Source organism: Streptomyces olindensis (assembly GCF_040645895.1).
In the GTDB taxonomy this organism is placed as follows: Bacteria; Actinomycetota; Actinomycetes; order Streptomycetales; family Streptomycetaceae; genus Streptomyces; species Streptomyces olindensis.
Genome location: NZ_JBEYZD010000018.1, coordinates 1 through 97554, shown reverse-complemented (window position 1 = coordinate 97554; position 97554 = coordinate 1). Strand labels below are relative to the sequence as shown.

At 72.5% G+C, this 97554-nt stretch carries 81 protein-coding genes and 1 riboswitch; of the genes, 49 read left to right on the top strand and 32 right to left on the bottom strand.

Annotation, left to right across the window (positions count from 1 at the left end; translation table 11 throughout):
• Window positions 1–233: 233 nt before the first annotated feature.
• Window positions 234–1661, top strand: a complete 1428-nt coding sequence (locus ABZ948_RS14295) for an RsmB/NOP family class I SAM-dependent RNA methyltransferase (protein ID WP_359759322.1) — start codon at window positions 234–236, stop codon at window positions 1659–1661.
• Here the strand turns inward: ABZ948_RS14295 and ABZ948_RS14290 are convergent.
• Window positions 1642–3783: an MMPL family transporter gene (locus ABZ948_RS14290; protein WP_359759320.1), complete on the bottom strand. Its 2142-nt coding sequence runs from the start codon at window positions 3781–3783 to the stop codon at window positions 1642–1644. The two genes, ABZ948_RS14295 and ABZ948_RS14290, sit on opposite strands and share 20 nt — an antisense overlap.
• Window positions 3784–3848: 65 nt before the next feature.
• Here ABZ948_RS14290 and rpe point away from each other — a divergent pair, with 65 nt between their 5' ends.
• From rpe to ABZ948_RS14255, 7 genes are all read left to right on the top strand, one after another.
• A complete protein-coding gene (rpe, locus tag ABZ948_RS14285; RefSeq protein ID WP_037769158.1) occupies window positions 3849–4535 on the top strand; it encodes a ribulose-phosphate 3-epimerase in 687 nt (228 codons plus the stop codon).
• 78 nt (window positions 4536–4613) lie between these two features.
• Complete coding sequence (locus ABZ948_RS14280; RefSeq protein WP_359759318.1) at window positions 4614–5657, top strand: sugar-binding transcriptional regulator; 1044 nt, start codon at window positions 4614–4616, stop codon at window positions 5655–5657.
• Window positions 5658–5660: 3 nt separating this feature from the next.
• A complete protein-coding gene (locus ABZ948_RS14275; protein ID WP_359759316.1) occupies window positions 5661–6032 on the top strand; it encodes a barstar family protein in 372 nt (123 codons plus the stop codon).
• Between the two features lie 109 nt (window positions 6033–6141).
• Window positions 6142–7584: a GuaB1 family IMP dehydrogenase-related protein gene (locus tag ABZ948_RS14270; RefSeq protein WP_359759314.1), complete on the top strand. Its 1443-nt coding sequence runs from the start codon at window positions 6142–6144 to the stop codon at window positions 7582–7584.
• Between the two features lie 309 nt (window positions 7585–7893).
• On the top strand, window positions 7894–9363 hold the full coding sequence (locus tag ABZ948_RS14265; protein WP_359759312.1) for an amino acid permease: 1470 nt from the start codon (window positions 7894–7896) through the stop codon (window positions 9361–9363).
• A gap of 10 nt (window positions 9364–9373) precedes the next feature.
• The gene (locus tag ABZ948_RS14260) at window positions 9374–9826 is read left to right on the top strand and encodes an Lrp/AsnC family transcriptional regulator (RefSeq protein ID WP_190051937.1); all 453 of its coding nucleotides are present in this window, start codon (window positions 9374–9376) and stop codon (window positions 9824–9826) included.
• Window positions 9827–10025: 199 nt separating this feature from the next.
• Window positions 10026–11225: an MFS transporter gene (locus tag ABZ948_RS14255; protein ID WP_359759310.1), complete on the top strand. Its 1200-nt coding sequence runs from the start codon at window positions 10026–10028 to the stop codon at window positions 11223–11225.
• On the opposite strand, the gene ABZ948_RS14250 is transcribed toward ABZ948_RS14255, so the two are convergent.
• Window positions 11200–11778, bottom strand: a complete 579-nt coding sequence (locus ABZ948_RS14250; RefSeq protein WP_359759308.1) for a Repetin — start codon at window positions 11776–11778, stop codon at window positions 11200–11202. The genes ABZ948_RS14255 and ABZ948_RS14250 overlap by 26 nt on opposite strands.
• A 297-nt stretch (window positions 11779–12075) precedes the next feature.
• Between ABZ948_RS14250 and ABZ948_RS14245 the strand changes: the two genes are divergently transcribed.
• Both ABZ948_RS14245 and ABZ948_RS14240 read left to right on the top strand, forming a co-directional pair.
• On the top strand, window positions 12076–12864 hold the full coding sequence (locus tag ABZ948_RS14245) for a carbon-nitrogen hydrolase family protein (RefSeq protein ID WP_359759306.1): 789 nt from the start codon (window positions 12076–12078) through the stop codon (window positions 12862–12864).
• Between the two features lie 48 nt (window positions 12865–12912).
• Window positions 12913–14610 (top strand): flavin monoamine oxidase family protein, encoded by a 1698-nt coding sequence (locus tag ABZ948_RS14240; protein WP_359759304.1) that lies wholly within the window; start codon window positions 12913–12915, stop codon window positions 14608–14610.
• A gap of 68 nt (window positions 14611–14678) precedes the next feature.
• On the opposite strand, the gene ABZ948_RS14235 is transcribed toward ABZ948_RS14240, so the two are convergent.
• Together ABZ948_RS14235 and ABZ948_RS14230 are read right to left on the bottom strand one after the other, a co-directional pair.
• On the bottom strand, window positions 14679–15599 hold the full coding sequence (locus ABZ948_RS14235; protein WP_359759303.1) for a hypothetical protein: 921 nt from the start codon (window positions 15597–15599) through the stop codon (window positions 14679–14681).
• 74 nt (window positions 15600–15673) lie between these two features.
• Window positions 15674–16372 (bottom strand): DUF5995 family protein, encoded by a 699-nt coding sequence (locus ABZ948_RS14230; RefSeq protein ID WP_359759301.1) that lies wholly within the window; start codon window positions 16370–16372, stop codon window positions 15674–15676.
• Window positions 16373–16547: 175 nt separating this feature from the next.
• Here ABZ948_RS14230 and ABZ948_RS14225 point away from each other — a divergent pair, with 175 nt between their 5' ends.
• Entirely contained in the window at window positions 16548–17684 is a 1137-nt protein-coding gene (locus tag ABZ948_RS14225) for a glycoside hydrolase family 6 protein (protein WP_359759397.1), read from the top strand.
• On the opposite strand, the gene ABZ948_RS14220 is transcribed toward ABZ948_RS14225, so the two are convergent.
• Window positions 17663–19042 (bottom strand): uracil-xanthine permease family protein, encoded by a 1380-nt coding sequence (locus ABZ948_RS14220; RefSeq protein WP_359759299.1) that lies wholly within the window; start codon window positions 19040–19042, stop codon window positions 17663–17665. The two genes, ABZ948_RS14225 and ABZ948_RS14220, sit on opposite strands and share 22 nt — an antisense overlap.
• A gap of 142 nt (window positions 19043–19184) precedes the next feature.
• On the opposite strand from ABZ948_RS14220, the gene ABZ948_RS14215 reads away from it, so the two are divergent.
• Window positions 19185–19673: an NUDIX hydrolase gene (locus ABZ948_RS14215; RefSeq protein WP_359759395.1), complete on the top strand. Its 489-nt coding sequence runs from the start codon at window positions 19185–19187 to the stop codon at window positions 19671–19673.
• 60 nt (window positions 19674–19733) lie between these two features.
• Here the strand turns inward: ABZ948_RS14215 and ABZ948_RS14210 are convergent, their stop codons facing one another.
• The gene (locus ABZ948_RS14210) at window positions 19734–20939 is read right to left on the bottom strand and encodes an MFS transporter (RefSeq protein WP_359759297.1); all 1206 of its coding nucleotides are present in this window, start codon (window positions 20937–20939) and stop codon (window positions 19734–19736) included.
• A 162-nt stretch (window positions 20940–21101) separates the two neighbouring features.
• Here ABZ948_RS14210 and ABZ948_RS14205 point away from each other — a divergent pair, with 162 nt between their 5' ends.
• The 10 genes from ABZ948_RS14205 to ABZ948_RS14160 all read left to right on the top strand — a co-directional run bounded on the left by ABZ948_RS14205 (window position 21102) and on the right by ABZ948_RS14160 (window position 30300).
• Window positions 21102–22352 (top strand): ROK family transcriptional regulator, encoded by a 1251-nt coding sequence (locus tag ABZ948_RS14205; RefSeq protein WP_359759295.1) that lies wholly within the window; start codon window positions 21102–21104, stop codon window positions 22350–22352.
• Window positions 22353–22641: 289 nt separating this feature from the next.
• A riboswitch (FMN riboswitch) is annotated at window positions 22642–22772 on the top strand.
• 144 nt (window positions 22773–22916) lie between these two features.
• Window positions 22917–23546, top strand: coding sequence for a riboflavin synthase (locus ABZ948_RS14200; RefSeq protein WP_359759294.1), 630 nt, complete (start codon window positions 22917–22919; stop codon window positions 23544–23546).
• A complete protein-coding gene (locus tag ABZ948_RS14195) occupies window positions 23543–24184 on the top strand; it encodes a nicotinamide mononucleotide transporter family protein (RefSeq protein WP_359759292.1) in 642 nt (213 codons plus the stop codon). The genes ABZ948_RS14200 and ABZ948_RS14195 overlap by 4 nt, the downstream gene beginning before the upstream one ends.
• On the top strand, window positions 24181–25476 hold the full coding sequence (locus ABZ948_RS14190) for a bifunctional 3,4-dihydroxy-2-butanone-4-phosphate synthase/GTP cyclohydrolase II (protein WP_359759290.1): 1296 nt from the start codon (window positions 24181–24183) through the stop codon (window positions 25474–25476). The genes ABZ948_RS14195 and ABZ948_RS14190 overlap by 4 nt, the downstream gene beginning before the upstream one ends.
• A gap of 20 nt (window positions 25477–25496) precedes the next feature.
• On the top strand, window positions 25497–25982 hold the full coding sequence (gene ribH / locus ABZ948_RS14185) for a 6,7-dimethyl-8-ribityllumazine synthase (RefSeq protein WP_004002733.1): 486 nt from the start codon (window positions 25497–25499) through the stop codon (window positions 25980–25982).
• Between the two features lie 34 nt (window positions 25983–26016).
• Window positions 26017–26289, top strand: coding sequence for a phosphoribosyl-ATP diphosphatase (locus ABZ948_RS14180; RefSeq protein WP_048458133.1), 273 nt, complete (start codon window positions 26017–26019; stop codon window positions 26287–26289).
• Window positions 26290–26336: 47 nt separating this feature from the next.
• A complete protein-coding gene (gene hisG, locus ABZ948_RS14175) occupies window positions 26337–27185 on the top strand; it encodes an ATP phosphoribosyltransferase (RefSeq protein WP_359759288.1) in 849 nt (282 codons plus the stop codon).
• A gap of 14 nt (window positions 27186–27199) precedes the next feature.
• Window positions 27200–27655, top strand: a complete 456-nt coding sequence (locus tag ABZ948_RS14170) for a PH domain-containing protein (RefSeq protein WP_359759286.1) — start codon at window positions 27200–27202, stop codon at window positions 27653–27655.
• A gap of 237 nt (window positions 27656–27892) precedes the next feature.
• Complete coding sequence (locus ABZ948_RS14165) at window positions 27893–29227, top strand: hemolysin family protein (RefSeq protein WP_359759284.1); 1335 nt, start codon at window positions 27893–27895, stop codon at window positions 29225–29227.
• Window positions 29224–30300: a hemolysin family protein gene (locus tag ABZ948_RS14160; RefSeq protein WP_359759282.1), complete on the top strand. Its 1077-nt coding sequence runs from the start codon at window positions 29224–29226 to the stop codon at window positions 30298–30300. Before ABZ948_RS14165 ends, ABZ948_RS14160 begins: the two co-directional genes overlap by 4 nt.
• Before the next feature lie 10 nt (window positions 30301–30310).
• Here the strand turns inward: ABZ948_RS14160 and ABZ948_RS14155 are convergent, their stop codons facing one another.
• Both ABZ948_RS14155 and ABZ948_RS14150 read right to left on the bottom strand, forming a co-directional pair.
• Window positions 30311–32173 (bottom strand): AAA family ATPase, encoded by a 1863-nt coding sequence (locus ABZ948_RS14155; protein WP_359759281.1) that lies wholly within the window; start codon window positions 32171–32173, stop codon window positions 30311–30313.
• 432 nt (window positions 32174–32605) lie between these two features.
• Window positions 32606–33262: a uridine kinase family protein gene (locus tag ABZ948_RS14150; protein ID WP_359759279.1), complete on the bottom strand. Its 657-nt coding sequence runs from the start codon at window positions 33260–33262 to the stop codon at window positions 32606–32608.
• 194 nt (window positions 33263–33456) lie between these two features.
• On the opposite strand from ABZ948_RS14150, the gene ABZ948_RS14145 reads away from it, so the two are divergent.
• The 3 genes from ABZ948_RS14145 to ABZ948_RS14135 all read left to right on the top strand — a co-directional run bounded on the left by ABZ948_RS14145 (window position 33457) and on the right by ABZ948_RS14135 (window position 35800).
• Window positions 33457–34836: a C39 family peptidase gene (locus tag ABZ948_RS14145; protein ID WP_359759277.1), complete on the top strand. Its 1380-nt coding sequence runs from the start codon at window positions 33457–33459 to the stop codon at window positions 34834–34836.
• A 91-nt stretch (window positions 34837–34927) separates the two neighbouring features.
• A complete protein-coding gene (locus ABZ948_RS14140; protein ID WP_359759275.1) occupies window positions 34928–35068 on the top strand; it encodes an SCO1431 family membrane protein in 141 nt (46 codons plus the stop codon).
• A 75-nt stretch (window positions 35069–35143) separates the two neighbouring features.
• On the top strand, window positions 35144–35800 hold the full coding sequence (locus ABZ948_RS14135) for a TetR/AcrR family transcriptional regulator (protein WP_359759273.1): 657 nt from the start codon (window positions 35144–35146) through the stop codon (window positions 35798–35800).
• Between the two features lie 60 nt (window positions 35801–35860).
• Here the strand turns inward: ABZ948_RS14135 and ABZ948_RS14130 are convergent, their stop codons facing one another.
• Window positions 35861–37126: a glycoside hydrolase family 18 protein gene (locus ABZ948_RS14130; protein ID WP_359759271.1), complete on the bottom strand. Its 1266-nt coding sequence runs from the start codon at window positions 37124–37126 to the stop codon at window positions 35861–35863.
• A 330-nt stretch (window positions 37127–37456) separates the two neighbouring features.
• Here ABZ948_RS14130 and ABZ948_RS14125 point away from each other — a divergent pair, with 330 nt between their 5' ends.
• Window positions 37457–38629 (top strand): acyl-CoA dehydrogenase family protein, encoded by a 1173-nt coding sequence (locus tag ABZ948_RS14125; RefSeq protein WP_359759269.1) that lies wholly within the window; start codon window positions 37457–37459, stop codon window positions 38627–38629.
• Here the strand turns inward: ABZ948_RS14125 and ABZ948_RS40925 are convergent.
• Together ABZ948_RS40925 and ABZ948_RS14120 are read right to left on the bottom strand one after the other, a co-directional pair.
• A complete protein-coding gene (locus tag ABZ948_RS40925; protein ID WP_078615159.1) occupies window positions 38592–38840 on the bottom strand; it encodes a hypothetical protein in 249 nt (82 codons plus the stop codon). The genes ABZ948_RS14125 and ABZ948_RS40925 overlap by 38 nt on opposite strands.
• A gap of 231 nt (window positions 38841–39071) precedes the next feature.
• Window positions 39072–39506, bottom strand: a complete 435-nt coding sequence (locus ABZ948_RS14120) for a hypothetical protein (RefSeq protein WP_359759267.1) — start codon at window positions 39504–39506, stop codon at window positions 39072–39074.
• Window positions 39507–39775: 269 nt separating this feature from the next.
• On the opposite strand from ABZ948_RS14120, the gene ABZ948_RS14115 reads away from it, so the two are divergent.
• The 4 genes from ABZ948_RS14115 to fxsA all read left to right on the top strand — a co-directional run bounded on the left by ABZ948_RS14115 (window position 39776) and on the right by fxsA (window position 43975).
• Entirely contained in the window at window positions 39776–40216 is a 441-nt protein-coding gene (locus ABZ948_RS14115) for an Lrp/AsnC family transcriptional regulator (protein WP_006136660.1), read from the top strand.
• A 96-nt stretch (window positions 40217–40312) separates the two neighbouring features.
• Entirely contained in the window at window positions 40313–41914 is a 1602-nt protein-coding gene (locus ABZ948_RS14110) for an amidohydrolase (protein ID WP_359759265.1), read from the top strand.
• A 536-nt stretch (window positions 41915–42450) separates the two neighbouring features.
• The gene (locus ABZ948_RS14105; RefSeq protein WP_359759263.1) at window positions 42451–43281 is read left to right on the top strand and encodes a polyprenol monophosphomannose synthase; all 831 of its coding nucleotides are present in this window, start codon (window positions 42451–42453) and stop codon (window positions 43279–43281) included.
• Window positions 43282–43399: 118 nt separating this feature from the next.
• Window positions 43400–43975 (top strand): FxsA family membrane protein, encoded by a 576-nt coding sequence (fxsA, locus tag ABZ948_RS14100; protein WP_359759262.1) that lies wholly within the window; start codon window positions 43400–43402, stop codon window positions 43973–43975.
• Between the two features lie 100 nt (window positions 43976–44075).
• Here the strand turns inward: fxsA and ABZ948_RS14095 are convergent, their stop codons facing one another.
• The 4 genes from ABZ948_RS14095 to yczE form a co-directional block, all read right to left on the bottom strand.
• Window positions 44076–44450 (bottom strand): RNA polymerase-binding protein RbpA, encoded by a 375-nt coding sequence (locus ABZ948_RS14095; RefSeq protein WP_003977404.1) that lies wholly within the window; start codon window positions 44448–44450, stop codon window positions 44076–44078.
• Between the two features lie 266 nt (window positions 44451–44716).
• Window positions 44717–46060: an MFS transporter gene (locus tag ABZ948_RS14090; RefSeq protein ID WP_359759260.1), complete on the bottom strand. Its 1344-nt coding sequence runs from the start codon at window positions 46058–46060 to the stop codon at window positions 44717–44719.
• Window positions 46061–46109: 49 nt separating this feature from the next.
• Window positions 46110–46877, bottom strand: coding sequence for a glycerophosphodiester phosphodiesterase family protein (locus ABZ948_RS14085; RefSeq protein WP_359759259.1), 768 nt, complete (start codon window positions 46875–46877; stop codon window positions 46110–46112).
• The gene (gene yczE / locus ABZ948_RS14080; protein WP_494487293.1) at window positions 46874–47563 is read right to left on the bottom strand and encodes a membrane protein YczE; all 690 of its coding nucleotides are present in this window, start codon (window positions 47561–47563) and stop codon (window positions 46874–46876) included. Before yczE ends, ABZ948_RS14085 begins: the two co-directional genes overlap by 4 nt.
• Window positions 47564–47627: 64 nt before the next feature.
• Here yczE and ABZ948_RS14075 point away from each other — a divergent pair, with 64 nt between their 5' ends.
• Window positions 47628–49124 carry an SCO1417 family PLP biosynthesis transcription factor gene (locus tag ABZ948_RS14075; protein WP_359759256.1) on the top strand — a complete coding sequence of 499 codons (1497 nt, stop codon included), beginning with the start codon at window positions 47628–47630 and terminating at the stop codon, window positions 49122–49124.
• A gap of 33 nt (window positions 49125–49157) precedes the next feature.
• Here ABZ948_RS14075 and ABZ948_RS14070 read toward each other — a convergent pair whose 3' ends face one another.
• Window positions 49158–50954: a hypothetical protein gene (locus tag ABZ948_RS14070; RefSeq protein WP_359759254.1), complete on the bottom strand. Its 1797-nt coding sequence runs from the start codon at window positions 50952–50954 to the stop codon at window positions 49158–49160.
• Between the two features lie 37 nt (window positions 50955–50991).
• Window positions 50992–51186, bottom strand: coding sequence for a hypothetical protein (locus ABZ948_RS14065; RefSeq protein ID WP_030843336.1), 195 nt, complete (start codon window positions 51184–51186; stop codon window positions 50992–50994).
• A gap of 296 nt (window positions 51187–51482) precedes the next feature.
• Here ABZ948_RS14065 and ABZ948_RS14060 point away from each other — a divergent pair, with 296 nt between their 5' ends.
• From ABZ948_RS14060 to ABZ948_RS14040, 5 genes are all read left to right on the top strand, one after another.
• A complete protein-coding gene (locus ABZ948_RS14060; RefSeq protein ID WP_359759252.1) occupies window positions 51483–51875 on the top strand; it encodes an ankyrin repeat domain-containing protein in 393 nt (130 codons plus the stop codon).
• A 300-nt stretch (window positions 51876–52175) separates the two neighbouring features.
• A complete protein-coding gene (locus tag ABZ948_RS14055) occupies window positions 52176–53594 on the top strand; it encodes a HEAT repeat domain-containing protein (RefSeq protein WP_359759250.1) in 1419 nt (472 codons plus the stop codon).
• A 185-nt stretch (window positions 53595–53779) separates the two neighbouring features.
• Entirely contained in the window at window positions 53780–54907 is a 1128-nt protein-coding gene (locus ABZ948_RS14050; RefSeq protein WP_359759248.1) for a glycosyltransferase family 4 protein, read from the top strand.
• On the top strand, window positions 54904–56127 hold the full coding sequence (locus ABZ948_RS14045; RefSeq protein ID WP_359759246.1) for a glycosyltransferase: 1224 nt from the start codon (window positions 54904–54906) through the stop codon (window positions 56125–56127). The genes ABZ948_RS14050 and ABZ948_RS14045 overlap by 4 nt, the downstream gene beginning before the upstream one ends.
• On the top strand, window positions 56124–57008 hold the full coding sequence (locus ABZ948_RS14040; protein ID WP_359759245.1) for an SGNH/GDSL hydrolase family protein: 885 nt from the start codon (window positions 56124–56126) through the stop codon (window positions 57006–57008). Before ABZ948_RS14045 ends, ABZ948_RS14040 begins: the two co-directional genes overlap by 4 nt.
• A 239-nt stretch (window positions 57009–57247) precedes the next feature.
• On the opposite strand, the gene ABZ948_RS14035 is transcribed toward ABZ948_RS14040, so the two are convergent.
• Genes ABZ948_RS14035 through ABZ948_RS14015 form a run of 5 tightly spaced genes read right to left on the bottom strand, consistent with a single transcriptional unit; the run spans window position 57248 to window position 61623 of the window.
• On the bottom strand, window positions 57248–58117 hold the full coding sequence (locus ABZ948_RS14035; RefSeq protein WP_359759243.1) for a 5-oxoprolinase subunit C family protein: 870 nt from the start codon (window positions 58115–58117) through the stop codon (window positions 57248–57250).
• Window positions 58114–58731 (bottom strand): 5-oxoprolinase subunit PxpB, encoded by a 618-nt coding sequence (gene pxpB / locus ABZ948_RS14030; RefSeq protein ID WP_359759241.1) that lies wholly within the window; start codon window positions 58729–58731, stop codon window positions 58114–58116. The genes ABZ948_RS14035 and pxpB overlap by 4 nt, the downstream gene beginning before the upstream one ends.
• Window positions 58728–59486, bottom strand: coding sequence for a LamB/YcsF family protein (locus tag ABZ948_RS14025; RefSeq protein ID WP_359759239.1), 759 nt, complete (start codon window positions 59484–59486; stop codon window positions 58728–58730). Before ABZ948_RS14025 ends, pxpB begins: the two co-directional genes overlap by 4 nt.
• A gap of 11 nt (window positions 59487–59497) precedes the next feature.
• Window positions 59498–60325 (bottom strand): putative hydro-lyase, encoded by an 828-nt coding sequence (locus tag ABZ948_RS14020; protein ID WP_359759237.1) that lies wholly within the window; start codon window positions 60323–60325, stop codon window positions 59498–59500.
• Window positions 60322–61623, bottom strand: coding sequence for an MFS transporter (locus ABZ948_RS14015; protein ID WP_359759235.1), 1302 nt, complete (start codon window positions 61621–61623; stop codon window positions 60322–60324). Before ABZ948_RS14015 ends, ABZ948_RS14020 begins: the two co-directional genes overlap by 4 nt.
• Window positions 61624–61793: 170 nt before the next feature.
• Here ABZ948_RS14015 and ABZ948_RS14010 point away from each other — a divergent pair, with 170 nt between their 5' ends.
• The 4 genes from ABZ948_RS14010 to ABZ948_RS13995 all read left to right on the top strand — a co-directional run bounded on the left by ABZ948_RS14010 (window position 61794) and on the right by ABZ948_RS13995 (window position 69787).
• Window positions 61794–62489 (top strand): GntR family transcriptional regulator, encoded by a 696-nt coding sequence (locus ABZ948_RS14010; RefSeq protein ID WP_359759233.1) that lies wholly within the window; start codon window positions 61794–61796, stop codon window positions 62487–62489.
• A gap of 94 nt (window positions 62490–62583) precedes the next feature.
• The gene (locus ABZ948_RS14005; RefSeq protein ID WP_359759231.1) at window positions 62584–64110 is read left to right on the top strand and encodes a hypothetical protein; all 1527 of its coding nucleotides are present in this window, start codon (window positions 62584–62586) and stop codon (window positions 64108–64110) included.
• Between the two features lie 109 nt (window positions 64111–64219).
• Window positions 64220–65110 carry a hypothetical protein gene (locus ABZ948_RS14000; RefSeq protein WP_359759229.1) on the top strand — a complete coding sequence of 297 codons (891 nt, stop codon included), beginning with the start codon at window positions 64220–64222 and terminating at the stop codon, window positions 65108–65110.
• A gap of 39 nt (window positions 65111–65149) precedes the next feature.
• Window positions 65150–69787, top strand: a complete 4638-nt coding sequence (locus ABZ948_RS13995) for a hypothetical protein (RefSeq protein ID WP_359759227.1) — start codon at window positions 65150–65152, stop codon at window positions 69785–69787.
• Window positions 69788–69869: 82 nt separating this feature from the next.
• Here ABZ948_RS13995 and ABZ948_RS13990 read toward each other — a convergent pair whose 3' ends face one another.
• Entirely contained in the window at window positions 69870–71432 is a 1563-nt protein-coding gene (locus ABZ948_RS13990) for an APC family permease (RefSeq protein WP_359759225.1), read from the bottom strand.
• A 184-nt stretch (window positions 71433–71616) separates the two neighbouring features.
• Entirely contained in the window at window positions 71617–72198 is a 582-nt protein-coding gene (locus ABZ948_RS13985; RefSeq protein ID WP_359759393.1) for a hypothetical protein, read from the bottom strand.
• 403 nt (window positions 72199–72601) lie between these two features.
• Between ABZ948_RS13985 and ABZ948_RS13980 the strand changes: the two genes are divergently transcribed.
• From ABZ948_RS13980 to ABZ948_RS13960, 5 genes are read left to right on the top strand one after another with little or no spacing between them, the layout of a single operon-like run.
• On the top strand, window positions 72602–75700 hold the full coding sequence (locus tag ABZ948_RS13980) for a sensor histidine kinase (RefSeq protein ID WP_359759224.1): 3099 nt from the start codon (window positions 72602–72604) through the stop codon (window positions 75698–75700).
• Window positions 75697–76131, top strand: coding sequence for a roadblock/LC7 domain-containing protein (locus ABZ948_RS13975; RefSeq protein WP_359759222.1), 435 nt, complete (start codon window positions 75697–75699; stop codon window positions 76129–76131). The genes ABZ948_RS13980 and ABZ948_RS13975 overlap by 4 nt, the downstream gene beginning before the upstream one ends.
• A gap of 9 nt (window positions 76132–76140) precedes the next feature.
• The gene (locus ABZ948_RS13970; RefSeq protein WP_010046285.1) at window positions 76141–76536 is read left to right on the top strand and encodes a DUF742 domain-containing protein; all 396 of its coding nucleotides are present in this window, start codon (window positions 76141–76143) and stop codon (window positions 76534–76536) included.
• A 24-nt stretch (window positions 76537–76560) separates the two neighbouring features.
• Window positions 76561–80211: a hydantoinase B/oxoprolinase family protein gene (locus ABZ948_RS13965; RefSeq protein WP_359759220.1), complete on the top strand. Its 3651-nt coding sequence runs from the start codon at window positions 76561–76563 to the stop codon at window positions 80209–80211.
• Window positions 80192–80797 carry a GTP-binding protein gene (locus ABZ948_RS13960; protein WP_359759218.1) on the top strand — a complete coding sequence of 202 codons (606 nt, stop codon included), beginning with the start codon at window positions 80192–80194 and terminating at the stop codon, window positions 80795–80797. Before ABZ948_RS13965 ends, ABZ948_RS13960 begins: the two co-directional genes overlap by 20 nt.
• A gap of 85 nt (window positions 80798–80882) precedes the next feature.
• Here ABZ948_RS13960 and glpK read toward each other — a convergent pair whose 3' ends face one another.
• The 5 genes from glpK to ABZ948_RS13935 form a co-directional block, all read right to left on the bottom strand.
• Window positions 80883–82403 carry a glycerol kinase GlpK gene (gene glpK, locus ABZ948_RS13955; RefSeq protein WP_359759216.1) on the bottom strand — a complete coding sequence of 507 codons (1521 nt, stop codon included), beginning with the start codon at window positions 82401–82403 and terminating at the stop codon, window positions 80883–80885.
• Window positions 82404–82422: 19 nt separating this feature from the next.
• A complete protein-coding gene (locus ABZ948_RS13950) occupies window positions 82423–83220 on the bottom strand; it encodes an MIP/aquaporin family protein (RefSeq protein WP_359759214.1) in 798 nt (265 codons plus the stop codon).
• A 975-nt stretch (window positions 83221–84195) separates the two neighbouring features.
• A complete protein-coding gene (locus ABZ948_RS13945; RefSeq protein ID WP_359759212.1) occupies window positions 84196–85842 on the bottom strand; it encodes an EAL domain-containing protein in 1647 nt (548 codons plus the stop codon).
• A gap of 244 nt (window positions 85843–86086) precedes the next feature.
• Window positions 86087–87277: a lipid-transfer protein gene (locus tag ABZ948_RS13940; RefSeq protein ID WP_359759392.1), complete on the bottom strand. Its 1191-nt coding sequence runs from the start codon at window positions 87275–87277 to the stop codon at window positions 86087–86089.
• Entirely contained in the window at window positions 87274–87699 is a 426-nt protein-coding gene (locus tag ABZ948_RS13935) for a Zn-ribbon domain-containing OB-fold protein (RefSeq protein WP_359759391.1), read from the bottom strand. Before ABZ948_RS13935 ends, ABZ948_RS13940 begins: the two co-directional genes overlap by 4 nt.
• A 169-nt stretch (window positions 87700–87868) precedes the next feature.
• Between ABZ948_RS13935 and ABZ948_RS13930 the strand changes: the two genes are divergently transcribed.
• Window positions 87869–88678, top strand: coding sequence for a M15 family metallopeptidase (locus tag ABZ948_RS13930; protein WP_359759210.1), 810 nt, complete (start codon window positions 87869–87871; stop codon window positions 88676–88678).
• Window positions 88679–88725: 47 nt separating this feature from the next.
• On the top strand, window positions 88726–89259 hold the full coding sequence (locus tag ABZ948_RS13925; RefSeq protein ID WP_359759208.1) for an NUDIX domain-containing protein: 534 nt from the start codon (window positions 88726–88728) through the stop codon (window positions 89257–89259).
• A 2-nt stretch (window positions 89260–89261) separates the two neighbouring features.
• Here ABZ948_RS13925 and ABZ948_RS13920 read toward each other — a convergent pair whose 3' ends face one another.
• Window positions 89262–91628 (bottom strand): glycoside hydrolase family 31 protein, encoded by a 2367-nt coding sequence (locus ABZ948_RS13920; protein WP_359759206.1) that lies wholly within the window; start codon window positions 91626–91628, stop codon window positions 89262–89264.
• A 212-nt stretch (window positions 91629–91840) separates the two neighbouring features.
• Between ABZ948_RS13920 and ABZ948_RS13915 the strand changes: the two genes are divergently transcribed.
• Both ABZ948_RS13915 and ABZ948_RS13910 read left to right on the top strand, forming a co-directional pair.
• Window positions 91841–93808, top strand: coding sequence for an acetoacetate--CoA ligase (locus ABZ948_RS13915; RefSeq protein WP_359759205.1), 1968 nt, complete (start codon window positions 91841–91843; stop codon window positions 93806–93808).
• 176 nt (window positions 93809–93984) lie between these two features.
• Complete coding sequence (locus ABZ948_RS13910) at window positions 93985–94875, top strand: DUF8829 domain-containing protein (protein ID WP_359759203.1); 891 nt, start codon at window positions 93985–93987, stop codon at window positions 94873–94875.
• Window positions 94876–94945: 70 nt separating this feature from the next.
• On the opposite strand, the gene ptsP is transcribed toward ABZ948_RS13910, so the two are convergent.
• Window positions 94946–96616 carry a phosphoenolpyruvate--protein phosphotransferase gene (gene ptsP / locus ABZ948_RS13905; RefSeq protein ID WP_359759201.1) on the bottom strand — a complete coding sequence of 557 codons (1671 nt, stop codon included), beginning with the start codon at window positions 96614–96616 and terminating at the stop codon, window positions 94946–94948.
• A gap of 78 nt (window positions 96617–96694) precedes the next feature.
• Window positions 96695–97144, bottom strand: a complete 450-nt coding sequence (locus ABZ948_RS13900; RefSeq protein WP_114250833.1) for a PTS sugar transporter subunit IIA — start codon at window positions 97142–97144, stop codon at window positions 96695–96697.
• Window positions 97145–97554 lie beyond the last annotated feature (410 nt).

Genomic DNA, 97554 nt, shown 5'->3' with positions numbered 1-97554 from the left:
GGGTAGCTGGCCGATGCGACTCGTCCCGCCCCGGGGGTAGCTGGCCGATGCGACTCGTCCCAGCCCGTCCGGGGGCAGCGGCCGACGCGGCTCGCCGCACCCCGGGGCAGCCGGCCGACCCGGCCCGCCCCATCCCGCGTGTCCTGCCGTCCCGCCCACCTGGCCCCGGCTCGCACCGTGTCGCGGCGTAGGCTGGAGGGCGCACTTCATCTCACACCCGGAGCACCTTTTTCGTGAGCGACCAGCCCCGTCGGCCCCGCCCGTCCGGCAAGCCCTACCGTCGGCCCAAGAAGGACCCCGTCCGCATCCTCGCCTTCGAGGCGCTGAGGGCCGTGGACGAGCGGGACGCCTACGCCAACCTCGTGCTGCCGCCGCTGCTGCGCAAGGCGCGGGAGAAGGAGGGCCCCGAGGCGTTCGACGCCCGCGACGCGGCGCTCGCCACCGAGCTGGTGTACGGCACGCTGCGGCGGCAGGGCACCTACGACGCGGTCCTCGCGCGGTGTGTCGACCGGCCGCTCGGCGAGGTCGATCCGCCGGTGCTGGACGTGCTGAGCCTCGGCGCGCACCAACTGCTCGGGACGCGCATCCCCACCCACGCGGCCGTGTCCGCCACCGTCGAGCTCGCCCGGGTCGTACTGGGCGACGGGCGGGCCAAGTTCGTCAACGCCGTGCTGCGCAAGGTCGCCCAGGACGATCTGGACGGCTGGCTGGAGCGCGTCGCGCCGCCCTACGACGAGGACCCCGAGGACCATCTCGCCGTGGTCCACTCGCACCCGCGCTGGGTCGTGTCCGCGCTGTGGGACTCCCTCGGCGGCGGGCGCGCCGGCATCGAGGAGCTGCTGCGCGCCGACAACGAGCGGCCCGAGGTGACCCTGGTGGCCCGGCCCGGCAGGGCGAGCACCGAGGAACTGCTCGGGGAGGACGCCGCCGTGGCCGGGCACTGGTCGCCGTACGCCGTGCGGCTGGCCGAGGGCGGTGAGCCGGGCGCCATCGAGGCCGTGCGGGACGGGCGTGCGGGCGTGCAGGACGAGGGCAGCCAGCTCGTGGCGATCGCCCTCGCCAACGCGCCCCTGGACGGGCCCGACCGGCGGTGGCTGGACGGGTGCGCGGGCCCCGGAGGCAAGGCCGCGCTGCTCGGCGCGCTCGCGGCGCAGCGGGGCGCCGCCCTCGTCGCCTCGGAGAAGCAGACCCACCGTGCCGGGCTCGTGGCCCGCGCGCTGGAGGGCAACCCGGGGCCGTACCAGGTGATCGCCGCGGACGGGACCCGTCCGGCCTGGCGGCCGGGCAGCTTCGACCGGGTGCTGGTCGACGTGCCGTGCACCGGGCTCGGTGCCCTGCGGCGCCGTCCCGAGGCGCGCTGGCGACGCCGGCCGGAGGACCTGGAGGGCTTCGCGCCGCTCCAGCGCGGCCTGCTGCGGACCGCCCTGGAGTCGGTCCGGGTCGGCGGTGTCGTCGGCTACGCGACCTGCTCGCCGCACCTGGCCGAGACCCGGGCCGTCGTCGCCGACGTCCTCAAGCAGTACCCGGACAGCGACCTCCTCGACGCCCGGCCGCTGCTGCCCGGCGTACCGGACCTGGGTGACGGGCCCGACGTGCAGCTGTGGCCGCATCTGCACGGGACCGACGCGATGTACCTGGCGCTCATTCGCCGGACCGGCTGACCCCCGCCGCGACGCTCTCCCGGGGCGCCGCGCCCCCGTCCTCGCGCGCCAGCCGGTGCGGCCACCACACCTTCGGGCCCACGTCCAGGAACAGCGACGTCACCAGGACCGAGCGCACCACGAAGGTGTCCAGGAGCACGCCGAGGGCGACCGCGAAGCCGATCTCGGCGAAGGCGACCATCGGGAGGGTGCCGAGGGCGGCGAAGGTGCCGGCCAGGACCAGGCCCGCCGAGGTGATGACCGCGCCGGTGGCGGCCAGCCCGGTGACCACGCCCGGTCTGGTGCCCTGGCGGATCGCCTCCTCGCGGATACGTGTGGTGAGGAAGATGTTGTAGTCGATGCCCAGCGCCACCAGGAAGACGAACACGAACAGCGGGAAGTCCGTCGTCTCGCCCGCGTAGTCGAAGACGTACCGGAAGGCGAGCGCGCTGATGCCGAGCGCCGCCGCGAACGACAGGATCACCGTCCCGATCAGCAGCAGTGGGGCGATCAGGGCGCGCAGCAGCACGCACAGGATCAGCAGCACGACCACCAGCACCAGCGGGATGATCAGCACGTTGTCGTGCGTGGTCGCCTCGTCCATGTCCAGCAGGGCCGCCGTACCGCCGCCCACCCGGGCGTCGGCGTCCGGCACCGCGTGCACCGCGTCCCGGACCCGCTCCACCGTCTGCTTGGCGGCCTCGCTGTCCGCCGGGGCGGTCATGGTGGCCTCGAACAGCACCCTGCCCTCGAAGGCCGGTTTCGTGCCGGGCGGCAGCCCGAGGGACTGCGGGACCACGCCCGGCGTGGCGGCGACCGCGCGGCCCACCCGCTCGGCCTGCGCCTGGTTGCTGACGATGACCAGGGGATCGCCGCTGCCCGCCGGGAAGTAGCGTGCCGACACCTCCTGGCCGGTGATCGAGTCCGGTTTCCCGGTGAACGCGTCCGCGTTGCCGATGCCCTCCGCGCGCAGCTGGATCAGACCCAGTGAGCAGACCGCCAGGACCAGTGCCGTCACGGCCCAGGTCATCCGCGGCCGGTGGGCGATGCGGCGGCCCATGCGCGCCCACATGCCGCGCTCGGTCGGCTCGGGGGAGCCGAGGCGCGGGATCACCGGCCAGAAGATCCACCGGCCGAAGATCACCAGGAGGGCTGGGAACAGGGTCATCATCGCCAGCAGGGCGACGGCGACGCCGATCGCGGCGACCGGTCCCAGGCCGCTCGTCGAGTTCATCTCGGCGGTCAGCAGCACCAGCATGCTCAGCACGACCGTCGCGCCGGAGGCCAGCACCGCCGGGCCGGCGCGGTGCAGCGCCAGTGCCATCGCCTCGTGCCGGTCCTCGTGCCGGCGCAGCTCCTCCCGGTAGCGGGCGACCAGGAGCAGGGCGTAGTCCGTCCCCGCGCCGAACACGAGCACCGTGAGGATGCCGGCGCTCTGGCCGTTGACCGTCAGGCCCGCGTGCTCGGCAAGCAGGTAGATGAGCGCCTGGGAGGCGAACAGCGCGCAGACCACCGCGACCAGGGGCACCAGCAGCAGGGTCAGGCTGCGGTAGGTGATCAGCAGCATGACGATGACGACGGCCATCGCCGAGAACAGCAGGGTCGAGTCGATGCCCTCGAAGCCCTCCGCGAAGTCCGCGGACGTGCCGCCGGGGCCGGTGATGTGCACGGCCGGCCCGCCGTCGCCCTCCCCGACGTCGTCCCGGATGGAGTCGACGGCGGGCGAGATCCGCTCCCAGCCCTTCTCGTCCATCGTGATCGGCACGAACACCTGCGCCGCCCGCGGATCGGCCTGCCGGTCGAACACCGGGCCCCGGGTCTGCTCACCGATGATGCCGTGGTCACGCAGCTGCTTGAGCTGCGTGACGTCCTCGGCGATCTCCGCCCGGTCCCGCGCCGTCAGGCCGCTCTCCCGCGCGTAGATCACCACGGCGGGGATCTGCTCCGGCCGGAAGTCCTCCGACTCCTGCAGGACCTGCGTCGACTCGGCGGAACCCGGCAGCCAGGACGCCGCGTCGTTGTCCTGGGCGTCGGTCAGCTTCATGGCGACCGGCGCCGCGACGACCAGCACCACCACCCACAGCACCAGCACCAGCCACTTGGCCCGCCGCCCGCAGACGAGATGCGCGACGCCCTGTTTCATGGCAACCCCCTCAGCGACCCGGGACCGATGCCCACAACCCCCGGAGGGCATGGCAGGCTTAGTGCATGGCCGTGCAGATCAACCCCAGCATCCTCTCCGCCGACTTCGCCCGCCTCGCGGACGAGGCGAAGGCCGTGGAGGGAGCCGACTGGCTCCACGTCGACGTCATGGACAACCATTTCGTCCCGAACCTCACGCTCGGCGTGCCGGTCGTAGAGTCGCTCGCCCGTGCGACGGACACTCCGCTGGACTGCCATCTGATGATCGAGGCCCCCGATCGGTGGGCGCCCCAGTACGTGGAAGCGGGGGCCGGTTCCGTCACCTTCCACGTCGAGGCGGCCGCCGCCCCGGTCCGGCTCGCCCGGGAGATCCGCGCCAAGGGCGCCCGGGCCTCCATGGCCCTGAAGCCCGCGACCCCCATCGAGCCGTACGAGGACCTGCTCCCCGAGCTCGACATGCTGCTGATCATGACGGTCGAACCGGGCTTCGGGGGACAGGCCTTCCTCGACATCATGCTTCCGAAGATCCGCCGTACCCGCGAGTTGATCAGCAAGCACGGACTGGAGCTCTGGCTCCAGGTCGACGGCGGAGTTTCCGCTTCCACGATCGAGCGGTGCGCCGACGCCGGAGCCGACGTCTTCGTGGCCGGATCGGCGGTCTACGGGGCAAACGACCCGGCAGAGGCGGTACGTGCACTACGCACCCAGGCGGAGGCGACGACGGCGAAGGCCTCCTGGGCCTGCGACCACTGAGCCACAGCAAAGTGAACGGCTCTCATCAGGGCTGATCATCCGCGCCGGATCTGCAAGGATGAACGGCGAATCCAGAGTGTGAACAGCAGTGAGGAGATCGCCGTGTCGGGTATGTCGGCGGGCCGGTCAGCCATGCGGATGGGACCCGCTGAGCTGGTGCAGGCGGCGGCCATGGCCCGCCGCTTCTACCTCGAGGGCAAGTCCAAGATCCAGATCGCCGAGGAGTTCGGCGTCAGCCGCTTCAAGGTGGCCCGGGTCCTGGAGACCGCCCTCGAACGGGATCTCGTACGCATCGAGATCCGCGTGCCCGCCGAGCTGGACGCCGAGCGCTCGGACGCGCTCCGCGCCCGCTACGGCCTCAGGCACGCCGTCGTGGTCGAGTCCCCGGCCGAGGCCGAGGAGACGCCCGACCCCGAGAACCTGGGAGAGGTGGCCGCCGACCTGCTCGGCGAACTGGTCAACGAAGGTGATGTGCTGGGCCTGGCCTGGGGCCGCTCCACCATCCACATGGCGGCGGCGCTCGACCGGCTGCCGCCCTGCACGGTGGTGCAGCTGACGGGTGTCTACGACGCCGGGACCGCCGAGCGCGGCTCGGTCGAGGCCGTCCGCCGGGCCGCCCAGGTGTCCGGCGGGGACGCCCACCCCATCTACGCGCCGATGCTGCTGCCCGACGCGGCCACGGCCACGGCGCTGCGCAACCAGACGGGCATCGCCCGGGCCTTCGAGCACTTCGACAAGGTCACCGTCGCCTGCGTCTCCATCGGGTCCTGGGAGCCGGGCATCTCCACGGTGCACGACATGCTGACCGAGGAGGAGCGCGCCCACTACGCCTCCCTCGGTGTCGCCGCCGAGATGTCCGCGCACCTCTTCGACTCCGACGGCCGCCGGGTCGGCCGGGACCTGGGCGAGCGGTGCATCACCGTCAAGGCCGACCAGCTCCGCCGCATCCCCGAGGTCGTCGCGATCGCGGGCGGGCAGCGCAAGGGGCCCGCCATCGACGCGGTGCTGCGCTCCGGGCTCGTCACCAGCCTGGTGACGGACACGTCGGCCGCGGACTACCTCATGACGGCGGGCCCGGCCCCGAAGTCCGCGCTCAACCGCGCCGACCCGGACGGAGTCTGACGCGTGGTCGGTCAGACGCACGGGGTGCACGACCCGGCGGGCCGGATCGTGGTCGTCCTGGACCTCGAAGGGGTCACGGACAAGGCGGGCCTCATGGACCGCTGCGCCCGTGACCTGCCCCTGCCCGAGTGGTTCGGCCGCAACTGGGACGCTCTCGCCGACTGCCTGGCCGACCCCGCCCTCTGGCCCGAGGGCGCCGAGGACCGGGGGCTGCTGGTCGTCGTCCGGGGCTGGCGGGCGTACGCCGAGGCGCGGCCCGAGGAGTGGCAGGTCGCCGAGGAGATCTTCGCCGAGGCGACGGACCGGGGCCCCGGCCTCTTCGTCACCCTCGGCCTTGGAGAATCCTCCGAACGGCCCCCTGACCAGCCTGGATGATCTGCTGGGGGCTATCCGCGCACCCGGCATGGGAGAATGAAGTACGTGCTCTTTTCCCCCTGGCCGGCCGGTCGGGGGGTCACCTCTGATCGACTGGGATGTGCAGCACGTGCGTTTCCTCAATGACATCCAGCCCGGGTACGACCTGACGTACGACGACGTCTTCATGGTGCCGAGCCGCTCCGCGGTCGGCTCGCGGCAGGGCGTCGACCTCAGCGCCCCGGACGGCACGGGCACCACCATCCCGCTCGTCGTCGCCAACATGACCGCCATCGCCGGGCGCCGCATGGCCGAGACCGTGGCCCGCCGCGGCGGCCTGGTGGTGATACCGCAGGACATCCCGATCGACGTGGTCACCGACGTCGTCTCCTGGGTGAAGAGCCGCCATCTGGTGCTGGACACCCCGATCATCCTGTCCCCGCACCAGACGGTCGCGGACGCCCTGGCCCTGCTGCCCAAGCGGGCGCACAACGCCGGCGTCGTCGTCGACGAGGACCACAAGCCGGTCGGCGTGGTCACCGACTCCGACCTGTCCGGCGTCGACCGCTTCACGCAGCTCTCCGAGGTGATGTCCCGGGACCTGCTGCTCATCGACGCGGACATGGACCCGGGCGAGGCCTTCGACACGCTCGACCACGCCAACCGCCGCTACGCCCCCGCGGTCAACGGGGACGGCACGCTCGCCGGCATCCTCACCCGCAAGGGAGCCCTGCGCGCCACGCTGTACAAGCCGGCCACCGACGCGCGGGGACGGCTGCGGATCGCCGCCGCCGTCGGCATCAACGGCGACGTCGCGGGCAAGGCCCAGCAGCTGCTGGACGCGGGCGTCGACACGCTCGTCATCGACACCGCGCACGGCCACCAGGAGTCGATGATCAGCGCCCTGAAGCTGGTGCGCGACCTCGACCCGCAGGTGCCGATCGTCGCGGGCAACGTGGTCGCCGCGGCGGGCGTGCGCGACCTCATCGAGGCGGGCGCCGACATCGTCAAGGTCGGTGTCGGACCGGGCGCCATGTGCACCACGCGCATGATGACCGGCGTCGGCCGGCCGCAGTTCTCCGCCGTCCTGGAGTGCGCCGCCGAGGCGAGGAAGTACGGCAAGCACGTGTGGGCCGACGGCGGCGTCCGCCACCCCCGCGACGTGGCCATGGCCCTCGCGGCCGGCGCGTCCAACGTGATGATCGGCTCCTGGTTCGCGGGCACCTACGAGTCCCCGGGCGACCTCCAGCACGACGCGCAGGGCCGCGCATACAAGGAGTCGTTCGGCATGGCCTCCGCCCGTGCCGTGCGCAACCGCACCTCGGAGGAGTCGGCGTACGACCGGGCCCGCAAGGCCCTGTTCGAGGAGGGCATCTCCACCTCGCGCATGTTCCTCGACCCGGCCCGCCCCGGCGTGGAGGACCTGATCGACTCGATCATCGCGGGCGTCCGCTCCTCCTGCACCTACGCCGGCGCCGGCTCCCTGGAGGAGTTCGCCGAGAAGGCCATCGTCGGCATCCAGAGCGCCGCCGGCTACGCCGAGGGCAAGCCGCTGCACGCCAGCTGGAGCTGACCCGGCCCACGCCCGCCCAACGCCCTTTCGTACGGCCCCCGTTCGACCTGCCCCGCAGGGAGAAGCGGGGGCCGTACGCGTCTGCTCGCGCAACAGTCGAAAACGGCGGTGCAACGAACCTCCGGTCAGCCCGCATGCACGCAATGATCTTGCGTGTACACGCAAGGTTGCTGCATTTCGACAGCAACGCCGTTCCTCGTAGGCTGTCGCCTCGTACGTGGCGTGGCGGGGACTCCGCTCGGCGGGTCCCTGCTCAAGGGTGCCTGCGGTCCCTGCCGCCCTGACCGGCAGCGATGAAGGAGCCAGCGCGTGCTCGACCAAGGCGCACCCCCGCAGAACCCAGGCCAGACGGCCACCCCCTCGTCCCCGGGCTTCGGCGCGCGCCTCATGCGCCGCAAGCCCGTGGAACGCCTGGTCGCAGAGGGTGGCCAGGGCGAGGGAGGGTCGCTGCGGCGCACTCTCGGGCTGTGGCAGCTCACCATGATCAGCATCGGTGCCACCCTCGGCACCGGCATCTTCGTCGTCCTCGGCGAGGCCGTCCCGAAGGCGGGCCCGGCCGTCACGCTCTCCTTCGTCATCGCGGGCCTCACCGCCCTCTTCTCGGCCCTGTCCTACGCCGAGCTGGCCGGCACCATCCCCGTCTCCGGCTCCTCGTACTCGTATGCGTACGCAACGATGGGCGAGCTGATCGCCTGGGTCTGCGGCTGGTGCCTGGTCCTGGAGTACGGCGTGTCGGTCGCCGCCGTCGCGGTCGGCTGGGGCGAGTACCTCAACGAGCTGCTCGACGGGACCATAGGCGTCACCATCCCGGCCGCCCTGTCCGCGCCGCCCGGTGACGGCGGCGTCTTCAACCTGCCCGCGCTGATCGTCGTGCTCCTCGCGATGGCGTTCCTGCTGGGCGGTGCCCGCGAGTCCGCCCGCGCCAACACCGTGATGGTCATCGTGAAGATCGGCGCGCTGGTGCTGTTCTGCGCCATCGGCGTGCAGGGCTTCCGCTCCGGCAACTACGAGAACTTCATGCCGCTCGGCATGGCCGGGGTCAGCGCCGCCGGTGCCACGCTGTTCTTCTCCTACATCGGCTTCGACGCCGCCTCCACGGCCGGCGAGGAGGCGAAGAACGCGCAGCGCGACCTGCCGCGCGCGATCATGCTGTCGCTGGTCATCGTCACCGCGCTCTACGTCCTCGTGGCGGCCGTCGCCGTCGGCGCCAAGCCCTGGGAGAACTTCACCGACTCCGAGGCCGCCCTCGCCCAGATCATGCGCGAGGTCACCGGGCAGACGTTCTGGGGCACCCTGCTGGCGTTCTGCGCGGTCATCGCCATCGCGAGCGTCGTCCTGACCGTGCTCTACGGCCAGACCCGCGTCCTGTTCGCCATGTCCCGCGACGGGCTGGTGCCCAAGGTGTTCGCCAAGGTCCACCCGAAGACCGGCACGCCCCGCGCCAACACGCTGATCGTCTCCCTGTTCTGCGGTGTCCTGGCCGCCGCGATCCCGCTCGGGCAGCTCGCCGACGCCACCAGCATCGGCACCCTGTTCGCCTTCGCGCTGGTCAACGTGGCCGTCGTGGTGCTGCGCCGGATCCGGCCGGACATGCCCCGCACCTTCCGCGTGCCGCTCTCGCCGGTCCTGCCCGCGCTCGGCTTCGGCTTCTGCATCTGGATGATGGGCAGCCTGTCGACCGTGACCTGGGTGGTCTTCGGTGTCTGGATGGCCGCCGGGCTCGTGTTCTACTTCGTGTACGGCTACCGCCGTTCCCGACTCGCACCATCCGAGAAGTGAACTACCCACAGTGCTGAACGATCTCGACGAACGCATCGTGCACGCCCTCGCCGAGGACGCCCGTCGCTCCTACGCCGACATCGGCCACATCGTCGGCCTGTCCGCGCCCGCCGTGAAACGGCGCGTGGACCGGCTGCGGGCCACCGGAGCCATCACCGGCTTCACCGTACGCGTGGACCCGGGCGCCCTCGGCTGGGAGACCGAGGGGTTCGTCGAGATCTACTGCCGCGGCAACACCTCCCCGGAGACCATCCAGCGGGGCCTGGAGCGCTACCAGGAGGTCGTGGCCGCGTCCACCGTCACCGGGGACGCGGACGCGATCGCCCAGGTCTTCGCCTCCGACATGCGGCACTTCGAACGGGTCCTGGAGCGGATCGCCGGGGAGCCGTTCGTCGAGCGGACCAAATCCGTGCTGGTGCTCTCGCCGCTGCTGCGGCGCTTTTCGTCGGGGTCGCCGACGTGATGCGGGGACGGTAACGCCGGGATCGCCCGCGCAACGCCGGCACCGACCGCACAACCCGGCGGCGCGATCCGCCGCACCGGCCTACCATCGGTGCCATGACCTGGCGACATTGATCCACCCGCAGTGCCTCCCGAGGACCGCCTCGGCCGCCGTACGTCCCGCACGTCCGGTGTCCGAACCGCCCCCTCGGGAAGGCCTCATGACTCTCTCACCCGTGCCCGCGACCGGTGTCCGCCGGCTGACGAGCACGCTGTACGGCTACGCGTTCCTCGAAGACTTCGTCCTGCTCTACCCGGTGTACGCGCTGCTGTTCAGCGACACCGGCCTGTCGGTCTGGCAGATCTCCTCCCTGTTCGTCCTCTGGTCGGTCACCGGCGTGGCCCTGGAGGTCCCCTCCGGCGCCTGGGCCGACGCCTCCTCCCGCCGGCTGCTGCTCTGCCTGGGCCCGCTGCTCACCGCGGCCGGCTTCGCCCTGTGGACGCTCCTGCCGTCGTACGGCGCCTTCGCGTTCGGCTTCGTGCTGTGGGGCGCCGGCGGCGCCCTGGTCTCCGGCGCGCGTGAGGCACTGGTCTACGACGAACTGGAGCGGCTCGGCGCGGCCGGCCGCTACGCCCACGTCATGGGCCGGGCCCGCGCGGCCGGGCTGGTCGCCACCATGGCGGCGATGGCCCTGGCCGGACCGGTCATGGCCCGGGGCGGCCACACCGCCGTCGGTGCCGCGAGCGTGCTGGTGTGCCTGCTGGGCGCGGCGACGGCCACCCGCTTCCCTGAACACCGCACCCCGGCGGCCGGGCACGACGGCTGGACCGCGACCCTGAGGGCCGGGCTCGCCGTGGCCCGGGCCGACCGGTCCGTACGCGGCGCGCTGCTGCTCGTCCCGGCCGTCACCGCCGTCTGGGGCGCCCTGGACGAGTACACGCCGCTGCTGGTGCGCGACACCGGCGTGTCCGACGCGCTCGTGCCCTGCCTGCTCCTGCTGATCTGGGCGGGCGCCACCGCCGGTGGCCTGCTGGCCGGGGCGGGCGAACGCCTGGGCCCGCGGGGCCTCGCGGCGCTGCTCGCGGGCGCGGCCGTCGCCCTGGCCCTGGGCGCCGGCTCGGGCACCCCGGCCGGCATCGCCCTGGTGGCGATCGCCTTCGGCGGGTTCCAGGCGGCGACCGTACTGGCCGACGCACGGCTCCAGCGGCGCATCGACGACCCGGGCCGGGCCACCCTCACCTCGGTCGCCGGGCTGGGCACCGACCTGGCGACCATCGCCGTGTACGGCGGCTACGCGGTGCTCGGCACGGCGGCGGGGCACGGCACCGCCTTCGCGTGGTGCGCGGTGCCGTACCTGGTGACCGCCCTGCTGCTGGCGGCCGGGCCCGCACCCGCTAGAGCGGAGGCTGCCAAGGAGTGACCGCGAAGTCGCCGGTGCCCTTCTGGACCTTCTCGAAGGGCGCCGAGCTGACGCACTTGGGCAGGTCCTTCGTGGCGACCGGGGTGCCGGTCGTGGCCCAGCTGTAGCCGAGCCGGTCGTGCCGGCCGATGTCCTGCACGGTGATGCCGACGCGCTTGCCCTTCGCACCGGGCAGGTCGGAGGAGGTGATGACACCGGAGACGACGGCCACCTTTCCGCCGGTGACCAGACAGTCCACCTTCGCCTTCGCCCAGGCGCCCTTGCCGTTCAGGTAGTGGCTCCACTCGAAGGTGCCGGTGGCCTTCATCGGGTCGAGCCGGTGCTCGGGCGCCAGGTGCGCGTCGAAGGAGAAGGTGATGTCGTCCCCGGCCGACCGGTACAGCTTGGCCTTCCCGGTGAGGGCGGCGGCCTCGCGCTGCCCCCCGCCGGGAGCGGTGGCGCCGGCCTCGCGCTGCCCCTCCTCGGGGGCGGAGGCGGTGGCCGCGCCCGCCGCGGCGGTGGCACAGAGCAGTAACGCGGCACCGAGCACGGCGGTCTTCGTACGGCGGTTCATGGCGGTCCTTTCCGCAGGTGATCGCTGTGTTCCGAACGCTCACCACTCTCCCGGGACCGGCCCCCCGCCACATCGCACCGCAGACGGGACCCCGCCTCCGCCGCCCGGCGGGGAACCACCGCTCCACCTGCCCCCGGGGGAGGACCGGACCATACCCGCAACGAATCGCCGCCGACCCGCCGACGGACGCAATGATCCGCTCACGGACGCGCAACGGCTGCTCCTTGTCCGGCGGAAGCCGCCGACCGTACCGTCTATCAGGCCCCCGAAACCCCCGCGTACCGGTGAGGAACACGCATGCGCACCGCCCTGCTCCAGAGCTCCGGCCGACCCGGCTCGACCGTCGAGAACCTCAAGGTCCTCGACGAGGCCGCGGGCCGGGCCGCCGCCGCGGGCGCCGGGCTGCTGATCACGGCGGAGATGTTCCTGACCGGGTACGCGATCGGCGACGACATCGGCCGGCTCGCCGAGCCCGCCGACGGCGACTGCGCGGACGCGATCGCCGAGATCGCGACGCGCCACGGCCTGGCGATCGCCTACGGCTACCCCGAGCGGGCCGGCGAGACGGTGTTCAACTCCGCCCAGCTGATCTCCGCCGACGGCACCCGGCTCGCGAACTACCGCAAGACCCACCTCTTCGGCTGCTTCGAGCGCGACCACTTCACGCCCGGGGAGCGGCAGGTCGTCCAGGCGGAGATCGACGGACTGCGCGTCGGGATCCTCATCTGCTACGACGTGGAGTTCCCGGAGAACGTCCGCGCCCACGCCCTCGCCGGCACGGACCTGCTGGTCGTCCCGACCGCGCAGATGCACCCGTTCCAGTTCGTCGCCGAGTCGATGATCCCGGTGCGGGCCTTCGAGAGCCAGATGTACGTCGCGTACGTCAACCGGGCCGGCCGCGAGGGCGAGTTCGAGTTCGTGGGCCTGTCCACGCTCGCCGGGCCCGACGGCATCGCCCGGACCCGGGCCGGGCGGGGCGAGGACCTCGTCCTGGCCGACGTCGACCCGGCCTTCCTCGCCGCGTCGCGCGAGAACAACCCGTATCTGCGGGACCGGCGCCCCGGCCTGTACGGGTCGCTGGTCTGACAACCCCCTGAGCTTCCCCCGTCACTTCGTGCAAGGAGTCCGTACCCCATGACGTCCACCGTGCCCAACGCCGTCGAGCACGCAGACGCGCAGCAGCCGCCGATCACCATGTTCGGCCCGGACTTCCCGTACGCCTACGACGACTTCCTCGCCCACCCGGCGGGCCTCGGCCAGATACCCGCGACCGAGCACGGCACGGAGGTCGCGGTCATCGGCGGCGGCCTGTCCGGCATCGTCGCCGCGTACGAGCTCATGAAGATGGGCCTCAAGCCGGTCGTCTACGAGGCCGACCGGATCGGCGGGCGGCTGCGCACGGTCGGCTTCGACGGGTGCGACGACTCCCTCACCGCCGAGATGGGCGCCATGCGCTTCCCGCCGTCCTCCACGGCCCTGCAGCACTACATCGACCTGGTGGGCCTGGAGACCCGGCCGTTCCCCAACCCGCTGGCCGAGGCGACCCCGTCGACCGTCGTCGACCTCAAGGGCGAGTCGCACTACGCCGAGACCATCGACGACCTGCCCCAGGTCTACCGGGACGTCGCCGAGGCCTGGAATCGCTGCCTGGAGGAGGGCGCCGACTTCTCCGACATGAACCGCGCCCTGCGCGAGCGGGACGTCCCGCGCATCCGTGAGATCTGGTCCCGGCTCGTCGAGAAGCTCGACAACCAGACCTTCTACGGCTTCCTGTGCGACTCCGAGGCGTTCAAGTCGTTCCGGCACCGGGAGATCTTCGGCCAGGTCGGCTTCGGCACCGGCGGCTGGGACACCGACTTCCCGAACTCCATCCTGGAGATCCTGCGGGTCGTCTACACCGAGGCCGACGACCACCACCGCGGCATCGTCGGCGGCTCGCAGCAGCTGCCGCTGCGCCTGTGGGAGCGCGAGCCGCAGAAGATCGTCCACTGGGCGCAGGGGACCTCGCTGGCGAGCCTGCACGAGGGCCGCGAGCCCCGCCCGGCGGTGACCCGGCTGCACCGCACGGCCGGCAACCGCATCACGGTGACCGACGCCCGCGGCGACATCCGCACCTACCAGGCGGCGATCTTCACCGCCCAGTCCTGGATGCTGCTGTCGAAGATCGACTGCGACGACTCGCTCTTCCCGATCGACCACTGGACGGCCATCGAGCGCACCCACTACATGGAGAGTTCCAAGCTGTTCGTGCCGGTGGACCGGCCGTTCTGGCTGGACAAGGACGAGGAGACCGGCCGGGACGTCATGTCGATGACGCTCACCGACCGCATGACCCGCGGCACCTACCTCCTCGACGACGGCCCGGACAAGCCCGCCGTGATCTGCCTGTCGTACACCTGGTGCGACGACAGCCTGAAGTGGCTGCCGCTGTCCGCGAACGAGCGGATGGAGGTCATGCTGAAGTCGCTCGGCGAGATCTATCCCAAGGTCGACATCCGGGGGCACATCATCGGCAACCCGGTGACGGTCTCCTGGGAGAACGAGCCCTACTTCATGGGCGCGTTCAAGGCGAACCTGCCCGGCCACTACCGCTACCAGCGGCGCCTGTTCACGCACTTCATGCAGGACCGGCTGCCCGAGGACAAGCGCGGCATCTTCCTCGCCGGCGACGACATCTCCTGGACGGCCGGCTGGGCCGAGGGCGCGATCCAGACCGCCCTCAACGCGGTCTGGGGCGTCATGCACCACCTCGGCGGCACGACCGACCCGACCAACCCGGGCCCGGGCGACGTGTACGACGAGATCGCGCCGGTGGAGCTGCCGGAGGACTGATCCGGAGGACTGACCGGGCGCCCGGGCCGTATGGCCGGGTCCCACGGCCGGGCCGCACGGCCAGGCCGTCACGTCCGCGGCCCGGCCCGGGGCCTGATCCGCCTGGCGTACCGCAGGTTCCGCGCCGCGACGGCCCGCCCTGGACGCGACCGGACCCGCCGCACCGGTCGTGGCCGCGGGTCCGGGACGGCACCGCCTACGGACTCGACGGCATCCTCGTCCTCCGGGCCGAGGGCCGGAAGCCTGCGGCGGACGACCATCGCGGCCACCGCGGCGATGGCGCTCACGGACACGGCGAGTCCGCCCAGGCCGGTGATCGCGTCGGCCACCCGCCGCCACAGGTCCCTGGCCCAGGTGAGCCAGTCGTCGTCCTCGGGCGGCTCCACCGCCCGCACCGTCCAGGCCGGAGACAGCTTCTCCGCCAGCACCGAGTCGCTGTCGCGGAGGTAGGAGGTGATCGTGAGCGCGATGCCGAATGTCCCCGCACGCTCGGCCTGCACCTCCCACACCCAGACGGCGACGTCCTCGCGGGTCAGGACGTACTGTCGTTCCGACGACAGGGGCGTGCACCGCACACCGGCACCGGTGCAGTGCAGCTTCACGCCCATCTGCGTACCCGCTCTGACGACCGTGTGGGACTCGCCGGGAGCGGGCCGGGGCCGGGCGCCCCGGATCTCCACCCGGAACCGGCGCGGCGGAGCGTCCGCCACCAGCCTCAGGGCTCGCGGGTTCGTGTGCACGACCGTGGCGTCGAAGAGCCGGCGACGCGCCTGCTCGATCTCCTCGAAGGCGTCGTACGGGGGCGCCGGTGCCATCGCGTCACCACCGGGCCGGTCCTCGTTCCAGCCTCGCGTGGCGAACCCGACGAAACTCCCCCAGGCGACGGCGAGCAGGAGCCCGAGCGCCACCCAGGAAACGCCGCCCAGGGCGTCGAGGACCAGGAGTACCGAGCTGCGCCGGCGAGTCGCCCACGCGCGTAATCCGACCATGCGCGCACAGCGTAGTGAACGATCCTGTCACCAGGGCCGCGCCCCCAAGTCGACGTCTGCGGCGCCGAGTTGGATCACCCCCGCAACGGTGTGAGCAGCATGCGTCCCGCCAGGCCCACCGCCGTGTCCAGGTGTTCCGTGAACTCCCCGGCGATGTCGGGGAGTCCGCGCAGGGCCCACAGGGCGCGGGACGCCGTCCAGGCCGCGTCGCGGGCCCGCTCCAGGCTCCAGGAGCCGAGCAGGTGGGTCAGCGGGTCGGCGATCTGGAGGAGATCGGGGCCCGGCATCAGATCTTCGCGGATGCGCTCCTCCAGCGAGACGAGGAGATCTCCCACCGCGTCGAACTCGTCCTCCAGGTCGGTGGGAGCGCAGTCGAGCGTACGGCAGGTGTCCACGACGGCCAGCGCGAGATCGTGCCCGATGTGCGCGTTGATGCCCGCCAGCGCGAACTGCAACGGGCGTACCCCGGGATGGCGGCGGAGCTGGAACAGCGGCCGCCAGCAGGCCGGTGCGCGCCGGTCCCGCGCCGCCGCCTCGACGGCGTGCAGGTACCGCTCGGCGAACCGTACGTCCAGCGTGATCGCGGCCCGCGGGTCCGCGAACCGCCCGCTGTCGACGTGCCGGTCCACCGCCTGTGTCACCGCCAGGTAGACGCGGTTGAAGACCGCCACCCCGTCCCGGGGGTGCAGGGCCGCACCGAGGGCGCGCATACGGGAGATGACGGCGTCGACCGGTGTGTCCACGGCTGGGGGGACTTGTTCGCATCGCGGCATGCGGGCAGAGTCCCAGCTCTAGGCTGGCGGGAGTACCGGCGGGCCCGGTGCTTCCCCGGAACGGGGGAACGCCGCCCGCCGCAGGGGGAGGGGGAGCAGCACCGTGTCAGGCTTACGTGCCCAGCGCCTGGCCGCCCGCAGGGCCGAGCGCAGGCGTGCCGCCCGGCGCGGCGCGATGGTCGTGGCGGCCTCCGTCGTGGTCGCGGCCGGTGCGGTCGCGGGGGTCCTCTCCGCGTTCGAGGGCGGACGTGGCGCGGACCAGGCCCGGCGCCCCGAGGTGTCCGCCTCGCCCCGCCTGGCGCCCCTGCCCGCCGTGCCGTCGGCGTCCCCGACAGCCGCCGCCGAGTCCCCTTCGCCCTCGCCCTCCGCGTCGCCGCGCAGGACGCCGAGCTCCACGCCGTCGCCGTCGAGGACCGAGCCGAAGCGGGAGCGGACCGCGACGGTGGCCACACGGCTCTACCGCCACCCGGACTCCCAGGTGCTGGACTGGGTCCGGGCCAATGCCGGCGATCCCCGTCACGCGGTCATCGCGTCCCGGATCGCCGACCGGCCGGCCGCCGTCTGGTTCGCCGAGTACGCCCCGGACACGCTCACCGCCCGGGTCGCCGCGGTCACGTCGGGCGCGGCCGCCCAGGGCCGGGTGCCCGTCCTCGTGCCGTACGCGATCCCCGGCCGGGACTGCGGCGGCCACTCCCAGGGCGGTGCCCCCGACCTGGACGCCTACGACGCGTGGATCGACCGGTTCGCGGCCGGGCTGGGCTCCGGAGAGGTCATCGTCGTCCTGGAGCCGGACTCGGTCGCCCAGGCCGAGTGCCTCTCCGCGGGCGAGCGCGCGGACCGCTTCGCCTCCCTGGCCCGGGCCGGACGCGTCCTGAAGGGCGCCAATCCCCGGGCCCGCGTGTACTTCGACGCGGGGCACTCGGGGTGGAACGCGCCCGGCAAGCAGGCGGCGTGGCTGCGGCAGGCCGGTGCCGCCTCGCCCGAGTCCTCCGACGGCGTCTTCAGCAACGTCTCCAACTTCCACACCACGGCCGACGAGGTCGCCTACGACCGGCGGGTCCTGGACGCCCTCGGCGGCCCGGCGAGCCTGGGTGCCGTCATCGACACCAGCCGCAACGGCAACGGCGCCCCGGCCGACGGCCAGTGGTGCGACCCGGCGGGCCGCAAGCTCGGCCGGACACCCACCCTCGGCACCGGCGAGCCCCGGATCGACGCCTACCTGTGGGTGAAGCTGCCGGGGGAGTCGGACGGCTGCAAGGGCCGCCCGGGGACGTTCACGGCGTCCTACGCCTACGACTTGGCGTCGTCGTAGGAGCTGGTGCCCTCGTCCAGCAGCGGCTGCTGCGTCTTCAGGTGGGCCGGGGCGAAGGCCCGCAGGGCGTGGTAGCCGGTGATGACGACGAGCGTGCCGAGGGCGATGCCGCTCAGCGAGAACGTGTCCGTGAACTTCAGGGTGACGTTGCCGACGCCGATGATGATGCCCGCCGCCGCGGGGACCAGGTTCAGCGGATTGCGCAGGTCCACCCCGGCGTTGATCCAGATCTGCGCGCCGAGCAGGCCGATCATGCCGTACAGGATGACGGTGATGCCGCCGAGCACCCCGCCCGGGATCGCGGCGACGACCGCGCCGAACTTCGGGCAGACGCCGAAGAGCAGGGCGAAACCGGCGGCGGCCCAGTAGGCGGCCGTCGAGTAGACGCGGGTCGCGGCCATCACGCCGATGTTCTCGGAGTACGTGGTGTTGGGCGGGCCGCCGACCGCCGTGGACAGCATCGAGCCGACGCCGTCGGCCGCGATCGCCGTGCCGAGCTTGTCGTCCAGCGGGTCGCCGGTCATCTCGCCGACCGCCTTCACGTGCCCGGCGTTCTCCGCGACGAGCGCGATGACGACCGGCAGGGCGACCAGGATCGCCGACCACTCGAACGACGGGCCGTGCAGGGTCGGCAGTCCGATCCAGTCGGCCTGGCCCACGCCGGACAGGTCCAGACGCCAGTGGTCGGTCAGCCTGCCGCTCGCGTCCACCGAGTGGATCTTGCCGAAGACCTGGTCGAACACCCAGGAGACGCCGTAGCCGAAGATCAGCCCCAGGAAGATGGCGATCCGGGACCAGAAACCGCGCAGGCACACCACGGCGAGCCCGGTGAACAGCATCACCAGCAGGGCCGTCCACTGGTCCTGCGGCCAGTACGTCGAGGCCGTCACCGGCGCGAGGTTGAAGCCGATCAGCATCACCACCGCGCCGGTCACGATCGGCGGCATCGCGGCATGGATGATCCGCGCCCCGAACCGCCGCACGGCGAGCCCCACCAGGAACAGCGCGGCGCCGACGACGAAGACCGCGCCGGTCACGGTCGCACTGCTGCCGCCCTGGGCGCGGATGACCGCCGCCACACCGACGAACGAGAGCGAGCAGCCCAGGTAGCTGGGCACGCGGCCACGGGTGGCCAGCAGGAACACGACGGTGGCGACACCCGACATCATGATCGCCAGGTTCGGGTCCAGGCCCATCAGGACCGGGGCCACGAACGACGCCCCGAACATCGCCACCACGTGCTGGGCGCCGAGCCCGGCCGTACGGGGCCAGGAGAGCCGCTCGTCGGGGCGGACCACCGCGCCGGGCGCCGGGCTGCGTCCGTCGCCGTGAACTTTCCAGCGGACGCCGAGATCCATCGGGTGTCGCTTTCGTCGTGGGACTGTTTATGTCCGGACCATTGTCAGGGATGACCGGAGGTGTTCCGCACACGTCAGTGCCGACCCGGGCGCCCCTCCGGTGGGCGGTCGCCTGGCGTGGCTCTAACCTGACGAGGTGGTGATGCCGGAGGGAAGGCTGGTGCCGCGCCCGAGCGCGCGCGTGGTGTTGCTGGACGACGCCGATCGGCTGTTGCTGTTCTCAGCCAGGAACAAGGACGACGGTTCCGTCCGCTGGTTCACCCCTGGAGGCGGACTTCTACCGGGCGAGAGCCATGAACAGGCAGCCCTGCGGGAGTTGCGGGAGGAAACCGGGTTGACGCATGTCTCGCTGGGGCCGGAGATATGGCGAGGGCGTCCGTGGACAACGGTCCGGGGCGGCGTGGCCTACGAGGTTCGCCAGCGTTACTACATGGCCCGGGTGCATGCGTTCGAGGTCGACACCTCGGCGTTCGAGGAGATCGAGAAGGCCGCGATCACGGGGCACCGCTGGTGGACCGCGGCGGAACTGGTCACGACCTCGGATGTGCTGAGGCCGGCCGAGCTGCCGGAACTGCTGCCGCCCTTGTTGAGGGACGGCCCACCCGACTCGCCGATCATGGTGAACGGCTGAGCGTCGCCGACGGTGCGGGCGTCGGGCGCGCCCGGCCCTGTACCAGGCCGTGCGGCGGCTTCAGGGCCGCCGGTCGGGAACCACCGCGTCCCGTCGGCCGATCTTCGTCCGTTCGCCGGGGCGGAGCACACCGGCGAACGCCACCAGGCCGCACGACAGCGCTGTCACCAGGCAGAACGACACCATGAGGCTGGTCGCCTGCGCCAGCATGCCGATCGCGCTCGGCGCGATCAGGCCCGAGGTGTAGGTGATGGTCGCGACGCCCGCGATGGCCAGGCTCGGGTTGGAGCCGCTGCGGCCCGCCGCCGCGAAGCACAGCGGCACGACAACCGCGATGCCCAGCCCCATCAGCGCGAATCCGCTCATGGCCACGGCGGGCTGCTCGGCGACCACAATGAGCAGTCCGCCGAGGACGGCGAGCACACCGCTCACCCGCACGGTCCGCACCGCGCCGAAGCGGTCCACGATCTTGTCGCCGGCGATCCGGGCGACCGCCATGGTGAGCGTGAAGCCCGTGGTGCACGCCGCCGCGAGACCGGCCGAGGTCTCCAGCTGCTCGCGCAGGTAGACCGCGGACCAGTCCAGGCTCGCGCCCTCCGCGAAGACCGCGCAGAACCCGATCGCGCCGATGAGCAGGGCCGACCGGGGCGGCAGCGCGAACCTCGGCGGCGGCTCCTCGTCCTCGGCGGGCTGCAGGTCGAGCACCCACCGGCAGGCCAGCACGCCGATCACGGTGAGGACCGCGGCGGCCAGGGCGTGGTGCAGCCGGGCGTCCGAGCCGAGGTGCGCGGCGAGCGTGCCGGCCGCCGAGCCGACCAGGGCGCCCGCACTCCACATGCCGTGCAGGCCCGACATGATCGACCGGTGGAGGCGGTTCTCGACCTCCACCCCCAGCGCGTTCATCGCGACGTCCGCCATGCCCGCCGTCGCGCCGTAGGTGAACAGGGCCAGGCAGAGCGTGAGCAGGTTGGGGGAGAGGGCGGGCAGGACCAGCGACAGCGTCCACAGCGCGATCAGTCCGCGCAGCGCGTTGCGGGCCCCGAAGCGGTGACTGACGCTGCCGGCGAGCGGCATCGCGACGGACGCGCCGAGCGCGGGGAAGGCCAGGGCGATGCCCAACTGCCCGGCGCTGACGCCCGCGTGGTCCTGGATCCACGGCACGCGGGTGGCGAACGAGCCGGTCACGGCGCCGTGCACGGCGAAGACGGCGGCCACGGCGTACCGGGACCGCTTCACCTCGCGCAGATCGTCGACCACGTTGCCCATTCTGCGGTCCCCCTCCAGGTCTCTGCCTCGCGCACGTCGCGCGGGCGTAAATTATCAGGAACCCTGCCTGATAGATAAGAGGGCAAACGGTCGGCCCGTCCGTGCGCCCCGGCGATCCGGTCAGGCCGTCCGCGCGCCCCGCCGATCTGGGAGGATCCCGGCATGCCCGCATCCCCGAGCACCGCCCGGGCCATCAACGACCGGCTCGCCCTGGGCCTGCTCCAGCAGGAAGGCCCGCTCACGGCAGGGCGGTTGAAGCAGCTGACCGGCCTGTCCCGGCCGACCGTCGCCGATCTCGTCGAACGCCTCACGGCCGCCGGCCTGATCGCGGTGGTCGGCGAGTCCGGCGAGCAGCGGCGCGGCCCCAACGCCAAGCTCTACGGCATCGTCGCCGACCGGGCGCACCTCGCCGCCCTGGACGTGCGCACCGAGGGCGTCGCCGTGGCCGTCGCCGACCTGGTGGGCCGGGTGCTGGCCGAGGCCTCGGTGCCGATCGACGGAGACATGGGGACGGGCCCGGCCGTGGAGCAGGCGGTCGCGCTGGTCGAGCGCGTGGTGAAGGAGGCCGGTGCCGACCGGCTGCACACCGTCGGCATCGGCGCGCCCGGCCTGATCGACCCGGCCAGCGGCGAACTCCGCGACTCCGGCGGACTGCCGGCCTGGCACCGCCGCCTGGTCGCCGCCCTCCAGGAGCGGCTGCCCGAGGCCCGCGTCAGCGTCGAGAACGAGACCAACCTCGCCGCACTGGCCGAACAACGCGAGGGAGCGGCCCGGGACCGCGACACGTTCGTGCTGCTCTGGCTGGGCCACGGCACCGGAGCGGCCGTGGTCCTCGACGGCGCGCTGCGGCGCGGTGCCTCCGGCGGCACCGGCGAGATCGGCTTCCTTCCCGTCCCGGGCACGGCGGCCCTGCCGTCGGCGACGGACTGCGCCGGCGGCTTCCACTCCCTGGCCTCGGCGGCCGCGGTCGTGGACCTCGCGGCGCGCTACGGGATGTCACCGGCGCGGGGGGAGGGGCCGTCGGCGGTGGGCGTGGTGCGGGCGGCCGTCGGTGTGGTGGAGGCGGCGGTGGGCCGGGTGCGGGAGGCGGGGGGTGCCGTGGTGGCGCCCGAGTCCTCCGCCGGCCGTTTCCTCGACGCCCTGGCCGACCGTCTCGCCGTCGGCCTCGCGGCGGTCGTCGCGATCCTGGACCCCGGGTGCGTGGTGCTCGGCGGCGAGGTCGGCCGGGCCGGGGGCGAGCCACTCGCCGCGCGGGTGCGGGACCGTCTCGCCCGGATGACGCCCCTGCCCACCGAGGTGCGCTCGACCACTCTGGGCGGCGGCGCGGTGCTGCGCGGCGCGCTGCTGACGGCACGGGAGCGCGCCCAGGAGGAACTCTTCCGCCCTCGGGATCGGGCGCTTCCGCCGTCCTGAGGTGCGGGCGTGGGAAGGCCCGACGGCGGGCAAGGGCCGTCGTCACCGCCGCCGGGCCGGTCTGCGGGTTGCGGGTTGCGGGTTGCGGGTTGCGCCGACCCTAGAAAGGACTAGACCACAGCGTCAATAGGTGCGTACCAATGCCGAGCCGTCAAGGCCGGACCCCCGCGCGGAAGTTGGGCGGCCCTGTCGCGCTGGGGAAGGGACATGACACGTTCTGTGAGGCACCCCACACGCATCGCCGGTCTGGACGCCGATGAGGCGTGGCACACTGGCCCTGTACCAGTAGCAGCGCACTCCGGGGTCGGTGAAAGTCCGAACCGGCGGTTACAGTCCGCGACCCGGTCGCCTCCAGCGGCCGGTTGACCAGGTGAAATTCCTGGACCGACGGTTAAAGTCCGGATGGGAGGCAGTGCGCGGCGAGCGGGCATCCGTGTGCGCCGCCCAGTGGTCCGTCCTGAGGGCGGACTCCATCCGGCGTCGTCCCCGGTGTTCCCGCTCGTACCTTCTGTCGTCATCGACAGCCCCGGAGTCCGTGCCCGAAGAGGCAGGAGGACCCGGGAAGTGTTCACCGGAATCGTCGAAGAGCTGGGCGAGGTCACCGCCGTCGAGACCCTCGACGACGCCTGTCGCTTCCGCCTGCGCGGCCCCGTCGTCACCCAAGGCGCGAAACACGGCGACTCCATCGCCGTCAACGGCGTCTGCCTCACGGTCGTCGACCACGAGGGCGACGAGTTCACCGCCGACGTCATGGCCGAGACCCTGAACCGCTCCAGCCTCGGCGCCCTGAAGGCCGGCTCCCGGGTCAACCTCGAACGCCCCATGGCCGTCGGCGAACGCCTCGGCGGGCACATCGTCCAGGGCCACGTCGACGGCACCGGCGACATCCTGGAGCGGAAGCCGTCCGAGCACTGGGAGATCGTGAAGATCTCCCTCCCCGCGGACCTCACCCGGTACGTCGTCGAGAAGGGCTCCATCACCGTCGACGGCATCAGCCTCACCGTCGTCGACGCCGGCCCCGACTACTTCACCGTCAGCCTCATCCCCACCACCCTCGACCTGACCACGCTCGGCCACAAGCAGCCCGGCGACCCGGTCAACCTCGAGGTCGACGTCATCGCCAAGTACGTCGAGCGGATGCTGGGCGACCGTGCGCAGGGCGCGGCCGACGGCGCGCAAGGGGTGACCCGGTGAACGAGCTGAACTCCGAGGCGTTCGTCCTCTTCGGCCAGCACATCCTCTGGTCCGACATGGTAGGCAACCTCTTCGGCCTGGCCGCCCTCGCCCTCGGCTGGCGGCGCTCCATCTGGACCTGGCCCGTGCAGTTCCTGGCCGGCCTCATCCTCTTCGGCGCCTTCTTCGGCCACCTCACCGGCAGCGCGGGCAAGCAGGCCGTCGTCATGGTCGTCGCCCTCTACGGCTGGTGGCAGTGGCAGCGCGGCAAGGGCCAGGGCGAGGACGGCCACATCGCCGTACGGTTCGCCACCTGGCGCGAGCGCGCCGCGATGGCCGCCGCGGCCGCCGCCGGCACGGTCGCGGTGGCCCTGCTCTTCAAGGCCTACCCCACCCTGTCCTGGGACCCCTGGCCGGACGCCTACATCTTCGTCGGCACGATCGTCGCGATGTACGCCCAGGCCCGCGGCATGGTCGAGTTCTGGTTCGCCTGGCTCCTCGTCGACCTCGTCGGCGTCCCCCTCAACTTCGCCAACGGCTACGCCTTCTCCGGCTTCGTCTACGTCATCTACGGCGCGCTCGTCCTGTGGGGCCTGCGCGACTGGTGGCTGCGCTCGCGCGCGGCAGCACAGCCCACCCTGGAAGGAGCGCCGGCATGAGCACGGCACCGATCCTGTACAGCACCGACGGTGAGTTCGAGGACCTCGCGCTCGACCCCGTCGAGCAGGCCATCGCCGACATCGCGGCGGGCCGCCCGGTCGTGGTCGTCGACGACGAGGACCGGGAGAACGAGGGCGACCTCGTCATCGCCGCCGAGAAGGCCACCCCCGAGATCGTCGCCTTCATGATGAGCGAGTGCCGCGGCCTGATCTGCGCCCCCATGGAGGGCGACGAACTGGACCGGCTGCGCCTGCCGCAGATGGTCGACGACAACACCGAGTCGATGAAGACCGCCTTCACGGTCTCCGTCGACGCCTCCGCCGCCCACGGCGTGAGCACCGGCATCTCCGCCTCCGACCGCGCCACCACGCTCCGCCTGCTCGCCGACGGCGTGTCCGGGCCCGACGACTTCGTCCGCCCCGGCCACATCTTCCCGCTGCGCGCCCGGGCCGGCGGCGTCCTCACCCGCAACGGCCACACCGAGGCAGCCGTCGACCTCGCCCGCCTCGCGGGCCTGCGCCCGGCCGGCGCCATCGTCGAGATCGCCGGCGAGGACGGCCGCATGCTGCGCCTGCCCGAGCTGGTCCCCTTCGCCCGCAAGCACGGCCTGACGATCATCTCCATCGAGGACCTGATCGCCTACCGCCGCAGCAGCGAACCCACCGTCCGCCGCGAGGCGAAGACCCAACTGCCCACCGCCCACGGCACCTTCACCGCCTACGGCTACCGCTCCACCGTCGACGGCGTCGAGCACGTCGCCCTGGTGCACGGCGACATCGGCGACGGCCAGGACGTCCTGGTCCGCGTCCACTCCGAATGCCTCACCGGCGACGTCTTCGGCTCGGCCCGCTGCGACTGCGGCCCCCAGCTCGACGCCTCCCTGGCCCGCATCCAGTCCGAGGGCCGCGGAGTGGTCGTCTACCTGCGCGGACACGAGGGCCGCGGCATCGGCCTGATGTCCAAGCTGCGCGCCTACGAACTCCAGGAGCGCGGCCGCGACACGCTCGACGCCAACCTCGAACTCGGCCTGCCCGCCGACGCCCGCGACTACGCGGCCGGCGCCCAGATCCTCGCCGACCTCGGCGTACGCGGCGTCCGCCTGCTGACCAACAACCCCGACAAGACCGACGCGCTCGTCCGCCACGGCATCACGGTCAAGGCCCGTGTGCCGATGCCGGTGAGCGCCGGCGAGCACAACCTCCGCTACCTGCGCACCAAGCGGGACCGGATGGGCCACGACCTGCCCTGGCTGGACACGACCACCACCGTGCCGGCCTGCGGCAACCAGTAAGAGAGCACAGAGGGAGCAACGTGAGCGGCAAGGGTGCACCGGAACTGTCCGTACGCAATGTGGGTGACCTCCGGGTCGCCGTCATCGCGGCGCAGTGGCACGAGAAGGTGATGGACGGACTGGTCGACGGCGCCCTGCGCGCCCTGCACGACCTGGGCATCGACGAGCCGACCCTGCTCAGGGTCCCCGGCAGCTGGGAACTCCCGGTCGTCGCCAAGGTCCTCGCGGGCCGCGGCTACGACGCGATCGTCGCCCTCGGCGTCGTCATCCGCGGCGGCACCCCCCACTTCGAGTACGTGTGCCAGGGCGTCACCCAGGGCCTCACCCAGGTGTCCGTCGACACCGGCGTCCCCGTCGGCTTCGGCGTGCTGACCTGCGACACCGAGGAGCAGGCCCTGGACCGCGCGGGCATCGAGGGCTCCAGCGAGGACAAGGGCCACGAGGCGGTGACCGCGGCGGTGGCGACCGCGGCCACGCTCCGCTCAGTATCCGAACCCTGGCGCTGACGAACCGCACCTGTGGCATAGGCTGAGCGTCACCATGTCCAAGAAGACGTTCGAGGAGCTCTTCACCGAGCTCCAGCACAAGGCCGCCCACGGCGACCCCGCCACTTCCCGCACCGCAGAACTGGTCGAGAAGGGCGTCCACGCCATCGGCAAGAAGGTCGTCGAGGAGGCCGCCGAGGTGTGGATGGCCGCCGAGTACGAGGGCAAGGAGGCGGCCGCCGAGGAGATCTCGCAGCTGCTGTACCACGTTCAGGTGATGATGGTCGCCCGCGGCATCTCCCTCGACGACGTCTACGCCCACCTGTAAGCCGCACAACCGTTCCCGCACGACACCACGCAAAGGAAGCCGACCTCATGCTGCGCATCGCCGTCCCCAACAAGGGTTCCCTCTCCGGCCCTGCGGCGGAGATGCTGCATGAGGCCGGCTACCAGCAGCGCCGGGAGTCCAAGGAACTGCGGATCGTCGACCCGACCAACGAGGTCGAGTTCTTCTACCTGCGCCCCCGCGACATCGCGATCTACGTCGCTTCGGGCCAGCTCGACATCGGCCTCACCGGCCGGGACCTCCTGATCGACTCGGGCGCCGACGCCGAGGAGATCCTCCCGCTCGGCTTCGCCCGCTCCACCTTCCGCTACGCGAGCAAGCCCGGCACCATCAGCGGCCTCGCCGACCTGGCGGGCAAGACGGTCGCCACCTCCTACGAGGGCATCGTCGCCGGCCACCTCGCCGAGCACGGCATCGACGCCTCCGTCGTCCACCTCGACGGCGCCGTCGAGACCGCCATCCAGCTCGGCGTCGCCCAGGTCATCGCCGACGTCGTCGAGACCGGCACCTCGCTGCGCAACGCGGGCCTGGAGGTCGTCGCCGAGCCGATCATGCAGTCCGAGGCCGTCGTGATCCGCCGCACCGGCGCGGACGGCGACGACCCCAAGGTCCAGCAGTTCCTGCGCCGCCTCCAGGGCGTCCTGGTCGCCCGGACGTACGTGATGATGGACTACGACTGCCGCGTCGAGCAGCTGGAGAAGGCCGTCGCCCTCACCCCCGGCCTGGAGTCGCCGACCGTCTCCCCGCTGCACAACGAGGGCTGGGTCGCCGTCCGCGCCATGGTCCCCGCCAAGGAAGCCCAGCGGATCATGGACGACCTCTACGACATCGGCGCCCGGGCCATCCTGACCACGGCCATCCACGCCTGCCGTCTCTGAGGGGCGTACGCGAGATGTCCGACCTGCCCACCCTGCCCGTCACGTTCCGGCCGGGCAGCACCCGCGCGGTGCTGCTCACCGCCGCCGTCGCCATCTTCGTGGTGATCACGGCCGTCGCGATGCTGCTGAAGCAGCTCAGCCCCGCCGAGCGCCTCAGTTTCGTCGTCACGGCGCTCCTGCTGGACGCCGTGCTGCTCCTGCTCGCGCGGCCCAAGGTCGTCGCCGACGAGGACGGCGTCACCGTGGTGAACCTCACGAACAAGCGCCGGCTGGCGTGGGCGGAGATCCTCCAGGTGACCCTCCGGCCCGGCGACCCCTGGGTGTTCCTCAACCTCAGCGACGGCACCAGCCTGCCCGCCCTGGGCATCCAGCCGGGCCTCGCCAAGCAGCGCGCCATCGCCGACGCCCGCGCCCTGCGGGCACTCGCCGAGGCCCGTTCTCTCACGGACCCCGAGCCGCGGCACGGCTGATCCGGGACATCCACAGGGCGGTCGCCACTGCCGCACCGGGCCGTGTCTTGATTAATCTGTTGGCGGAGGCGCAAAGGACGCGCCTCCGCCGCTGCTGCCCCGCCCGGTGCGCAGAGGCTTCCTGCTAACCGAGGAGTGACCCTCTCCGGCGATGGACGGATCGTCCTGCAGTACCTGCGCCGCCCCCTGCCGACATAGCGCGGACCGTGTCCGCGACCGTGCGGAGGCGGCGGCATCATGACCATCCCCCTGCTGCTCCTGGCAGCCGCGTTCCTGCTGATTCTCGCCAACGGATTCTTCGTGGCGGCCGAGTTCGGACTCGTGACGGTCGAGCGGCCGGAGGCCGAGAAGGCCGCCGCCGAGGGCGACCGGCGCGCCCACCGCGTCGTCGAATCACTCAAGGAACTGTCCTTCCAGCTCTCCGGCACCCAGCTCGGCATCACCATCACCTCCCTCGTCGTCGGCATGCTCGCCGAACCGGCGCTCGCCGAACTGCTGCACGGCCCGTTCACCTCGATCGGCGTTCCCGAGGGAGCCGTCTCCGGAGTCACGGTCGTCGTCGGCATGCTGCTGGCCTCCGCCGTGCAGATGGTGATCGGCGAGCTCCTGCCCAAGAACTGGGCCGTGTCCCGGCCGCTGCAGGTCGCGCGTTTCGTCGCGGGCCCGCAGCACGTCTTCGCCCGGCTGTTCCGCCCGGTCATCGCGGGCCTGAACGCCGTCGCGAACCGGCTCGTCCGGGCCCTGGGCTTCGAGCCGGCCGAGGAGCTGGCCTCCGCCCGCACCCCCGGCGAACTCGTCTCGCTGGCCCGCCACTCGGCCCGGGCCGGCGCCCTCGAACAGGACACGGCCGACCTCTTCGTCCGCACCCTGTCTCTCGGTGAGCTGACCGCGCAGCATGTGATGACGCCGCGCGTGAAGGTCAGCGCCCTGCAGTCCTCCGCCACCGCCGAGGACGTCGTCAACCTGACCCGCGCCACCGGCCTGTCCCGCTTCCCCGTCTACCGGGAGCGGATCGACGAGGTCGTCGGCATGGTCCACCTCAAGGACGCCCTGGCCGTGCCCGTGCAGGACCGGCTGCGCACCCCCGTCGGCCGCATCGCCCGCCCGGCGCTGCTCGTCCCCGAGACCCTGCCCGTACGGCCGCTGCTCGCCCGCCTGCGCAGCGAGCAGCCCATCGCGGTCGTCGTCGACGAGTACGGCGGCACGGCCGGTGTCGTCACGCTGGAGGACATCGTCGAGGAGCTCGTCGGCGAGGTCCGCGACGAGCACGACGGGCACGACCTGCCCGAGCTGGCCTCCGCCCCGCCGGAGGACGGCAGGCCCGCCTGGGACGTCGACGGCAGCTGCCGGGTCGACGTCCTGCAGCGCATAGGCCTCGACGTGCCCGAGGGGCCGTACGAGACGGTCGCCGGGCTGATCGCCGACCTGCTGGGCCGCATCCCGGCCGTCGGCGACAAGGCGGAGCTGCCCGGCTGGCGGCTGTCCGTGCGCCAGGTCGGCCACTACCGCGCGGAGCGGGTCCGGCTCGTGCGGACGGCCCCGGTGATCACCCTGGCGGAGGCCGTCCGATGAGCGTGCTCCAACTCCTCTTCGCGGCGCTGCTCGTGCTCGCCAACGGCTTCTTCGTCGGCGCCGAGTTCGCGCTGGTCTCCGTACGCCGCAGCCAGATCGAACCCCTCGGCACCGCCCGCGCCCGGCAGGTCCTCTACGGCCTGGAGAGGCTGCCGCAGATGATGGCGGCGGCCCAGTTCGGCATCACCGTGTGCTCCCTGACCCTCGGCGCGGTCGCAGAGCCGACGGTGGCGCACCTGCTGGAGCCGGTCTTCGAGTGGATCCACCTGCCGCACGCGATGATCCACCCGCTCGGGTATGTCATCGCCCTGGCCACGGTCGTCTTCTTCCACCTCGTCATCGGCGAGATGGTCCCGAAGAACCTGGCGATGGCGGCCCCGGAGAAGGCCGCGCTGTGGCTGAGCCCCGGCCTGGTCTGGTTCGCCCGTTTCTGCAAGCCTGTCACCGCCGCCCTCGGCGCGGTCTCGCAGGGCATCCTGCGGCTCTTCCACGTCGAGCCCAAGGACGAGGTCGAGGCCGTCTTCACCAGCGAGCAGCTCAACCGGCTGGTGGAGGACGCCGGCCAGGCGGGCCTGCTCGACCCGGAGGAGGCCGAGCGCCTGGAGGACGCCCTGGAACTGGGCTCCCGCCCGGTGACGGACGTCCTGCTGAAGCGCGAGTCCCTGGTGACGGTCAGCCCGTCGGTCACCCCCGGGCGGATCGTCGAGCTGACGGCCCGCACGGGATACTCCCGCTTCCCGGTCGCCGCGGACAACGGCGCCTTCATGGGCTACCTGCACGTCAAGGACGTCCTGGACCTGGAGGACTCGGACCGGGCCGTGCCGCAGCAGCTGTGGCGGCCCATGACGACCCTGCGGTCCGAACTGCCGCTCGACGACGCGCTGACCGTGATGCGCCGGGCGGCGACACACCTCGCGCAGGTGGCCGACGGCTCGGGCAGGGTGCTCGGACTGGTCGCCCTGGAGGACGTGCTGGAGCTGCTGGTGGGAGAGGTGCGGGACCCCGCACACCGGGAGGTCCGCGAGGTGCGGCTGACCGAGCCGAGGTCGGGCGAGGAGGTCCTGGCCACGTAAGCCCGGTGCCTCACGGTCCGGGCGGATCCTGCGGCCCCCGCCCGGACAGCACCTCCCCGTACGCCTGCATCAGATCCGGCAACCGCAGCGTCGCCAGGTCCTCCCGCCCCAGCACCCCGGGATACACCGACAACCGCAGATCCCGGTACGCGCAGCTCTTCTCGTACAGCGTCCGCAGGAACCGCCCGTTGCCCAGCTCGTCGATCCACCCCTGGTCCACCACGTGCCCCGCGATGGACCGCAGCTCGTCGAGGGCCTCCTCGTCCCACAGGTCCCCGTTCTCCGCCGCCAGCACCTTGCCGATCTCGGTGAGTTCGAGGGGACGGTAGGACGGGAAATCGACCCGGGTCGTGAAACGGGACGACAGCCCCGGGTTCGCCGCGAGCAGCCGGTCCATGCCCTCCGGGTAGCCGGCCAGGATCACCACGAGGTGGTCACGGTTGTCCTCGGCCCGCTTCAGCAGCACCTGGAGCGCCTCGTCCCCGTACGCGTCCCCCTTGCCGTAGCCCGAGTTGGACAGCGAGTACGCCTCGTCGACGAAGAGCACGCCACCGAGCGCCGAGTCGATCAGTTCGTTGGCCTTCACGGCCGTCTGCCCGAGGTACTCGCCGACCAGGTCGGCCCGCTGGGCCTCCACCAGGTGGTCGCCGCCGAGCAGGCCGAGGGCGTAGAAGACACGGCCGAGGATGCGGGCGACGGTGGTCTTGCCGGTTCCGGAGGGGCCGGAGAAGACGAAGTGGCGTTTCGGCGGCTGGACGGGAAGGCCCTGCCCGGCCCGCAGCCGGGCCATGTTCAACTGCGCGGACAGCGCCTTGACCTGGCGCTTCACCGGCTCGAGCCCCACCATGCGTTCGAGTTCGGCGAGCGCCTCCTCCAGTAACGCGGGGTCGGTGGGCCCGGCGGGCAGCGACGGTGACGGGCCCCCCTTGTCGCGGAACGCCGGGGCGGCCACCGGCGGCAGGGGAGGGGAGACCGGCGGCTCGGGGTCGGGCAGTCGCAGGTCGCGGCCCTCGGTGCCGAAGAGCGGGTCGAACCCGTCCGGCCCGTCCATGGCGTCCTGGCCGGCACCGGTGAGCGTGATCGCCGCGAGGTCGGTGGCGTCCTCGTAGCCGTCGCCCTCGGCGATCGCCGCGAGCCGCGCCGAAGTGTCCATGAACGCCGGGTCGACGCGGTGCACGGCCCGGTAGAGGGGGAGCGCTGCGGCGCTGCGGCCGGTGCCCTCGTGCGCCCGGGCCAGCCAGTAGCGCAGCTCCTTGCGCTGGGGCTGCTCGCTGCGACAGCGCATCAGGGCCGCCGACAGCAGTGGTTCGGCCTGCCCGTACATCTCCAGCCGGACCCGGGCCATGCCGCCGAACAGGCCCGCCTCGATGCCGAGCATCGGATCGTCGAGCAGCGGATCGGTGTGCCGGACCAACTGCTCCCAGTCCTTGACCAGGTAGGCGCGGCAGGCGTGCAGGAAGCGGACCTGGTGGTCGGTGTCCACGGGGGGCAGCCCGGCGAGGGCCCGGTCCAGCTCGGGGACGTGGCGGCCATCCAGCCAGTGGGAGGCGTGCGCGAGCAGCAGGTCGCGCGGGCTCTCCAGCACGGGCTGCACCCACCAGCCCAGCCAGTACCAGGAGTTGAGGGTGCGGCGGTAGCGCGTGCGCTGCTCGCCGAAGCGCTCGCGGTGGCGGAACATCCTCAGCAGCGCGGTCGTGGTGTCGACGCGCAGGGCGTGCAGTCCGAGCCAGCCGTCGGCCATCCCGGCGTCCAGCCGCACGGCGGTGCGGAACTCCTCCTCCGCCTGCGGATAGGCACCCATGGTGTAGGCATCCACGCCTCGCAGCCAGGCGAGGTCGGCCGGGGCCTGAGGGCCCTGCGTGCCGAAGTCCATCACGTCCCCCACAAACCGTGCCCCCGTCGGTATGCCAACGAGCCGCCCCCCAGCCGGCTGCCCTCTTCGAACCGCTGTGCCACGGACCGGAGTTGCACAGTGCGCGAAGCAACCGTCCGTAGGTCGCAACGAGGGCATCGTACCCGCGGGGGCGGCGCCCCCGTAGGGTGCCGCACGGGCCGTTCGGCGAGGTGGGAGCGGATGCGGCGCACAGGTGCACGGTGACCGAGGGTGAGCGTTCGACGCCGCGCGGCGGCCGGAAAACCGGAAGAGGACAGAACGAAGCCCCCGATCACGGGGGAACAACCGGGGGCTTCGCGTCAGTGGGCGGCGCCGAATGGCCGCACATTGAGAACGTAAGACCTGTACGGCCCCCCGGTCAAGCCGAGTTGAAGCACTCCGGCAAGTTGTTCCGCAAGGCCCTTCACAAGTTCAGCACACTGCGGGCGGTCCGTCACCCTGAGTGAGGGACTGGTCCGGTCCAATGGATCCCGCGGGCCCCGGAAGAACCTCGTACCCCTCCTCTCGCTGGCGCACCAGGAGGTCGGCGAACGGCCGGGAGGGGTCGTCGGCGAAGTGCCGGCGTTCCGCCGGGACCCACCCGTTCCAGAACTCCCGCTGTTCCTCCCCGTCCCGCGACCGTCCCCGCGCCCAGGCCTCCTCGCGCGGCAGCTCCATCCACAGCAGGAGCGCCAGGCGCGGGCGGAGCGCCCGGCGTCCCGCGCCGACACCCTCCACGAGCACGACCGGCGCGGGCGGGAGGGGCCGCGGGCCGCCGAAGCGACGGGCTCGCCAGTCGTAGGGCGCGTAGTGCGCGGTCCGGCCCTCGGAGAGCGGTTCGATGACCTGGTCCAGCAGGCGCCCGGTCCAGTCGAACAGTTCCTCGTGGCTGGCGACGTCGTCGAGGCGCAGCACCGGAGCACCGCCCAGCGCCGCGGCCAGCTGCTCGGTGAACGTGCTCTTCCCCGAGCCGGCGTGCCCGTCGACGCCGACGAGCCGGACCGGGCCGCAGGACGGGGGAAGGCGACGGATCCGGGCGGCCAGGTCGCGCACGGCGGGCCCCGGGGCGGGGCGGAGGGGCGGATTCATCTCGCGCAGCACTCTAACGACGGCCTCCTCGGCCCGTGCCACTGGTCGACGCCAATATTGGTGGGCGTGGCGCATGTCGAGGTGCTGGCAGTACCCGGCGGGCTGTGCTCATATGTGGCGCACACACGTGTGCGACCGACCGTGCCACGGACCTGCCCCGCCCCTGCCCGACTCCGACTTCCGGGGGTCCCGCCATGCGCAGAGCCGAACAGCCGTCCCGCAGAACCGTCCTGGCCGCCGCGGTCGCCGCCGCCGTCACGGCGAGCGCGGGTCCCGCGGCCGCCGACCCCGAGGCGCCCATGACGACCGACACCGCAGACCCCGCCCGGGCGGTCCCCGCCCGCACCGTCGACAACCGGGCCTGGACCTCGTACGGCGACTGGTGCGGCGGCACGGCCAAGGGCACCCGGGCCGTCGCGGGCGCCCGCCCAGGCGTGGTGATCGGGACGCCCGCGGGCACCACCGACTACACGGACCCGCACACCGGCGCCACCGCGCCCTGGGAGTACGGCACCTGGACGTCCCCCGCGCACCGGCTCGCCGTCCCCGCGACGGAGGCGGTCGTCTCCTGGAACGCGCACACCCCGCCCGGCACCTGGCTCCAGGCCGAGATCAAGGGCACCTACACGGACGGCACCGGCACCCCCTGGTACGTGATGGGCCGGTGGGCGGCCGGCGACCAGGACATCCGTCGCACCTCGGTCGACGACCAGAGCGACGGCAGGAGCACCGTCTGGACCGACACCCTGGCGCTCGACGACCCGTCGACCGGACTGCGCCTGGCCTCGTACCGGCTGCGGCTGACCCTGTACCGCAGGCCGGGCAGCAAGGCCACGCCCACGGTGTGGCGCCTCGGCGCGATGGGCTCCGACGTCCCCGACCGGTTCACCGTCCCGGCATCCGAGCCCCGGCTCGCCCGGGAACTGGTCGTCCCGCGGTACTCGCAGGAGATCCACAAGGGCCGGTACCCCGAGTACGACAACGGCGGCGAGGCCTGGTGCAGCCCGACGTCCTCCCAGATGGTCGTCGAGTACTGGGGCGGCCGGCTCACCCCCGAGCAGCTCGCCTGGGTGGACCCGGCGTACGACGACCCGCAGGTCTGCCACGCGGCCCGGTCCACCTACGACCACCAGTACGCCGGCTGCGGCAACTGGCCCTTCAACGCCGCCTACGCGGCCACGTTCGACGGCCTGGGCGGCGTCGTCACCCGGCTCGGCTCGCTCGCCGACCTGGAGACGCTGATCGCGGCCGGCATCCCCGTCATCACGTCCCAGTCCTTCCTGAAGGAGGAGCTGACCGGGGCCGGGTACGGCACCGCCGGGCACCTGATGACCGTCATCGGCTTCACCGCCGGCGGCGACGTGATCGCCAACGACCCCTACTCGGCGAGCAACGAGGCCGTGCGGCGGGTCTACCGGCGCCGCGAGTTCGAGAACATCTGGCTGCGGACCAAGCGGTACAACGCCTCCGGCAAGGTCGTCTCCGGTACGGGCGGCGTCTGCTACCTGTACTTCCCGGCGCGTCCGGGCGCGGCGCAGAGCAAGGCCCTGGCAGCCGTCGGCGTACGCGTGTGACCAAGCTCTCGGCCGCAAAAGCCGCCCCGGGTGGCAAGGTGGACGGAACTTCGGGGGAAGTCCGTCCGCACCACCGAACGAGCGAGAAGCCATGACCGCGCACTCCGCCACCGCCGGCCGCGTCCGTACCGGCGGCCCTCAGGAAGACGGCCCGAAGATCGTCGAGCACCTCATGGGCTGGGCTCTCGTGGTGGTCGTCGCGATGCTCGTGACACAGCTCGGACTGCTGTGACCTGACCCACGCCCCGGCCCCGGCGCCTGCCATACTGCGGATGTCCCGCCCCCGCCCGTGAGACCAGGGTCGAAATTGAATATCAGCCCCCAGCCTGCCGCGCGCCCCAGAGCCCGCGGCACCGAGCGCTCGATGGCGCGCCGTGCCGAACTCATCGCCATCGGGCGGAGGTTGTTCGCCGACACGTCCTACGACGCCCTCTCGATGGACGACATCGCCCGGCAGGCGCACGTCGCCAAGGGGCTGATCTACTACTACTTCCAGTCCAAGCGCGGCTACTACCTGGCCATCATCCAGGACTCCGTCACCGAGCTGATCACCCTGGCGGCCGGCGGACTGGAACTGCCCCCGGTGGACCGGGTCCAGCGCACCATCGACAGCTATCTGCGCTACGCCGAGCAGAACCAGGCCGCGTACCGCACGATCGTCAGCGGCGGCGTCGGCTTCGACACCGAGGTGCACGCCATCCGGGACGGGGTGCGCGAGGCCGTCGTCACGACCATCGCCGAGGGCGCGTACGGCCGCGCCGACGTCACCCCGCTGGCGCGGATGGGCCTGCTGTCCTGGGTGTGCAGCGTCGAGGGCGCCACCCTCGAATGGATCGACCGCCCCGAACTGCCCCGCGCGACCATGTGCGAGCTGCTGGTGAAGACGCTCGGCGGCGCCCTGCGCGCGATCGAGGATCTGGACCCAGCCTACCCGGCCCCCCAGCCCGCGCGCCGCGGCGCATGAGACAGGGGCGGAGGATCCGCCACGGACCCTCCGCCCCCGGTGCCGCTCCGGCCTGCTTCCCTACTTCATGGCCTTGATCAGCTCACCGTTCGCCGCGTCGCCGCTCAGCTCCCAGAAGAACGTGCCGCCCAGGCCCTGCTGGTTCTTGTAGTTCATCTTGGTCGCGATGGTCGCCGGGGTGTCGTAACTCCACCAGTTGCTGCCGCACTTGGCGTAGGCCGTGCCGGCCACCGTCCCCGTCGCGGGGCACTTGGCCTTGAGCACCTTGTAGTCCTCGATGCCCTGCTCGTACGTGCCCGCCGCCGGGCCGGTCGCGGTGCCGCCGGGGGCCGACTGGGTGACGCCGGTCCAGCCGCGGCCGTAGAAGCCGATGCCGAGCAGCAGCTTCGAGGCGGGGATGCCGAGGCCCTTGAGCTTCGCGATCGTCGCCGAGCTGTGGTTGTCCGCCTTCGGTATGCCGGCGTACGAGGTCAGCGGCGAGTGCGGGGCCGTCGGGCCGGTGGCGTCCCAGGCGCCGAAGAAGTCGTAGGTCATCGGCAGGTACCAGTCGACGTAGCGGGCGGCGCCCGCGTAGTCCGCCGCGTCGATCTTGCCGCCCGGGGTGGCGTCGGCGGTGATCGCCGCGGTGACGAGGTTCTTCGAGCCGAACTTGGCGCGCAGTGCCTGCATCAGGTTCCGGAAGGCCGCCTTGCCGCTGGTGTCGCAGGTGGCGCCGCAGGCGTTCGGGTACTCCCAGTCGATGTCGATGCCGTCGAAGACGTCGGCCCACTTGGAGTTCTCGACCAGGTCGTAGCAGGACTGGGCGAAGGCGGCCGGGTTCTTCGCGGCCTCGCCGAAACCGGCCGACCAGGTCCAGCCGCCGAAGGACCACAGGACCTTGAGGTCCGGGTGCTTCTGCTTCAGCTTGCGCAGCTGGTTGAAGTTGCCGCGCAGCGGCTGGTCCCAGGTGTCGGCCTTGCCGTCGACGGATTCGGCGGCGGTGTAGGCGCGGTCGGTCGCGGCGTAGGCGTCGCCCATGGCGCACTTGCCGCCGGTGACGTTGCCGAAGGCGTAGTTGATGTGGGTGAGCCGGGACGCCGAGCCGGACGTCTCGATGTTCTTGACGTGGTACTTGCGGTCGTAGGTGCCCCATTCGGTGAAGTACCCGATGACCTTGGAGCCGGCGGCCTTCGGGCCGGGGGCCGCCTCCGAGGCTGCGGCGGCCTCCTGAGCCGAGGCCGCCGCGGTGGCGGAGGTGCCCGCGCCGGCCAGCAGACCGGCGCCGAGGACGGCGCAGCAGGCCGCGGACACGATGGTCCGGAAGCGGGAGCGGTCGGGGGTGTGCATCCGGTGTCTCCTCGGGGGAGAGGGAACGCGCGCCGATTGGCATGAACGCGGTGAATCGGTGGAGCGAAACAGTAGGAGGACTAGACCACTTCGGTCAATGGTGCGGACCAATTTCCCCGCTCCGGACACCGTCGTGCGATTCTTGAGGTGAGCGGTCGTTAACTGGTGACGAGATGCCTCCGATCGGGCATACTCACAGCGCACAGCCGCTGGTCAGCACGTTCCGAGACCCGGGACTGCAAGCATCGGCCAGGCACCAGAACGACCCGGCGGCGCCGCCCCCACCCACGGGCCCGTCCGCCACTGCCCGACAGGGAGGAGAGCGTCGCCATGCCCGACCGCGCCCCGCAGCCGGTGGACCGACAACTGCCCACGGAGGAGGCCCGGGACCTGATCTCACTCGTCCGCGACATCGCGCAGCAGGAGATCGTCCCGAAGGCGGCCGAGGAGGAGCACGCCGGCCGCTTCCCCCGAGAACTCTTCACCCTGCTCTCGCGCTCCGGCCTGCTCGGCCTGCCGTACGACTCCGAGTACGGCGGCGGCGACCAGCCCTACGAGGTCTACCTCCAGGTCCTGGAGGAACTCGCCGCGGCCCGCCTCACCGTCGGCCTCGGCGTCAGCGTCCACTCCCTGGCCTCCTACGCCCTCGCCGCCTACGGCACCAAGGAGCAGCAGGTCGAGCACCTGCCCGCGATGCTCGGCGGCGGCCTGCTCGGCGCCTACTGCCTCTCCGAGCCGCACTCGGGGTCGGACGCGGCCGCCCTGCGCACCCGGGCCGTCCGGGACGGCGACGACTGGGTGATCACCGGCACGAAGGCCTGGATCACGCACGGCGGCATCGCCGACTTCTACACGGTCATGGCGCGCACCGGCGAGGAGGGCCCCCGCGGGATCACCGCGTTCCTGGTGCCCGGCGACGCGCCCGGGGTGAGCGCCGCGCCGCCCGAGAAGAAGATGGGCATGAAGGGCTCGCCCACGGCCCAGGTCCACTTCGACGGCGTCCGGGTCTCCGACGCCCGGCGCATCGGGGAGGAGGGGCAGGGCTTCGCGATCGCCCTGTCCTCCCTCGACTCCGGGCGGCTCGGCATCGCGGCCTGCGCGATCGGCGTGGCCCAGGCCGCGCTCGACGAGGCGTTGGCGTACGCGGCGCAGCGGCGCCAGTTCGGCAAGGCGATCGCCGACTTCCAGGGGCTGCGGTTCATGCTGGCGGACATGGCGACGCAGATCGAGGCGGGCCGCGCGCTCTACCTCGCGGCGGCGCGACTGCGGGACGCGGGGCGGCCGTTCGCCCGGCAGGCCGCCATGGCCAAACTGCACTGCACCGACACGGCGATGCGGGTCACCACCGACGCCGTGCAGATCCTCGGCGGCTACGGCTACACCGCCGACTTCCCGGCCGAGCGCTACATGCGCGAGGCCAAGGTGCTGCAGATCGTGGAGGGCACCAACCAGATCCAGCGGATGGTCATCGCCCGCCATCTCGTGGGTCCAGAGGGACGCTGAACTGGTCGAGGCCCCGCCAGGGAGCCGCGAGCCGCATCCACTCCGGGTCGTGCCGACCCGGCAGGGTGCGGCCGCCTTCCGCCCAGGTCCGCATCAAGTCGCGGTAGATGGGCGGGTCCTGATAACGCGGCGGAGCGGGCCGAACCGATTCTGCGGGCGGCGGGACGTACAGGAGGCGCTGACGCCCGGTCGCTGAGGAGATGGGGGTCATACCAGGGCAACGCGGCAGAGGCCGGACAGGTCACCCGGACGTGGAATCGGGCGTGCGTTTCAGGGGTGCCGGTCCGTCGAACGGGCCCGGGGCTGTCACCCTGGGCCCGGCCCTGCACCCGGCCGCCGTCAGCCCGCGAACCCGGACACACTGAACCGCACCACGGCAGTCCACGAGCCGTGGTGCGGGGCAGCTACTGGGGTGGAGCGAGCGGGCGAGGAAGGCCCGCGCTCAGGCCGCGTGGCGGCGCATGACCGGGACCCTGATGGGGCGTGAGCCCGGGCCGCCGACATGCGAGAAGGGCTGGGTCCGCCAGTCCAGTCCCTGAGGGAGCGTCAACAGCAGGGCGGTGTCCTGGTCCTGAGGGTCCACCGACTCGTCCGCGGGGCGGGCGTCCGCGGCCCTGCGGCCGGTTCCGGCGCAGACCGTGAGTCCGAACGGGTTCCACGGCGAGGCGCACAGCGCGTGCTCCGGCAGGACTTCCTCGTCCGCCAGCAGGGCGATGGGCTGCGCGCAGTCCGGGCAGATCACCCGGAACATCTCGAACGTGTCGTAGGCGTCGAGTTCGTCGTCGAAGGCGTCGGGTTCGACACCCTCCGGCTCGGGCTCGACGACGAGCTGCTGCCGCTTGGGTGCGGTGCGACCAGGGCGCTTAAGACTCTGCATTGGGTACTCCCCCTCGGGCTGGGCCGTATCAGGCACTGCGGCCTCGACCACAGCAAGCACTTCCCGTCCCCCCTCGGCGGTAATCACGAGAACATTACGGAGACTGTTCGAGCGCTGTGGCGTTCGTCACATGCCGTACGCAGGTGCCCTCTGCGGCGGATTTGTCCCCCGAACGGCTGACCGTCGACTTCCGGCCACATCACGAACCGGGCATGACCTGGGCTGCTCAGGTATCCGAGGAGATCAGCCGCACTGTAGGTTCTTGCGCCATGGAGGAGCTGGACCGACAGATCGTGCAGCTGCTCGTCAAGGACGGGCGGATGAGCTACACCGACCTGGGCAAGGCCACGGGGCTGTCCACGTCGGCCGTGCACCAGCGGGTGCGACGGCTGGAACAGCGCGGTGTCATCCGCGGATACGCCGCGGTCGTCGATCCCGAGGCGGTGGGGCTGCCCATGACGGCGTTCATCTCGGTGAAGCCGTTCGATCCCAGCGCGCCGGACGACATCGCGGACCGGCTGGCCGGTGTGCCGGAGATCGAGGCCTGCCACAGCGTCGCGGGGGACGAGAACTACATCCTCAAGGTGCGCGTGGCCACGCCCCACGAGCTGGAGGAGCTGCTGGCGCGGGTGCGGTCGCTGGCCGGGGTGTCCACGCGGACGACCGTGGTGCTGTCCACGCCGTACGAGGCGCGGCCGCCGCGGATCTGAGCGCCGGTTCTCGGGTGCGGGCCGTGTGTGGCTGGTCGCGCAGTTCCCCGCGCCCCTGAAGAGGGCGCCGAAAGCGACCCTGTGAAACTGTGCTGCATGAGTGAGTCCAGTGCGCCGGCGAAGACGGTTCTGCTTCGTCGTGGTGAGGTCCATAGTCCCGCCGATCCTTTCGCTACCGCGATGGTCGTGGAGCGGGGACAGATCGCCTGGGTCGGGTCGGAGGGAGCCGCCGAGGCATTCGCCGACGGGGTCGACGAGGTGATCGACCTGTACGGAGCGCTGGTCACCCCGGCGTTCACGGACGCGCATGTGCACACCACCGCCACCGGCCTCGCCCTGACCGGGCTCGACCTGTCCGACGCCCCCTCCCTCGAAGCCGCCCTCGCCCGCGTGCGGGACTTCGCCGCCGCCCGCCCCGACGACCGCGTGCTGCTCGGGCACGGCTGGGACGCCGCCCGCTGGCCCGGCGGCCGGCCCCCGACGCGGGCCGAGCTCGACGAGGCCACCGGTCACCGGCCCCTCTACCTCAGCCGCATCGACGTCCACTCGGCGGTCGTCACGACCGCAATGCTCGACCTGGTCCCCGGCGTCACCCGGGAGGACGGGCCGCTCACCGCCGACGCCCACCACGCCGTGCGCGCCGCCGCGTACGCCGCCGTCACGCCCGGGCAGCGCACCGAGGCACAGCGCGCGGCCCTCGCGCACGCCGTCTCGCTCGGCATCGGCACGATCCACGAGTGCGCCGGCCCGGAGATCTCCTCCGAGGACGACTTCACGGGCCTGCTGCGGCTGGCCGCCGAGGAGCCCGGCCCGCGCGTCGTCGGCTACTGGGCCGAGCAGGACGTCGCCAAGGCGCGCGAACTGGGCGCGGCCGGCGCCGCGGGCGACCTGTTCGTCGACGGCGCCCTCGGCTCGCACACGGCCTGCCTGCACCAGCCGTACGCCGACGCCGGGCACACCGGCAGGGCCTACCTGGACGCCGCCGCGGTCGCCGCGCACGTGGTCGCCTGCACCGAGGCCGGCCTCCAGGCGGGGTTCCACGCCATCGGCGACGCCGCCGTGGACACCGTGGTCGAGGGCGTGCGGGCCGCCGCCGAGAAGCTGGGCCTCGCGCGGATCCGGGCCGCCCGGCACCGGATCGAACACGCCGAGATGCTCACCCCCGAGAGCGTCGCCGCCTTCGCCGAACTCGGCCTCACCGCCTCCGTCCAGCCCGCCTTCGACGCCCTGTGGGGCGGCGACGACGGCATGTACGCGCAGCGCCTGGGGGTGGAGCGGGCCCGGGGCCTGAACCCCTTCGCCGCCCTGCTGCGCGCCGGTGTCCCGCTCGCCTTCGGCTCCGACAGCCCGGTCACCCCGCTCGACCCGTGGGGCACCGTCCGGGCCGCGGCCTTCCACCGCACGCCGGAGCACCGCGTCTCCGTGCGCGCCGCGTTCACGGCGCACACGCGCGGCGGCTGGCGGGCCGTGGGACGGGACGACGCGGGCGTCCTGGTCCCCGGCGCCCCCGCCGACTACGCCGTGTGGCGCACCGGCGAACTCGTCGTCCAGGCCCCCGACGACCGCGTCGCCCGCTGGTCGACGGACCCCCGCTCCGGCACCCCGGGGCTGCCCGACCTGACCCCCGGCCGCGACCTGCCCGTCTGCCTGCGCACCGTGGTGGGCGGGCGCACGGTCTTCGTAGGGCCGGGCGAGTGATCTACGGGGGTGGCGCGCACGCGATCGTGCGCCGCACCCCCGGCGCGCGACCTGCGCATCCTCGGCCCTGACCAGGGCTTTGCCGTGGAATGCGCAGGTCGAACGGCTGTTGACAGGCGGCCGCAGGGGGCCGGTAGGTTCGGCCGAGTCCACCACCGGACGCCCGACCGGGGACCGTCCGCGCACTCGCCGCAGCGCCGCCGGGTCAGGGACGGTGTGCCGCACCGGGGCACCGCCACTGGGAGCCAGGCTCAGGCCGGCGCGGCGGCGAGGGAACGTTCCGGCCGGTCGGGGAGGTGTGACCCGGGTGGGGCCCGGGCGCTCAGTAGACAACGGCTTTCGGTCGATCCGCAGCCAGCGGGTCCCAGGTCGGCCCGAAGGGCGCCGGGCCCCCATCCGCCGTACCCTCGCTCCCTCAAGGCGCCGCTCTTACCCGCGTCTTGTGGATTCGACACCACCATTCGAACGTCCTGTCACGTCATCGCAGGCCGGGCCCACTATGGTGGACCTCTGCGTATGAACATGAAGGGGCAGCAGTGAACGACGGCGACGGAACCCTCGCGGCAGGAGCCCAGGGGAGGAAGTTCGGCCCGCTCGGCACGGCCTTGGTGATCATCCCGACCTACAACGAGGCGGAGAACATCAAGAGCATCGTCGGCCGGGTGCGCGAGGCCGTCCCCGAGGCGCACGTGCTGGTGGCCGACGACAACAGTCCGGACGGCACGGGCAAGCTGGCCGACGAGCTGGCCGTCGAGGACGACCACGTCCACGTGCTGCACCGCAAGGGCAAGGAGGGCCTGGGCGCCGCCTACCTCGCGGGCTTCCGGTGGGGCCTGGAGCGCGACTACGGCGTGCTGGTCGAGATGGACGCCGACGGCTCCCACCAGCCCGAGGAACTGCCCCGTCTGCTCACCGCCCTCAAGAGCGCCGACCTGGTGCTCGGCTCGCGCTGGGTGCCGGGGGGCCGGGTGGTGAACTGGCCGAAGTCCCGCGAGGTGATCTCCCGGGGCGGCAGCCTCTACTCCCGGCTGGCGCTCGACCTGCCGCTGCGCGACATCACCGGCGGCTACCGCGCCTTCCGCCGCGAGACCCTGGAGGGCCTCGGCCTCGACGAGGTCGCCTCGCAGGGCTACTGCTTCCAGGTCGACCTCGCCCGCCGCGCCGTCAAGGCCGGCTACCAGGTCGTCGAGGTGCCCATCACCTTCGTCGAGCGGGAACTCGGCGACTCCAAGATGAGCCGCGACATCCTCGTCGAGGCGCTGTGGCGCGTCACGGCGTGGGGGGTGGGGGAGCGCGTCGGCAAGGTCACGGGGCGCGTCGCGAAGCCGTCCGTCACGGGGCGCGGCGGCGAGCCGTCCAAGCCGTAGCCGCTCGTTTTCGCTTCGGAGAATGTCCCCGCCGTGGCCGCTTCGGCTCCGGCCTCTGACAGGAACGCCTGATCGGGGGCTTATGCCGCGCTGAGCCGGGGCCAGGCACACTGGAGGCATGACGACTGGTGCTCAGACCCCCAGCCACCCTGCCCGGCCCCGGCGCTCCCGACTGCGCACGTTCCTGCCCCTGGGGATCGCCGCGTGGCTCGTGCTGGAGATCTGGCTGCTCACGCTCGTCGCGGGGGCGTCGAACGGGCTCGTGGTGTTCCTCGTCCTGCTGGCGGGCTTCGTGCTCGGCTCGATCGTCATCAAGCGGGCCGGCCGGCGCGCCTTCCGCAGGCTGTCCGAGGTGCTGCAACAGCAGCAGAGCGGTGTGATGCCCGCGGCGGCGCGGCCGAACAGCGAGGGCAACGGCCTGATGATGCTGGGCGGTCTGCTGCTGATGATCCCCGGCCTGGTGTCGGACGTGGTGGGCCTGCTCCTGCTGCTTCCCCCGGTCCAGAAGGCCGTGAGCCGCTCCGCCGAGCGCACCTTCGAGCGCAAGCTCCGCGAGGCCGACGCGGGCACGCTGGGCGGCGCCTTCCAGCAGGCCCGTATGCACCGCCCCGACGGCAAGGTCGTCCAGGGCGAGGTCATCCGGGACGAGCCGGGGGACGCCCCGCGGGAGCCGCGTCCGCCGCTGACGCACTGAACAGCCGGTACAAACGGAAAACCGCGGGCGCCGTACGCATGTCACGTACGGCGCCCGCGGTCATTGACGCGCTGTTATTCCGGCCAGACCCCGGAGGGACTTACGCCGACTTGCGGCTGTCCCGGGGATGAACAGCGATGTTCATCGCGCCGGAGCGCAGAACCGCCAGACGCTCCTCGAGGACCTCTTCGAGTTCCTCACGGGTGCGTCGCTCCATCAGCATGTCCCAATGCGTACGCGCGGGCTTGGCCTTCTTCTCTTCCGGGCCGTCGCCGTCCACCAGGAGTGCCTGGGCCCCGCAGACCTTGCACTCCCACTCCGGCGGGATCTCCGCCTCGACCGAGAAGGGCATCTCGAAGCGATGCCCCTTCTCGCATGCGTACTCCACGGCCTGGCGCGGGGCCAAGTCGATGCCGCGGTCCGTCTCGTAGCTGGTCACCACGAGGCGCGTGCCGCGAAGAGCTCGCTCACTCATGAATCGTGCCTCCCGGGCTTGTCGCCCACAGGACAGGTGTCGCTGTCGTCGTCATCCGGTCAACGTCCGGTCGGCGGTAAAGATTCCCGTTCCGGGTCCCGTTCCGGGTCATGCGTCGCCGTCGTAGCCGCCCTTGTTGTACCCACCAGCGCCCGGTTTGTCACATCTGCTAGCAGATGTAACCCAGCGTTTCGGCATCTTTGACGCGCAGTAACGGTACGCCTGGCAGGCCAAACGCGTACACTACAGCCCTTTCGCGTCGAGTGCTAAATCCTGTCAGGAACCGGATTCCCCGCATCCGCGATCGCACGCCGCACCGGAACCCGGGCGAGCAGGACGAATCCCAGCACGAAGAACGCCACCAGCGAGATGATCGCGTCCCGGTAGCTCCCGGTGAGCTGGTAGGTGAGGCCGAACAGCAGCGGCCCGAGCCAGCTCATCCCGCGGTCGCTCAGCTCGTACGCGGAGAAGTATTCGGCCTCTTTGCCGGGCGGGACGAGATGCGAGAAAAGGGAGCGGGACAGCGCCTGGCTGCCGCCGAGGACCAGGCCGATCCCGGCGGCCAGGACGAAGAACCACACCGGCGCCCCGGCGGGCAGGAAGAACCCGGCCGCGAGCGTCACCGTCCACGCGACCAGCGAGCCGAGGATCGTGCGCTTGGCCCCGTACGTCCGGGCCAGCCGGCCCATCGTCAGCGCGCCCGCCACCGCCAGCACCTGCACCAGCAGCACGGCGACGATGAGGGTGGACTGTCCGAGGCCCAGTTCCTCGGAGCCGTAGACGGAGGCCTGGGAGATCACCGTCTGGATGCCGTCGTTGTAGACGAGGTAGGCGAGCAGGAAGGCCAGCGTCAGGGGGTGGCGGCGCATGTCGCGGACGGTCGCGGCGAGCTGCCGGAAGCCCGGCAGGGCCGCCTCCCGGCTGGTGGTCCCGCGGTCGCGGAGCCGGGTCAGCGGGATCAGCGCGAAGGCGCCCCACCACAGGCCGGCCGAGGCGAGGCAGATGCGGACGGCCATGCTCTCGGAGACGCCGAAGCCGTCGTGCCCGGTGTAGAGGACCAGGTTGGCGACGAGGACCAGCGAGCCCGCCGCGTACCCGAAGGCCCAGCCCCGGGAGGAGACCGCGTCCCGTTGCTCGGGCGAGGCGATCTGCGGCAGGTAGGAGTTGTAGAGCATCATCGCCACGGACTGCGCGGCGTTCGCGACGATCAGGAGGGCGCCGCCGAGCAGGTAGCGGTCGCCGTCCAGGAAGAACATGGCCGCCGTGGCCGCGGCCCCGAGGTAGGCGGCGGCCGCGAGGAGCGGCTTCTTGCGGCCGGTGCGGTCGGCGGCGGCACCCACCAGGGGCATCACCAGCACGGCCACGATCACCGACAGGGACACCGAGTACGCGAAGAAGGACCCGGCGCGCACCGGGATGCCGAGGGGGTGGACGTACCCGTCGGCGTCCGCGGCCGACTCGGCGACCGAGGTCAGGTAGGGGCCCAGGAACACCGTGAGCACGCTCGTCGAGTAGACGGAGCAGGCCCAGTCGTAGAAGTACCAGCCACGCTGCTCGCGCCTGAGATCCGCCCCGTCGGCGGGCGGTGTCCGCACGGTGTCGGTGCCCACTCGTGCCCTCGCTTCCCCGTGAGCGCGCAGCGGCGACCGGACCGGGGTCTCAGACCCAGACGCCGCGGTCCTCCAAGACCTCGCGCAACGTGTCGATGTGATCGGTCATGATGCCATCCACACCGAGGTCGAGAAGCCGGTGCATGCTCTCGGGTTCGTTGACGGTCCACACGTGCACCTGGAGCCCGCGCGCGTGGGCGGCGCGGACGAAGCGGTGGTCGACGACCTGGATGCCGGACTGGATCTCCGGGACCTGCGCGGCGACCGCCGAGCGGCGCACCGCCGCCGGCAGCCCCCAGGAGCGCAGCCGCAGATTGAGCACGCCCCGGGTGCCGTACGACGTGGCCAGGCGCGGACCGGCCAGCCGCTGGGCGCGCACCACGCGCGCCTCGGAGAACGAGCCGAGGCAGATCCGGTCCCAGGAGTCGGTCCGGCCGACCAGGTCGAGGAAGGGCAGCAGGGCGGCCTCCGCCTTGACGTCGACGTTCCAGCGCACCTCGGGGAACGTCTCCAGGAGTTCATCGAAGAGGGGCACCGGCTCCTCGCCCCTCACGCGAGCCTGCCGCACCTCCTGCCACGGCAGGTCGGCGATCCGGCCCGCGCCGTCCGTCACCCGGTCCAGGGTCGCGTCGTGGAAGGCGACGAGCTTGCCGTCCCGGGTCGCGTGGACGTCGGTCTCGATGTACCGGTAACCCGCCTCGACGGCGCACCGGAACTGCCGCACCGTGTTCTCCAGGCCGTCCGCGGCCCCGCCCCGGTGGGCGAAGGCGATCGGGCCGGGGTGGTCGAGGTAGGGGTGGCGTATCCGCGGGGTCACGGACGCAGTATCGCTCGTTCTGGTTGACCGGTGGCAACGACCGTGCTGCCGCCGGATGCCGGGGGGACGGCGAACACGCGCAGGAACAGCTGGGCGAGCGGCCCGATGGACAGCGCGTACAGAAGGGTGCCGACGCCGACCGTACCGCCCAGGGCGAAGCCGGTCGCCACGACCGTCAGCTCGATGCCCGTGCGCACCAGCCGGATCGAGACGCCCGTGAGCTGGTGCAGTCCGGTCATCAGGCCGTCGCGCGGGCCCGGGCCGAAGCGGGCCGCGATATAGAGGCCGGTGGCCGCACCGTTCAGGACGATGCCCGTCGCCATCAGGGTCACGCGGAGCTCCCAGCCGTGCGCGTCGGGCACCAGGGCCAGCGTGGCGTCCATCGCCATGCCGATGACCAGCACGTTGGAGATCGTGCCCAGGCCCGGCCGCTGGCGGAGCGGGATCCACGCGAGCAGCACGGCCGCGCCCACGATCGTCAGGACGACGCCGATCGAGAGTCCCGTCCGCTCGGCGAGGCCCTGGTGCAGGACGTTCCACGGCTCCAGGCCGAGCCCCGACCGGACGAGCAGTGCCGAACTCGCCCCGTACAGCGCGAGACCGGCGTAGAGCTGGATGAGCCGCCGGGCGAGATGCCCCCGCGTGGACATGATGTGCCCCCCTGTGGTGGTAGTGGACTGATGCATGACACCCTGTGGCTTGAATGGAGAGGCCATCCAGGGCCAATCCGGGGAAGGTGGACTGATTCCGATGGCGCAGTGGACCTCGGCCGTGGGGGCGGCGCAGCTCGCCCGGCTCCTCAAGTCCCAGCAGGACCGCCCGGCGGGGCCCGGCGCCCGGCGCCCGCCCGCCTATCGCGCCCTCGCCGACGGCATCCGGCTGCTGGTGCTCGAAGGCCGGGTCCCGGTGGCCGCCCGGCTGCCCGCCGAGCGGGAACTCGCCCTCTCCCTCTCCGTCAGCCGTACGACGGTCGCCGCCGCCTACGAGGCGCTGCGCGGCGAGGGGTTCCTGGAGTCGCGGCGGGGCGCGGGCAGTTGGACCGCCGTGCCCGCCGGGAACCCGGTGCCCGCGCGCGGGCTGGAACCGCTGCCGCCCGAGGCCCTGGGCTCCATGATCGACCTGGGCTGCGCGGCGCTCCCGGCCCCCGAGCCGTGGCTCACCCGGGCGGTCCAAGGCGCGCTGGAGGAACTGCCGCCGTACGCGCACACGCACGGCGACTATCCCGCCGGGCTGCCCGCGCTGCGGTCGATGATCGCCGAGCGCTACACCGAGCGCGGGATCCCGACCATGCCCGAGCAGATCATGGTGACGACCGGGGCGATGGGCGCGATCGACGCGATCTGCCATCTCTTCGGCGGACGCGGCGAGCGCATCGCCGTCGAGTCGCCCTCGTACGCCAACATCCTCCAACTGATGCGGGAGGCCGGGGCCCGGCTCGTGCCCGTCGCGATGGCCGAGGGGCTCAGCGGCTGGGACATGGACCGCTGGCGCCAGGTCCTGCGGGACGCCGCGCCGCGCATCGCGTACGTCGTCGCCGACTTCCACAACCCGACCGGTGCGCTCGCGGACGAGGACCAGCGCCGGCGGCTGGTGGACTCGGCGCGGTCCGCCGGGACCGTGCTGATCGCCGACGAGACGATGACCGAGCTGTGGCTCGACGAGGTGCGGATGCCGCGGCCGGTGTGCGCGTTCGACCCGGCGGGTTCGACCGTGATCACGGTGGGGTCGGCCAGCAAGGCGTTCTGGGCCGGCATGCGCATCGGGTGGGTGCGGGCCGCGCCGGACGTGATCCGCAGCCTGGTCGCCGCGCGGGCCTACGCCGACCTCGGTACGCCGGTGCTGGAACAGCTGGCCGTCAACTGGCTGTTCGGCACGGGGGGCTGGGAGCAGGCCGTGCAGATGCGACGGGAGCAGGCCAGGTCCAACCGGGACGAGCTGGTGGCCGCCGTGCGGCGGGAGCTGCCCGGCTGGGAGTTCGAGGTGCCGCAGGGCGGGCTGACGCTGTGGGTGCGGACCGGGGGGCTGTCCGGGTCGCGACTCGCGGAGGCGGGGGAGCGTGTGGGGGTGCGCGTGCCGTCCGGGCCGCGGTTCGGGGTCGACGGGGCGTTCGAGGGGTATGTGCGGTTGCCGTTCACCGTGGGCGGGGCGGTGGCGGAGGAGGCGGCCGTGCGGTTGGCCGCGGCGGCGGGGTTGGTGGAGTCGGGCGGCGTGGGGGGCGGCGAGGCTCCGCGTACGTTCGTGGCCTAGTGCCGGACGGCGGTGCGGGTCGAGCCGGCGGACCTAACCCCGCTTCGCCTCCGTCGGTTTGGTCAGCACCGGGACCGGGTTCGGCAGGGGTTCCTTGGTGAGGACCGGTACGGGTTCGGGCTGCCGCTCGGGCGTCTCCGAGACCTGGACCGGAACGGGTTCGGGCTGGGGTCGGGGCTGGGGCTGGGGCTGCGGCTCGGGCGTCTGCGAGGTCACCGGCACCGGCACCGGCTCCGGTTCCTTCTCCGTCGGGACCGGCTCGACCTGTTCCGGCTCGCCCGGCAGTCCCTCCGGCTCCGGGACCGTCTCCCCGTCCGCCGGTGTCGTCCGGGGCGGGAGGAGGGCCAGGACCGCCTCGCGGTGGGCGTCCGGTGTCGCGTCGTCGTACGGGTTCGGGGTGGCCGGGACCTGGAGGCGGTGGACCTTGCCCGTCCCCAGGCGGGCGTAGCCCCGGCCGGGCGGGACTTGGTCGACGGGGGTGGTGTGCGGGGGCGCGCCGAGGGCCGACTCGAGTTGTTCCGCCGTCGCCGGGCCGAGGACCACGCGGGCCCGGGTGTGCTGCCGTACCGGCTCGCTCAGGGCGTCCAGGCAGTCCAACTGGTCGGCCACGACCACCGTCACGTTCGCCGGGCGGCCGTGCCGGAGCGGCACCTGGAGCAGGGACTGCGGGTCCTTGCGGTCGTCCGCCGCGGCCAGGTGGGTGAACGCGGTCGGGCGGTCCAGGAGGATCCACAGCGGCCGCTTGGTGTCGTCGGGCGGCGGCTGGCCGGCCTGGTGGGCGCGGTTGGCGGCGATGAGGCGGCGCTCGGTCTCGGTCGCGGCCCACTCCAGGCTGGTCAGGGCCCCGGTCAGGCCGCACTCGACGGCCAGGACGCCGTCCCGGCCGGTCAGGCAGGCGTACTCGCCGGTGCCGCCGCCGTCGACGATCACCACGTCGCCGTGCCGGAGGGCCTGCAGGGCGATGGACCTCAGCAGCGTGGAGGTGCCGCTGCCCGGCTGGCCGAGGGCGAGCAGGTGGGGCTCGGTGGAGCGCAGGCCCGTGCGCCAGACGACCGGGGGCACGTCGCGTCGCTGCTCGCCGTAGGTGAGGGGGAGGGTGCGGCGGACCTCTGTCGGGTCGGTGAAGCCGAGGACGGTCTCGCCCGGAGCGGTGACGAAACGCTGGGCGGTGATGTCGACGGGGAGCGGCAGGAGCACGCTGACCGTCAACTGGTTGCCCTCCTCGTCCCACGTGAAGTGGTATTCGCGGCCCCGGCCCGACTTGGAGGCGAGGAGGTGCTCGATCCGGGCGCGGGCCTCGGCCTCGCCGTCGGTGAAGTACGCCGGGTAGCGGACCACCAGGTGCGAGATCCGGCCGCCGCCGTCGAACGCGTAGGTGGGGAACGCCTTGTCCCACGCCCCGCCGTGGGCGTACAGCGGCTCGGGGTCCTCGGCGGTGGAGAAGTACGGCACCAGCGCCTCGTACAGCGACTTCAGGCGCTGGGTCTGCGTCTCGTCGGGCCCGTCGGGCGACGCCGGGGCGCGGTCCCGGCCCTGCCAGGCCGCCGCCGTCATCAGGGTGATGACGGCGAGCAGCGGCCCGTACGGCATCAGCGCCACGACCAGGATGACGGAGGCCACCAGGAACAGCAGCGCTCCCCGTCTCTCCTTGGGGGTCTCGGCCCATCTGCGCCGCCCGGCCGCTGCCAGCCGGCGCAGACCGCGCGTGATCGTGATCAGCGGATGGAGGACGTCCGTGGCGCTGTCGGCGGCCGTCCGGGCCAGCTCCCGGCTCCGGGCGAGCTGGGCGCTGCCGTTGCTCAGAATGCGGGGGAGGGGGCGCCGGGCCACTACTGCCTCCAGGTCGGTGCGTGCGGGGAGCGGTTCGTCAGAACTTGATTCCGCCGAGGAGGCTCGCGAGGCTCTCGCCGCCCGCCTTGATGCTCGGGGCGATGGCCGTGCTCGCCAGGTAGAAGCCGAACAGCATGGCGACCACCGCGTGCGAGGCCTTGAGGCCGTCCTTGCGGAAGAAGATGAAGACGACGATGCCGAGCAGGACCACGCCTGAGATGGACAGGATCATTTGAGGTCTCCTGGTTCGCGGGGACAGTCACCATGAGTACTTCCAGGCTCACAGGATGTATCCATACGATAAAAGGTGCAACTGGGTGAAATGCGGACTATTTCTCCCGGCTGACCATGTGGTCTCAGACCCGGCTGAACCGGACTGTCGCGCTCGGCCCGGTCAGTGCTGATCTTTACCTCGGGCACATCGGGTCATGTGCCGCGCGAGCCAGTACCCTGGCGATTCACTCGTACGGCTGCGGCACACGCAGGCGTACCCACCTGACGCTGCGCAGTGGAGAGGCGGTCCGTCCGATGACCGAAGTCCCCGACCCCGAGGTCGTGGAGCTGGCGACGAAGATCTTCGATCTGGCCCGGCGGGGACAGACCGAGGCGCTCGTGGCGTACGTCGACGCGGGTGTTCCGGCCAACCTCACCAACGACCGCGGTGACTCGCTCGTCATGCTCGCCGCCTACCACGGCCACTCGGACACGGTGCGCGCGCTGCTCGCCCGCGGCGCCGAGGCCGACCGGGTGAACGACCGAGGCCAGACCCCGCTCGCGGGCGCCGCCTTCAAGGGGGAGACGGATGTGATCAAGGCCCTCCTGGAGGGCGGCGCCGACCCGTCCGCCGGCACGCCCTCGGCCGTCGACACCGCGCGCATGTTCGGCCGGACGGAACTGCTCGAACTGTTCGGCGAGCACTGAGCCGACCAGTCTGACCTGGAACGACTGAGAAAACGGGGGAGGCGGTACAGGGCCGCCGAAATTTCGGTCGCGGCAGACGGAAGTGCCGAGTCATCATGACGACGTGGTTCACGGACGTGATGGTTGGGCAGGTGTTGCCGCACCGCGCGGGCCGTGACGCGGTCCGCAAGGGCCACCGACGAGAGGCAGAGGAAGATGGTCTACAGCAAGCAGGAAACGGCGGGCACTCCGACGTGTTGTCGCGCGGCCAGGTAGTACACGTCCCCGGTTGCGTCGACGCTTGATGTGAGGCTGTTTCCCATGTTCGATCCGGTCATAGCGCCCAGCGGTACGCTGCTCGGCCTGCTCCAGCGGGGCCGCGGCGACGGCACGCTGCACGCGCTCACCGCCCCGCGCCCCGAGGCGCTCGCGGCGCTGAACCACTGCGTGCTGCGCGATCCCCGCCACGACTGGCAGGTGGAGAACCGCTCCCTCTACTACGCCCGCCTCTACCTCGACCTGAACGGCGAGCTGGACGCGGTCGAGGCCCACCTCTTCGACGCCGAGGACGTCCTCGACACCGACGAGTCACGCACCGGCCTCGCCCTCGCCGTCCTCGGCCACCTCGCCTCCTACGGCAGGCGGGACGCGCTCGAACTGCTGCGCAGGTACGCCGCCCACGGCACCAACTGGGCCTGGGCCCTCGACGAGCTGGCCCTCCGGGACGACGACGCGGGCCTGCGCGCCCTCGCCGCCCCCGTCCTCGCCCGCTTCCCGTCCGATCCGGAGGGCGAGGCCGAGCTGGCCGCCGTCGTCCGGGACGCCTTCGAGCCCCGGCCGTGGCGGCTGTGGGCCGAGGACCCGCGCGAATCCGTCGCCACGCGCGTGCGTGCCGCCCACGAGGCCGGCTCCTTCGACCGCTGGCAACGGCAGATGCGCCCCACCGGGCCCCGCCCCGGATGGAGCGTGCGGGCCGTCTTCGAATGGGCCCAGCAGGGCATCGACCGGGGCGCGGCCCTCCATGTCCCGGCAGCCCGCTGTCTCTCCGCCGTGGCCGGCCCCGAGGACCGGGCCGAGATCGTCCAGGCCGCCAGGGACGGCGGCGACGGGGCCCGGTGCACGGCCCTGCGCTACCTCGCCGACGGCAACGATCCCGACGCCCTCGACCTGATCGAGGGCGCCGTGGCCACCGGTTCGACGCTCGTCGTGGACGCCGCCGTCGACGCGTTCGAACGCATGCGCTCGATCGCCGCCGTCGACCGGGCCCGCGGCTGGGCCCGGCGGCCGGACGCCCTCGGCGCCGCCGCCGGACGCGTCCTCGCCTGCCGGGGCGGAGCGCAGGACCGCGACCTGGTCCTGGCCGCCCTGCGCGAGGCCGTACGGGGCGAAGGGCCGGACGCACCGACCCTGTGGACCCTCGTCGACGGCACCGGACGGCTCGGCATCGCCTGCGCCGCACCCGTCCTGCGCCACGTCTACCGCGAGACCGCCTCCTCCCATCTGCGCGGCCGGGCCGCCCGGGCCCTCGCCGCCACCGACCCCTCCTTCGCCACCGGCTTCGCCGTCGAGTGCCTGTGGGACTGCGAGGAGACCACCCGTGAACTCGCCGCCCGGCACGCCGAGACCGGCGACACCCGCGTCGTCGAGCGACTGCGCCGGCTCGCAGCCGACCCCGCCGAGGAGGCCGAGGTGCAGACGGCGGTCCGCAGCCGCATCGGCCCCGAGGAGCCCGCTGTGTGACCCCTTCCGCGAGGAAAACCAAGGCGGAATCAGGCCGCAGAGGTGAACACGGGGTGACTCGCGGGTCAGGCGGGCATGGACACGGCCTGACCTGCTCGGGTGCGCCTCGGAACGCTCATAGGACGTTCCTCGTCCGGAAAGATCCACGTTGACGCGGCCACGTCCGGCACGGCGACAACACGGGTATGCGTGTCGTCATCGTGACCGAATCCTTTCCCCCCGACGTGAACGGCGTGGCCCACTGCGCGCTCCAGACCGCCCGGCACCTCGTCGAGCGCGGTCACGCCCCCGTCGTCGTCGCCCCGGCCCCCGCACCCGGGAACAAGCCCGACGCGTCCGCGCCGTGCCCCGTCGTCCACGTCCCCTCCCTCCCGCTCCCCGGCTACCCCCAGGTGCGCGTCGCCCTCCCCAGCCGACGCCTGGCCGCCACCCTCATCGAGCACCGTGCCGATGTCGTCCACCTGGCCAGCCCCTTCGTCCTCGGCGTACGCGGCATGGCCGCCGCCGCCCGCCTCGGCGTCCCCGCCGTCGCCGTCTACCAGACCGACCTGGCCGGGTACGCCCGTACCTACATGGGCGCCGGAGAGGCCGCCGCCTGGCGGCGCATCCGCTCCGTCCACGGCGCCGCCGACCTCACCCTCGCCCCGTCCAGCGCCGCCCTGAACGACCTGGAGGCGCACGGAGTGCCCCGGGTCAAGCTGTGGCCGCGCGGCGTGGACACGGAACGGTTCCGGCCCGACCGCCGCGACGAGGCCCTGCGCCGCGAACTCGCCCCGAACGGTGAGCTGATCGTCGGCTACGTCGGCCGGCTCGCCCCCGAGAAGCAGGTCGAACTCCTCGCCGGCGCCTGCGGCCTGGACGGCGTCCGGGTCGTGGTCGTCGGCGACGGACCCAGCCGTCCCGGCCTGGAGCAGGCACTGCCCGGCGCGGTCTTCCTCGGCCGGCGCACCGGCGACGACCTCGCCCGGGTCTTCGCCTCGCTGGACCTCTTCGTGCACACGGGCCCCTTCGAGACGTTCTGCCAGACGGTCCAGGAGGCCATGGCCAGTGGCCTGCCCGTCGTGGCGCCCGCCGCGGGCGGGCCGCTGGACCTGGTCGCGCACGGGCGCACCGGGCTGCTGGTGCCCCCGCGCGACGAGACCGCCGTCCGGGACGCGGTGCGCGCCCTCGCCGCCGACCCGGGGCTGCGGGCCGCCTTCGGCGCCACCGGGCGGGCCACGGTCGAGGGCCGCACCTGGGCGGCCGTCGGCGACCAGCTGATCGGGCACTACGCGCATGTGCTCGCCGGGCGCAGGACGGCGGTGGCGGCATGAACCCCGGAGCCCAGAACCCGGAAGCCCAGAACCCGGAAGCCCAGAACCCGGGAGGCCAGAACAGCCGGTCGCTGCGGATCGTCCGGCTCGCGAACTTCGTCGCGCCCGCGTCCGGCGGTCTGCGCACCGCCCTGCGCGAACTCGGCAAGGGCTTCAGGGCGGCGGGGCACGAGCCCGTCCTCGTGATCCCCGGCGAGCGTTTCAGTGACCGCGAGACCGAGCAGGGACGGGTGATCACCCTCCCCGGGCCACTGCTGCCCGGCACCGGCGGCTACCGCGTCCTCGCCGACAAGCGGCGGGTGGCCCGGCTGCTGGAGGAGCTGGCGCCGGACCGGCTGGAGGTGTCCGACCGGACGACCCTCAGGTGGACCGGCAAGTGGGCGCGGCGCGCCCGGGTCCCGGCCGTGATGGTCTCCCACGAGACCGCCGACGGCGTCCTGCGCACCTGGGGCCTGCCCGAGGGAGCCGCCCGGCGTGCCGCCGACGCCCTCAACGTCCGCACGGCCCACACGTACGCGCGCGTGGTGTGCACCACCGAGTTCGCCGAGCGGGAGTTCGTGCGGATCGGGGCGCGCAACGTCGTCCGGGCCCCGCTCGGCGTCGACCTGGTGCAGCGGCACCCGGCCCTGCGCGACCCCGCGCTGCGGGCCCGGCACGCGCGCGAGGACGAGACGCTGCTCGTGATGTGCTCGCGGCTGTCCGTGGAGAAGCGGCCCGGGACGGCGCTGGACGCCCTGGAGGCGCTGCGGCGGCGCGGGCGGCGGGCGGTGCTCGTGGTGGCCGGGGACGGCCCGCTGCGCGCGCGGCTCGAACAGCGGGCGCGCGAGAGCGGCCTGCCGGTCACCTTCCTCGGGCACGTCTCCGACCGTGGGCTGCTCGGCGCGCTCCAGGCGTCCGCCGACCTGGCCCTGGCGCCCGGGCCCGCCGAGACCTTCGGACTCGCCGCGCTGGAGGCCATGGCGTGCGGCACGCCCGTGGTGGCGAGCGCGTCGTCCGCGCTGTCGGAGGTGATCGGCTCGGCGGGCGCCGTCGCCGCGGACCACGGGGAGGCCTTCGCGGACGCCGTGGACCTGCTGCTGGAACGCCTGGAGGCGGACCGGCGCGAGGCGGCACGCGCGCGTGCGGAGTGCTTCGGGTGGAACGCGGCGGTCGACGCGTTCCTGGTCGCCCATGACGCGGCCGTCCCCGTGCGTCCGTACGTGCCCGGGGGCGTGGCATGAGAGCCGCGCGGTGCGGGGGGCCTTCGGGGTGGGACGGGCCCCCGCGGTTCGTGGCCTTGGGCGACTCGCTGACCGAGGGCGTGGGCGACCCCGTCGGCGACGGGTGGCGCGGCTGGGCCGCGCTGCTCGCCGACGGGCTGACCGGGATGCCCGCGTCCTTCACCAACCTCGCCGTGAGCGGATCACAGACCCGGGACGTGCTGGAGCGGCAGCTGCCCGCCGCGCTGGAGCTGCGTCCCGACCTCGTGTCCGTCGTCGTCGGCGTCAACGACACCCTGCGCTGCACCTTCGACATCCAGGCCGTGGCAGCCCGCCTCGACCAGGTGTACGCGGCGTTCACCGGCCAGGGCGCGGTGCTGCTCACCGCGTGCCTGCCCGACCCGGGCGCGATGCTCGGGCTGCCGGGGGCACTCGCCCATCCGCTGGCCCGGCGGCAACGGGCCGTGAACACGGTGGTGCACGCCCTGTCCCACCGCTACGGAGCCCTCCACCTGCACGCGTGCGAGGGCGACTGGGTCACCGACCGTGCCCTGTGGAGCGCGGACCGGCTGCACCCCGGGGAGCGGGGGCACCGGCAACTGGCCCTGCGCTTCCACGCGCTGCTCGCCGAGCACGGCCTCGCGACCGGGCCGGCGCCCTCGCCCGAGCCGGAGTTCCCCGCCCCGACGACGTCCGCGAGCCTGTGGTGGCTGGCCACGGCAGGCACCGGCTGGGTGGCGCGCCGGTGTACCGACCTGCTGCCCCAGCTCCTGACCCTCGCCGCCGACGAGCTCCGGCACCGCGCCCGGGGCACCAGCGCCCGGCTCGACCTGAGGGCCTCCGCGGCGGTGTCGGCGGCTCTCGCCGCGCTGTCCGTGGCGGAACAACCGGACGCGGCCTGACCGGGCCTGTCGTGGGCGTGGACGTCATGCGCCCCGGGCCCTGTCGCGGGCGGGCGTGGAGGTCACGCCCCGGGCCCTGTCGGCGCGCGGCAGGGCCTGGGGGGTGTCCGCAAAGTCGCGTCGTTCGCCCGGAGGGCGGGCCCTGCGGCGTCATGGGGGTCCCCCCTGCTCGAGCGAAGCCGAGAGCTTGGGGGAGCGTGCCGGGCGTCGCGGGGCAGGCGGGACTTTGCGGACACCCCCTAGCGGCGGCGTACGGCCACGAAACGCACGGGCGTGCCGGGAAGCGCCTGGGCCGCCGCCGGGAGGTCGGCGGCGCGGACCACGGCGATCACCGGGTAGCCCCCGGTGGTCGGGTGGTCGGCCAGGAACACCACCGGCCTGCCGTCGGGCGGGACCTGGACGGCCCCCAGCACCATGCCCTCGCTGGGCAGTTCACCGGGCCGGGCCCGCTCCAGGGCGGGTCCCTCCGTGCGCAGCCCGATGCGGTTGCTCGCGGCGGACACCCGGTAGGCGCGAGAAAGGAACGCGCGCACGGCCTCCGGTGTGAACCAGCCGTCACGCGGGCCGAGGGTCACCCGCAGGACCAGTTCGGCCGGGGGCGCCGGCTGCGGGGCGACGTCCACGCGCGCGTGCGCCCCCGTCGGCCGGCCCAGGGGCAGCACCGTGCCGTCCGTGAGCGGCGCCGGCCCGAGCCCCGACAGCAGGTCCGTCGAGCGGCTGCCGAGCACGGGTTCCACGGCGATGCCCCCGGAGACGCCCACGTAGGCGCGTACACCCGACACCGCCGGACCGACGTCCAGCAGTGCCCCGGCGGGCACGCGTACGGGCGCGCCCCATGCGGCGGGCCGTCCGTCCACCGTGACCCGGCAGTGCGCGCCCGTCACCGCCACCGTGACGGCCGAACGAGGTCGCACCGTGCAGCCGTTCAGGGTCGTCTCCAGCACGGCCGCTCCGGGTGGGTTGCCGGTCAGCCGGTTGGCAAGGTCCGCGGCGGGCCCGTCCAGCGCCCCGGAGCGGGGGACGCCGAGGTGGGCGTGTCCGGGGCGGCCGCGGTCCTGCACGGTGGTCAGGGCACCGGCCCGTACGACGGCGAGCGCGCGGTCCGTCATGAGCGCCCCTCGGGGACGAACCGCACGCGCGTGCCCGGCGACAGCAGCGCCGCCGGCACGCGCGCGTGGTCCCACAGCACGGCGTCCGTCGTGCCGATCAGCTGCCAGCCGCCCGGCGAGGAGCGCGGGTACACGCCCGTGTACGGGCCGGCCAGCGCCACCGACCCCGCCGGGACGGCCGTGCGCGGAGTGGCCCGGCGCGGCACGTCGTAGCGCGGCGGCAGGCCGGTGAGGTAGCCGAAGCCGGGCGCGAAGCCGCAGAAGGCGACCCGGAACTCGGTCTCGGCGTGGATGCGGGCGACCTCCGGCTCCGCAACTCCCCAGTGCGCGGCGACGTCGGCCAGGTCCGGGCCGTCGTAGCGCACGGGGATCTCGACCACGGCACGCGCGCGTGGGGGAGCGGGCGGGATCTCGGCCGCGGTCAGTTCGGCGGACACCCGGGCGGGGGCGTCGAGTCCGTCGAGGAGGACCGTGCGGGCCGCGGGGACGATCTCGCGGACGGACAGCGAGCCCTCGGCGCGGCGTCGCAGCAGCTCCGCGTGCAGGGCCTGGGCCTCGTCGCCCGAGGAGACCTCGACGAGCAGGGCGTCCTCGCCGACGGGCAGGACCTTCATGCGAAGGCCTCCACCCGGACCCCCGACGCCTCCAGCCGCTCCCGCACGCGGCGCGCCAGCTCCACCGCGCCGGGGGTGTCGCCGTGCAGGCACAGGGAACGCGCGCGCACCTCGATGCGCGTCCCCGAGAGGGAGACCACCTCGCCGGAGCGGGCCATGCTCAGGGACCGCTCCACGACGACATCCGGGTCGGTGACCACGGCGCCCTCCTGGGAGCGGGGTACGAGGGTGCCCGCGTCGGTGTAGGCGCGGTCCGCGAACGCCTCCGTGACGACCGGCAGCCCGGCCTTCGCGGCCAGCTCCAGCAGGCGTGAGCCGGGCAGGCCGAGCACGGGCAGCGTGCCGTCCGCGAGGAGCACGCCGTCGACGACAGCGGCGGCCTGCTCCTCGTCGCGCACGACCCGGTTGTAGAGCGCCCCGTGCGGTTTGACGTAGGCCACGCGGGCGCCCGCGGCGCGCGCGAACACCTCCAGGGCGCCGATCTGGTAGGCGACTTCGGCCGCCAGCTCGGCGGGCGGCACGTCCATGGCGCGCCGCCCGAACCCGGCCAGGTCCCGGTAGGACACCTGGGCGCCGATCCGGACCCCGCGCTCGGCCGCCAGCTCGCACACCCGGCGCATGGTGGCCGGGTCCCCGGCGTGGAAGCCGCACGCCACGTTGGCGCTGGTGACGACGGACAGCAGGCGTTCGTCGTCGGTGAGCCGCCAGCGGCCGAAGCCCTCGCCGAGGTCGGCGTTCAGGTCGATCGAGGTCACTTTCACTCCTGTCAGGCCACGCGGTACTGCTCGTCGCGGGCGTCGGTGAGGAACATCTGCCCCGGTGCGTGGGTGAGGGCGAACGGCGGACGCGAGGCCATCACCGCCGCCTGCGGGGTCACCCCGCACGCCCAGAACACCGGGATGTCGTCCGGCTCGGTGTCCACCGGATCGCCGAAGTCGGGGCGGGCGAGGTCGTCGATGCCGAGCCCCGCGGGGTCGCCGCAGTGCACCGGGCTGCCGTGCACCGCGGGCAGCAGACTGCTCTCCCGGATCGCCGCCGCCAGATGCTCGGGTGGCACCGGCCGCATCGACACCACCATGGGGCCGTGCAGCCGCCCCGCCGGACGGCACTGCCGGCTCGTCACGTACATCGGGACGTTGCGGCCCTGCTCGACGTGGCGGATCGGCACGCCCGCCTCGCCCAGCGCCCACTCGAAGGTGAAGCTGCACCCGATGAGGAACGACACCAGGTCGTCCCGCCAGTACGCGCGCACGTCGGTCGGCTCGTCCACCAGTTCGCCGTCCCGCCACACCCGGTAGCGCGGCAGGTCCGTGCGCAGATCGGCGCCCTCGGCGAGCACCGTCGTCCAGGACCCGGCGTCCGTGACGTCCAGGACGGGGCACGGCTTGGGGTTGCGCTGGCAGAACAGCAGCATGTCGTAGGCCCAGTCGGCGGGCACCGAGATCAGGTTGACCTGGGTGTGGCCCCCGGCGACCCCGGCCGTGGGGCCGGTGAGGCCGTCGCGGAAGCGGGCCCGGGCCGTTTCCGGGCTCCACGCGCGCGCGTGCTCGTCGACCAGGACCACGGGACGGTCCTCGGTGCTCGTGCGGTTCACGTGAGCTCCTTCCCACGCGTCTCCGGCAGCCCGAGCAGGGCCAGCGCCGCGATGCCGTAGCCGATGGCGCCGAAGACCAGCGCGCCGCCCACGCCCCAGCTGTCCGCCAGGAAGCCGACCGTGGTCGGGAACACGGCACCCACCGCGCGCCCGGTGTTGTACGTGAAGCCCTGCCCGGTGCCGCGCACCGCCGTCGGGTACAGCTCGCTCAGGTAGGAGCCGAAGCCGCTGAAGATCGCCGACATGCAGAACCCGAGCGGGAAACCGAGCACCAGCAGCAGGGTGTTGGCGCCGCTCGGGATGTTCGCGTACGCCAGGATGCAGATCGCCGAGAGCAGGGCGAACAGCCAGATGTTGCGCCGCCGGCCCAGCTTGTCGGTGAGGTAGCCGCCGGTCAGGTACCCGATGAAGGCGCCCGAGATGAGGAACGTCAGGTAGCCGCCGGTGCCGACGACCGACAGGTCGCGCTCGGACTTCAGGTAGGTCGGCACCCAGGTGGCCAGCGTGTAGTAGCCGCCCTGGACGCCGGTCGACAGCAGTCCCGCGAAGACCGTGACCCGCAGCAGGCCGGGCTTGAAGATCGCCTTGAACGAGCCCTTCTCCGCGCTCTGTTCGCGCGCGGCCGCCGCCTCGGGGGCGTCGTGCACGCTGCGCCGCAGCCAGACGACGAGCAGTGCGGGCAGGGCCCCGGTCCAGAACATGATGCGCCAGGCCAGGTCCTCGCCGGCGACCGAGAAGACCAGCGTGTACACGATCGCGGCGAGACCCCAGCCCACCGCCCAGGAGCTCTGGATCGCGCCGAGCGTGCGCCCCCGGTGCTTGGCGCTCGCGTACTCGGCGACCAGGATCGCGCCGACCGCCCACTCGCCGCCGAAGCCGAGGCCCTGGAGGGCGCGGAAGACCAGCAGTGTCTCGTAGTTGGGCGCGAAACCGCAGGCGACGGTGAACACCGCGTACGTGATCACCGTGACCATCAGCGCCTTGACGCGGCCGACGCGGTCCGCGAGAACGCCCGCGAGCGCGCCGCCGACCGCGGAGACCACCAGCGTGACCGTCGTGAAGAGGCCGGTCTGGCCGCTGTTCAGGCCGAAGTACGCGGACAGCGCGACCATGCTCAGCGGCAGCGTGAAGTAGTCGTACGAGTCCAGGGCATAGCCGCCGAAGGCACCCGCGAACGCGCGGCGGCCGCGCGGACCCAGGGCCCGCAGCCAGCCGAACGCCCCGTCGTCCGAGGTGCGTTCGGTGGTCGCGGGGCGTGTGTCGTCGGTCAGGGCCTGCGGTGGAGGGGTCGTGCTCATGGGCACCTCGCAGAGGGAGGACGGAGGGTGCTTCGGGGAGCCGTGCCGTGCGGAAGCGGTCGGCGCCGCGGTGAGGGAGACGACGCCGTGCGTAGCACCGTAGAGGATTGTTCAACGATCCCTCAATACCCCTGTTGGTTCGTTCTTGGGAACTGCGATTGAATTCCGGCATGGCAGAGCAGCTGAAGGACCTCGCCGACGACCGGGCCCTCCTGGGGCGCACCAGCACCGCGGAACGGGTCTCGGACATCCTCAGGAGCCGGATCGCCGAGGGCTACTTCCCGCCCGGCACCCGCCTGTCCGAGGACAGCATCGGCGGCGCGCTCGGCGTCTCCCGCAATACGCTGCGCGAGGCGTTCCGGCTGCTCACGCACGAACGCCTGCTCGTCCACGAGCTGAACCGGGGCGTCTTCGTCCGGGTCCTCACCGTGGAGGACGTCGAGGACATCTACCGCACCCGGCGGCTGGTGGAGTGCGCGGTGGTCCGGGGCCTGGGGGAGCCGCCGTACGGCCTCGACGGACTGGCCGCCGCCGTGGAGGAAGGGCGGCGGGCGGCGCGCGAAGGTGACTGGAAGGGCGTGGGTACGGCCAACATCCACTTCCACCGGGAACTGGTGGCCCTGGCCGGGAGCGAGCGCACGGCCGAGCTGATGCGCAGCGTCTTCGCCGAACTGCGCCTCGCCTTCCACGTGGTGGACGAACCGCAGCGGCTCCACGAACCGTATATCGCACGAAATGTCGCCATACTCCAGGCCCTTCAGCACGGAGACCGCGAGCAGGCGGAGAGCCTGCTCGCCGGCTACCTCGACGACTCGCTGGAGCGGGTCGTCGAGGTGTACCGCCGCCGCGTCGGCGAGGACGGCTGAGGGGCGGGTGCCCTTCTCGACCGCGGCCGGGCGGCGGGGGAGGCGCACCGCGTCGTTTGGGTCGATGTCAGACCCAGGACCTAGTCTGTGCACCGTGACTTCGCCTGCATCGACGGACAGCGTTCCGCCCCAGCTCAGCGCGGGGCCGCGCCCCGCCCTGGGGCCGGCCGCCGACGAGGGTCTGGCGCGGCGCCTGCGCGCGCTCGCCTGCACGGCGCCGCTGCACGACCTGGACGCGCGCAAGGCCAACCTCGCCGGCGAGTACTCGGTGTACGGCATGGCGGAGGTCGCCCTCGCGGCCATCGACCTCGTCACACTGAACATGGACTTCGACACGGGCGCCGACCACGAGCAGATCGTCGCCCGGCTCATCCCGCGCATCGCCGCCCAGGCCCCGCGGCGACCCGCCGCCGAGCACGAGCGGGTGGCCCGCTGGGTCCTGGAGAACCTGATCAACGTCGGCAGCGTCGACCGCGGCTTCCGCGCGGTGTACGGCACATTCGCGGCGGACGGCACCTATGTGCGCCGCGACTACGACTTCAAGCTGATCGAGGAGGTCCCCGGCCCCGGCGGCACGGTGTATCTGCGGACGACGGACGAAGCGGTCAACGTCCTCGTCGGCGCCCTCGACACGGACGTCACCAGCGCGCAGATCGCCGCCGAGGTCAAGCTGGAGGTGCTGATCAGCCGCGGCCGGCTCGCCGACGCCCAGCTCGCGGCCGAACAGGCCCGTTACCGCACCGTGCAGTACTCGGAGACCCTGCGCAGGGCCCTCGACGCGACGCGGCGCAACGTCCGCGCGGTGGACTGGCTCACCACGGTGCCCGACATGATCGCCGAGGCCCTGGAGCACGTGGCCGACCGCTACCGCCACGAGAACGCGATCCTCACGAACATCCGCAAGGCGCGCGACGAGTCCGAGGACCCCGAGCACAAGCGGCGCGCCGCCGAGCTCGTCGACATCGTCAAGGACTGCATCCGCCGGCACACGCAGCTGCAGTCCCGGCTGCTGGAGGCCGGACCGCTGTTCCGCGCAGAGCAGGACCGGCAGGCCTTCGCCACGCCGACGACCACCTCGGGGATGGACCTGTACGGCCATCTCGTCGCGCCGGTCCTGCCGCTGCCGCTGGAGCAGGCCGTCCGCGTCACGGACGCGTTCTTCGCCCGCGGCACGGGGCTGCGCACACCGGTGTCCGTCCGGGTCGGAGACCTCGTCGACATACTGCTGACGCCGCCGGTGGAGCGGGAGCACCTGGGCGCGGAGGTGCCCGAGCCCGATCTCATCGCCACGCCCGACGACAGCAGGTTCAGCGAGGAGCAGATGGCGGCGGCGCAGGAGCTGCTCGACCTGCCGGCGGATGCCCCGCGGCGGTTGTCGGGCCTGCTGGCCGAGGCCCGCAGGCAGGACCCCGACCTGCCGTACCTGGTGGCCCTGCTGGCGGTGCACGCCGCGAGCCCGCCGGTCGGCACCGCCTATCGCCAGGGCGAGCAGAAGCTGCTGTTCGCCGTGGACGACGGGACCGAGCTGGACGACCCGGAGTTCGGCGGGGCGGACCTGATCGTCGGCACCGCGCTGCTGGACGCGGCGGGGATGGCGGCGGACCGGACGGAGGCCGCGTGATGCTTCCCCCGGTGGCCGGCCGCGGCGCCGTCGTGGCCGGTCGCGCAGTTCCCCGCGCCCCTGAGGGCGTGGCCCGCACTCTCGTCTACAAGGTCAAGGAGTTCACGTCGTGAGCGAGCACGTCGAGTGGAGTGAGCCGGAGGGCACGGCCCCCGCGGCCCCCGCGGCCCCCGCCGCCGTCACGCCCGCCGACGCCGCCGACGCGGCCCGGCTCGTGTCCTTCGGGTTGCAGCCCAAGCTGCAGCCCGCCCGCGACCAGGAGTACGCGGACCTGCTGCGGCGCTACCGCGAGGACCCGCCGTTCGCGCGGCTCGCCGACGCCGTGGCGACCGGTCTGGGGCTGATCGTGCTGGAGGTGTCCCCCCGCTCGGGCATGGTCGTGACCGCCGCCGAGGACTCGGTGTTCGCCGTCCGCATGGGTGACTACGCGCGTCGTACGTCCGCCGACGGCGGCGACCGGTTCCTGCACGGACTCGCCCATCTCGCCGTCGCCGCCATGGCGTTCCCGCGCCCCGAGGACCTCGCCGACGACGGCTACATCGGCCGGGTCACGGTCAACGGCGTCGACGCCTTCGTGCGCCAGGCCTGCCGCCGCCTGGAGGAGCGCGCCGCCGAGCAGGGCGAGAACACCGACCCGGTGACCGACGCGCCGGGCCTGGAGGCCGCCTGGCGGATCTGGATGCGGCGCAGCGCGACGGGCGCCACCAAGGACGCGCGCCGCCCGGCCGGTTCGACCACCGGCATCGTCGCCAAGGCCGTCGCCTTCCTCACCGACTCCGGCTTCCTCCAGCGCACCGGCGACGACAACGGCGGCACGTACCGCACGACCGCCCGCTACCAGCTCCAGGTCCGCGACATGGCCGGCAGCGCCGCCCTGGCCGAGCTGCTGGAGCTGGGCGTCGTCCCGGTCACCGACGGCACACCGACGCTGCTGCCCGCCGAGGAGAGCGACGACCTGGAACTCGTCGCCGACGCCGGGCTGCCGTTCCACTCCTCCTGAACACCCCCCCCACCTCACGAAGACTTACGAGAGTCCGCCATGTACGAGCTGTCCCGGGTCCGCCTCTACTCCATCGGGCCTGCCGGCGCGCGCTACGCCGACACCGTGCTCGACCTGCGGGGCGTGGGCGAGCCCGTGCCCGACCCCGCGCCCACGCAGGCGGAGTTCTTCGAGGAGGAGCCCGTCGGCCCGCCGCGCCGGCCCGCGCCCGCCGGCGTGCTGTTCCTGGAGAACGGCGGCGGCAAGTCGGTGCTGCTCAAGCTGATCTTCTCGGTGATGCTGCCGGGCCACCGCAACACCCTCGGCGGCGCCAGCTCCGGCGTGCTGCGCAAGTTCCTCCTCGCCGACGACTGCGGACACGTCGCCCTGGAGTGGCAGCACGTGCTGACCGGCGAGTGCGTCGTCGTCGGCAAGGTCAGCGAGTGGCGCGGACGACAGGTTTCCAACGACCCGCGCAAGTTCGCCGAGGCCTGGTACTCCTTCCGGCCCGGCCCCGGTCTCAGCCTCGACAACCTGCCCGTCGCCGAGTCCACCGCCGTACGTCCCCCGGTCGAGGGCCAGTCGGGGGCGCGCGGGCGGCGCCGCACCATGAAGGGCTTCCGGGACGCCCTCATGGAGGCGGGCAAGACCTACCCGCACCTGGAGGTGCACTGGGAGGAGATCCACGACCGCTGGATCGAGCACCTCGGCGAGCTCGGCCTCGACCCCGAACTCTTCCGCTACCAGCGGGAGATGAACGCCGACGAAGGCGAGGCCGCCGGTCTCTTCGCCGTCAAGAAGGACGCCGACTTCACCGACCTGCTGCTGCGCGCCGTCACCGACACCCGCGACACCGACGGGCTCGCCGACCTGGTCAGCGGGTTCGGCAACAAGCTGGGCCGCAGGGCCGAGCTGATCGCCGAGCGGGACTTCACCGCTGGGTCCGTCGACCTGCTCGGACGGATCGTCGAGGCCGCCGAGGCCCGTGCCCGCGCGCGTGACATCCACGCCGGAGCCGAGCGCCGCACCCGGACACTCGCCCGCAGACTGTCCGCCCGGGGCGTGCAGGAGCGGGCGAGGGCCGCCGACCTGGCCCAGCGGGTCACCGCCGCCGCATACGCCGTCACCCACGCCGAGGCGGCCCGCGAGCGCAGCGCGCTGATCTCCGCCGAACTCGCCTACCGGCACGCCTCCCTGGCGCTCGCGGCCGCGGAGAAGTCCGCCGCCGCGCAGAAGCGCGAACTCGCCGACGCCCGCACGCTGTACTCCGCCTGGCAGGCCGCCGAGGCCGTCCTGCGCCACCGCGCCGCCGCCGACCGCGTCGCCCGCGTCTCCGCCGCGATCCAGGAGGCCGAGCGGGACGCCGCCCCCGCGCTGGCCGCCCGCTCCAGGGCCGCCGTCGACCTCGTACGAGCCCTGCACGCGGCCGCGGAGAAGGCGGAGAACCACGCCAACGAGGAAGAAGAACGGTCCGCCGCCCTCCAGGAGGTCAGCGACGCGGCCTACCGGGACTCCACCGCCGCCGCCACGCAGGCGCAGCGGGCCCGCAGCGAGGTCGGGCACCTCAAGCAGCGCCTTGCCGAGGTCGAGCAGGAGACGGCCGAGGCGGTGAGGGCCGGCTGGCTCGACGACAGCGCACCGGACGCCGACCCGGCCCGCGCCGCCCTCGCCGCCAGCGACGCCGAGAAGACCGCCGTCGCGGCCTGGGACTCCGCCCGCGAGGCCTCTCGCCGCGCCACGGAGCACGCGCGCGAGGCCGCCGCCACCGAGACCCGCGCCGAACTGACCGCGGCCCGCGCGGCCGACGCGGCCACCGCCGCCGAGCGGTCCTACGAGGCCGAGCGCCGTACCGCCGAGGCACTGGCGGGGGAGGAGCGCCTGGCCGAACTGCTCGGCCTGGCGTCCGAAACCCGCCCGGGCATCCCGCAGCCCCGCCACGGCACGGACGACGAGCAGCCCACCCCGTCCGGCCCCGGCGAGCAGGGCCTCACGCCCGAGGAACTCGACCGCTTCGCCGACGACCTGCGCGAGATGCTCGACGACGCCGTCTCCTCCGCCGAACGACAGCTGTTCGAGCTGCGTACGGCCGCCGCCGACGACTCCCGGATCCTCGGCGCGCTCGGTGACGGCGGACTGCTGCCGCCCGGCCCGGACGTGCTGGCCACGGTCGAGTTCCTCGGCGAGCACGGCATCCCCGCCCTGCCCGGCTGGCGCTACCTCGCCCAGGCCGTCGACCCGGCCGACCACGCGCGCGTGCTGGCCGCCCGGCCCGAACTCGTCGACGGCGTGATCATCACCGACCCCGACTCCCACGCCCGCGCCCGCGAGGCGCTGGGCGACGCGGCGCTGCTGCCGCGTTCCGCCGTGGCGGTCGGCACCGCCGCCGCCCTGCTCGCCCCGACCCCCGCCCCGGACACCGACAGCGGCGATGTCTTCCTCGTGCCGCCGAACCCGGCCATGCACGACGAGCACGCCGCCGACGAGGAGCGGCAGGCGCTGCGCGCCCGGGCGACCGAGCGGGACGAGGAGATCCGCACGCTCGCCGCCCGGCTCGGCAAGGACCGCGAGCTGGCCGCCCGGCTCGCCTCCTGGCGCACCGGCTGCCCGGCCGGCCGGCTGGCCGAACTGGCCCAGGCGGCGCACGACACCCGCGTGTTCGCCGAGGAGTCGGAAGCCGAGCTGGCCGAGGCGCGCACCGTCCGGGCCGAGGCCGACGAGGCCGCCGCCGAGGCCGCACGCGTCCGGGACGAGCGGCAGGAGGCCGCCCAGAAGGCCCGCCGCTCCGCCGACGCCCTCGCCGGCCTCGCCTTCCGGCTGCGCGAGCGGGCCGGCTGGCAGGTCAAGGTGCGGGAACTGGCCGACGAGGCCGCCGAGGCGGAGGCGAGCGCCCAGGCCTGCCTGGAGCGGGCCCGGGCCGCCGACGAGGACCGCCGTGCCGCCCAGCGCGCCGCCGACGACGCCCGCCGCACCGCCCGCGCGCTGCGCGCCGAGCGCTCCGAGATCGCCGGCGCCCCGGACGACGTGCCCGAGGACGACACCCAGACCCCGAAGGCCTCCCTGCCCGCGCTGCGCGAGGCCTACCGGGCCGCGTCGCAGGTGTACGAGAAGGTCGGCGTGGGTGCCGACCTGCGCGCCGAGCAGGCCCGCGCGGAGAGCGACGAGAGCGCGGCGCGCGCGGAGCTGGACCGGCTGAGCAACAAGGTCCGCACGCGCGCGGAGCAGCTCCTCGAATCACCCGACGGCTCCGACGGGCCGAGCCGCCAGGCCGCCGCCGCCCGGGCCGAGGAACTGGTGCAGCTCCTGGAGACCCGCATGTCGACCGCGAGCGAGCAGCTCGGCCGGCTGCGCGGCGAGGCCGAACGGCACGCGCCCGAGGACGGCGAGGCCCACACCGACCTCCCCGAGGACCTCCAGCCGCGCGACGCCGAGCACGCGCAGACCCTGCTGCGCACCGCCACGGCCGAACTCGTCTCCCACACCGAGGCGCTCGACCAGGCCCGGGAGGCGCACGCCGAACTCCTCGACGCCCACCGCGCCGCCGAGGACGCGGCCGGCGGCTTCGACGAGATCGCCGCCATGCTCCGCGACCTGCTGCGCGAGCACACCACGGAGGAGGAGCAGGAGGAGACGGAGCCGTACCCCGGCAGCCCCGAGGAGGCCCGCCAGTCCGCCGCCGAGGCCCGCCGCTCCCTGCGCGGCTGCGCCGCCGACCTGTCCGCCGCCGAGGCCGCCGTCCGCGAGGCGAGCGACATCCTCGTCCGGCACGCCAACTCCACGCGCTACGAGCAGGTCCGCACCCCGGCCCGGCAGCAGATCCGCGAACTGCCCGCCTCCGCGCTGCCCGAGCACGCCCAGAAGTGGGCGGACGCCTTCGCACCGCGACTGCGGGTCCTCACCGACGAACTGGAACAACTGGAGCGCAACCGCGACTCGATCGTGGACCGGCTGCGCGGCCTCGTCGAGTCGGCCCTGGCCACCTTGCGCTCCGCCCAGCGGCTCTCCCGGCTGCCCGAAGGCCTCGGCGAGTGGTCGGGGCAGGAGTTCCTCCGCATCCGCTTCGAGGAGCCCGACCAGGCCACGCTCACCGAGCGGCTCGGCGAGGTCATCGACGAGGCGACCCGCGCCGCCGTGAAGAAGAACTCCGATCTGCGGCGGGACGGCATGTCCCTGCTGCTCCGGGGCGTGGCGGCGGCGTTGCAGCCCAAGGGCGTCGCCGTCGAGATCCTCAAGCCCGACGCGGTGCTGCGCGCCGAGCGCGTGCCCGTCGGGCAGATGGGCGACGTCTTCTCCGGCGGCCAGCTCCTCACCGCCGCCATCGCCCTGTACTGCACGATGGCCGCCCTGCGCTCGAACGACCGGGGCCGCGACAAGCACCGGCACGCGGGCACGCTGTTCCTCGACAACCCCATCGGCCGCGCCAACGCCACGTACCTGCTGGAGCTCCAGCGGGCGGTGTCGGACGCCCTCGGTGTCCAGCTCCTGTACACCACGGGTCTGTTCGACACCACCGCGCTGGCCGAGTTCCCGCTGGTCATCCGCATGCGCAACGACGCCGACCTGAGGGCGGGCCTGAAGTACATCAGCGTCGAGGAACATCTCCGCCCGGGCCTGCCGCAGCAGCCCCAGGCGGGGGAGGCGGTCCACAGCGAGATCACGGCGACCAGGATGTACAAGCGCCCGGCGCCCGCGACCTCTTAGCTCAGGCACCCTCGTTGGCTCAGGCATCCTCGTTGGCTCAGGCATCCTCCGGCATGCGTACTCATGGGTCCTCCTTCGGCCGTCAGTCGGCCGCGGGGGTGGTGACGGGGGCGGTGGCCGCGGCGTCCGAGCGGTGCTCGGCGAGCACGCCGGTCCGGTGCCGCTGGACGAACCAGTAGTAGGCGAAGCCGCCGCCCGCGATGACGGCGACGAACAGCACCGCGCCCCAGCGCAGGTACCAGTGGTAGGGCTCCGTGGCGTTGTAGACGGCGGCCCGCGGCCAGATCAGGTTGAGCGTCATGGCCCCGCCCCACAGCACGGCCACGATGTTGACCGGCAGCCCCCAGCGGCCCAGCGAGAACCGGCCCCCGTCCGCGGGCTGCCACTTCCCCCGCAGCCGGGCGACCAGCAGCGGCACCGTGACGCCCAGGTAGGCGAGGTAGATCATGATGATGCCGATGCTGGTGACGACGGTGAAGATCTGCGGCTGGCGGATGTTGACCACCAGGATCGACAGCGCGAGAAGCCCGATGATCACGGTCGGCAGGACCGGCGTCTGGAACCGCGGATGACACTTGGCCAGCTTCGCGGACGCGGGCAGGTTGTTGTCGCGGGCCATCGCGAACGCCAGCCGGACCGCCGCCGTGTGCACCGCCAGCGCGCACACCGTCACCGCGATCAGCACACACCACAGCATCGCCTTGCCGGCCGTCGGTCCGAGCACGTCGAGCACGATGTACTGCAGACCGTCCGTGGACAGCTTCTCGCCGCTCAGACTGGACACGCTCATCAGGGCGAGCAACAGGATCAACCCGCCGAGGACGAAGGACGCGACGATCGCCCGGATGATCGCGCGGGGCGCGTTCCTGGTCGGGTCCAGGGACTCCTCGCCGAGCGAGGCGGCGGTGTCGAAGCCGTACATGACGTACGCCGAGGCCAGCGAGGCCACCAGGAAGGCACCCAGGTACCCGTTTCCGTATCCCGCGCCGGTGCCGTGCGTCTCCATGACGACCTGGGGACCACGCGTGATGTGGACGGCGAAGAGGACGATCAGTACGACGGTGGCGATCAACTCGATGAACACGCCCGCCGTGTTGATCCGGGCCATCAACTTGACGCCGAAGGCGTTCACCAGGGTGGTGAACAGGATCAACACCGCGGCCAGGATGACCGCGTTGGTCGCCACGTCATAGGTACCGGTGCCGTCCCCCACGAACTGGAAGAACGACGAGATCTGCGGCAGCGTCAACTGGTAGGCCAGCGCCACGGCCGATATGGACACGATCGAGGCGATCAGCATCATCCAGCCGGCGAGCCAGCCCAGGTGGGGATTGCCTATCTTCTTCGACCAGTTGTAGACGGATCCCGCCACGGGATAGCGGGCGGCCAGCTCCGCGAAGCAGAGGGCGACCATGAACTGGCCCACGAAGACCATCGGCCACGACCACCAGTAGGCGGGGCCGCCGCTGCCATAGCCGAAGTAGAACAGCTGGAAGGTGCCGGTCAGGATCGAGATGTAGCTGATCCCGGCGGCGAAGGTGTGGAAGTTGCCGAGAGTCCTCTTGAGTTCGGGTCTGTAGCCGAACTCGGTGAGTTCGACGTCGTCCTGGCCGTGTGGGTCTGTCGACTGCGAGGGAGCTGTCATGGGCGGTTCCTCGATGCGTGTTCCGCAGGTCGCTTTCGATCGGTCGAACCAACCCTGAGGGGTGGGGCGGGTGTCGCGCCAGATGCGCTACGAGGCCGCACCTTCCTACGAGCGCCACACCTGCCCTACGAGCGCCACACCTGCCCGACGAGCGCCACACCTGCCCGACGAGCGCCACACCCTCTTACGAGTGGGACAACTGCCCGGCCCCGCCCCGTCGGCGTATCCGCTCCTGCGCCCGTTCCGCCGCACGTGCCTGACGCCGGGCCCGGCGCCGCTCGCGGCGGAGGGCCCTTGCCGTGCTGCTCGGCATGGAGACCACCCCGTTGCGCTGGTTCCAGACCTGGCGCGTCACCCACACGTCGAGCGCTCCCCACGTGGCCACGATCGTGCTGACCACACTGCTGATCACCATGGGAAACGCCAGCCAGGACCCGGCCATCGTGCACAGGAAGGCCACCATCGCCTGAATCAGCGTCACCGCGATGAGCAGGACCGCCCGCACAGCCGAAGTCCGCACCGGATCCGGCAACCGGCGCCGCCGCGCCGGCTCCTCGACCCACAGGGGCCGGTAGTACTGCTGCTCGCGTATCCCACGGCCCGCCTCGGAAGCCGGAACTCCCGCCTCACGCGCCCTTGTCCCTGCCTCGGCAGCCGGGGTGTCGTGACCGATCGCCTCGGTATCCCGATGCCTCGTCACCTGCGCCCCGCCAGCCCTGGGCGCCCCGCGCCGCTCCGCCGTGCCCATCAACGTGTCACTCCCCACCGCCGGCAGACCGCTCGCCCGCATCCGAAGACCCGTGCTCCCCAGTGGCTGCCCGGCTTGCGCTGTTTTACGCCGCCCGGGTTCGGGATGCGGCTCCTGTGGCCCATTCCGCCCCCATTTCCCGTAGTGAAGGACGAACAACCCGCCACGAAGATTCCCAAGGACCGAAAAATTTCAGCCAACCGCCCTGGCCGACAACGAGGATGGGCCCGTACGCTCACCATCGGTTTCGGGGAGACAACTCCTGCAATGCCCGGACAACTCCCCACACCTCGTGGCTGGCGCGGAAGTTCAGCCTCCGGACCGGTCTTCGAGTTCCCTGTGCGTCGGTAGTAGGCTCGCGCCGTTTGTTGACGCACATGTGTACCCCCGGTACGGCCGGGGGCCCGAGCTGGGGGAGGCCATGCGCTTTCGCGGGAAGTCCATCCGCCGGAAGATCGTGGCGCTGCTTCTCGTGCCGCTGGTGTCCCTGACCGCGATCTGGGCCTTCGCCACCGTGCTCACGGGACGCGAGGCGGGCGACCTGTTCAACGTGTCGTCCGTGGTGGAGAAGATCGGCTACCCCGTCGAGGACACCGTCCGCGTCCTTCAGGAGGAACGCCGCCAGACCCTCGTCTACCTCGCCGACCCCCGCGCCTCCGACGGGCTCGCCGCGCTCCGGCGCAGCCGGTCCGCCACGGACGAGGCCGTCGGCAGCATCCGCGAGAACGCCGAGAATCCGGACGTGCGCGACGCGATGGGCCAGGACACCGACGAGCGGCTCACCGCGGTCCTGGACGCCTTCGACGGCATCGAGTCGCTGCGCCGCAGTGTCGAGGACGGCACCGTCAACCGCTCCCAGGCTCTCGACCTCTACAACCGCCTGGTCGACCCGTGCTACGCCCTGCTGGCCAACCTGCACGTGGTCGACAACGTGGAGCTGGACAAGCAGTACCGCGCGCTGGTCAACCTCGCCCGCGCCCGTGAACTCCTCTCCCGCGAGGACGCCCTCCTCGGCTCCGCCCTGATCGTCGGCAGGATCTCGCACGCCGAAGAGCGCGACATCTCCGACCTCGTGGCCCAGCGCACCCTGATGTACGACGTCAACCTCCAGCTGCTGCCCGTCGCGGAGCGCGACCGCTACGAGAGCTTCTGGAAGAACGCCTCCTCCGCACCGCTGCGCGTCGCCGAGGAAGCCGCCCTCGACTCCGGAGCCGGAACACCCCGCGGCGTCACCGCGAAGAGCTGGGACAGCGCCGCCGGGAACGTGCTCGACGAACTCGGCACCCTCAACGACCAGGCCAACGACCGCTACCAGGACCGCGTCCACCCGGTGGCCATCGGCGTCATCGCCAAGGCGGTCATCGCGGGCGCGCTCGGCCTGATCGCGCTGCTGCTCTCGCTCTTCCTGTCCGTACGCGTCGGCCGCACCCTCATCCGCGACCTGCGGCAGCTGCGCCTGGAGGCCCACGAGGCGTCCGGGGTGCGGCTGCCCAGCGTGATGCGCCGCCTCTCCGCGGGCGAGCAGGTCGACGTCGAGACCGAGGTCCCGCGCCTGGAGTACGACAAGAACGAGATGGGCGAGGTCGGCCAGGCCCTCAACACCCTCCAGCGCGCCGCCGTCGAAGCCGCCGTCAAACAGGCCGAACTCCGCGCCGGTGTCTCCGAGGTCTTCGTCAACCTCGCGCGCCGCAGCCAGGTCCTGCTCCACAAGCAGCTCACCCTGCTCGACGCCATGGAGCGCAGGACCGAGGACACCGAGGAACTCGCCGACCTGTTCCGCCTCGACCACCTGACCACCCGCATGCGCCGGCACGCCGAGGGCCTCGTGATCCTCTCCGGCGCCGCGCCCTCCCGTCAGTGGCGCAAGCCCGTCCAGCTCATGGACGTCGTCCGCGCCGCTGTCGCCGAGGTCGAGGACTACGAGCGCATCGAGGTCCGCCGCCTCCCGCGTATCGCCGTCACCGGCCCGGCCGTCGCCGACATCACACACCTCGTTGCCGAACTCCTGGAGAACGCCACCGTCTTCTCCCCGCCGCACACGGCCGTCCAGGTCCTGGGCGAGCGGGTCGCCAACGGCTTCACGCTCGAGATCCACGACCGCGGCCTCGGCATGGCCGCCGAAGCGCTCCTGGACGCCAACCTCCGGCTCGCCGAGACGCCGGAGTTCGAACTGTCCGACACCGACCGGCTCGGCCTGTTCGTGGTCAGCCGTCTCGCCCAGCGGCAGAACGTCCGGGTCTCCCTGCAGCCTTCCCCGTACGGCGGCACGACCGCCGTCGTCTTCATCCCCGACGCGCTGCTCACGGACGACGTCCCGGACACCAACGGCCTGGGCTTCCGGCTCGACCGGCCCCAGCTGGCCAGGGAGAGCGAGCCGCAGGACAGCCGTCGCGCCGCGCTGTCCCAGGCACCCGCCCCACGGCCCGGCCTGCCGGCCTCCCTCCTGGACGGACCGGTCGAGCTGGAGGCTCCCGTCGACCTGGACGCCATCGGCGACTTCCCCGGCGCCATCGAGGACGAGGACAGCGAACACGGCGGCCTCTTCCGCCCGCGCCACTCCCTGACCCGCGCCCAGGACGATGCGGCCGGCCGCCGCGCCGACCCGCACCAGCAGGGCGCCGACTCCCGCAGCGCACGGGACCGCACGGACACGGGGGACGAGCTGAGCGCTCCGGTCCCGCTGTCCCGCCGCCACACCCCCAAGCTGGTCAGCTCGCACGGGCGCCCCGTCACCGAGCAGCGCCCCCGGCGGGGGAAGACCGAAGAGGAGACCCCGGGCACGGGCCGAGCGGAGTCGGAGGCCACGTCCTCGCTCCCCTCGCGTCGCCGGGGTGAGGAGCCGGCGAGCGGCCGGGGCACGGGCCGGACCGGGCCGGAGCCCACGTCCGCCCTTCCGGTGCGCCGCCGCACCGAGGGCTCCCCGGCCGGCGGCGAGTCGCAGCCGGACGCGCCGCCGCCCCTGCCGGCCCGCCGCCGGGGGACGGACTCCGCTCGCCGGGGCATCGGCGCGGACGGCCGGAACGAGGACCGCACCGAATCCCCTGCCTCGCCCGGCAGCGCCGTCGGCGACGGGGCGGAGCCGCCCTCCCTTCCCCGGCGGACACGCCGCGCGGAGATCGCTTCGAGCGGCCCGGAAGCCCCCGACCGCCTCTCCGGCACCCCGGCAGAGATGCCCGGCGGGCCCATGCGCCACCGGGCCGGCTCCGGATCCACACCCCAGGAGACCGGCTCGGCAGGACGGGGGGACGCCCCCCGGTCCGCACCCCAGACGCCTCGCTCCGGCACCGCGCCGCTGCCCCGGCGCGTCCGGCAGGCCAACCTGGCCCCGCAGCTGAAACGGGGCCCCGAGCCTCGGACGGAGGCCAGGGCCGAGCCCGCCGAACGCGACGCCGAGCAAGTACGCAGCCGGATGGCCTCGCTCCAGCGCGGCTGGCAGCGCGGCCGCGAGGAGAACGCCGCGGGCGATGCCGCCCACAGCGGCGCAGCACGACAAGGAACGACAGAGGGGGACGGTCGATGACCGCACCGAAGGCGACCGGCCACACCGCGAACAGCAAGGGGGAGCTGAACTGGCTCCTCGACGATCTCGTGGACCGCGTCGCGAGCATCCGCAAGGCCCTCGTGCTCTCCGGCGACGGTTTGCCGACAGGGTTGTCCAAGGACCTGACCAGGGAGGACAGCGAACACCTCGCCGCCGTCGCCTCCGGGTTCCACAGTCTCGCCAAGGGCGTGGGACGCCACTTCGAGGCCGGCAACGTCCGTCAGACGGTCGTCGAGCTCGACGACGCCTTCCTGTTCGTGACGGCCGCCGGCGACGGCAGCTGCCTCGCCGTCCTCTCGGACGCCGACTCGGACGTCGGCCAGGTCGCCTACGAGATGACACTGCTCGTGAAGCGGGTCGGTGTGCATCTGGGCGCCGCTCCGCGCACCGATCTGCCCGCAGGCGGGTAGTGGGATGACATGAGCGCTGACGGTCAGGGAAGAAGCCACTGGTTCGACGACGAGGCCGGACCGGTCGTCCGTCCGTACGCGATGACGCGCGGCCGCACCAGCAGCCAGGGCCAGCACCGGCTGGACCTGATCGCGGTCGTGGTCACGGAACCGCACGCGGACGACCCGGAGGCCGACCACATGCTCTCCCCGGAGCATGTGGACATCGTCGAACTGTGCCGTGACGTCCCGCAGTCGGTCGCCGAACTCGCAGCGGAACTCGACCTGCCGATCGGGGTGGTACGGGTCCTCGTCGGAGATCTCGTGGACGCGGAATTCGTCCATGTGAACCGGCCCGTGCCCCCTGCCGAACTGCCGGACGAGAGTATTCTGCGCGACGTGATCAACGGCCTCCGGGCGCTGTGAGCAGCGCGGAAGCGGGGTACTGACGTGACTGGCTGGCAGTTCTGGGTCGACCGGGGCGGCACCTTCACGGACGTCGTCGCGCGGCGCCCGGACGGCCGGCTGCTCACGCACAAGCTCCTGTCGGACAACCCGGCACGCTACGCCGACGCCGCGGTCGAGGGCGTCCGCACCCTGCTGTCCGGCTCCACCGACCCCGTCGAGACCGTACGCATGGGGACCACGGTCGCCACCAACGCCCTCCTCGAGCACAAGGGCGAACGCACCCTCCTGGCCATCACCCGCGGCTTCCGCGACGCCCTGCGCATCGCCTACCAGAACCGCCCGGCCATCTTCGCCCGCCGTATCGACCTGCCCGAGCTGCTGTACGAACGGGTCGTCGAGATCGACGAGCGTATGGACGCCGACGGCACCGTCCTGCTCGCGCCCGATCTGGACGCCCTCGCCGGGCCCCTCCAGGAGGCGTACGACGACGGTATCCGCGCCGTCGCCGTGGTGTGCATGCACAGCCACCTCCACCCCGCCCACGAACAGGCGGTCGGGGAGCTCGCCGCCCGCATCGGCTTCCCGCAGATCTCGCTCTCCAGCGAGGCCAGCCCCCTGATGAAGCTCGTCCCCCGCGGGGACACCGCCGTCGTCGACGCCTACCTCTCGCCCGTACTGCGCCGCTACGTCCGGCACGTCGCCGACGAACTCGAAGGCGTGCGGCTGATGTTCATGCAGTCCAACGGCGGTCTCACCGAGGCCGGGCAGTTCCGCGGCAAGGACGCCATCCTGTCCGGCCCGGCCGGCGGCATCGTCGGCATGGCCCGGATGTCGCAGCTCGCCGGCTTCGACCGCGTCATCGGCTTCGACATGGGCGGCACCTCGACCGACGTCTCCCACTTCGCGGGCGAGTACGAACGCGTCTTCACCAGCCGGATCGCCGGCGTCCGGCTGCGCGCCCCCATGCTGGACATCCACACCGTCGCGGCCGGAGGCGGCTCGGTCCTGCACTTCGACGGCTCCCGCTACCGCGTAGGGCCGGACTCGGCGGGCGCGGACCCGGGACCCGCCTGCTACCGCGGGGGCGGCCCGCTCGCCGTCACCGACGCCAACGTCATGCTCGGCCGCATCCAGGCCGCCCACTTCCCGAACGTGTTCGGCCCGAACGGCGACGAGCCCCTCGACGAGGCACTCGTCCGGGACCGCTTCACCGCCCTCGCGCGCGAGATCGGCGAGCGGACCGGCGACGACCGCACCCCCGAGCAGGTCGCCGAGGGCTACCTGCGGATCGCCGTCGCCAACATCGCGTCCGCCGTGAAGCGGATCTCCGTCCAGAAGGGCCACGACGTCACCCGTTACGCCCTCACCACGTTCGGCGGCGCGGGCGGCCAGCACGCCTGCATGGTCGCCGACTCCCTCGGCATCCGCACCGTCCTCGTGCCGCCCATGGCCGGTGTCCTCTCCGCGCTCGGCATCGGCCTCGCCGACACCACCGCCATGCGCGAACAGTCCGTCGAGGCACCCCTGGAACCCGCCTCCATGCCCGGCGTCCGCAAGACCGCCGAAGACCTCGAAGCGGCAGCGCGCGCCGAACTCCTCGCCGAGGACGTCCCCGAGGATCGCATCGAGGTCACCCGTCGCGCGGAGCTCCGCTACGACGGCACCGACACCACCCTCACCGTCGAGCTGACCGAGCCCGACACCATGCGGCGGGCTTTCGAAGAACGTCATCGCGCCACGTACTCCTTCACGCTCGACCGTCCGATCGTCGTCGAAGCCCTCTCCGTCGAAGCCACCGGCATCACCGAACCCCCCGATCTCTCCGCTCTCGCCCCCTACGAGGCCGCCCCGGACGGCAGCCCCGCGCCGCCGCGGACCGTCCGCCTCCACACCGGCGGATCCTGGCGCGACGTACCCCTCCACCGCCGCGAGGACCTTCCCCCCGGCGACCCCGTCACCGGCCCGGCGATCATCACCGAAGCCGGCGCGACGACCGTCGTCGACGACGGCTGGCGAGCCGCGGCGACCTCTGACGGGCATCTGCTCATGGAACGCGCCGCGATTACGCAGAGTTCCGACCTCGACACGAGAGTCGACCCGGTTCTGCTCGAGGTCTTCAACAACCTCTTCATGTCCATCGCCGAGCAGATGGGCGCCCGGCTCGAGTCCACCGCCCAGTCCGTCAACATCAAAGAGCGCCTGGACTTCTCCTGCGCCCTCTTCGACCCGGACGGAAACCTGGTGGCCAACGCCCCGCACATCCCCGTCCACCTGGGATCGATGGGGACCAGCGTGAAAGAGGTCATCCGCCGGCGCGGCCCCCGCATGCGCCCGGGCGACACCTACGCCGTCAACGACCCGTACCACGGCGGCACCCACCTGCCCGACGTCACCGTGATCACCCCGGTCTTCGGCACCCCGTCGACGGGCAACACGGAGAGTGACCAGGAGATCCTCTTCTACGTCGCCTCACGCGGCCACCACGCCGAGATCGGCGGCATCGCCCCCGGCTCCATGCCCGCGAACAGCCGCACCATCGAGGAGGAAGGCGTCCTCTTCGACAACTGGCTGCTCGCCGAGAACGGCCGCTTCCGCGAGGACGAGACCCTCCGCCTCCTCACCGAGGCCCCGCACCCCTCCCGCAACCCGAAGACCAACCTGGCCGACCTGCGCGCCCAGATCGCCGCCAACCAGAAGGGCGTCGACGAGGTCGGCCGCATGATCGGGGAATTCGGCCTCGACGTCGTCCAGGCCTATATGCGGCACGTCCAGGACAACGCCGAAGAAGCCGTGCGCCGCGTCATCGACGCCCTCGACGACGGCGAGTACGCCTACGAGACCGACTCGGGCGCCGTCATCCGCGTGACCGTGCGCGTGGACCGCGAGAACCGGGCCGCGACCATCGACTTCACCGGCACGTCCGCACAACTGCCCACCAACTTCAACGCGCCCCTCTCGGTCGTCAACGCGGCGGTCCTGTACGTCTTCCGCACCCTCGTCGCCGACGACATCCCCCTCAACGACGGCTGCCTGCGCCCCCTGACCATCGTCGTACCGCCCGGCTCCCTGCTCGCGCCCGAGCCGCCGGCCGCCGTCGTCGCGGGCAACGTGGAGACCTCCCAGGCCATCACCGGTGCCCTCTACGCCGCCCTGGGCGTCCAGGCCGAGGGCTCCGGGACCATGAACAACGTCACCTTCGGCAACGCGCGCCACCAGTACTACGAGACCGTCGCCTCAGGCTCCGGAGCGGGCGACGGCTTCCCCGGCGCACCCGTCGTCCAGACCCACATGACCAATTCACGCCTCACCGACCCCGAGGTCCTGGAGTGGCGACTGCCCGTGCGCCTCGAGGAGTTCGCGGTCCGGCGCGGCAGCGGCGGCGCCGGACGGTGGCGTGGCGGGGACGGTGCCGTGCGCCGGATCCGTTTCCTGGAGCCCATGACCGTCTCCACGCTCTCGCAGCACCGCCGCGTCCCCCCGTACGGTATGGCGGGCGGTGAGCCGGGCGCTCTCGGTGCCAACCGGGTGGAACACGCCGACGGCACGGTGACCGGCCTCGGCGGCAGCGGCTCCGCGGACGTCGTCACCGGCGACGTACTCGTCATCGAAACCCCCGGCGGCGGAGGCTACGGCCCGCCGTCGCCCGACCCCCATCAAGCAGGAGAAGAGATCGATGATCTTCGGGCGTTCTGAGCGCGGCAAGCCTCCGGTCGAGCCCGTCACGCTCAAGATCCTGGTGGCCGGCGGCTTCGGCGTGGGCAAGACCACGCTCGTCGGCGCGGTCAGCGAGATCAGGCCGCTGCGCACCGAGGAACTGCTCACCGAGGCCGGGCGCCCGGTCGACGACATCAGCGGCGTGGAAGGCAAGCACACCACGACCGTGGCCATGGACTTCGGCCGCATCACGCTGCGCGAGGACCTGGTGCTGTACCTGTTCGGCACGCCCGGACAGGAGCGGTTCTGGTTCATGTGGGACGAACTCTCCGAGGGCGCGCTCGGCGCGGTCGTGCTGGCCGACACGCGACGCCTGGAGGACTGCTTCGCCGCCGTCGACTACTTCGAGCGGCGCGCCATACCGTTCCTCGTCGGCGTCAACTGCTTCGAGGGCGCCCCGATCTACCCGGTCGAGGACGTCCGCCAGGCCCTCGACCTGGATGACGGCGTACCGCTCATGATGTGCGACGCCCGCGACCGCGAGTCGGTCAAGGAAGCGCTCATCGGAGTCGTCCAGCACGCGATGGCCTACGCGGCCGACCGCCGCCAGACCGTGACCTCCTGACCGGGCCGACCGGCGGGCACGGCCCGTACCCCCGCCGACGGGGGTACGGGCCGCAGTCGGAAACGGCCCTCCACGCGCGCGTGGTTCAGCTGTCGCCGTCCTCCTCCCAGCCGAAGCTCCGCTCCACGGCCTTGCGCCAGTTGTGGTACTCGCGGTCCCGCACCGACGCCTCCATGGACGGCGTCCACTCGACGTCCTTCTGCCAGTGCGCCTTGAGTTCGTCCAGGTCGTTCCACACACCGGTGGCCAGACCGGCCGCGTACGCGGCGCCCAGACAGGTCGTCTCGGAGACCTTGGGCCGCACCACCGGCACGTCGAGCACGTCCGACTGATGCTGCATCAGGAGGTTGTTCTTCGTCATGCCGCCGTCGACCTTCAGGGTGGTGATGTGCACCCCGGAGTCCTGGTACATGGCGTCCACGACCTCGCGCGTCTGCCAGCTCGTCGCCTCCAGCACCGCGCGCGCGAGGTGCGCCTTCGTGACGTACCGGGTGAGACCGGTGACCACACCACGCGCGTCGGAGCGCCAGTACGGCGCGAACAGGCCCGAGAACGCCGGAACGATGTACGCGCCGCCGTTGTCCTCCACACTCGCCGCCAGCGGTTCGATCTCGTCGGCGGTGCGGATGATGCCCAGCTGGTCGCGGAACCACTGCACCAGCGCGCCCGTTATGGCTATCGACCCCTCCAGGCAGTAGATCGGCGCCTCACTGCCGATCTTGTACCCCATGGTCGTCAGCAGGCCGCTCTTCGACGGCACCGGGCGGTTGCCCGTGTTGAGCAGCAGGAAGCTGCCCGTGCCGTACGTGTTCTTCGCCGTGCCCACGTCGTAGCAGGCCTGTCCGAACACGGCCGCCTGCTGGTCGCCCAGCGCCGAGGCCACGGGGACGCCGGCGAGCTGGCCGACGGCGGTGCCGTACACCTCCGCGGAGGATTTGATCTCGGGCAGCATGGCCTCGGGAATGTTCATCGCCGAGAGGATCGAGGAGTCCCACTGGAGGGTCTCCAGGTTCATCAGCATGGTCCGGCCGGCGTTGGTGACGTCGGTGACGTGCTGACCGCCGTCCGTGCCGCCGGTGAGGTTCCAGATGAGCCACGAGTCCATGGTGCCGAAGGCGATCTCACCGCGTTCGGCGCGCGCCCGCAGGTCGGGCACGTTGTCGAGCAGCCAGGCCGCCTTGGGCCCGGAGAAGTAGGTCGCCAGCGGCAACCCCGTCTGCTCGCGGAAACGGTCCTGCCCGTCCGATCCGCCCAGCTGGTTGCACAGCGCCGCCGTCCGCGTGTCCTGCCAGACGATGGCGTTGTGCACCGGCTTGCCCGTCGCGCGGTCCCACAGGAGGGTCGTCTCCCGCTGGTTGGTGATGCCCATCGCGCTCAGCTGGTCGGCGCGCAGTCCGGCCTTGGCGATCGCCCCGGCGACCACCGCCTGGGTCTTGGACCAGATCTCGGTGGCGTCGTGCTCCACCCAGCCCGGCTTGGGAAAGATCTGGCGGTGCTCGCGCTGGTCGACGGCGACGATCGCGCCGTCCTGGTTGAAGACGATGCAGCGGCTCGACGTGGTGCCCTGGTCGATCGCTGCGACGTACTTCTCGGCGTTGTCCGTCATGAGTACCCCTCGGGCTGGTTCAGAAGGCTGCGTTGTAGATGAGGCCACCCAGCAATCCACCGATCAGTGGGCCGGCGACCGGGATCCACGAGTAGCCCCAGTCGGACGTCCCCTTGTTCGGGATCGGCAGGAAGGCGTGCACGATGCGGGGACCGAGGTCACGCGCCGGGTTGATGGCATAGCCCGTCGGACCACCCAGGGAGAGGCCGATGCCGACGACCAGGAGGGCGACCAGGAGGATCGCGATGCCGGAGCCGTAGATGCCTTCGCCCTGACCCGCGATCTGTCCGATGCCGATGCCCTCGACATGCTTGTTGTCGCCGACGAGGGCCAGGATGGGCAGGACCAGGGCGATGGTGGCGAGGATCTCGGTGACCAGGTTGGCCACCGGGTTCCGGATCTCGGGGATCGTGGAGAAGATCCCCAGCGTCGGAACCGGTTCGTCCAGGGTGCCCTCGGTCGTGCCCGTCTGCCGCACGTTGGCCTGGAACTGGGCGAAGTACACCAGGTAGCAGAGGATGGCCCCGATCATGGCGCCGGCCAGCTGCCCCAGCAGGTAGACCCAGACCTTGCTCCACACGCCGGTGTCGACGGCGAGGCCGAAGGTGACGGCCGGGTTGAGGTGCCCTCCGGAGAGGGGAGCGGCGGTGTACGCGCCTGCCAGCACGCCGAAGCCCCAGCCGAACGCGATCACCACCCATCCGGCGGCTCGCGCCTTCGAGAACCTGAGGGTGACGGCGGCGCACACGCCGGCGCCGAACAGGATCAGGATCGCCGTGCCGATCATCTCGCCGACGAAAATGTCTCCGTTGCTCATGGCGGCTCCTAGGCCAAGGCCCGGGACGGTCCGCCCCGGTCCTCACGTGCAGGGTGCGTTTCCCATGGCTACTTCAGCCGAAGGCAGGGGTTTCGCGCCCCGCCCGGCATCCGTGACGAGCGTGCCGTCGCAGCCGAATCGCCCGTGGGGGAAGGGGCCTTGGCGCAGGCGCGTTCACGCGCCGCAGTGCCGGATTACGCCGAGTATGTACGGCGATGTCGACTGACACCGGAAGTGTTCACCGGCACCCAAAGGGCGTCAAGGTGGCCGACCGCAACGGTTGACGGCCATGTGACGGCCGCCCGGGATCCTGCCGGGCCGGGTGGCCGGTTGCACGGCCTCGGCGATACCCGGTCGGGTCGTTGTTCAGATCTGGGTCGGACCCGCGCGGGCCTTGGTGCGCCGCGCGAGGTGTACGGGGTGGTGTCCGGCCTCCGCTGAGCGCCGCCGTCGGCGACTGCCCAGCCGCAGCTGACTCCTCGCTTGCTCGTGTCCAGCTTCCACCTGACCTGCCGGTTTCTCAACCGGACCGATCGGGCCCCGCTGCGGGCCGCTGTCCTGGGCCTGGCGGGCGGGTCCCCGGCGTCGCGTACCGCCCCTGACAGCGCCATCCGGCCACATGTGCCGACACGACTCCGGCCCTGCCGGACGTCCCGTCCCGCTCGCCCCCTGGAGCTCCTGTGAGCGGCTCAGGCCCCGGGCCTGCTCCCCTCGGTCCCAGGCCCGCCCCCGGCCTCCACGCGGCCCTGCGAGGGGCCGGAAACGTATGCCCGCTCCCGCGCTCCACCTGCCCTGCCGCGGCCAAGAAGCGTATGCCCGCTCCCGCTCCGCCTGCCGTGCCGCGCCCGAGGAACGCACACACGCTCCCGCCCCACCTGCTCTGCCGCGGCCGAGAACGTATGCACGCCCGTGGCTCCACGGCCCAAGCAGCTCAGAACTCCGCGTGTCCCGGCCTTCCCCGCAGCCGCTGCCCTGTCAGCCCCCACCCGGCTCCGCCACGCCGCACCCCGCCGGTGCCGGTTTGGAGCCCCGGCGGGCCTCGTGGCCGGGCAGGCCCGCGCGGCCCAGCACCCAACTCGCCCCGTGCAGCGCCTTCGCCGCCTTCTTCAACGGTGCCAGGCAGGCCGCCGCCTGCCGGTGGTCCGCCACACTGCCCGGAGCGCACAGCACCGTCGCGAGCGACAGCGTGACCGGCCGCCCACCCGCCGACCAGGGCACGTCCAGCACGGAGGCGGCCAGCGGATCGAGACCGTCCGGATCGGCGAGGACCAGGAAGTCGTCCCCGCCGATGTGCCCCACGCGCGCCCCGCCCGTCGCGGCCTGCTGGAGCGCCCGGCCAACGGCCCGGATCAGCTCGTCGCCCGCCGCGAACCCGGCCCCGTCGTTGACCTGCTTGAAGTGGTCGACATCCAGCCAGCTCAACGCGAACGCCCGACCGGCAGCGATGCGCCGGTCCACCTCACCGGTGATCGCGTCCGAGCCGGGCAGACGCGTCAGCGGATTGAGCCCCGCCGCCTCCTCCACCCGCGTCTCGGCCAGCGCGCGCACGAGGTCCGCGAGCCGTACGACGCCGACGCACCGCCCGTACTCGTCCACCACGGCCACGTCGTCCGACGTGCGGTCCCGTCCGCCGACCGCCACCACGTCCAGCACCTCCCAGGCGGTCGCGTCGACGCCCACCGTCCGCGGCGGGTCACCGAGCTTGGCCGCGGGCCGGTCGGCGTACAGGGCGTGCCCGTAGCGCCCCGACATCGACAGCAGGAAGCGGGACCGGTGCACCGACCGGACCGGTACCCCGCCGGGGTCCACGAGCAGCACCCCGGACACGTCCGGCGAGCCGGTCAGCAGCGCCCGCACCTGCCCCGCGGACGCCGTGGCGGGCAGCAAGGCGGCGGGTCGTACGAACTCCCGCACCGACGGCCCGGAGCGCGGCGGGGTCGGATCGCCGGGGGAGCGGGGCGGAACGTAGACGTCCGCGGCGGGCAGCCGGGCCGGCGGCGCGAAGAGCTCGCCCTGGGCCAGCTGCGCCCCGGCCGCCGATGCCGCCGCGCACTGCCCTTCGGTCTCCACGCCCTCGACCGCCAGCAGCGCTCCCAGCTCGTCGCACAGCGTCCGCATCGACCGTACCACCGCGGGTCGTGCCAGCAGCGACGCGTCCAGTTTCACGAGGCCGGGTGCGATGTCCGACAGCAGCCGCAAGGGCACGTCCCCGTCACCGACGCCGTCCGCGCAGATCCGGAAACCCTGGCCGCGCAGCGTGGCGACCGCCTCCAGCAGCGCCTGCTGCGGCACGTGCGTGTACGGCGGGCAGACGTCGATCGTCACCTCCCACGGCAGCCGCCCCGCCTCGCGCACGGCGTCGTGCAGGGAAGGGAGACCGCCGAGGTCGGCGAGGGTGCCGGTGAACACGTTGACGAACAGCGGGAGCAGGGTCTCCTTGCGCACCGCCGCACGGACCGCCGACACGGCCAGCCGGCAGTCGAGTTCGGGATCCCGACGGGCGTCGGCCAGGACGTCGCCGGTCTCCGGGCGGGCGAGTATCTCCAGTCCCGCGACCACCCCGGTCGTCAGGTTGACCACCGGTTGGAAGGCGAAGCGGAGAGTATCCGTCCAGGAGCGCACGGGAGCATGATGGCTCCACCGGCGCACGCTCAAGCCCAGTTCATGAGACGTTCACGCAGGATTCCGGCGCGGTCACACAGCGTATGGCCAGGGCCTGCGGCCGCACGCTCGGCCCGACCGCCCGACCGCCCGACCGCCCGACCGCCCGACCGCCCGACCGCCCGATCGCCCGATCGCCCGATCGCCCGACCGCCCGACCGACCCGCACGGCCCCATCTGTCCGTACCACCTCCGGCAGGGCGGCTCACCGCACCGCGATCACCGCCGACCCGTGCCCGAAAAGCCCCTGGTTCGCACTGAGGCCGACGCGCGCTCCCGCCACCTGCCGGTCACCGGCCTCGCCCCTCAACTGCCAGGCCAGCTCACACACCTGGGCTATCGCCTGCGCCGGAACCGCCTCGCCGAAGGAGGCCAGTCCACCGCTGACGTTCACCGGTATGCGACCGCCCAGGGCCGTCGCCCCGTCGCGCAGCAGCTTCACGCCCTCGCCCTCGCCGCACAGCGCCAGGTCTTCGTACCACTGCAGCTCAAGGGCGGTGGAGAGGTCGTAGACCTCGGCCAGCGACAGGTCCTCCGGCCCGATGCCGGCCTCGTCGTAGGCCGCCCGGGCGATCGACGTCCGGAACGTCTCCCCGGGCGGGTCCACGGCCGCCGCGGAGTCCGTGGCGATGTCCGGCAGGTCCAGCACGGTGTTGGGATACCGCGGGGTCACCGTGGAGACCGCCCGGATCCGCACCGGCTCCGCGTGCCCGTGCCGCCGCGCGTACTCCAGGCTCGACAGCACCAGGGCCGCACCGCCGTCTGAGGTCGCGCAGATGTCGAGCAGCCGCAGTGGATCGGCGACGACGGCGGAGGCGGCGACCTCCTCGGCGGTGACGCGGCCGCGGTAGCGGGCGTTCGCGTTGAGCGCTCCCATCGCCGCGTTCTTCACCTTCACCTGAGCGAAGTCCTCCGGCGTGTCGCCGTGCACCGCCATGCGTCTGCGGGCGTACAGCCCGAAGTAGACCGGGTTGGTCGCCCCGAGGACGCGGAAGCGCAGCCAGTCGGGATCGTCGGGCCGGTCGCCGCCCGCAGGGCGGAAGAACCCCTTGGGAGCGGCATCGGCCCCGACCGCGAGCACCACATCGGCGAGCCCGGCGAGGATCTGGGCCCGCGCGGTGTCGACGGCCTGCGCCCCGGAGGCGCACGCCGCGTACACGCTCGCGACCCGGGCCCCTTGCCAACCCAGTGCCTTCGCGAACGTCGCTCCCGCGACGAACCCCGGGTAGCCGCCCCGCACCGTGTCCGCGCCGACGATTGAGCCGACGTCCCGCCAGTCCAGCCCGGCGTCGGCGAGGGCCGCACGGGCGGCTGCCACGCCGTACTCGACGAAGCTCCGTCCCCACTTGCCCCACGGATGCATGCCCGCGCCGAGCACCGCCACTTCGTCCGTCACGCCGTCACCCCCGTCGGCCGCCAGTGCCACGTCGTCCACGTCGTCTCCGCGTCCTCATGGAGCACGCCGGGCACGACTTCCGCCTCCATGCCCACCGCCAGATCCGAGGCGGTGACTCCGGGAGCCGCCTGTCCCAGCACCACGATCCGCTCGGCCTCCAGCTCCACAGCGATCAACGCGCACGGCTCCCAGGGAAGTTCCGGATCGCTCACGTAGGGTGACGGCGGTCGATACCGGCTGTCCGTGTACGACCAGACGCGCCCGCGCCGGGACAGTGGGACCTCCTCCAACTCCCCGCCCGCACAGCCGGGGTTGCGGCAATGACGGTCCTCGCGTGGGAAGAAGACCGAGGCACACGCCGTACACCGCGTGCCGAGCAGCCGGAAGCCGTCCCCCTCCCCGGCGAACCATCCCGTCACCACAGGTGTTCGTGTACGCGTCACAGCCCCTCCCCGCAGACCCGATCTGACGGTGCGTCAGGAGTCTGCCAGGTTCCGCCGGAGATCGGCAGACCACCGGCCCGGAGACGAGAGGCCGTTGCAGCACGTGTCCCTTCCCCACCGGGGACCACTCCTGGTAGACGCAGGAGGCATGACACGACTCACCACCGTGGCACGCGGCCTGATCACCGCCTTCGCCGCCCTGCTGGCGGCGACCGCCCCCACCACGACCGCCCAGGCCAGGACCGAGCCCAAGGCACCGAGGGACTTCGTGTCCCTGAGGAGCGTGGACCCGACGATCATCCAGGAGATGCGCTACGTCACCCCGCACAACTTCGTCGGCGAACGCATCGACGGCTACCTCCAGCCGATGTGCGTCCTCACCCGCCCCGCCGCCGAAGCCCTGCACCAGGCCCAGCGGAAGCTGCTGCGCCAGGGCTACACCCTGAAGGTGTACGACTGCTACCGCCCGCAGCGCGCGGTGGACCACTTCGTCCGCTGGGCCCAGGACCTCGACGACCAGGCGATGAAGGGCGAGTTCTACCCCGACGTCGACAAGACCCGGCTCTTCGCCGACGGGTACATCGCCGAGAAGTCCGGCCACAGCCGCGGCTCGACCCTCGACGTCACGCTCGTGAGGCTCCCGGCGAAGCCGACCCGGCCGTACCACCCCGGAGAACCCCTCGTGCCGTGCTTCGCTCCCCAGAGCGAGCGGTTCCCCGACAACTCGGTCGACATGGGCACCGGCTTCGACTGCTTCGACACCCTCTCCCACACCCTCGACCCCCGCGTCCAGGGCGAACAGCGCGCCAACCGGCTGCTGCTCAAGAGCACCCTGGAGGGCCTCGGTTTCGTGAACCTGCCAGAGGAGTGGTGGCACTACACCTACAAGCCCGAGCCCTACCCGGACACCTACTTCGACTTCCCGGTGTCCAGGAAGTCGCTCACCAGCGCTCACTGAGCCGCCTGCCCGAGACGCCCTGCCCGTGATCGGCTACAGTCCGCCGCGTGTCCGAAACTCAGCACTCCAGTTCCAACTCCGCGCCGGACTCCCACTGTTCGAGCTGCGGCGCGCCCTACGGCCAGGGCGTCTCCGGCTGGCCCCGCACCTGCCCGGCATGCGGCGCAGTGGCCTACCGCAACCCGCTCCCGGTCGCCGTGGCCCTCCAGCCCGTGTACGACACCAAGGGCACGGCCCTGGTGGTCATCACACGAACCGTCGCACCCGCGCGCGGGGGCACCGCCCTGCCCGGCGGCTACATCGACGACCGGGAGGACTGGCGACAGGCCGTCGTACGCGAGCTCAAGGAGGAAACCGGCATCGACGCGGCCGGCCGCGACGTACGGCTCGTCGACGCCATGAGCTCACCCGACGGACACCTGCTGCTGTTCGGTCTCCTCCCGGAACGCCCCGCCGAGGGACTGCCGCCCTCCGCAGCCACGGACGAAACCGAGGGCTGGCACCTCCTGCGCAGGCCGGAAGAGCTCGCCTTCCCCCTGCACACCCTGGCGGTGCGGGCCTGGTTCGAGGGCCGGTACTGAGCTCAGCGCTCCCCGGCCCCGCGGACGCGCACGGGGTGGGGCGGAGTACCCCCGCCGCCCTCACCCTCCCGCTCGACGACCACGCGCGAGCCCATCCACCGGGCGGTGTAGCGCTCGATCTCCGGCTCGTCCCAGCCCTCGCCCCCGTCCGGCACGACCAGCCCGCCCCCGGTCCGGCCCCGGGCGGGTGCCCACACCTCCAGTTCGAGACCGCCGTCCTCCCCGCGTACGGGAAGCACGGCTCCCGCGCGCGCGAACACCGGGATCCGCGACAGGGGCGCGTCGACGAGCACCTGCCCCGGCCCCTCGTACGCCCGCTCCGTCACCGTGTCGTACCAGCGTCCCCGCGGCAGCTGCACGGCACGCCGGTCCGCGCCCGGATCGAGCACCGGCGCCACCAGCAGGCTGTCACCTAGCAGGAAGGCATCCCCGCAGTCCCGCAGCACCCGCTCCTCCGGTGCGGCCCACCACAGGGGGCGTACGTAGGGCGCCCCGGTCCGCCGCGCCAGATGCGCCAACGTCATGAAGTACGGCAACAGCCGCCGGCGTTCGACGAGCGCCACGCGCGCGTGCTCCAGCACCTCGGGGCCGAACTCCCACGGCTCCCTCCGCCCCGCCCGCAGACTCGCGTGCGTCCGGAAGAGCGGCAGATACGCGCCCAGCTGGAACCACCGCAGGTACAGCTCGGGCGAAGGATCCCCGTCGAAGCCTCCGATGTCCGGGCCCGAGTACGGGACACCGCACAGCCCGAGCCCCATGACCAGCGCCAGGGACGCCCGCAGTCCCGGCCAGCCGGTGGCCACGTCCCCCGACCACGTCCCGCCGTAGCGCTGCATACCGGCCCACCCGGAGCGGGAGAACAGAAACGGCCGCTCCTGGGGCGAGAGCTTCCGCAGCCCTTCGAACCCCGCCCGGGCCATGCACAGCGCGTACACGTTGTGCGCCTCACGATGGTCGCCGCCCCGCCCCTCCAAGGAGTGGCGCGCCGAACGCGGCAGAGTCGTCTCCCCGAAGGCGTTGAACGAGGTGGGTTCGTTCATGTCGTGCCAGAAACCCGAGAACCCCTGCGCCAGCCGCTCCTGGTAGAGACGGCCCCACCACTCACGCACCCGCGCGTGCGTGAAGTCGGGGAACACCGCCTCCCCGGGCCACACCACGCCCTGCACGACCTGCCCGGACGCGTCCCGCACGAACGCGTCCTCCGCCACGCCGTCGTCGTACACCGCGTTGCCGGGCAGGGCCTTCACGGCCGGGTCGACGATCGACACCAGCCGGATGCCGTCCCGCCGCAGTTCCTCGGCCAGAACCGGCATCTTCGGGAAGCGGTCCTGGTCGACGGTGAAGACCTGATGCGCGTCGAGGTGATCGATGTCCAGGTGCACGGCGTCCAGCGGAAGACCGTGCTCCAGATAGCCCGCGACGATCCGCCGTACCTCCTGCTCGCTGCCGAACCCCCACCGCGCGTGGTGATGGCCGAGCGCCCACGCGGGCGGCAGCGCGGGCGCCCCGGTGAGCGAGGCCCACGCGAGCAGCACGCGCGCGGGGGTGCCCACCATCACCCAGCAGCGCAGCGGGCCGCCGTCCATCCGCAGCTCTGCCGTCCCTGCGCGATCATGCCCGGAACCCGCGCCCTCCTCGCCCTCCCGCAGGGTCACCGTGCCGTCCCACGAACTGTCGTGGAACACCAGGTGCGTACCACCGTCGGACACCACGAACTGGACCGGCATCGTGATGTACAGCGGGTCGTCACCGGGCGCGAAGGAGTACCCGGGGTCGGTGTTCCACAACCGGTACGTCCCGTCCGGCAGCCGAGGACCCGAAGCACGCCCCCCGAGTCCGAAGAAACGGGCGTCGGCCGCCACCTCCGACCGCTGCATCCACCGCGCCGGGCCGCCACCGACCGGCTCCCACCACCGCGGCGGCAGATCACGCCGCAGGGTCACACCACCGGGGGTGAGCACCTCCACCGCGCCGTGCCGCGAGACGACCACCGTCGCCCGCTCGGCCACCACCCGCCAGCCGCCGTCCTTGTCCGGCTCCAGCACCGCCCGGGGGTCCGGCTCCGGACAGCGGCCGGCCAGGGCGTACGACGGCTCGGGCCCCGCCCCGTCCCAGCCCCAGAAGACGGCCCCGTTCACCGCGACCAGAATCCGCAGCTCCGACCGGCTGAACCGGACGACACCGCCCCCCGGCCCCGGCTCCACCTCCTGCACGGGCCCGGGCACCCGCGCCCGCTCCGCCCCGCGTGACGGCAGCCCGGTGGCGTCGGCCCGCCGCCTGCGCCACGCTGCTCGTACGGTACGCACACCCTGCGCCGCCCCCACCGAACCCACCGCTTTCACCGAACGCACCAGGTCACGACCGTTCATGCTGCTCACCCTGCCACTGACCGCCCCACGAGCGTGTCTCGTTCAACTGCCGTTCACCCGTGTCAGGACCACATCTTCACGACACGGACTATGTGGGGCGCACCCTGGTGCCGAAGTCGATCACATGGCATTGTCCGTGCCAGCCGCGTCACGCGCACACCCCAGCCCGTGCGCGGAGGACGCACACGACGCGCACAAGCCGGGAGCCGACCATGTCGACCGATAGTCCACAGCCGCTCTGGCAGCCCGACCCCGAGCGCATCGCGCGGGCCCGCATCACCAGGTTCCAGGCCTGGGCCGCCGAGCACCACGGCGCCCCCGCCGAGGGCGGCTACGCGGCCCTGCAGCGCTGGTCCGTCGATGAGCTCGAAACCTTCTGGACAGCCGTCACCGAATGGTTCGACGTCCGCTTCTCGACCCCCTACGCGCGCGTGCTCGGCGACCGCTCCATGCCCGGCGCCCAGTGGTTCCCCGAGGCAACCCTGAACTACGCCGAACACGCCCTGCGCGCGGCCGACACCCGCGCGGACGAACCGGCTCTGCTGTACGTCGACGAGACACACGAACCACGCCCCGTCACCTGGGCCGAACTGCGCCGCCAGGTCGGCTCCCTCGCCGCCGAGCTGCGCGCCCTCGGCGTACGCCCCGGAGACCGCGTCAGCGGCTACCTCCCCAACATCCCGCAGGCCGTCGTCGCTCTCCTCGCGACAGCGGCCGTGGGAGGCGTCTGGACGTCCTGCGCACCCGACTTCGGCGCCCGCAGCGTCCTCGACCGCTTCCAGCAGGTCGAACCCGTCGTGCTGTTCACCGTCGACGGCTACCGCTACGGCGGCAAGGAACACGACCGGCGCGAGATCGTCGCCGAACTGCGCCGCGAACTGCCCACCCTGCGCGCCGTCGTCCACATCCCGCTCCTCGGCACCGACACGCCCGAAGGCGCCCTGGACTGGGCGGCCCTCACCTCCGCCGACACCGCCCCCGTCTTCGAGCAGGTGCCCTTCGGCCACCCCCTGTGGGTGCTCTACTCCTCCGGCACGACCGGCCTGCCCAAGGCCATCGTCCAATCCCAGGGCGGCATCCTGGTCGAACACCTCAAGCAGATCGGCCTGCACTGCGACCTGGGCCCCGAGGACCGCTTCTTCTGGTACACCTCGACCGGCTGGATGATGTGGAACTTCCTCGTCTCGGGCCTGCTCACCGGCACGACGATCGTCCTCTACGACGGCAGCCCGGGCCACCCCGACACCGGTGCCCAGTGGCGGATCGCCGAACGCACGAAGGCCACCCTGTACGGCACGTCGGCCGCCTACGTCATGGCCTGCCGCAAGGCCGGCGTGCACCCGTCCCGCGACTTCGATCTCTCCTCCGTCCAGTGCGTCGCCACCACCGGCTCGCCCCTGCCGCCCGACGGCTTCCGCTGGCTCCACGACGAGGTCCGCGACGATCTGTGGATCGCCTCCGTCAGCGGCGGCACGGACGTGTGCTCCTGCTTCGCCGGCGCCGTACCGACCCTCCCCGTCCACGTGGGCGAGCTCCAGGCCCCCTGCCTGGGCACCGACCTCCAGTCCTGGGACCCGAACGGCGACCCGCTGATCGACGAGGTGGGGGAACTCGTGGTCACCAACCCCATGCCGTCGATGCCCATCCACTTCTGGAACGACCCCGACGGCAGCCGCTACCACGACAGCTACTTCGACACCTATCCCGGCGTGTGGCGGCACGGCGACTGGATCACCGTCACGTCCCGCGGATCCGTCGTCATCCACGGCCGTTCCGACTCCACGCTCAACCGCCAGGGCGTGCGCATGGGATCCGCCGACATCTACGAAGCCGTCGAGCGCCTCCCCGAGATCCGGGAGTCCCTCGTCATCGGCATCGAACAGCCCGACGGCGGCTACTGGATGCCCCTCTTCGTGCACCTGGCCCCGGGAGCCGTCCTCGACGAGCCCCTGCTGAACCGCATCAAGCAGACGATCCGCGAGCAACTCTCACCGCGCCACGTCCCCGACGAGATCATCGAAGTGCCCGGCGTCCCGCACACCCTCACCGGCAAGCGCATCGAGGTCCCGGTCAAGCGCCTCCTCCAAGGCACGCCCCTGGAGAAGGCGGTCAACCCGGGTTCCATCGACAACCTCGACCTGCTGACCTTCTACGAGGACCTGGCCCGCAAACGCGCCTGACCGGCGGCCCGGACCACTCCCGTCACCGTGAGTGGATGATGCTCGTCACCAGCTGCACCGCCATGACCTGCGGCTTCGTCGTCAGCCGAGTTGCATGAGCCCCCTGGCACCTCTCATTGTCAGTGCCCTCGATTACTGTGAGTGAGAATTGATCGACCGTGCACAGGGGGAACACAATGGCGCACACCGACAGCAGGACCATGCGACGCGTCCTGGGCCGCGAAATCGCGGGCACCATCGGCCTGCTGACTGACGAGCACGACTTCCGAGCCATGCGGCGCTACCGCAGCTTCACCTTCGACGACCACGCGACCTACCTCAAGCAGATGGAAGCCCTCCTCAGGACGCGGGCCCTGCAAGGCAGCCACACCACGGTCGCCCTCTTCGACCCGGAGGACTACGCCGAGTTCTGCCAGCAGAAGGGCCTGAACCCCGACATCCCGTCGACCCGCACCCGCTTCACCGCGCACCTCGCGCTGACCGGCCCGGCCCTCCCGTACGACGGCCAGCCACTGGCCGACCTCCTCTCCTCCCTCGTCGAGGAGGCCGTCCGGCAGGCCACCTGGGAGTACGCGACCACGCTCCTCGCCCGCCTGGGAGCCTGCACCTCCTGCGGCGAGGACATCGGACGGGCCGCCTTCGCCCGCGCCGCGGACCTGCTCGTCCGCGTCTTCGACACGGCTCCACCCGGCGACCGGCACCTCGTCTGCAGCGTCACCGGACCGCCCGAAACCCTCGTCGCCGCCCTCCACGCCACCGACACCGGTGACGCCCTGGAACTCGACGAGACCGAAGCTCTCGAATTCACCACGGTCCTGGCCCTGGGCCTCGCCACCGAAAGCCCCGGAGGCCTGGTCATCCGCGCCAGCGCCCCGGACACCCCCGACCGCGTCTACGGCTGGCGCCTGCGCGCATACGGACTCGAACCCCTCACGGCGGGAGAGGTCTTCGACGCCTACTGCACCGACGTCGACTCCGGGGACCTCATCTCCCCCGAATCCAACGTCGACTACTGCGCACCACCAGACCTCGGAGACGAGAAACCCACCCAGGGACACCACCACTGAAACGCCGGAGGGGCGCCCCGCCTCAGCGGAGCGCCCCTCCCGGACAGCCGATCAGCCGGCCACAGCCGGACTACTCGCCCGACAGCACCGCCTGCGCCGCGCTCCGCGCGTCCTCGGCACTGTCCGACGCCCGCGCCGCGGCGGCGGCTCGCTCGCACTGCGCCAATGTGTACTTGGCCAGCGTCGCCCGGACGTAGGGGATCGACGCCGCGCCCATGGAGAGAGAGGTGACACCCAGACCAGCCAGCACACACGCCAGCAGCGGGTCGGACGCGGCCTCGCCACACACACCACAGCTCTTGCCCTCGGCCTTGGCGGCCTCGGCGGAAAGCGCCACCAGGTCGAGCAGCGCGGGCTGCCACGGATCCTGCAGCCGGGAGACCGCACCCACCTGGCGGTCGGCGGCGAACGTGTACTGCGCGAGGTCGTTCGTCCCCAGCGACAGGAACTCGACCTCCTGCAGGATCGAGCGCGCCCGAAGCGCCGCCGACGGGATCTCGACCATCGCGCCGAACTTCGCCCGCAGACCCGCCTCACGGCACGCGTCCGCGAAAGCCCGGGCATCCGTACGGTCCGCCACCATCGGGGCCATGACCTCGAGGTAGACGGGCAGCCCCTCCGCGGCCTTCGCGAGCGCCGTCAGCTGCGTGCGCAGGACCTCGGGGTGATCGAGCAGCGTCCGCAGGCCGCGCACGCCCAGCGCCGGGTTCGGCTCGTCGGCCGGGGTGAGGAAGTCGAGCGGCTTGTCCGCACCGGCGTCCAGCACCCGCACCACGACACGCCCCTCGGGGAACGCCTCGAGCACCTGCCGGTACGCCGCGAGCTGCTTCTCCTCGGACGGCGCCTGCTTGCTGTCGTCCAGGAAGAGGAACTCGGTACGGAAGAGACCGACTCCTTCGGCACCGGCCTCGACGGCGGCATCCACATCCGCAGGTCCACCGATGTTCGCGAGAAGCGGGACTTTGTGACCATCCGCGGTGGCGCCGGGCCCGGTCGAGGCGGCCAGAGCAGCCTTCCGCTCGGCGGCCGCGGCCTCGAGCTGAGCCTTCTTCTCGTCGCTCGGGTCCACGAAGATCTCGCCCGTGCTGCCGTCGACGGCGATCATCGTGCCTTCGGCCAGCTCACCGGCGCCCGGCAGCGCCACCACGGCCGGCACCCCCAGCGCGCGCGCCAGGATCGCGCTGTGGCTGGTCGGACCGCCCTCCTCGGTGACGAAGCCCAACACGAGAGTGGGGTCGAGCAGTGCGGTGTCGGCAGGCGCGAGGTCACGGGCAACAAGGACATAGGGCTCGTCACTGTCGGGGACACCCGGCATCGGCACCCCCAGCAGACGGGCGACGATACGATTCCGCACGTCGTCGAGGTCGGCCACGCGACCGGCGAGGTACTCACCAGCGCCGGCCAGCAGCTCGCGGTACGAGGCGAAGGCGTCGTACACCCCGCGCTCAGCCGTGCTGCCGACGGCGATCCGCCGCTCCACGTCGGCCATCAGCTCGGGGTCCTGGGCCATCATGGCCTGCGCCTCGAGCACCGCCTGGGCTTCACCCCCCGCCAGATTCCCGCGCGCCATCAGGTCGGCCGCCACAGCCTCCACGGCCTTGCGGGCGCGCCCCTGTTCACGCTCCGCTTCCTCCGCCGGGATCTGCTTCGCGGGCGGCTCGAGCACCGCCGTTCCCATATGCCGAACTTCGCCGATCGCCACACCGTGGCTGACGCCGACGCCTCGCAGCGTTGTCTCCATCTCACCCGTCTCCGATAGTGCGGCGGGTCCCACCGCCGCGATGGTTGTCGTACTCGCCGTCATACGACGGCGCAGACGTCACTTCCAGAGGAAGAGACTGTCGCCGGCCTTCACATCGCCGTTGTCGCGAAGATCGGAGAGAGCCTCGGCCGTGGCCTCCAGCGCCACGACCGGGCAGATCGCGGACTTGCCGGCGGCCTCGACGGCCGCCGGGTTCCAACGCACGACGCCCTGGCCGCGCCGGACGGTGTCGCCCTTGTTCACGAGCAGCTCGAAACCCTCCCCGTTGAGCTGCACGGTGTCGATACCGAGGTGGGTGAGCACGCCGTGTCCGCTCTCGTCGACGACGACGAAGGCGTGCGGGTGCAGGGAGACGATGACGCCGTCCACGGGGGAGACGGCTTCGGAAGGCTCGCGTACGGGGTCGATCGCTGTGCCCGGGCCGACCATGGCCCCGGAGAAGACCGGATCCGGCACGGCTGCCAGTCCGATGGCGCGTCCTGCGAGTGGGGACGTCACGGTGGTCATGGGAAGCCTCCCAGGGGTGGAGATCGATAGGGGCCGCCCGTGTCGGTACCGGACGGCACACTGCTCAGCAGCGTATGTCACCTGAAGTGCCCGTTCCGCGCGGGCACTCCAGAGTGGTCTAGACCATACCCCAAATGGATTTGCACCGGCTCCACGGCCGCGTGTACAGTCGTACTCCTGCTTGGGGCTGAGCGACGCAAGCTCGTGTCCTCGCCCGGCAGCACCCAACTTGTCAGATCCTATCTCGGGGTCGCCTTCTGCATGCCTGCAGGACGGTGGTCAGAGGGCCGGAAAAACACTGATAGAGTTTGGAACACCGAAGGGAAGCGCCCGGAGGAAAGCCCGAGAGGGTGAGTACAAAGGAAGCGACCGTTCCTTGAGAACTCAACAGCGTGCCAAAAGTCAACGCC

Excerpts from the sequence above, each read along its gene's own strand:
- ABZ948_RS14145 (WP_359759277.1), top strand. The coding sequence starts at position 33,457 with ATGCGCAGAGCCGAACAGCCGTCCCGCAGAACCGTCCTGGCCGCCGCG.
- rpe (WP_037769158.1), top strand. The coding sequence starts at position 3,849 with ATGGCCGTGCAGATCAACCCCAGCATCCTCTCCGCCGACTTCGCCCGC.
- ABZ948_RS13980 (WP_359759224.1), top strand. The coding sequence starts at position 72,602 with ATGCGCTTTCGCGGGAAGTCCATCCGCCGGAAGATCGTGGCGCTGCTT.
- ABZ948_RS14160 (WP_359759282.1), top strand. The coding sequence starts at position 29,224 with ATGAGCGTGCTCCAACTCCTCTTCGCGGCGCTGCTCGTGCTCGCCAAC.
- ABZ948_RS13920 (WP_359759206.1), bottom strand. The coding sequence starts at position 91,628 with ATGAACGGTCGTGACCTGGTGCGTTCGGTGAAAGCGGTGGGTTCGGTG.
- yczE (WP_494487293.1), bottom strand. The coding sequence starts at position 47,563 with ATGCATCAGTCCACTACCACCACAGGGGGGCACATCATGTCCACGCGG.
- ABZ948_RS14210 (WP_359759297.1), bottom strand. The coding sequence starts at position 20,939 with ATGGGCAACGTGGTCGACGATCTGCGCGAGGTGAAGCGGTCCCGGTAC.
- ABZ948_RS14015 (WP_359759235.1), bottom strand. The coding sequence starts at position 61,623 with ATGAGCACGACCCCTCCACCGCAGGCCCTGACCGACGACACACGCCCC.
- ABZ948_RS14235 (WP_359759303.1), bottom strand. The coding sequence starts at position 15,599 with ATGGTCGGATTACGCGCGTGGGCGACTCGCCGGCGCAGCTCGGTACTC.
- ABZ948_RS13970 (WP_010046285.1), top strand. The coding sequence starts at position 76,141 with ATGAGCGCTGACGGTCAGGGAAGAAGCCACTGGTTCGACGACGAGGCC.
- ABZ948_RS14190 (WP_359759290.1), top strand. The coding sequence starts at position 24,181 with ATGAGCACGGCACCGATCCTGTACAGCACCGACGGTGAGTTCGAGGAC.
- ABZ948_RS14120 (WP_359759267.1), bottom strand. The coding sequence starts at position 39,506 with ATGCAGAGTCTTAAGCGCCCTGGTCGCACCGCACCCAAGCGGCAGCAG.
- ABZ948_RS14150 (WP_359759279.1), bottom strand. The coding sequence starts at position 33,262 with ATGAATCCGCCCCTCCGCCCCGCCCCGGGGCCCGCCGTGCGCGACCTG.
- ABZ948_RS14165 (WP_359759284.1), top strand. The coding sequence starts at position 27,893 with ATGACCATCCCCCTGCTGCTCCTGGCAGCCGCGTTCCTGCTGATTCTC.
- ABZ948_RS14050 (WP_359759248.1), top strand. The coding sequence starts at position 53,780 with ATGCGTGTCGTCATCGTGACCGAATCCTTTCCCCCCGACGTGAACGGC.
- ABZ948_RS14245 (WP_359759306.1), top strand. The coding sequence starts at position 12,076 with ATGCGCACCGCCCTGCTCCAGAGCTCCGGCCGACCCGGCTCGACCGTC.
- ABZ948_RS14225 (WP_359759397.1), top strand. The coding sequence starts at position 16,548 with ATGGTCGTGGCGGCCTCCGTCGTGGTCGCGGCCGGTGCGGTCGCGGGG.
- ABZ948_RS14125 (WP_359759269.1), top strand. The coding sequence starts at position 37,457 with ATGCCCGACCGCGCCCCGCAGCCGGTGGACCGACAACTGCCCACGGAG.
- ABZ948_RS14140 (WP_359759275.1), top strand. The coding sequence starts at position 34,928 with ATGACCGCGCACTCCGCCACCGCCGGCCGCGTCCGTACCGGCGGCCCT.
- ABZ948_RS13990 (WP_359759225.1), bottom strand. The coding sequence starts at position 71,432 with ATGACAGCTCCCTCGCAGTCGACAGACCCACACGGCCAGGACGACGTC.
- ABZ948_RS14255 (WP_359759310.1), top strand. The coding sequence starts at position 10,026 with ATGACTCTCTCACCCGTGCCCGCGACCGGTGTCCGCCGGCTGACGAGC.
- ABZ948_RS14230 (WP_359759301.1), bottom strand. The coding sequence starts at position 16,372 with ATGCCGCGATGCGAACAAGTCCCCCCAGCCGTGGACACACCGGTCGAC.
- ABZ948_RS14055 (WP_359759250.1), top strand. The coding sequence starts at position 52,176 with ATGTTCGATCCGGTCATAGCGCCCAGCGGTACGCTGCTCGGCCTGCTC.
- ABZ948_RS14290 (WP_359759320.1), bottom strand. The coding sequence starts at position 3,783 with ATGAAACAGGGCGTCGCGCATCTCGTCTGCGGGCGGCGGGCCAAGTGG.
- ABZ948_RS14170 (WP_359759286.1), top strand. The coding sequence starts at position 27,200 with ATGTCCGACCTGCCCACCCTGCCCGTCACGTTCCGGCCGGGCAGCACC.
- ABZ948_RS13975 (WP_359759222.1), top strand. The coding sequence starts at position 75,697 with ATGACCGCACCGAAGGCGACCGGCCACACCGCGAACAGCAAGGGGGAG.
- ABZ948_RS13930 (WP_359759210.1), top strand. The coding sequence starts at position 87,869 with ATGACACGACTCACCACCGTGGCACGCGGCCTGATCACCGCCTTCGCC.
- hisG (WP_359759288.1), top strand. The coding sequence starts at position 26,337 with ATGCTGCGCATCGCCGTCCCCAACAAGGGTTCCCTCTCCGGCCCTGCG.
- ptsP (WP_359759201.1), bottom strand. The coding sequence starts at position 96,616 with ATGGAGACAACGCTGCGAGGCGTCGGCGTCAGCCACGGTGTGGCGATC.
- ABZ948_RS14240 (WP_359759304.1), top strand. The coding sequence starts at position 12,913 with ATGACGTCCACCGTGCCCAACGCCGTCGAGCACGCAGACGCGCAGCAG.
- ABZ948_RS14035 (WP_359759243.1), bottom strand. The coding sequence starts at position 58,117 with ATGACGGACCGCGCGCTCGCCGTCGTACGGGCCGGTGCCCTGACCACC.
- ABZ948_RS14180 (WP_048458133.1), top strand. The coding sequence starts at position 26,017 with ATGTCCAAGAAGACGTTCGAGGAGCTCTTCACCGAGCTCCAGCACAAG.
- glpK (WP_359759216.1), bottom strand. The coding sequence starts at position 82,403 with ATGACGGACAACGCCGAGAAGTACGTCGCAGCGATCGACCAGGGCACC.
- ABZ948_RS14220 (WP_359759299.1), bottom strand. The coding sequence starts at position 19,042 with ATGGATCTCGGCGTCCGCTGGAAAGTTCACGGCGACGGACGCAGCCCG.
- ABZ948_RS13915 (WP_359759205.1), top strand. The coding sequence starts at position 91,841 with ATGTCGACCGATAGTCCACAGCCGCTCTGGCAGCCCGACCCCGAGCGC.
- ABZ948_RS14130 (WP_359759271.1), bottom strand. The coding sequence starts at position 37,126 with ATGCACACCCCCGACCGCTCCCGCTTCCGGACCATCGTGTCCGCGGCC.
- ABZ948_RS14045 (WP_359759246.1), top strand. The coding sequence starts at position 54,904 with ATGAACCCCGGAGCCCAGAACCCGGAAGCCCAGAACCCGGAAGCCCAG.
- ABZ948_RS13900 (WP_114250833.1), bottom strand. The coding sequence starts at position 97,144 with ATGACCACCGTGACGTCCCCACTCGCAGGACGCGCCATCGGACTGGCA.
- ABZ948_RS13960 (WP_359759218.1), top strand. The coding sequence starts at position 80,192 with ATGATCTTCGGGCGTTCTGAGCGCGGCAAGCCTCCGGTCGAGCCCGTC.
- ABZ948_RS14250 (WP_359759308.1), bottom strand. The coding sequence starts at position 11,778 with ATGAACCGCCGTACGAAGACCGCCGTGCTCGGTGCCGCGTTACTGCTC.
- ABZ948_RS14110 (WP_359759265.1), top strand. The coding sequence starts at position 40,313 with ATGAGTGAGTCCAGTGCGCCGGCGAAGACGGTTCTGCTTCGTCGTGGT.
- ABZ948_RS13910 (WP_359759203.1), top strand. The coding sequence starts at position 93,985 with ATGGCGCACACCGACAGCAGGACCATGCGACGCGTCCTGGGCCGCGAA.
- ABZ948_RS14065 (WP_030843336.1), bottom strand. The coding sequence starts at position 51,186 with ATGATCCTGTCCATCTCAGGCGTGGTCCTGCTCGGCATCGTCGTCTTC.
- ABZ948_RS14115 (WP_006136660.1), top strand. The coding sequence starts at position 39,776 with ATGGAGGAGCTGGACCGACAGATCGTGCAGCTGCTCGTCAAGGACGGG.
- ABZ948_RS14155 (WP_359759281.1), bottom strand. The coding sequence starts at position 32,173 with ATGGACTTCGGCACGCAGGGCCCTCAGGCCCCGGCCGACCTCGCCTGG.
- ABZ948_RS14010 (WP_359759233.1), top strand. The coding sequence starts at position 61,794 with ATGGCAGAGCAGCTGAAGGACCTCGCCGACGACCGGGCCCTCCTGGGG.
- ABZ948_RS14215 (WP_359759395.1), top strand. The coding sequence starts at position 19,185 with ATGCCGGAGGGAAGGCTGGTGCCGCGCCCGAGCGCGCGCGTGGTGTTG.
- ABZ948_RS14040 (WP_359759245.1), top strand. The coding sequence starts at position 56,124 with ATGAGAGCCGCGCGGTGCGGGGGGCCTTCGGGGTGGGACGGGCCCCCG.
- ABZ948_RS14060 (WP_359759252.1), top strand. The coding sequence starts at position 51,483 with ATGACCGAAGTCCCCGACCCCGAGGTCGTGGAGCTGGCGACGAAGATC.
- ABZ948_RS14095 (WP_003977404.1), bottom strand. The coding sequence starts at position 44,450 with ATGAGTGAGCGAGCTCTTCGCGGCACGCGCCTCGTGGTGACCAGCTAC.
- ABZ948_RS14075 (WP_359759256.1), top strand. The coding sequence starts at position 47,628 with ATGGCGCAGTGGACCTCGGCCGTGGGGGCGGCGCAGCTCGCCCGGCTC.
- ABZ948_RS14205 (WP_359759295.1), top strand. The coding sequence starts at position 21,102 with ATGCCCGCATCCCCGAGCACCGCCCGGGCCATCAACGACCGGCTCGCC.
- fxsA (WP_359759262.1), top strand. The coding sequence starts at position 43,400 with ATGACGACTGGTGCTCAGACCCCCAGCCACCCTGCCCGGCCCCGGCGC.
- ABZ948_RS13995 (WP_359759227.1), top strand. The coding sequence starts at position 65,150 with ATGTACGAGCTGTCCCGGGTCCGCCTCTACTCCATCGGGCCTGCCGGC.
- ABZ948_RS13950 (WP_359759214.1), bottom strand. The coding sequence starts at position 83,220 with ATGAGCAACGGAGACATTTTCGTCGGCGAGATGATCGGCACGGCGATC.
- pxpB (WP_359759241.1), bottom strand. The coding sequence starts at position 58,731 with ATGAAGGTCCTGCCCGTCGGCGAGGACGCCCTGCTCGTCGAGGTCTCC.
- ABZ948_RS40925 (WP_078615159.1), bottom strand. The coding sequence starts at position 38,840 with ATGACCCCCATCTCCTCAGCGACCGGGCGTCAGCGCCTCCTGTACGTC.